The sequence below is a fragment of the Streptomyces sp. NPDC053079 genome (genome assembly GCF_044546695.1).
Classification (GTDB): domain Bacteria; phylum Actinomycetota; class Actinomycetes; order Streptomycetales; family Streptomycetaceae; genus Streptomyces.
In genome coordinates, this window is record NZ_JBITZJ010000001.1 from 1,469,673 (window position 1) to 1,577,690 (window position 108,018).

General features: G+C 69.7%; 124 protein-coding genes and 2 pseudogenes (2 of these 126 running past the window's edge). 34 read left to right on the forward strand and 92 right to left on the reverse strand.

What is annotated here, in order from left to right; genetic code table 11:
• From ACIGXW_RS06150 to ACIGXW_RS06165, 4 genes are all read right to left on the reverse strand, one after another.
• Positions 1-513, reverse strand: the 5' portion of a protein-coding gene (locus ACIGXW_RS06150) for a MauE/DoxX family redox-associated membrane protein (protein WP_399570330.1). Its footprint begins 48 nt before the window's first position; the window shows 513 of its 561 coding nt (coding positions 1-513); the start codon lies at positions 511-513; the stop codon falls past the left edge of the window.
• Positions 514-645: 132 nt separating this feature from the next.
• Entirely contained in the window at positions 646-846 is a 201-nt protein-coding gene (locus tag ACIGXW_RS06155) for a hypothetical protein (protein WP_071967275.1), read from the reverse strand.
• A 331-nt stretch (positions 847-1,177) separates the two neighbouring features.
• A complete protein-coding gene (locus ACIGXW_RS06160; RefSeq protein ID WP_399570332.1) occupies positions 1,178-2,584 on the reverse strand; it encodes a hypothetical protein in 1,407 nt (468 codons plus the stop codon).
• Positions 2,585-2,610: 26 nt separating this feature from the next.
• Complete coding sequence (locus ACIGXW_RS06165) at positions 2,611-3,828, reverse strand: phosphatidylserine decarboxylase (RefSeq protein ID WP_399570335.1); 1,218 nt, start codon at positions 3,826-3,828, stop codon at positions 2,611-2,613.
• Positions 3,829-4,422: 594 nt separating this feature from the next.
• On the opposite strand from ACIGXW_RS06165, the gene ACIGXW_RS06170 reads away from it, so the two are divergent.
• Together ACIGXW_RS06170 and ACIGXW_RS06175 are read left to right on the forward strand one after the other, a co-directional pair.
• A complete protein-coding gene (locus tag ACIGXW_RS06170) occupies positions 4,423-4,917 on the forward strand; it encodes a cupin domain-containing protein (protein ID WP_399570337.1) in 495 nt (164 codons plus the stop codon).
• Entirely contained in the window at positions 4,887-5,312 is a 426-nt protein-coding gene (locus tag ACIGXW_RS06175) for a VOC family protein (RefSeq protein WP_399570339.1), read from the forward strand. Before ACIGXW_RS06170 ends, ACIGXW_RS06175 begins: the two co-directional genes overlap by 31 nt.
• Positions 5,313-5,437: 125 nt before the next feature.
• Here the strand turns inward: ACIGXW_RS06175 and ACIGXW_RS06180 are convergent, their stop codons facing one another.
• Complete coding sequence (locus ACIGXW_RS06180; protein WP_399570342.1) at positions 5,438-6,442, reverse strand: YihY/virulence factor BrkB family protein; 1,005 nt, start codon at positions 6,440-6,442, stop codon at positions 5,438-5,440.
• A 275-nt stretch (positions 6,443-6,717) separates the two neighbouring features.
• Here ACIGXW_RS06180 and ACIGXW_RS06185 point away from each other — a divergent pair, with 275 nt between their 5' ends.
• The gene (locus ACIGXW_RS06185; RefSeq protein WP_399570344.1) at positions 6,718-6,930 is read left to right on the forward strand and encodes a hypothetical protein; all 213 of its coding nucleotides are present in this window, start codon (positions 6,718-6,720) and stop codon (positions 6,928-6,930) included.
• A 49-nt stretch (positions 6,931-6,979) separates the two neighbouring features.
• On the opposite strand, the gene ACIGXW_RS06190 is transcribed toward ACIGXW_RS06185, so the two are convergent.
• A complete protein-coding gene (locus ACIGXW_RS06190; protein ID WP_399570347.1) occupies positions 6,980-7,918 on the reverse strand; it encodes a GDSL-type esterase/lipase family protein in 939 nt (312 codons plus the stop codon).
• Positions 7,919-8,085: 167 nt separating this feature from the next.
• Here ACIGXW_RS06190 and ACIGXW_RS06195 point away from each other — a divergent pair, with 167 nt between their 5' ends.
• Both ACIGXW_RS06195 and ACIGXW_RS06200 read left to right on the forward strand, forming a co-directional pair.
• Complete coding sequence (locus ACIGXW_RS06195; protein WP_399570350.1) at positions 8,086-8,742, forward strand: maleylpyruvate isomerase N-terminal domain-containing protein; 657 nt, start codon at positions 8,086-8,088, stop codon at positions 8,740-8,742.
• A gap of 102 nt (positions 8,743-8,844) precedes the next feature.
• Positions 8,845-9,237, forward strand: a complete 393-nt coding sequence (locus tag ACIGXW_RS06200; protein WP_071967280.1) for a hypothetical protein — start codon at positions 8,845-8,847, stop codon at positions 9,235-9,237.
• Here ACIGXW_RS06200 and ACIGXW_RS06205 read toward each other — a convergent pair.
• The 6 genes from ACIGXW_RS06205 to ACIGXW_RS06230 all read right to left on the reverse strand — a co-directional run bounded on the left by ACIGXW_RS06205 (position 9,218) and on the right by ACIGXW_RS06230 (position 15,792).
• Entirely contained in the window at positions 9,218-10,414 is a 1,197-nt protein-coding gene (locus ACIGXW_RS06205) for an XdhC family protein (RefSeq protein WP_399570352.1), read from the reverse strand. The genes ACIGXW_RS06200 and ACIGXW_RS06205 overlap by 20 nt on opposite strands.
• Before the next feature lie 2 nt (positions 10,415-10,416).
• Complete coding sequence (locus ACIGXW_RS06210; protein WP_399570354.1) at positions 10,417-12,672, reverse strand: xanthine dehydrogenase family protein molybdopterin-binding subunit; 2,256 nt, start codon at positions 12,670-12,672, stop codon at positions 10,417-10,419.
• 3 nt (positions 12,673-12,675) lie between these two features.
• The gene (locus ACIGXW_RS06215) at positions 12,676-13,659 is read right to left on the reverse strand and encodes an FAD binding domain-containing protein (protein ID WP_399570356.1); all 984 of its coding nucleotides are present in this window, start codon (positions 13,657-13,659) and stop codon (positions 12,676-12,678) included.
• Positions 13,652-14,182 carry a (2Fe-2S)-binding protein gene (locus tag ACIGXW_RS06220; RefSeq protein WP_071967368.1) on the reverse strand — a complete coding sequence of 177 codons (531 nt, stop codon included), beginning with the start codon at positions 14,180-14,182 and terminating at the stop codon, positions 13,652-13,654. Before ACIGXW_RS06220 ends, ACIGXW_RS06215 begins: the two co-directional genes overlap by 8 nt.
• Positions 14,183-14,384: 202 nt before the next feature.
• Positions 14,385-14,603 (reverse strand): hypothetical protein, encoded by a 219-nt coding sequence (locus ACIGXW_RS06225; RefSeq protein ID WP_399570359.1) that lies wholly within the window; start codon positions 14,601-14,603, stop codon positions 14,385-14,387.
• A gap of 367 nt (positions 14,604-14,970) precedes the next feature.
• Positions 14,971-15,792 carry a class I SAM-dependent methyltransferase gene (locus ACIGXW_RS06230; RefSeq protein WP_399570361.1) on the reverse strand — a complete coding sequence of 274 codons (822 nt, stop codon included), beginning with the start codon at positions 15,790-15,792 and terminating at the stop codon, positions 14,971-14,973.
• Between the two features lie 68 nt (positions 15,793-15,860).
• Here ACIGXW_RS06230 and ACIGXW_RS06235 point away from each other — a divergent pair, with 68 nt between their 5' ends.
• Complete coding sequence (locus ACIGXW_RS06235; RefSeq protein ID WP_399570364.1) at positions 15,861-16,460, forward strand: TetR/AcrR family transcriptional regulator; 600 nt, start codon at positions 15,861-15,863, stop codon at positions 16,458-16,460.
• 167 nt (positions 16,461-16,627) lie between these two features.
• Here the strand turns inward: ACIGXW_RS06235 and ACIGXW_RS06240 are convergent, their stop codons facing one another.
• Positions 16,628-18,115 carry an MFS transporter gene (locus ACIGXW_RS06240; RefSeq protein ID WP_399570366.1) on the reverse strand — a complete coding sequence of 496 codons (1,488 nt, stop codon included), beginning with the start codon at positions 18,113-18,115 and terminating at the stop codon, positions 16,628-16,630.
• 116 nt (positions 18,116-18,231) lie between these two features.
• Between ACIGXW_RS06240 and ACIGXW_RS06245 the strand changes: the two genes are divergently transcribed.
• Positions 18,232-18,804: a helix-turn-helix transcriptional regulator gene (locus ACIGXW_RS06245; protein WP_071967287.1), complete on the forward strand. Its 573-nt coding sequence runs from the start codon at positions 18,232-18,234 to the stop codon at positions 18,802-18,804.
• Between the two features lie 557 nt (positions 18,805-19,361).
• Here ACIGXW_RS06245 and ACIGXW_RS06250 read toward each other — a convergent pair.
• From ACIGXW_RS06250 to ACIGXW_RS06275, 6 genes are all read right to left on the reverse strand, one after another.
• A complete protein-coding gene (locus ACIGXW_RS06250) occupies positions 19,362-20,063 on the reverse strand; it encodes an aspartate/glutamate racemase family protein (protein WP_399570368.1) in 702 nt (233 codons plus the stop codon).
• Positions 20,060-20,587 carry a hypothetical protein gene (locus tag ACIGXW_RS06255; RefSeq protein ID WP_399570370.1) on the reverse strand — a complete coding sequence of 176 codons (528 nt, stop codon included), beginning with the start codon at positions 20,585-20,587 and terminating at the stop codon, positions 20,060-20,062. Before ACIGXW_RS06255 ends, ACIGXW_RS06250 begins: the two co-directional genes overlap by 4 nt.
• Before the next feature lie 359 nt (positions 20,588-20,946).
• A complete protein-coding gene (locus tag ACIGXW_RS06260) occupies positions 20,947-21,426 on the reverse strand; it encodes a hypothetical protein (RefSeq protein WP_399570372.1) in 480 nt (159 codons plus the stop codon).
• Positions 21,423-22,172 (reverse strand): hypothetical protein, encoded by a 750-nt coding sequence (locus ACIGXW_RS06265; RefSeq protein ID WP_399570375.1) that lies wholly within the window; start codon positions 22,170-22,172, stop codon positions 21,423-21,425. Before ACIGXW_RS06265 ends, ACIGXW_RS06260 begins: the two co-directional genes overlap by 4 nt.
• A 40-nt stretch (positions 22,173-22,212) precedes the next feature.
• Positions 22,213-23,337 carry an amidinotransferase gene (locus tag ACIGXW_RS06270; RefSeq protein WP_399570377.1) on the reverse strand — a complete coding sequence of 375 codons (1,125 nt, stop codon included), beginning with the start codon at positions 23,335-23,337 and terminating at the stop codon, positions 22,213-22,215.
• Positions 23,338-23,521: 184 nt separating this feature from the next.
• Positions 23,522-24,145, reverse strand: coding sequence for a TetR/AcrR family transcriptional regulator (locus ACIGXW_RS06275; protein WP_399570380.1), 624 nt, complete (start codon positions 24,143-24,145; stop codon positions 23,522-23,524).
• Positions 24,146-24,193: 48 nt separating this feature from the next.
• On the opposite strand from ACIGXW_RS06275, the gene ACIGXW_RS06280 reads away from it, so the two are divergent.
• Complete coding sequence (locus tag ACIGXW_RS06280; RefSeq protein ID WP_399570383.1) at positions 24,194-24,742, forward strand: GNAT family N-acetyltransferase; 549 nt, start codon at positions 24,194-24,196, stop codon at positions 24,740-24,742.
• Between the two features lie 54 nt (positions 24,743-24,796).
• Here the strand turns inward: ACIGXW_RS06280 and ACIGXW_RS06285 are convergent, their stop codons facing one another.
• From ACIGXW_RS06285 to ACIGXW_RS06320, 8 genes are all read right to left on the reverse strand, one after another.
• Positions 24,797-26,800: a PE-PGRS family protein gene (locus ACIGXW_RS06285; protein WP_399570386.1), complete on the reverse strand. Its 2,004-nt coding sequence runs from the start codon at positions 26,798-26,800 to the stop codon at positions 24,797-24,799.
• A gap of 121 nt (positions 26,801-26,921) precedes the next feature.
• Positions 26,922-28,172 carry a phosphatase PAP2 family protein gene (locus ACIGXW_RS06290; protein ID WP_399570388.1) on the reverse strand — a complete coding sequence of 417 codons (1,251 nt, stop codon included), beginning with the start codon at positions 28,170-28,172 and terminating at the stop codon, positions 26,922-26,924.
• 552 nt (positions 28,173-28,724) lie between these two features.
• Entirely contained in the window at positions 28,725-30,344 is a 1,620-nt protein-coding gene (locus ACIGXW_RS06295) for an alpha/beta fold hydrolase (protein WP_399570391.1), read from the reverse strand.
• Positions 30,345-30,356: 12 nt separating this feature from the next.
• On the reverse strand, positions 30,357-31,916 hold the full coding sequence (locus ACIGXW_RS06300; protein WP_399570394.1) for an alpha/beta fold hydrolase: 1,560 nt from the start codon (positions 31,914-31,916) through the stop codon (positions 30,357-30,359).
• A gap of 426 nt (positions 31,917-32,342) precedes the next feature.
• Positions 32,343-32,747, reverse strand: coding sequence for a DUF4440 domain-containing protein (locus ACIGXW_RS06305; protein WP_071967300.1), 405 nt, complete (start codon positions 32,745-32,747; stop codon positions 32,343-32,345).
• A 26-nt stretch (positions 32,748-32,773) separates the two neighbouring features.
• Positions 32,774-33,355 carry a hypothetical protein gene (locus ACIGXW_RS06310; protein WP_399570397.1) on the reverse strand — a complete coding sequence of 194 codons (582 nt, stop codon included), beginning with the start codon at positions 33,353-33,355 and terminating at the stop codon, positions 32,774-32,776.
• A gap of 90 nt (positions 33,356-33,445) precedes the next feature.
• A complete protein-coding gene (locus ACIGXW_RS06315; protein ID WP_399570399.1) occupies positions 33,446-34,633 on the reverse strand; it encodes a NucA/NucB deoxyribonuclease domain-containing protein in 1,188 nt (395 codons plus the stop codon).
• Between the two features lie 177 nt (positions 34,634-34,810).
• Positions 34,811-35,356: a hypothetical protein gene (locus ACIGXW_RS06320; protein ID WP_399570402.1), complete on the reverse strand. Its 546-nt coding sequence runs from the start codon at positions 35,354-35,356 to the stop codon at positions 34,811-34,813.
• 323 nt (positions 35,357-35,679) lie between these two features.
• On the opposite strand from ACIGXW_RS06320, the gene ACIGXW_RS06325 reads away from it, so the two are divergent.
• The 3 genes from ACIGXW_RS06325 to ACIGXW_RS06335 all read left to right on the forward strand — a co-directional run bounded on the left by ACIGXW_RS06325 (position 35,680) and on the right by ACIGXW_RS06335 (position 38,423).
• Positions 35,680-36,702 carry a hypothetical protein gene (locus ACIGXW_RS06325; protein WP_399570404.1) on the forward strand — a complete coding sequence of 341 codons (1,023 nt, stop codon included), beginning with the start codon at positions 35,680-35,682 and terminating at the stop codon, positions 36,700-36,702.
• 254 nt (positions 36,703-36,956) lie between these two features.
• The gene (locus ACIGXW_RS06330; protein ID WP_399570407.1) at positions 36,957-37,289 is read left to right on the forward strand and encodes a hypothetical protein; all 333 of its coding nucleotides are present in this window, start codon (positions 36,957-36,959) and stop codon (positions 37,287-37,289) included.
• A gap of 36 nt (positions 37,290-37,325) precedes the next feature.
• A complete protein-coding gene (locus ACIGXW_RS06335; RefSeq protein ID WP_399570409.1) occupies positions 37,326-38,423 on the forward strand; it encodes a barstar family protein in 1,098 nt (365 codons plus the stop codon).
• 76 nt (positions 38,424-38,499) lie between these two features.
• Here ACIGXW_RS06335 and ACIGXW_RS06340 read toward each other — a convergent pair whose 3' ends face one another.
• Together ACIGXW_RS06340 and ACIGXW_RS06345 are read right to left on the reverse strand one after the other, a co-directional pair.
• Positions 38,500-38,907, reverse strand: a complete 408-nt coding sequence (locus ACIGXW_RS06340; RefSeq protein ID WP_399570413.1) for a nuclear transport factor 2 family protein — start codon at positions 38,905-38,907, stop codon at positions 38,500-38,502.
• 141 nt (positions 38,908-39,048) lie between these two features.
• Positions 39,049-40,575 carry an alpha/beta hydrolase gene (locus tag ACIGXW_RS06345; protein ID WP_399570843.1) on the reverse strand — a complete coding sequence of 509 codons (1,527 nt, stop codon included), beginning with the start codon at positions 40,573-40,575 and terminating at the stop codon, positions 39,049-39,051.
• A gap of 241 nt (positions 40,576-40,816) precedes the next feature.
• Between ACIGXW_RS06345 and ACIGXW_RS06350 the strand changes: the two genes are divergently transcribed.
• Positions 40,817-42,100, forward strand: a complete 1,284-nt coding sequence (locus ACIGXW_RS06350; protein ID WP_399570416.1) for a sensor histidine kinase — start codon at positions 40,817-40,819, stop codon at positions 42,098-42,100.
• Positions 42,097-42,864 carry a response regulator gene (locus tag ACIGXW_RS06355; protein ID WP_399570420.1) on the forward strand — a complete coding sequence of 256 codons (768 nt, stop codon included), beginning with the start codon at positions 42,097-42,099 and terminating at the stop codon, positions 42,862-42,864. The genes ACIGXW_RS06350 and ACIGXW_RS06355 overlap by 4 nt, the downstream gene beginning before the upstream one ends.
• A gap of 116 nt (positions 42,865-42,980) precedes the next feature.
• On the opposite strand, the pseudogene ACIGXW_RS06360 reads toward ACIGXW_RS06355, so the two are convergent.
• Positions 42,981-43,382, reverse strand: a pseudogene (locus tag ACIGXW_RS06360) (DJ-1/PfpI family protein); the annotation flags it as partial.
• A gap of 171 nt (positions 43,383-43,553) precedes the next feature.
• Complete coding sequence (locus ACIGXW_RS06365) at positions 43,554-43,982, reverse strand: MarR family transcriptional regulator (RefSeq protein ID WP_071967309.1); 429 nt, start codon at positions 43,980-43,982, stop codon at positions 43,554-43,556.
• A 131-nt stretch (positions 43,983-44,113) separates the two neighbouring features.
• On the opposite strand from ACIGXW_RS06365, the gene ACIGXW_RS06370 reads away from it, so the two are divergent.
• Positions 44,114-44,998 carry an MBL fold metallo-hydrolase gene (locus ACIGXW_RS06370; protein WP_399570422.1) on the forward strand — a complete coding sequence of 295 codons (885 nt, stop codon included), beginning with the start codon at positions 44,114-44,116 and terminating at the stop codon, positions 44,996-44,998.
• Between the two features lie 152 nt (positions 44,999-45,150).
• On the opposite strand, the gene ACIGXW_RS06375 is transcribed toward ACIGXW_RS06370, so the two are convergent.
• Entirely contained in the window at positions 45,151-45,912 is a 762-nt protein-coding gene (locus ACIGXW_RS06375; protein ID WP_399570425.1) for a hypothetical protein, read from the reverse strand.
• 220 nt (positions 45,913-46,132) lie between these two features.
• Between ACIGXW_RS06375 and ACIGXW_RS06380 the strand changes: the two genes are divergently transcribed.
• The 6 genes from ACIGXW_RS06380 to ACIGXW_RS06405 all read left to right on the forward strand — a co-directional run bounded on the left by ACIGXW_RS06380 (position 46,133) and on the right by ACIGXW_RS06405 (position 54,666).
• The gene (locus ACIGXW_RS06380) at positions 46,133-49,522 is read left to right on the forward strand and encodes a hypothetical protein (RefSeq protein WP_399570428.1); all 3,390 of its coding nucleotides are present in this window, start codon (positions 46,133-46,135) and stop codon (positions 49,520-49,522) included.
• 843 nt (positions 49,523-50,365) lie between these two features.
• Positions 50,366-50,563, forward strand: coding sequence for a hypothetical protein (locus ACIGXW_RS06385; RefSeq protein ID WP_071967317.1), 198 nt, complete (start codon positions 50,366-50,368; stop codon positions 50,561-50,563).
• 138 nt (positions 50,564-50,701) lie between these two features.
• Entirely contained in the window at positions 50,702-51,244 is a 543-nt protein-coding gene (locus ACIGXW_RS06390; protein WP_399570430.1) for a MauE/DoxX family redox-associated membrane protein, read from the forward strand.
• A gap of 19 nt (positions 51,245-51,263) precedes the next feature.
• Positions 51,264-51,827 carry a redoxin domain-containing protein gene (locus ACIGXW_RS06395; protein WP_071967319.1) on the forward strand — a complete coding sequence of 188 codons (564 nt, stop codon included), beginning with the start codon at positions 51,264-51,266 and terminating at the stop codon, positions 51,825-51,827.
• A gap of 497 nt (positions 51,828-52,324) precedes the next feature.
• On the forward strand, positions 52,325-54,181 hold the full coding sequence (locus ACIGXW_RS06400) for an ABC transporter ATP-binding protein (protein ID WP_399570433.1): 1,857 nt from the start codon (positions 52,325-52,327) through the stop codon (positions 54,179-54,181).
• The gene (locus ACIGXW_RS06405) at positions 54,178-54,666 is read left to right on the forward strand and encodes a S26 family signal peptidase (RefSeq protein ID WP_399570436.1); all 489 of its coding nucleotides are present in this window, start codon (positions 54,178-54,180) and stop codon (positions 54,664-54,666) included. Before ACIGXW_RS06400 ends, ACIGXW_RS06405 begins: the two co-directional genes overlap by 4 nt.
• Before the next feature lie 113 nt (positions 54,667-54,779).
• On the opposite strand, the pseudogene ACIGXW_RS06410 reads toward ACIGXW_RS06405, so the two are convergent.
• The 3 genes and pseudogenes from ACIGXW_RS06410 to ACIGXW_RS06420 form a co-directional block, all read right to left on the reverse strand.
• Positions 54,780-55,007 (reverse strand): annotated as a pseudogene (locus tag ACIGXW_RS06410) (AraC family transcriptional regulator); the annotation flags it as partial.
• A 129-nt stretch (positions 55,008-55,136) separates the two neighbouring features.
• The gene (locus ACIGXW_RS06415; protein WP_071967321.1) at positions 55,137-55,532 is read right to left on the reverse strand and encodes a VOC family protein; all 396 of its coding nucleotides are present in this window, start codon (positions 55,530-55,532) and stop codon (positions 55,137-55,139) included.
• A 72-nt stretch (positions 55,533-55,604) separates the two neighbouring features.
• The gene (locus ACIGXW_RS06420) at positions 55,605-56,234 is read right to left on the reverse strand and encodes a hypothetical protein (protein ID WP_399570437.1); all 630 of its coding nucleotides are present in this window, start codon (positions 56,232-56,234) and stop codon (positions 55,605-55,607) included.
• A 117-nt stretch (positions 56,235-56,351) separates the two neighbouring features.
• On the opposite strand from ACIGXW_RS06420, the gene ACIGXW_RS06425 reads away from it, so the two are divergent.
• The 4 genes from ACIGXW_RS06425 to ACIGXW_RS06440 all read left to right on the forward strand — a co-directional run bounded on the left by ACIGXW_RS06425 (position 56,352) and on the right by ACIGXW_RS06440 (position 62,516).
• Positions 56,352-57,260 carry a hypothetical protein gene (locus ACIGXW_RS06425; RefSeq protein ID WP_399570440.1) on the forward strand — a complete coding sequence of 303 codons (909 nt, stop codon included), beginning with the start codon at positions 56,352-56,354 and terminating at the stop codon, positions 57,258-57,260.
• Positions 57,261-57,569: 309 nt separating this feature from the next.
• Positions 57,570-58,505 carry a methyltransferase domain-containing protein gene (locus tag ACIGXW_RS06430; RefSeq protein WP_399570845.1) on the forward strand — a complete coding sequence of 312 codons (936 nt, stop codon included), beginning with the start codon at positions 57,570-57,572 and terminating at the stop codon, positions 58,503-58,505.
• Between the two features lie 338 nt (positions 58,506-58,843).
• On the forward strand, positions 58,844-60,409 hold the full coding sequence (locus tag ACIGXW_RS06435) for a long-chain-fatty-acid--CoA ligase (RefSeq protein WP_399570442.1): 1,566 nt from the start codon (positions 58,844-58,846) through the stop codon (positions 60,407-60,409).
• 208 nt (positions 60,410-60,617) lie between these two features.
• Entirely contained in the window at positions 60,618-62,516 is a 1,899-nt protein-coding gene (locus ACIGXW_RS06440) for an ABC transporter ATP-binding protein (protein WP_399570445.1), read from the forward strand.
• A 103-nt stretch (positions 62,517-62,619) separates the two neighbouring features.
• Here the strand turns inward: ACIGXW_RS06440 and ACIGXW_RS06445 are convergent, their stop codons facing one another.
• Positions 62,620-63,549 (reverse strand): AraC family transcriptional regulator, encoded by a 930-nt coding sequence (locus tag ACIGXW_RS06445; RefSeq protein WP_399570448.1) that lies wholly within the window; start codon positions 63,547-63,549, stop codon positions 62,620-62,622.
• A gap of 96 nt (positions 63,550-63,645) precedes the next feature.
• On the opposite strand from ACIGXW_RS06445, the gene ACIGXW_RS06450 reads away from it, so the two are divergent.
• Positions 63,646-64,689, forward strand: coding sequence for a zinc-dependent alcohol dehydrogenase family protein (locus tag ACIGXW_RS06450; protein ID WP_399570451.1), 1,044 nt, complete (start codon positions 63,646-63,648; stop codon positions 64,687-64,689).
• 27 nt (positions 64,690-64,716) lie between these two features.
• Here ACIGXW_RS06450 and ACIGXW_RS06455 read toward each other — a convergent pair whose 3' ends face one another.
• Positions 64,717-65,574: an alpha/beta fold hydrolase gene (locus ACIGXW_RS06455; RefSeq protein WP_399570453.1), complete on the reverse strand. Its 858-nt coding sequence runs from the start codon at positions 65,572-65,574 to the stop codon at positions 64,717-64,719.
• Positions 65,575-65,754: 180 nt separating this feature from the next.
• On the opposite strand from ACIGXW_RS06455, the gene ACIGXW_RS06460 reads away from it, so the two are divergent.
• Together ACIGXW_RS06460 and ACIGXW_RS06465 are read left to right on the forward strand one after the other, a co-directional pair.
• Entirely contained in the window at positions 65,755-66,729 is a 975-nt protein-coding gene (locus tag ACIGXW_RS06460) for a zinc-binding dehydrogenase (RefSeq protein ID WP_399570456.1), read from the forward strand.
• 411 nt (positions 66,730-67,140) lie between these two features.
• The gene (locus ACIGXW_RS06465) at positions 67,141-67,380 is read left to right on the forward strand and encodes a helix-turn-helix domain-containing protein (RefSeq protein WP_399570459.1); all 240 of its coding nucleotides are present in this window, start codon (positions 67,141-67,143) and stop codon (positions 67,378-67,380) included.
• A gap of 187 nt (positions 67,381-67,567) precedes the next feature.
• On the opposite strand, the gene ACIGXW_RS06470 is transcribed toward ACIGXW_RS06465, so the two are convergent.
• Together ACIGXW_RS06470 and ACIGXW_RS06475 are read right to left on the reverse strand one after the other, a co-directional pair.
• On the reverse strand, positions 67,568-67,897 hold the full coding sequence (locus ACIGXW_RS06470) for a hypothetical protein (RefSeq protein WP_399570461.1): 330 nt from the start codon (positions 67,895-67,897) through the stop codon (positions 67,568-67,570).
• Between the two features lie 522 nt (positions 67,898-68,419).
• Entirely contained in the window at positions 68,420-69,670 is a 1,251-nt protein-coding gene (locus ACIGXW_RS06475; protein ID WP_399570464.1) for a helix-turn-helix domain-containing protein, read from the reverse strand.
• Between the two features lie 279 nt (positions 69,671-69,949).
• Between ACIGXW_RS06475 and ACIGXW_RS06480 the strand changes: the two genes are divergently transcribed.
• Positions 69,950-70,168 carry a hypothetical protein gene (locus ACIGXW_RS06480; RefSeq protein ID WP_399570466.1) on the forward strand — a complete coding sequence of 73 codons (219 nt, stop codon included), beginning with the start codon at positions 69,950-69,952 and terminating at the stop codon, positions 70,166-70,168.
• A gap of 74 nt (positions 70,169-70,242) precedes the next feature.
• Positions 70,243-70,401 (forward strand): hypothetical protein, encoded by a 159-nt coding sequence (locus ACIGXW_RS06485; RefSeq protein WP_399570468.1) that lies wholly within the window; start codon positions 70,243-70,245, stop codon positions 70,399-70,401.
• Here the strand turns inward: ACIGXW_RS06485 and ACIGXW_RS06490 are convergent.
• The 16 genes from ACIGXW_RS06490 to ACIGXW_RS06565 all read right to left on the reverse strand — a co-directional run bounded on the left by ACIGXW_RS06490 (position 70,383) and on the right by ACIGXW_RS06565 (position 84,291).
• Positions 70,383-70,742 (reverse strand): hypothetical protein, encoded by a 360-nt coding sequence (locus ACIGXW_RS06490; protein WP_399570470.1) that lies wholly within the window; start codon positions 70,740-70,742, stop codon positions 70,383-70,385. The genes ACIGXW_RS06485 and ACIGXW_RS06490 overlap by 19 nt on opposite strands.
• Positions 70,739-71,179, reverse strand: coding sequence for a hypothetical protein (locus ACIGXW_RS06495; protein ID WP_399570472.1), 441 nt, complete (start codon positions 71,177-71,179; stop codon positions 70,739-70,741). The genes ACIGXW_RS06490 and ACIGXW_RS06495 overlap by 4 nt, the downstream gene beginning before the upstream one ends.
• A complete protein-coding gene (locus ACIGXW_RS06500; protein ID WP_399570475.1) occupies positions 71,179-71,547 on the reverse strand; it encodes a hypothetical protein in 369 nt (122 codons plus the stop codon). Before ACIGXW_RS06500 ends, ACIGXW_RS06495 begins: the two co-directional genes overlap by 1 nt.
• 33 nt (positions 71,548-71,580) lie before the next feature.
• Positions 71,581-72,561: an N-acetylmuramoyl-L-alanine amidase gene (locus ACIGXW_RS06505; RefSeq protein ID WP_399570477.1), complete on the reverse strand. Its 981-nt coding sequence runs from the start codon at positions 72,559-72,561 to the stop codon at positions 71,581-71,583.
• 8 nt (positions 72,562-72,569) lie between these two features.
• On the reverse strand, positions 72,570-73,088 hold the full coding sequence (locus ACIGXW_RS06510) for a hypothetical protein (RefSeq protein ID WP_399570479.1): 519 nt from the start codon (positions 73,086-73,088) through the stop codon (positions 72,570-72,572).
• Between the two features lie 10 nt (positions 73,089-73,098).
• Entirely contained in the window at positions 73,099-75,174 is a 2,076-nt protein-coding gene (locus ACIGXW_RS06515) for a hypothetical protein (protein WP_399570481.1), read from the reverse strand.
• A 152-nt stretch (positions 75,175-75,326) separates the two neighbouring features.
• Positions 75,327-75,833 carry a hypothetical protein gene (locus tag ACIGXW_RS06520; protein WP_399570483.1) on the reverse strand — a complete coding sequence of 169 codons (507 nt, stop codon included), beginning with the start codon at positions 75,831-75,833 and terminating at the stop codon, positions 75,327-75,329.
• Between the two features lie 9 nt (positions 75,834-75,842).
• A complete protein-coding gene (locus tag ACIGXW_RS06525; RefSeq protein WP_399570485.1) occupies positions 75,843-79,721 on the reverse strand; it encodes a phage tail protein in 3,879 nt (1,292 codons plus the stop codon).
• A gap of 132 nt (positions 79,722-79,853) precedes the next feature.
• A complete protein-coding gene (locus ACIGXW_RS06530) occupies positions 79,854-80,252 on the reverse strand; it encodes a hypothetical protein (RefSeq protein ID WP_399570488.1) in 399 nt (132 codons plus the stop codon).
• 10 nt (positions 80,253-80,262) lie between these two features.
• The gene (locus ACIGXW_RS06535; protein WP_399570490.1) at positions 80,263-80,670 is read right to left on the reverse strand and encodes a hypothetical protein; all 408 of its coding nucleotides are present in this window, start codon (positions 80,668-80,670) and stop codon (positions 80,263-80,265) included.
• A gap of 5 nt (positions 80,671-80,675) precedes the next feature.
• A complete protein-coding gene (locus ACIGXW_RS06540) occupies positions 80,676-81,122 on the reverse strand; it encodes an endonuclease VII domain-containing protein (RefSeq protein WP_399570493.1) in 447 nt (148 codons plus the stop codon).
• 78 nt (positions 81,123-81,200) lie between these two features.
• Entirely contained in the window at positions 81,201-81,629 is a 429-nt protein-coding gene (locus ACIGXW_RS06545) for a hypothetical protein (RefSeq protein ID WP_399570496.1), read from the reverse strand.
• 11 nt (positions 81,630-81,640) lie between these two features.
• The gene (locus tag ACIGXW_RS06550) at positions 81,641-82,387 is read right to left on the reverse strand and encodes a hypothetical protein (RefSeq protein WP_399570499.1); all 747 of its coding nucleotides are present in this window, start codon (positions 82,385-82,387) and stop codon (positions 81,641-81,643) included.
• A gap of 3 nt (positions 82,388-82,390) precedes the next feature.
• Entirely contained in the window at positions 82,391-82,846 is a 456-nt protein-coding gene (locus ACIGXW_RS06555) for a hypothetical protein (RefSeq protein ID WP_399570501.1), read from the reverse strand.
• A gap of 6 nt (positions 82,847-82,852) precedes the next feature.
• Entirely contained in the window at positions 82,853-83,236 is a 384-nt protein-coding gene (locus tag ACIGXW_RS06560; RefSeq protein WP_399570504.1) for a hypothetical protein, read from the reverse strand.
• A gap of 2 nt (positions 83,237-83,238) precedes the next feature.
• Positions 83,239-84,291 (reverse strand): hypothetical protein, encoded by a 1,053-nt coding sequence (locus ACIGXW_RS06565; RefSeq protein WP_399570506.1) that lies wholly within the window; start codon positions 84,289-84,291, stop codon positions 83,239-83,241.
• A 120-nt stretch (positions 84,292-84,411) separates the two neighbouring features.
• Between ACIGXW_RS06565 and ACIGXW_RS06570 the strand changes: the two genes are divergently transcribed.
• Positions 84,412-84,675, forward strand: a complete 264-nt coding sequence (locus ACIGXW_RS06570; protein ID WP_399570509.1) for a hypothetical protein — start codon at positions 84,412-84,414, stop codon at positions 84,673-84,675.
• Between the two features lie 79 nt (positions 84,676-84,754).
• On the opposite strand, the gene ACIGXW_RS06575 is transcribed toward ACIGXW_RS06570, so the two are convergent.
• From ACIGXW_RS06575 to ACIGXW_RS06655, 17 genes are all read right to left on the reverse strand, one after another.
• The gene (locus ACIGXW_RS06575) at positions 84,755-85,465 is read right to left on the reverse strand and encodes a hypothetical protein (RefSeq protein WP_399570512.1); all 711 of its coding nucleotides are present in this window, start codon (positions 85,463-85,465) and stop codon (positions 84,755-84,757) included.
• A 2-nt stretch (positions 85,466-85,467) separates the two neighbouring features.
• On the reverse strand, positions 85,468-85,926 hold the full coding sequence (locus tag ACIGXW_RS06580) for a hypothetical protein (RefSeq protein WP_399570514.1): 459 nt from the start codon (positions 85,924-85,926) through the stop codon (positions 85,468-85,470).
• A 14-nt stretch (positions 85,927-85,940) separates the two neighbouring features.
• Positions 85,941-86,453, reverse strand: coding sequence for a hypothetical protein (locus ACIGXW_RS06585; RefSeq protein ID WP_399570516.1), 513 nt, complete (start codon positions 86,451-86,453; stop codon positions 85,941-85,943).
• Between the two features lie 85 nt (positions 86,454-86,538).
• Positions 86,539-87,921 (reverse strand): phage major capsid protein, encoded by a 1,383-nt coding sequence (locus ACIGXW_RS06590; RefSeq protein ID WP_399570519.1) that lies wholly within the window; start codon positions 87,919-87,921, stop codon positions 86,539-86,541.
• Positions 87,918-89,075: a head maturation protease, ClpP-related gene (locus ACIGXW_RS06595; protein ID WP_399570521.1), complete on the reverse strand. Its 1,158-nt coding sequence runs from the start codon at positions 89,073-89,075 to the stop codon at positions 87,918-87,920. The genes ACIGXW_RS06590 and ACIGXW_RS06595 overlap by 4 nt, the downstream gene beginning before the upstream one ends.
• A 54-nt stretch (positions 89,076-89,129) precedes the next feature.
• Positions 89,130-91,424: a phage portal protein gene (locus tag ACIGXW_RS06600; protein ID WP_399570523.1), complete on the reverse strand. Its 2,295-nt coding sequence runs from the start codon at positions 91,422-91,424 to the stop codon at positions 89,130-89,132.
• Positions 91,421-91,594, reverse strand: coding sequence for a hypothetical protein (locus tag ACIGXW_RS06605; protein WP_399570525.1), 174 nt, complete (start codon positions 91,592-91,594; stop codon positions 91,421-91,423). The genes ACIGXW_RS06600 and ACIGXW_RS06605 overlap by 4 nt, the downstream gene beginning before the upstream one ends.
• Positions 91,594-92,979, reverse strand: a complete 1,386-nt coding sequence (locus tag ACIGXW_RS06610; protein WP_399570527.1) for a phage terminase large subunit — start codon at positions 92,977-92,979, stop codon at positions 91,594-91,596. The genes ACIGXW_RS06605 and ACIGXW_RS06610 overlap by 1 nt, the downstream gene beginning before the upstream one ends.
• A complete protein-coding gene (locus tag ACIGXW_RS06615; protein WP_399570529.1) occupies positions 92,976-93,464 on the reverse strand; it encodes a hypothetical protein in 489 nt (162 codons plus the stop codon). The genes ACIGXW_RS06610 and ACIGXW_RS06615 overlap by 4 nt, the downstream gene beginning before the upstream one ends.
• A 119-nt stretch (positions 93,465-93,583) precedes the next feature.
• A complete protein-coding gene (locus tag ACIGXW_RS06620; protein WP_399570531.1) occupies positions 93,584-93,841 on the reverse strand; it encodes a hypothetical protein in 258 nt (85 codons plus the stop codon).
• Positions 93,842-94,565: 724 nt separating this feature from the next.
• The gene (locus ACIGXW_RS06625; RefSeq protein ID WP_399570533.1) at positions 94,566-95,039 is read right to left on the reverse strand and encodes a hypothetical protein; all 474 of its coding nucleotides are present in this window, start codon (positions 95,037-95,039) and stop codon (positions 94,566-94,568) included.
• A gap of 29 nt (positions 95,040-95,068) precedes the next feature.
• Positions 95,069-95,551, reverse strand: a complete 483-nt coding sequence (locus ACIGXW_RS06630) for a hypothetical protein (RefSeq protein ID WP_399570536.1) — start codon at positions 95,549-95,551, stop codon at positions 95,069-95,071.
• A 62-nt stretch (positions 95,552-95,613) separates the two neighbouring features.
• The gene (locus tag ACIGXW_RS06635) at positions 95,614-95,775 is read right to left on the reverse strand and encodes a hypothetical protein (protein ID WP_399570537.1); all 162 of its coding nucleotides are present in this window, start codon (positions 95,773-95,775) and stop codon (positions 95,614-95,616) included.
• A 6-nt stretch (positions 95,776-95,781) separates the two neighbouring features.
• Entirely contained in the window at positions 95,782-95,940 is a 159-nt protein-coding gene (locus tag ACIGXW_RS06640; protein WP_399570539.1) for a hypothetical protein, read from the reverse strand.
• A complete protein-coding gene (locus tag ACIGXW_RS06645) occupies positions 95,937-96,977 on the reverse strand; it encodes a DUF2637 domain-containing protein (RefSeq protein WP_399570848.1) in 1,041 nt (346 codons plus the stop codon). Before ACIGXW_RS06645 ends, ACIGXW_RS06640 begins: the two co-directional genes overlap by 4 nt.
• Positions 96,978-97,047: 70 nt before the next feature.
• Positions 97,048-97,299 (reverse strand): hypothetical protein, encoded by a 252-nt coding sequence (locus ACIGXW_RS06650; protein WP_399570541.1) that lies wholly within the window; start codon positions 97,297-97,299, stop codon positions 97,048-97,050.
• Positions 97,296-97,475, reverse strand: a complete 180-nt coding sequence (locus ACIGXW_RS06655) for a hypothetical protein (RefSeq protein ID WP_399570543.1) — start codon at positions 97,473-97,475, stop codon at positions 97,296-97,298. The genes ACIGXW_RS06650 and ACIGXW_RS06655 overlap by 4 nt, the downstream gene beginning before the upstream one ends.
• A gap of 187 nt (positions 97,476-97,662) precedes the next feature.
• Between ACIGXW_RS06655 and ACIGXW_RS06660 the strand changes: the two genes are divergently transcribed.
• The 4 genes from ACIGXW_RS06660 (at position 97,663) to ACIGXW_RS06675 (ending at position 99,351) form a co-directional block, all read left to right on the forward strand.
• Positions 97,663-97,938 (forward strand): helix-turn-helix domain-containing protein, encoded by a 276-nt coding sequence (locus ACIGXW_RS06660; RefSeq protein WP_071964967.1) that lies wholly within the window; start codon positions 97,663-97,665, stop codon positions 97,936-97,938.
• 95 nt (positions 97,939-98,033) lie between these two features.
• A complete protein-coding gene (locus ACIGXW_RS06665) occupies positions 98,034-98,516 on the forward strand; it encodes a hypothetical protein (RefSeq protein ID WP_399570546.1) in 483 nt (160 codons plus the stop codon).
• A 350-nt stretch (positions 98,517-98,866) separates the two neighbouring features.
• Positions 98,867-99,028: a hypothetical protein gene (locus ACIGXW_RS06670; RefSeq protein ID WP_399570548.1), complete on the forward strand. Its 162-nt coding sequence runs from the start codon at positions 98,867-98,869 to the stop codon at positions 99,026-99,028.
• A gap of 143 nt (positions 99,029-99,171) precedes the next feature.
• On the forward strand, positions 99,172-99,351 hold the full coding sequence (locus ACIGXW_RS06675) for a hypothetical protein (protein WP_399570550.1): 180 nt from the start codon (positions 99,172-99,174) through the stop codon (positions 99,349-99,351).
• 12 nt (positions 99,352-99,363) lie between these two features.
• Here ACIGXW_RS06675 and ACIGXW_RS06680 read toward each other — a convergent pair whose 3' ends face one another.
• The 20 genes from ACIGXW_RS06680 to ACIGXW_RS06775 form a co-directional block, all read right to left on the reverse strand.
• On the reverse strand, positions 99,364-99,573 hold the full coding sequence (locus ACIGXW_RS06680; RefSeq protein WP_399570552.1) for a hypothetical protein: 210 nt from the start codon (positions 99,571-99,573) through the stop codon (positions 99,364-99,366).
• Positions 99,574-99,984: 411 nt separating this feature from the next.
• On the reverse strand, positions 99,985-100,569 hold the full coding sequence (locus tag ACIGXW_RS06685) for a MazG-like family protein (protein WP_399570554.1): 585 nt from the start codon (positions 100,567-100,569) through the stop codon (positions 99,985-99,987).
• Between the two features lie 39 nt (positions 100,570-100,608).
• Positions 100,609-100,836, reverse strand: coding sequence for a hypothetical protein (locus tag ACIGXW_RS06690; protein ID WP_399570556.1), 228 nt, complete (start codon positions 100,834-100,836; stop codon positions 100,609-100,611).
• A gap of 69 nt (positions 100,837-100,905) precedes the next feature.
• Complete coding sequence (locus ACIGXW_RS06695) at positions 100,906-101,499, reverse strand: hypothetical protein (protein WP_399570559.1); 594 nt, start codon at positions 101,497-101,499, stop codon at positions 100,906-100,908.
• Between the two features lie 232 nt (positions 101,500-101,731).
• The gene (locus tag ACIGXW_RS06700) at positions 101,732-102,118 is read right to left on the reverse strand and encodes a hypothetical protein (protein WP_399570561.1); all 387 of its coding nucleotides are present in this window, start codon (positions 102,116-102,118) and stop codon (positions 101,732-101,734) included.
• Positions 102,119-102,642: 524 nt separating this feature from the next.
• Complete coding sequence (locus tag ACIGXW_RS06705) at positions 102,643-102,858, reverse strand: hypothetical protein (protein ID WP_399570564.1); 216 nt, start codon at positions 102,856-102,858, stop codon at positions 102,643-102,645.
• Positions 102,852-103,475 carry a hypothetical protein gene (locus ACIGXW_RS06710; RefSeq protein ID WP_399570566.1) on the reverse strand — a complete coding sequence of 208 codons (624 nt, stop codon included), beginning with the start codon at positions 103,473-103,475 and terminating at the stop codon, positions 102,852-102,854. The genes ACIGXW_RS06705 and ACIGXW_RS06710 overlap by 7 nt, the downstream gene beginning before the upstream one ends.
• Positions 103,472-103,729 (reverse strand): LuxR C-terminal-related transcriptional regulator, encoded by a 258-nt coding sequence (locus ACIGXW_RS06715; RefSeq protein WP_399570568.1) that lies wholly within the window; start codon positions 103,727-103,729, stop codon positions 103,472-103,474. The genes ACIGXW_RS06710 and ACIGXW_RS06715 overlap by 4 nt, the downstream gene beginning before the upstream one ends.
• Before the next feature lies 1 nt (position 103,730).
• Positions 103,731-104,054, reverse strand: coding sequence for a hypothetical protein (locus ACIGXW_RS06720; protein ID WP_399570570.1), 324 nt, complete (start codon positions 104,052-104,054; stop codon positions 103,731-103,733).
• Positions 104,044-104,811 carry a hypothetical protein gene (locus ACIGXW_RS06725; RefSeq protein WP_399570572.1) on the reverse strand — a complete coding sequence of 256 codons (768 nt, stop codon included), beginning with the start codon at positions 104,809-104,811 and terminating at the stop codon, positions 104,044-104,046. The genes ACIGXW_RS06720 and ACIGXW_RS06725 overlap by 11 nt, the downstream gene beginning before the upstream one ends.
• A 504-nt stretch (positions 104,812-105,315) precedes the next feature.
• A complete protein-coding gene (locus ACIGXW_RS06730) occupies positions 105,316-105,498 on the reverse strand; it encodes a hypothetical protein (protein ID WP_399570575.1) in 183 nt (60 codons plus the stop codon).
• Complete coding sequence (locus ACIGXW_RS06735) at positions 105,491-105,709, reverse strand: hypothetical protein (protein WP_399570577.1); 219 nt, start codon at positions 105,707-105,709, stop codon at positions 105,491-105,493. The genes ACIGXW_RS06730 and ACIGXW_RS06735 overlap by 8 nt, the downstream gene beginning before the upstream one ends.
• Positions 105,702-106,052, reverse strand: a complete 351-nt coding sequence (locus ACIGXW_RS06740; protein ID WP_399570579.1) for a hypothetical protein — start codon at positions 106,050-106,052, stop codon at positions 105,702-105,704. The genes ACIGXW_RS06735 and ACIGXW_RS06740 overlap by 8 nt, the downstream gene beginning before the upstream one ends.
• 133 nt (positions 106,053-106,185) lie before the next feature.
• Positions 106,186-106,419 carry a hypothetical protein gene (locus ACIGXW_RS06745; RefSeq protein WP_399570582.1) on the reverse strand — a complete coding sequence of 78 codons (234 nt, stop codon included), beginning with the start codon at positions 106,417-106,419 and terminating at the stop codon, positions 106,186-106,188.
• Positions 106,420-106,457: 38 nt separating this feature from the next.
• Positions 106,458-106,721, reverse strand: a complete 264-nt coding sequence (locus tag ACIGXW_RS06750; protein WP_399570585.1) for a hypothetical protein — start codon at positions 106,719-106,721, stop codon at positions 106,458-106,460.
• A gap of 100 nt (positions 106,722-106,821) precedes the next feature.
• Positions 106,822-106,995, reverse strand: a complete 174-nt coding sequence (locus ACIGXW_RS06755; RefSeq protein WP_399570587.1) for a hypothetical protein — start codon at positions 106,993-106,995, stop codon at positions 106,822-106,824.
• Positions 106,996-107,049: 54 nt separating this feature from the next.
• Complete coding sequence (locus ACIGXW_RS06760; RefSeq protein WP_399570589.1) at positions 107,050-107,259, reverse strand: hypothetical protein; 210 nt, start codon at positions 107,257-107,259, stop codon at positions 107,050-107,052.
• 109 nt (positions 107,260-107,368) lie between these two features.
• Positions 107,369-107,629 (reverse strand): response regulator transcription factor, encoded by a 261-nt coding sequence (locus ACIGXW_RS06765; protein WP_399570592.1) that lies wholly within the window; start codon positions 107,627-107,629, stop codon positions 107,369-107,371.
• Positions 107,626-107,961 carry a hypothetical protein gene (locus ACIGXW_RS06770; RefSeq protein ID WP_399570594.1) on the reverse strand — a complete coding sequence of 112 codons (336 nt, stop codon included), beginning with the start codon at positions 107,959-107,961 and terminating at the stop codon, positions 107,626-107,628. Before ACIGXW_RS06770 ends, ACIGXW_RS06765 begins: the two co-directional genes overlap by 4 nt.
• 23 nt (positions 107,962-107,984) lie before the next feature.
• On the reverse strand, positions 107,985-108,018 hold the 3' end of the coding sequence (locus tag ACIGXW_RS06775; protein ID WP_399570597.1) for a hypothetical protein. It continues 536 nt past the right edge of the window; the window shows 34 of its 570 coding nt (coding positions 537-570); the start codon falls outside the window, past its right edge; its stop codon occupies positions 107,985-107,987.

The window sequence follows — 108,018 nt, forward strand, 5'->3', positions numbered from 1 at the left end:
GCGCAGCGACTCGGAGATGTCGTCGAGGACGGTCACCACTACGCCCAGTACGAGGCCGGTGGCCACGGCTACCGCGAGGCCGCCCGGTGCGTGCGGCAGGCCGTGGAACGTCCCTACGGCGCCGGCCACCGCCACGGCGAACAGGAAGCCGTTGCGGACGAGATGGAGCGGGCCCGTGTTGTTCGTGGAAGCCCCGAAACACCGGCACGGCACCCGCACACCGCGTCGGAGCGACGCCCCGATCGCGAGGGTGAACGCCCCGAGCAAGCACCCCACCAGCGCGAACCCTACGATCGCCACCGGCCCCGGAAGCAACAGCAGGACGACCCCGACCGCCTCCGCCCCGGCCACCAGGCGGGCCACAGCGCGTCCCCGACGCGGGGACAGCGCGGCGAACCCCTGCACGGAGCGTACGAACGCTCCGAAGGACTCCGTACTGCGGAGTTTGCCCACCACCGCGACCGTGAAGACGACCACGAGCAGGGTCCGGCAGGACATTGCGGCGAGTTCCATATCGGGGGACACCCTCCCCTCGTGCCAGTGGAGTTCGAAGACCGGGAACGCCGGTGGACCCAATTTCCGGGTGACCACCGGCGTCCGGTTACCGCTCCGGAGAAGACCGAAGACTTGAATGGACGGCCGTGCTCAACAGCCGCAGTGGCCGAACTTGTAGTAGTAGCTGCCGTCGTCACAGTTCATCCGGTACTGCGTGTACTTGTTCTTGTTCGCGCAACGGCCATTGATGCACTTCGAACCGACCTTCCGGCACCCGAACGCATGGGCCGTGGCCCCGGGTACCAGCCGCTCCACCAGACGATCGGCGATCGCTTGCATCACCTTGGTCATGTGTGACTCCTTCTGCTGTCTTCGCGCCTTTGTCGCGCCTTTGTCGCGCCTTCGTCGCGTCCGTGTCGCGTCGCTGACGACCGACGCGACGAGAACGGGAGAGCGCTGTGCACGGCCCGGGTGGGCCGTCAGCAGGAGCCTGTCGGCGGGGGTGGGGCGGAGGCAATACGCCGAGCCGTCCCGGACGGCCCGGCGACTGTCCGGCCTGGTCAGAGCCGGTGTCCGACCGTGTCCGGGACGCTGTCCGAGCGCCCGCCGGGGGCGTCGGAGAGGCCACGTGGACGGCACTGGCCGCCCGGGGCGGTAAGCCGGGCGGCCAGTGCGGGTGCGCTCAGTCCTTCGGCAGGCCGACTTCGTCGCCGTTGCGCTGCTTGAGCGGCTGCTGCGGGTCGTAGCCGGGGAAGGGACGATCGAAGAGCCAGTTGTAGAGCATCTCCCGGCAGATCTGCGGCTGGAACGCCGGCACCTGGTGCCCGGAGTCGGGCACGCTGACCTGCGTCAGATTCCCGTGACGGCGGACGAATCCCTTCGGGTTCCCCTGCGCCTGCGTCCAGATCAGCCGTGGAGCGTTGCGCCACTCCGCGTGCGCGTGCTCACCTTTCTGCTTCATGAGGCCGTCCAGGATTTCCTCGGTGCTCTGGTACCCGCAGGCGGTGTCGAAGTTCCCGGTGTAGAGCAGGGTCTTGTAGCCCTTGTCGAGGATTTCGGTGTACCACTCGGAGCGGTCCGCCATGTTGTCCGTCACCAATGCTCCGGCCACCAGACCGTCGTTGTCGGCGCACTGCCAGGTGACGTCCGTGTGGACGTGCAGGGACTTCTTCACGCTCTCACTGTCCAGGTAGGCGCGCAGTGCTCCCATGGGCAGATCGTCCCAGCGCCGCACGTCGTAGAGGTCGAAGTTCCCCCCGTACGCCTTGACCTTGGCCACCAGATCGTTGCCGTGCTTGGTGGCCGTCTTCATGTCTTTCGCGTCGAGGGCTTCCTTGAACACGCCGTAGGCGTGGTACAGGGAGTCCCTCTGGCTGATGCCGAGGAAACCGGTCGTGTAGGCGTAGTCGATCAGGATGCGGAGCGAGAGCTCGGGCTTGATCCAGCCGTTGCCGACCGCGATCCCCTTCAGATTGAGGTGCCGTTGGCCCGTATTCCGGCGGTTCTGGTCGTCGATCTCCCGGGCGATCGCCGGTACGTATTTACCGGCGTAGCTCTCACCGCAGACGTACAGCGGGCATTGCCTGTACTCCGGGTGCTCGCTGAAGAACTTTTGCAGGGCCTCCCAGAACATCCGGCTGAGGGCCTTCTCGTCCTTGACGTACTCGTCGGCATCGGAATAGCTGTATCCGGTGCCGATGGGCTGGTCCCAGAAGACGACGTGCGCCTCCTGGTTCCAGGTGTCGGGGCTCACGGATATCGTCCCGGCGGCATCGTCGGCGATGGACAGCGGCCCGTTCTCCAGGAACAGCCCCAGCAGCGAGGAGGCGCCGGGCCCGCCGTTGAGCCAGATCAGCAGCGGCGTCCGGCTGATCAGATCCTGTTGATCCCGCACCGCGACGTTGGGGTTGCAGGTCTGGCTCTCGAAGAACCAGTAGAACAGGTGGTTTTCGGTCCCCGGATTCTCCGTGCTGTCGACGTCTACGTGCCCGGCGTAGGAGCGCACCTTCCTGGTGTCTTTGGTGTAGAAATCGATGCGCTGGGTGTTGAGGACGTTCGCCGGGATCGAGGCGACTAGGTCATGGGACATGGTGCACCTTCCGTTCGGCAGCAGGCTCAGGGAGTCAGGGGACGGCGCTGCCGGGAAGGCCTGTGGTAGGAGCGGGTGAACAGCCCGGCCGTCCGCTCCGGATCCTCCAGGACTCCGATGCGCTGCCCCTGATGCAGTTGCAGTGCGGGGAACCGGCCGTGTTCGAACAGCAGGATGTTCAGCGACCCGCCGTAGGTGAAGTTTCCGATCTCGTCTCCCTTTTTCACCTTGACCGGCTCGTCGAGGTTCTTGAACTGGGGCAGGAAGTTCACGGAGGCGATCGAGTTGAGACCGACGGGCACCATTCCGACGTATCCTTCGCCGTCCCGATGTCCGAAGCGGTCCAGGTACTCGGTCCTGAAGATCACGTAGCCCCGCCGGAAGTGATCGAACATCTCGTAGTCGTAGCCGTAGCCGACGTCCCCCTTGTCGAGCAGTTCGGGGAAGTCCCGCATGCCGTAGTACACGCCGTGGATGTCCTCGCAGGCCTCCACCGCCTCACCGGTCACCGGGGCGTGGTACCGGTGGTAGCTGTCGGGCATCAGGATGCACGACACCGCCGTACCGCCGATGAACCTCTCGGCGTAGCTGGAGTTGCCGAGCAGTTGCGCGACGTTCATGGTCACCGTTTTGACCGGGATCGGCGTGGTCTCGGTCAGCTGATCGACGATCATGTTGATGACGCAGTCGGCCGGGGCGACCACCACGCTGTCGTCGTGCGGGGCGTCGACCGGCCGCTTGGGCTTCTTGACCTTCCGGATGAAGAACTCGTTGAAGGTCTTCCAGTCCTCGATCTCGTAGTCGTCCATACGCTTCGGCCCGAGCTCATCGATCCACTTGTTGATGAGTTCCTTCGCCTGCGGCCCTTGCTCGTCCATCTGCATGCCCTGCAGGTTCGTGAAGTCGGCGGTCATGTCGTACCCCGGGCCACAGGTTACGAAGACCATGCCGTAGTCGTTCTCGTAGTTGAGCCAGCTGAACTTCTCGATGTAGTCCAGCCCGTTGTTGACCCCTGGCTTCCAGTTGTACCAGTCAGTGAAGAACCGACACAGGAAATCGATGTCCTGGTCCTTCCAGTCGCAGCGGACCTCTGCCGGTGTGTCCTCCGGGTACGGCACCACGTTCTTGACCGCGGCGCAGTACATGGTTTTGAAGCCCCTGTAGTCGTCCTTGAACCACGTCCTGATCTTCTCGAGGAACTCTTCGAGGGTCTTTGAGTAAGGGGTTTGGTCGCTCTGCAGCACTTTCTTTCTCCTTTATACGAGGGAGAGTTGAATCAGGGAGGGGAGGAGGGCTGGTCGTGGTCACTGGGCCCGGCTCGCTGTCGCCGCCGGCGAACGCCTGCACGGAGACGGACGGCTGGTCCCGCCCGCTGTCCTCGGTCCCGACAAGTTCAGATGAGGGTTGGATGTGGCAATTTGGCCGGGCGTCTCGGTGGCCGTCCATGACGGCCGGGCGGGCGCGACTCGGGCGCGCCGTTCGGCGCCGTAGGCGAGCCACCGTTCCCGCTCAAGTCCGTCCCTTTCCCCAGCTGTTCGCACCCGACAGACGTCAGGGCGGCAGCCGGCCGACGGCGGGCCCGCCCCCTGTGCGCCGCCGCTCAATGTGCCGCGTTGCCGGGCCCGGGCGCGAGCGCGCGAAATGGCCACTGGAAGGCGCGGGCAACAGAAGCCCCGGCAGCCCCAGCTCTCTCACGGCGACGATGCATTCCGGCCGAGCGCCGGAGGCTGGAGCCGACGAATTGACCCTTGGTTTGGGTGCTTGATTGACCTCAGCATCAGGTCATCCCGGCCCGTAAAGTAATGATCAAGAACGACGACATGCGAAACGGAGCCACGATGACGACCGCCCCCTTCCGGCCGGTGCTGACCCGCTGTGCGGACGCCGAGACCTGTGCCGACCCCAGCAGCGTGATGACCCTGCTGGCCGATTCGGACAGCACGGACGGCGGCTTCACGAGCTACCGGTCAACCTTCGCCAAGGGAGCCGTGGGGGCGCCGGCCCACTTCCACACCAAGGCGACGGAGATCTTTTTCGTGATCAGCGGCTCCCTTCAGGTGCTGGTGGGAGAGGAGGTCACCGTCCTGAGCGCAGGCGACTTCCTGGCCGTACCGCCGCACACCCCGCACGCCTTCGCCGCGGCGCCCGGCGCCGAGGCCGACGTCCTGTTCGTGTTCACCCCGGGCATGGGCCGGTTCGACTACCTGCGCCTGCTCGGCAGGGTGATGCGCGGCGAAGCCGACCCGAAGGAGATCGCGGAGTCCGCGGAGCGCTTCGACAACCACTACGTGGACAGCCCGGCATGGCGCGCCGCCCTCGAGGCCTCGGCGTGATCGACTCCACGACGCACGTCCGAGTGGCCCGCCCCTCGCGGGACCTCGCCGCCGCGGAACGCTTCTACGTGGACGGCCTCGGGCTCGACGTACTGTGGCGGAGCACCGAGCGCGTCCCGGGCAAGCACGATCTCCTGATGGTCGGACCGACCGGCGCTTCCTGGCACTTCGAGCTGACCCACGACCCGGAACGTCCGCTGGAGCCGACCCCGACCGTGGACGACCTGTTCGTGGTCTATCTGGGCACTCCTGTGGACGAGGAACTGGTCAACCGCCTCGTCTCCACCGGCGGCACTCGCGTTCCCGCGCACAACCCCTACTGGGACGAGCACGGAGTGACGGTCGCCGATCCGGACGGATACCGCCTCGTCCTGTGCTCCCGCACGTGGGGCTGAAACCCCTCTACGAGGCCCTCGCGGCCATCAGGCCCCACGGGCAATGCCCCGTGGGGCCATGGCATTCGGGGCCGGAGAGCATTCCGGGCCCGAGCTGCGGAGACGGGCGGGTGCCGGCTACCGAGTCACCGACCGTTGCCGTCTCCCTTCCGGTCGTCATCGCTCCACTTGCGGGTGTCACGCGGCTCGACGTAAGGCTCTTCGGTCTTCGGATGGCCGCCGAGGATCGCGCGCTGGCGGGACATCTCCGCATCGAACTCCAGGCCCAGCAGGATCGCCAGATTCGTGATCCACAACCACACGAGGAAGACGATCACCCCGGCCAGAGTTCCGTACGTCTTGTTGTAGGAGGCGAAGTTCGCCACGTACAGCGCGAAGCCCGCCGACGCGATCATCCAGATCACCAGCGCCAGGAAGCTGCCCGGAGTGATCCACCTGAAGCCGCGGCCCCTGGCGTTCGGCGCCGCCCAGTACAAGAGCGCGATCATGAGGGTGACCAGCAGGATCAGGACGGGCCACTTGGCGATCGACCACACTGTCAAAGCGGCGTCCCCGATCCCCAGGGCGGTGCCGACCTGGCGGGCGAGGCCACCGGTGAACACCACGATCAGCGCACTGGCACACGCCAGAACCATCAGCACCAGCGTCAGGGCAACCCTCAGCTTGGTGAGCTCCCAGACCGGGCGGCCTTCCGGCATGTCGTAGACGGCGTTGGAACTCCGGATGAACGCCGCCACATACCCCGACGCCGACCACAACGCACCCAGCAGACCGACCACCGCCAGGACGGAACCGAAGCCTCCACCACCCCGCAGCTGCTCGACGGCAACCGTCACGATGTCGCGGGCAGGGCCGGGCGTGAGCTTCTTGAGGTTGTCCAGGACGCTCTTCGTCGCCGACTCGCCCGCCACGCCCAGCAGCGAGACCAGCACCAGCAGGGCGGGAAAGAGCGCCAGCACCCCGTAGTAGGTCAGCGCCGCGGCCCGGTCGGCCAGCTCGTCGTTCTTGAACTCCGCCACCGTCCGCCTCAGGACCGCCGACCAGGACTCCCGGCCCATGTCACTCGGCTCGTCCGGGGCCTTCCGGGACCGGGCGGTGTCCCCGTGCTTGTGCTGCCACATCGGTGCCATGCCAGGTCGGGTAACCCCTCCTTCTCCTCGCAATCCCTGCGGGCAGCGCCCCGCTGCGCATCGTCGTGACCCGTCACCCTGACGGCCCACACACGCGCGATCGCGGTGGGCCGGTCGGGTGAAGCCGCGATCACCGCCCCGGGTGAGTACCGCTGGAACGGACGGGGGGAGGGACGTACGGGCACTTCGGCCACATGAGGGCCGTTCGCAGTAGAGCGCCTCCGGCCCTGCCGGGCGTCGGGTGACGGGACGAGCGAACGAGCGTTGAACGTTGTATGACGAGGCTGACCACGACCGCGGTGCCGACTGCTCGTGCCGGTGACAGAGCCGGACAGCACGGCAAGGAGGCGCCGATCTTCGACGCGCTGGCAGCGAGCTGGGCGGCGGCCGGACGCCTGGTGCCCGGCCAGCAGGACCACGAGTGGACCCGGCTCACGTCAGCATCACCGTGGCCAGGGCGCTGGCAGCGGGTGCCGTGGCCCGGGTAGAGGCCTTGCCACCCGGTCGGCGGCGTCAACGTCGTGACGCCGCCAGGGCTCATCGGCTGAGAGCGTCGAGGTGCTTATAGAGCGTCTGGTGGCCTTCGGGCGTGGGGTGCACGCCGTCGACGAGCAGTTCGGGTTTGTCCCGCAGCGGTTCCCACATGTCGAGGTAGTCGACGTAGTTCTCGTCGCACCAAGCCTGCATGCACTCGCGCAGGGCCAGCGCTCGCGCCTCGGTGAATCGCAGGCCCTCGTAGTCACGGGTGCGCTCTTCATCCACCCACGTCGGCCCCGCGACGACGAGTCGCGCATTGTGCCTCATGGCGATGGCAGCCAACGAGCCGAGATTGTCCGCGATGTGCGCCAGCCCGTCGACATGAGCCTCCGTGGCGGCGAGCGGCACGGCGGAGTCGTTGATACCGGCGGCGACGAGGAGCGTGTCGGGCAGGCGAGGAGCCAGCAGCGGGGGTGTCTGCTCGCTGACACCGGTCAGGGTGCTGCCGGGGATGGCCAGGTTGAAGACCCGGTGCGCGGCCTCGTTCTCAGCGATGTGGGCAGCGGCCAGATGGGCTGCCCATCCTCCCTGCGGATCGCAGCGCCCGTAGGCGATGCTGTCGCCCACGATCACGATGCGCGCTGCCGGGCGCAGCGGCTTCGCGTCCAGGTATGCCCAGACGCTCTCCCCGGAGGAAAGGAGCACCCGCCGGCGGGCGTAGTCGTCGACTTCGTAGGCATCGGCTGCGGCAAGGTCCTGGTCGGTGAGGTGCAGGACGACGCCCTCGACCGCGGCGCCGATCCTGCGCTCCAGCGTCAGGTGTACGTCAAGGCCGCTTGCGGCGATCACGGCCGGGTCGGTGATCGGCTGGGGCCTGGTCGTGTAGCCGGCCAGCGATGCCGGAGAACTGGGTACGGGTCGGCCGAAGAGAGCGGTCTGGACCCGCTCGTCCATCAGCGTGCCGAAGGAGAACAGTGCGTGGGGACGTGACTCGGTCACTGTGAGCTGCGGGCCTTTCTGGAAGGATTGATCAGATCACCCTAACGGGCGACCTGGCCAGACCCGATCCACCGGACCGTCCCTCCCGAGCGGACCCGTCCCCTCCTCGCGTCCTCCCCCTCCGAATTCGGTCGCAGCGGGGGCCGGCGCGCTGCTAGCTTGCGCCCGTGGATGCCTTCTCACGCTCATGGGCAGCGTTGCGCGCAGCGGTCGCCGAGCTTCCGGACGAGGACTTCGCGCGGCCGTCCGGTTGCGCCGGCTGGCTCGTACGGGACCTGGTGTGCCATCTGATCATCGACGCTCAGGACGTCCTGATCACCCTCGTCACCCCCGCCGGGACGGAACCGACCCGGGACGCGGTGACCTACTGGGACATCGCCGAAAAGCCGCCGACCGGCGACGACCCGCTCGACGCGCTGATCGTCCGCCTGGCCGCCGCGTACGAAGAGCCGTGGCTGCTCAAGTTCCACTTGGATGACGTCGGTTCCGCCGCCGGCCGCGCCGCCGAACTCGCGGACCCCGCGCTGCGGGTCGCGACCCGCGACGTGGTGCTCACCGCAGACGACTATCTTCGCGCGTACGTCCTGGAGTGGACGCTGCACCACCTCGACCTGATCGCGCACCTCCCGGACGCGGCGGACCCGCCCGCCGAGGGGCTCTCCGGGGCGCGCGAGTTGCTGGAGAAGATCGCCGGTGCGGCGTTTCCCCCGTCGTTCTCCGACAAGGACGCGCTGCTGGTCGGCACCGGCCGGCGTGCCCCGAGCGAAGCGGAGAAGTCCGAACTGGGGGAGTTGGCCGCGAAGCTCCCGCTCGTCCTCGGCTGAACGGGACCTTCGGCGCGCGGGCCCGCCCACAGGGCTGGGAAGAGCGTTAAAGTCGGCCCGGCCCCAACCCCGGAGGCCGGGCCGCGAATAGAATCGGCTCTCATGTCGAACCCTGACGCACTGCTCGTCGACGTGGCCGCCACGGTGGAGTCCGAGCAAAGCAATCAGATGTCCCTGACCGTCGTCACCGGTGGCGCTGTCATCACCGGGCGGCTGGCACCCGAAGCCGTGTGGAGGGAGCGCGTGTCGGAGGTCCTGACGGATTCCGACCGCCTCGGTGCGTTCTCCGGCATCTTCACCGCCGGCCAGGAGCAGGGCGGCCAGGCGCAGAGCGGCCAGCCCGAGCGCGGCAAGGTGCCCACGCATCTGCACTTCCACGTCGCCCGGATCCTGCAAGGCAGCATCGGGATCCCCGAGACGGGTGGGATGTACCGCGTCGCGATCGAGGACGTCAGCGCGTGGACCATGGGCGACTTCAGCTATTCGGACAGCTGAACCACCGCCCCGGTCGGCCGGCTGTGACACGCGGCCGGCCGCCGTGGGCCGGGTCGCGGTGGAGGGGCTCGGTGGTGCCGGTGAGGGGAAGGCCGGTGCCCCCGTGGCGTTCGGCGATGATCTCGGCGGCGATGGACAGGGCCGTCTCCTGGGGCGTACAGGCGCCCAGGTCGAGGCCGACGGGGGAGTGCAGCCGGGCGAGTTCCGCCTCCGTCAGGCCCGCCGCGCGCAGCCGGCGGAGCCGCTCGTGGTGGGTGCGGCGCGAGCCCATCGCGCCTACGTAGGCGATGGGCAGGCGCAACGCCCGTTGCAGCAGCGGTACGTCGAACTTGGCGTCGTGGGTGAGCACGCACAGCACGGTCCGCGCGTCGAGACGCTGGGTCTTGAGGTAGCGGTGCGGCCAGGCGACGACGACCTCGTCGGCCCGCGGAAAGCGCGCGGGCGTGGTGAAGACGGCGCGGGCGTCGCACACGGTCACGTGGAAGCCGAGGAACGCGCCGACGTCGACGAGCGCGGCGGCGAAGTCGTTCGCACCGAAGACGAGCAGACGTGGTGGCGGGGCGGTGGTCTCGATCAGCACGGTGAGGGCCGACTCGCACGGCGAGCCGTCGGGGGCGACGCGGACCGTGCTCGTACGGCCGGCGGCGAGCATGGACCGGGCCTGCGCGGCCGCAGCCCGGTCCAGTTCCGCGCCGCCGCCCAGGGTGCCGTGCGACGAGCCGTCGGCGCGGACGAGCAGCAGGCGGCCGCGAGGCGCGTACGGGCTGTCGACGGCCGGGCCGTCGACGGCGCGGACGACGGCCACCGCTTCCCCGCCGGCCGCGGCCGTCAGCGCGGCGGAGAGCATCGCGGCATCGGGGGAGCCGCTGCGCACGGGCGTGACGAGGACGTCGATCGTGCCGCCGCAGGGCAGGTGTGCGGCGAAGGGGTCGCTCTCGTCGTAGGCGAAGTGTTCGAGCAGGGGTTCGCCGCTGTCCAGGGCCTGGCGGCACAGCTCGTAGACGGCGGCTTCCACGCATCCGCCGGAGATGGATCCCACCGCCGTGCCGTGGGCGTCGACGGCGAGGGCGGCGCCGGGCCGCCGGGGTACGCTGCCGTCCGCGCCGACCACCGTGGCGACGGCGAAGCCGGTCTCCTGGGCGCACCACCGGCTGAGCTCGCGGGCGATACCCAGCATGGTTACAGCAGGTCTTCGATGGTGATGGGCAGCTTGCGGACGCGTCTGCCGGTGGCGTGGTGGACGGCGTTGGCGATGGCGGCGGCCGTGGCGGAGATGCCGATCTCGCCGCAGCCCTTGGTGCCGTTGGGGTTGAGGGTGTCGGGGCCGCCGACGAAGTGCACCTCCAGGGGTGGGATGTCGGCGTTGACGGGGATGAGGTAGTCGCCGAACGTGGGGTTGGCGATGCGTCCGGTGCGGGGCTCGGTGACGGTGTCCTCCAGCAGGGCCATGCCGATGCCTCCGACGGTGCCGCCGATGAGCTGGCTGCGCGCGGTCTTCTCGTTGAGGACACGCCCACAGGCCACGGCGGTCAGCAGGCGGGCGACCCGGATGACGCCGAGGTCGGCGTCGACGTGGACTTCCGCGAACTTGGCGGCGTGCGGACCGGTGGGGACCACCGGCGCGTCCTTGTCGGGCGGCTCTGCGGTGCCTTCGGCGGTCAGCTCCTCCCGGCCGTGCCGGGTGAGGATGTCCGTATAGCTCTCGCCCCGTCCGGTGTCCTGGCGCACGATGCGGCCGTCCGCGACGCGTACGTCGTCGAGGCCGGCGCCGCGCAGTGGCGAGGCCGCGTCGTCGCCTACGAGGTCCAGGAAGGCGCGGACCAGTTCGCGGGAGGCGGCGTGGATCGCGGAGCCCAGGGCGCCGACATGGCCGGAGCCGCCGGCGGAGGGGGCTTGCGGCAGGGAACTGTCGCCGAGGACCGTACGTACCCGGTGGAAGGGGAGTCCGAGCAGCTCGGAGGCGAGCTGGGTCATCACGGTGTACGTGCCGGTGCCCAGGTCCATGCCCGCGCTCTTCACCACCGCGCCGCCGTCGCGGCTGACCGTGATCCGTGCCGTGCAGGGGCCCTGGGCGAAGAAGAACGACGTCCCGGCCATGCCGTAGCCCACCAGCAGGGATCCCCTGCGCATCGAGCGCGGCTCGGGATCGCGCCGGGACCAGCCGAACTTCTCGGCGCCGACGCGGTAGCACTCGCGCAGGCCGTTGCTCGACCAGCGCTGCCCGGTCACCGGGTGCGTCCCGGCGTAGTTGCGCAGCCGCAGTGCGACGGGGTCGATGTCCAGCTCGCGGGCGAGTTCGTCCATCGCGCTCTCCAGCGCGAACGTGCCCTGGGCCTCGCCGGGGGCGCGCATGGAGCCGGGGGCGGGGACGTTGACCTGGACCTGGACGTCGCGGGCGGAGAGGTGGGGGGCGGCGTAGTTCGACAGGGCGACCGTGGCGACGTTCTCCCAGGGGTTGGTGTCCGCGAGCGAGACGGTCTGCCAGGCCTCGTGGTCGATGGCGGTGAGCCGGCCGTCGTGTTCGGCGCCGATCCTGACGGCCTGCCGGGTGTCGGGGCGGTGCCCGATCGAGGTGAACATCTGCTTGCGGGTCAGGACGAGTTTGACGGGGCGGCCCACGTGGCGCGCGGCGACGGCGGCCAGGATGGTGTGCGGCCAGGTGCGCAGTCCCGCGCCGAAGCCGCCGCCGATGAAGGGGGCCAGGACGCGGACGCTCTCCGGGGGGATGCCGAAGGTCCTGGCGAGGTCGGTCTGCGTGCTGTTCGGGCCCTGGGTGGCGTCGTGGACGGTCAGCCGGTCGCCGTCCCAGGCGGCGACGGTGGCGAAGGGTCCCATGGGGTTGTTGGTGTTCACGGCGGTCCGGTAGGTCTGTTCGAGGCGCACCGGCGCAGTGGAGAGCGCCGTGGCGGTGTCGCCTCGTCCGCCGTCGGTTCCGAAGGGGTCCCGGACGTGCTCGGCCCGTGGATCGTCGAGATCGACCACCGGGTCGTCGGCCGTGTACTCGACCCGGACCAGCCGGGCGCCCTCGGTCGCCTGCTCGAACGTCTCGGCCACCACCACGGCGACGTTCTGGCCGTGGTGGTGGATCCGGTCGTCCTGCAACGGGGACGGCGGCGGGGGCCAGGGCAGGTCCTCGCCGCCCCTGGTCAGCCGGGGTGCGTTCGTGTGGGTGAGGACCGCCAGCACGCCCGGCGCGGCCTCGGCCGCCGTGGTGTCGACGGCGGTGACGCGCCCGGCCGCGACGGTGCTCTGCACGAGGACGGCGTGCGCGAGATCCAGGTGGTCGACGACGTCCGTGGGGTAGATGGCACGGCCGCTCACCTTGACCGGGCCGTCGACGCGGTCGACACCCGCGCCGACCACCGCCGCGGACCGGTCCTCGCCCGACTCGCCGAGGACCGGTGACGGGGTGCCGGCCGGCGCGGAACGGTCCATGGCTCACGACTCCTTCGCGAGGGTGCTCAGCATCCGTACGACGGCTCTCCTGCCGAGGTCGATCTTGAAACCGTTGTCCGGCCGTGCCACCGCACCCGCCAGGGCAGCGTCCGCGGCCGCCGCGAAGGCCTCCTCGCCCGGCGCCGCGTCCCACAGCAGCTCCTCGGCGCGGGGAACGCGCCAGGGAACGGTGCCGAGGCCGCCCACGGCCAGGTGCGCCCGGCGGATCGTCCCGTCCTCGATGACGAGGGCCGCCGCGACCGAGGCGAGGGCGAATTCGTAGCTGGCGCGGTCGCGAACCTTCAGATAGCCGGAACGGGCGCCTCGGGGCAGCAGCGGGATCTCCAGATGGGTGATCAGCTCGCCGTGTTCCAGGGCGGTCTCCACGTGCGGGGTGGAGCCGGGGAGGCGGTAGAACTCCGTCAGCGGCACCACCCGTTCCCCGTCCCGGCCCCGGACGCGCACCTCGGCGCCCAGGGCGAGCAGGGCGACGGCCGCGTCGGAGGGGTGGGTGGCGATGCAGTGCGCGCTGGTGCCCAGCACCGCGTGCGTCCGGTGGAAGCCGTCGAGCGCGCCGCAGCCGGCGCCGGGCTCCCGCTTGTTGCACGGCACGCTCGGGTCGCGGAAGTAGCGGCACCGCGTCCGCTGCAGGAGATTGCCGCCCATCGTCGCCATGTGCCGCAGCTGCGGCGTCGCCCCCATGAGCAGCGCCTCCCGCAGCAGCGGCAGTCGCTCGGCGACTACCGGGTGCCCGGCCAGCTCCTCCATCGAGACCAGTGCCCCCACGACGAGCGCGTCGCCGTCGCTCCAGACCTCGCGCAGAGGCAACCGGGTGATGTCCACCAGGCGGACGGGGCGGAGCACCTCGTCCTTCATCAGGTCCACCTGCGTGGTGCCGCCGGCGAGGTAGGCGGCGCCCGGTTCCACCGTCATCTCGGCGACCGCGCCGTCGATGGTGTCGGGCCGGGCGTAGGCGAAACTACGCATGACCTCCACCGCCCGCCACGGCCGCCTCGCGAATGGCCGCCACGATGTTGGGATAGGCGCCGCAGCGGCAGAGGTTGCCGCTCATGAACTCCCGGATGTCCTCCTCGGAGCCGGCCCGCCCTTCCTCGATCAGGCCGACGGCCGACATGATCTGTCCGGGGGTGCAGTAGCCGCACTGGAAACCGTCGTGTCTGATGAACGCCTCCTGCACCGGGTGCGGCGTACCCTCCCGCCCGAGCCCCTCGATCGTCCGCACCTCACGGCCGTCGGCGGACGCGGCGAGCGTGAGACAGGACAGCACCCGCCTCCCGTCGACGTGCACGGTGCAGGCCCCGCACTGGCCCTGGTCGCATCCCTTCTTCGTGCCCGTCAGCTTCAGCCCGTCGCGCAGGGCGTCCAGCAGGGTGGTGCGCGTGTCCACCTCGAGCCGCTGTTCGACGCCGTTCACCCGCAGGGACACCGGCACCCGGACCACCTCGTCACGCGAGCCCGCCGCCCGCGCCTCGGGGGCGGATTCGTCCATGACCACCACTCACTCTCCGTGCGCTTGCGAAGCCACTGGCCACATGCCGGCTGATGACCTATATCTGGTCTGACCTATATAGGCGCATAAGCCGGATTTCATCCGATGGGTCAGCGTGATCCTACGCACGGCCGCCTGCCGGTCGGCGGCGACACGTCGGGCCACGAGGGGGCCCAGGAAGAGGCCGGATGCGCGGCCGGCGTCAGTCCGGCGGCTCGCCGGGGGAGGGGCGGTCCGTCTTGCCGGCCGCGTCCTCGGCGCTCCGGTCCTCCTCCTTGTCGGCGGCCTTCCGCCCGACGCCCTCCGCCTTGTGCCGGTCGCCGGTGCTCCTACCGATCTCCTGGGCATGGCCCTGTCGGTCGTTGCTCGCCTGTTGGTCCTGCATGTCGCGGGGGATGCTGCCGCGGCGCCGGTCCGTCATGACGGCTGGTCCTTTCCGGGCCTGCGCTTCCCGGTTCGTTTGCCCTCCGTGTCCTGGCTCCGTCCCTCTACGCCTCCGAGGGCATCGCCGCGGGCGGTGCCGCCCTCGTTCTGGTAACCCTCGCGAGCACTGGCCGTTCCTGGGATGGTGCGCTCACGGGCGCGGCTCTCCTTGCCCGAGTGCGCCCCGGGTTCCTCTTCGCTCCGCGCTCGTTCGAAGCGATCGGAACCGGCTTTCTTGTGCTTGTCCCGGGCCATGCCGCCCACCTCCGGCTCGTACGGCTCTCCTGCCAGCCCGCCGAGGACGACGGCGGGGCCTGCCGAGTACCCCGCATGTCGCACACATATGCGCCCGTCCGTCTCGGTGGTCAGGTCGTGCCGGTTCGCGCTGCGGTGACCACGATCGTCGTGTAACGCATGGTGAAGCCGCCTCCGATCGCGTCGATGGCGGTGCCGATGCCGGTGAGAACTTCGTCCAGCTGGGCCCGTGGGAGCCGGGTATGGGCGCCGGTGGTGGGCAACTGGTCGAGCCATTCGTCCCGGGAATAGGTGCGCTCCCAGTCGAATCGCCACTGTTCCGGGCCGCCGAACGCGCCCGTCTCCCGTATCCCGTCGGCCGCTTTGCTGCACAACGCCGTGTACCCGTCGACTCCGCTCGCCCATCGGGCGGCAAGCGAGTCGGGCAGCACCCGGCGGTAGACCGCGGAGAAGGCCTCCGCCACGTCGGACGAGGGCTGGAACCCGTTCCAGAACACGGCCAGCCGGCCACCGGGTCGCAGCGCCAGGGCCGCTTTCGCCGCGCCCGCGACGGGGTCCACCCAGTGCCAGGTCTGCCCGGAGACGACCGCATCGAATGTGCGGCCGACAGGGTCCCAGGTCTCGAACGCCGCGACCTCGACCTCGGTCCCGTGCTGTCGCGCGTACTCGGCCATTCGTTCGTCGACCTCGACCCCGAGTACCCGGCAGCCGGCCGCTTGGAATTGGCGGCCCGCTATGCCGGTACCGATGCCGACGTCGAGGACGTCGGGCCCGGGGCTGGCGGCGACGATCGCCGCCACCATCGCATCCGGGTAGCGGGGCCGGGTCCGGTCGTATCGTTCGGGGTCCGAGCCGAACGACCTTGCCAGTTCCCGGGCTTGGTGAGGCTCGCGTTCGGAGGGAGGCGTCCGCTCCGGCGGTAAAGTGGGCATGCGCCCACTATGGTGGGCATCTGCCCACTCGTCAACGGATGGGCTCACGAGACAGGGAGGGTTGGCAGATGCCGACAGGGGTGGCTCTGCGCGACGCGCGCGAGCAGTTGTTCAACGCCGCCGAGCGCGTCCTGCTCCGGGACGGTCCCCACGCGCTGACCAGCCGGGCGGTCACCACCGAGGCAGGCTGCGCCAAAGGCGTCCTGCACCGGCACTTCACCGACTTCGACGCCTTCCTCGCCGATCTCGTACTCGACCGCATCGCCCGGCTCGACAGCCGAGCCGCCGCCCTGCGCGACGCCGCCGGGACCGGCACCGTCACCGGCAACCTCGCCCACGCGCTGACGGACCTGTTCGAGTCGGTGGCCGTGGCCGTCGTCGGCCTCATCACCTCCCGCGATGAACTACGCGCGCGGCTCCGCCGGTCCACACCGACCGGCATCCCGGTACTGACGGAAGCCGCAGCCATGATCGCCGCCTACCTCACCGCCGAGCGGGAATTGGGCCGCATCACAGCGGATGCCGATGTCGACACGCTCGCCCCTACGCTGATCGGAGCCGGGCATTTGATCTTCGCCGACCGGAAGGGCGTCCCGCCGGAGCCCGGCGCCGTCCAAAAGGTCGTGACCACGGTCATGGCCGGCGTCGTGCGAGAGCCGCGGCCGTAGCGAGCTGCGGAGGGAGCTTCTGCGCACGGCCACGAGACCCCGCTGCCCGGCTCGCCGCCCGCACACCGGCGGGTGACCATGGGGGAGTAGTACGGGACCGGTCCGGACCGGAGCCCGGCAGGAGGCTGCCGCTTCCCGCTCGCGGGCACCGCGGCGGCTCTGTCCGACTACTTCGCGGCCCTGTCCGTATCGGCGTGAGCACCGCGGTCGGCCACGCGTGGTGAACGTCCCTGCAGATCACCGCCCGGCAGGGACGCCAGGCCGGCGGTGTCCGACTTCGGCCGCGAAGCGTAGGCGACGTAGAAGAGGAATATTCCGCAGACGGCGACCAGGTACCAGCCTGGACGGGACGCGTGCGCGAGCTCCGTCGGACCGACTGTCCCGACCAGGCCGCCGGCGATGGCGATACCGATCGCAGAGCCGAACTGGCGCGCGGTGGACGTGATCGCTCCGGCCACCCCGGCACGGCTGCGAGGCAGTCCGCTCACCGCGGTGTTGGTGAGCGGCGCGTTGGCGAAGCCGAACCCGATGCCGATGAGCAAGTAGGCCAGCAGGAGCAGGAGTACGCTCGTGTGCTCGTCGAGTCCGGCCAGGCAGAGTCCACCGACCGTGATGAAGCCGCCCGCCAGGGCAAGCGGCAGCCGCGGTCCGAGGCGACCGACCAGACGGCCGGACCAGGGCGCGCAGAGGGTCGCGCCGACGGCCATGGGCAGGGTCGCCGAGCCGGCGGCCAGCGGCGTCCAACCCCGGGTGTGCTGCAGGTAGAGGGTGTTGAGCAGCAGTGTCACGTTCAGGACGACGAAGACCGCCACGGCGCCCAGGACCGCGCTGCTGAAGACCGGACTCCGGAAGAGCCGTGGATCCATCAGCGGCTCGTGGCGGCGGGACTCAACCCGCACGAATGCGACCGTCGCGACGGCGGCGAGCGCGTACATGGCCAGCGCCGCGGGCGAGGTCCAGCCCATGCGCGGCCCCTCGATGAGGACGCCGACGGAGATCCCGATGACCACGGTCAGCAGGGCCTGACCCGGAAGGTCGAGCCGCTGCGCCCGCTGTGCCCGCGACTCGGGCACGAACACCGCGACGAGCACGAGCGCGGCCACGATGACCGGCACGTTGATCCAGAACACCGACCGCCAGCCGAATTCCGCGATGAGCGCGCCGCCCGTGACAGGGCCGGCGGCCATGCTGAGCCCGAAGACCGACGCCCAGACACCGATCGCCTGCGCTCGCTCCCTCGGGTCGGGCATCGCGTTCACCACGATCGCCAGAGCCACGGGACTGAGCATCGAGGCACCGATTCCCTGGACCGCACGGGCCGCGATGAGCGCGCCCGCCGAAGGGGCGACCGCACAGAGCAGCGAGGCCGCACCGAACACCACCAACCCCACCCGGAACACCCGCCGGCGCCCGAACCGGTCCGCCAGCGCACCGGAGGACATCAGGAGAGCGGCCAGGACCAGGGTGTACGAGTCCACGGTCCATTCGAGGCCGCGCGTCCCGACACCCAGGCCCTCCCCGATCGCGGGCAGGCCCACGTTGACGATGGTGGTGTCCAGGCCCACCAGGAACATGCTCAGACAGCAGACGGCCAGCACCGTCCAGCGCCTGCGCGCACTCAGAACGGGCTGAACAGCCTGAATCGTCTCGGGCACGGGCTTCACGGGCTTCACGGGCTACCTCTCAACATCCGGAATCATCTGCCCGCCAAGGCTCCGGCCAGACGACGCCCGCAGCCCAGCAATTTTGCGAAAGCTGCAAAAATGGATCCATGGACAAGGACCTGGAGCAGATACTCGACGCCATCGGGCCCCGGCTGCGCGCGCTGCGCCGGGACCGCGGCCTCACGCTGGAGGCGCTCGCGGCCAAGACCGGGATCTCGGTGAGCACGCTGTCCCGTCTCGAATCGGGCAAACGGCGCCCGACCCTGGAGCTGCTCATTCCCCTCGCGCGCACGCACCGCATCGCGCTCGACCAACTGGTGGCCGCACCCGCCAGCGGCGACCCCCGGGTGCATCTCCAGCCCTTGCACAAAGAGAACGGCAACACCCTCGTGCCCTTGACGCAGTATCCGGGCCGGGTCCAGGTGTTCAAGCAGGTACTGGCTCCCCGCGAGCCGAAGCTGGTGACCCACGACGGCTACGAGTGGCTCTACGTCCTCGCCGGCGAGCTGCGCCTCATTCTCGGAGAGAACGAACTCACGCTCCGCCCCGGTGAAGTGGCCGAGTTCGACACCGGAGAACCCCACTGGTTCGGTCCCGCGAACACGAGCTCCGTGGAGATCCTGCACCTGTTCGGGCCACGGGGCGACCAGGCCGTCGTCCGCGCGAGGCCCTCTGCGTAGGAGGTGGGGTGTGGTTGGGGGCCGGTGTGGCCGATGTGGTGCGCCTGGTTCCCGGCCAACTCTGCCCTGGCACTACCGGGTGCTCGTATCGATGGGTAGCGTCGCCCCTCGCAGTGGTCGAACACGACATCGAAAAGGAGGACCCATGAGGTTCCGTTCCTCTGTCGCGGCCGTCGGCGTATCCCTCGCCCTTGCGGGCGGGGTCGCGGTGAGCGCGGCGACGCCTGCTTCCGCGTCCGGCAGCACCACCGCGTCTCCCGCCTCTTCCCCCTCTTCCTCCTCTGCCTTCTCTTGCGGCGTTTGGCGGTACGAGAGGGGCACCAAGGGGCATGGCGCCTCGATCACGTGCCACGGCAGCTCGTTCACCGGGTACGCCGTCTGCCATCAGCCCAATGGCGACTGGTACGTCCGCTTCGGGAACCGCGCTCGTTCCGGTGGCACGTCGATCATGTGGTGCGACCTGAACGCGGAGGTCGCCGACGCCGGCGCGTTCCCCAGCTGATCGCCCGCAGGATTCACGCCATGCCCGTGCAAGCGGACGAGCCTGACGGGTGCGCTCACACGGCGTATTCGGCGAGAGCCGCGTCGACCGCCGCCTCGGCGTGGAGGCGGGCGGTGGGGAAGACCGGTACGGGGCTGTCCTCGGGTCCGATGAGGAGCTCGATCTCGGTACACCCCAGGATGACCCCCTCGGCGCCCTCCGCGACGAGGTCCTCGACGACCCGGCGGTAGGCCGCACGCGACTCCTCGCGCACGACGCCCAGGCAGAGCTCCTCGTAGATCACCCGGTGTACGAGCGCACGCCCCTCGGAGTCCGGGACGCGGACGTCGAGACCGCCCGCCGTCAGGCGGCCCCGGTAGAAGTCCTGTTCCATGGTGAACGCGGTGCCCAGAAGCCCCACCCGGCGCAGCCCCGCCGCGCGGACGGCGGCGGCGGTGGCGTCCGCGAGGTGCAGCAGCGGGACCGAGACCGCCGCCTCGACGGAGTCCGCGACCTTGTGCATGGTGTTGGTGCAGATGAGCAGCAGGTCGGCGCCGGCCGCCTCCAACGACCGGGCGGCGCCGGCCAGTACCTCGCCCGCCTCTGCCCAGCGGCCCTGGACCTGCAACTGCTCGATCTCCGCGAAGTCCACGGAATGGAGCACGCAGCGGGCCGAGTGGAGACCGCCGAGCCGCTCGCGCGTCCGCTCGTTGAGGATGCGGTAGTACTCCGCGGTCGACTCCCAACTCATCCCGCCGATCAGCCCGATCGTCTTCATGCCCGTATCCACGCTCGTGTCTCTCCTGCTCCTCGGACGTCATTGCGTACGCGCCACCATAAGGCGAATAGCGGATATCCCGCACCCCTATAAGTATTCCTTTGATGCGGTCGTGGCGTGGCGGCGCGCAGCGAGACTCCCCGAAAATACGTGCCATGTTCGCCGGGATGATCCAGCCGCATCCCGGCGGGTACGGCCCCCAGGGCCCGCGTCACCTCCTGGTGCGGGTGACCGAAGAGGTCGATGCCCTGCCAGACGACGGGTGCAGTGGCCGAAGTGCGCGGTGCGTCGCCGATCCGGTCGAGAACGAAGCAGTCCATCCCCGCCTCGCGCCCTCCTCCGACCAGCAGGGAGACACCCCCGTACTCGGCGGTGAACGCCCAGTCCAGCCCGCACACCCATGTCTCCCGCACATCGCACAAAGTGGCGACGGCCCATTGCGCAGGGCGTTCGGCCATCCCGAAGGACAGCGTTCCGGCGCCGTGGGGCAGAACGATCCCCGTCCGGGGCAGCAGCTCGAACATCCCGCCGACGGTACCCGCACCAGGCGCCGCACGGGCCGACGGGACCGCCCAGTCGGCCGTCTTGGACGGCCATGCGTCGGCCGTATGCGGGGTGCCGAATAGTTGCTTGATCGAAACCCGTTCGACAGCATGGCGCCCATGCGACGCCATGAACACGCCGAACCTATGGCGCTACGCGCCATGCAGGATCTGGCCACCCGAACCTTCCCGGCGACCGGCTGCCGGCACATAGGTGACCTCAGCCCCGTGGCACCTGGACTCACCGGGCCCCCTTCGCCTGCCGGAAGGGCCGGACGAGTACCTGACGTCGGCAGGCTCAGGGTTCCGCCACCCGTGCTCCGAGATTCAGGAGCACGTCGTCAGATGCGGTGGACCGTGTGGAGGGAGTCCGCGTAGATGCCGGGGGAGTCCAGGGTGGAGGAGCCCGAGACGTCGGCCATCGTCGGGCCGTCGCAGCTCTTGCGGCTGGACAGGAAGCGCCGCTTGCCCGCCTTGTCCAGGCCGAGGTAGATGCCCACGTGGTCGACGGCGTACTCGTCCGGTTCCACCGGCCACTCCTCCTTGTCGTTGACGTCGAACAGGACCAGGTCGCCTGGCTGCAGCAGGGGCATGGCCGGCGCGGTGGTGCTGTCCTTCGCCCGTTGGCCGATGCGGAAGTCGGGGTCGGCGTCCTCGAACTCGGCGGTGAAGCCCGCCGGTTCCGGGCCGGCCGAGGGCCACGCCTTGATCTGTGCCGTCGCGCCCTTGCGGAGCACCCGGATCTTCCACTTGCTGTGCGCTTTCACGGCCGTGGCGAGCGGGCCGGCCGTGGCCAGCACCGTGGCTTTGCCGCCGGTCACCTTCTCGACGCGCAGGTCGACCTCGCCCTTCGTGGTGAAGGAGAGGCGGGCCGGTAGTGAGTGCTGGTGGCGGTGTCGCTGCGGTAGCCGAAGAGCAGGGCGTGCGAGCAGGCGTTGCCGGTGGGCACCTTGTCGAAGGCGGCCTCGCAGGTGACGTCGACGTCGGTTATCTGGTCGTCGGTCAAGGTGGCGTAACGGCCCGCTTCCGTGTCCTTGAGGACCATGGTCGCCGCCCCGCGCCGGACCGCGAAGTCGGTGTTGCCGGCCGTCCCCCCGAACACGCTCCAGGAGCCGCCGGCCGGCGAGGTGCCCCAGCCGGGCTTCAGCCGCTTGCCGGCTTCGAGCGCAGGGTCGGGGACCAGCCGGTCGAAGACGTCGGCGAACGGCTGCTTGTTCTCCGTGAAGGTCCGCTCCGGTCCGGACACGAGCACGGTACGGGCCCCCTTGGTCAGTACGGCGACCCGCTCCTGCCCGTGCCGGATCTCCGTACGGCTGGGCGTGCCCGGCAGTAACGCCGTGGTCAGTTCGCCGAGGGTGGCGCGGGTGAAGGCGGCCGTGTCGTACGGAGTTCCGGTGAAGGTCATCGAAGAGCGCGGGCCGGTCATCGCGGCCGTGGCGGAGGAAGCGTTCGTGCGCGATGCGGCCACCGTGGCCGCGCGGGCCGAGGACGCGGTCAGGCCGGTCAGCGGGACCGCGGCCGAGGCGGCGAGGGCTCCGAGAAGTCTGCGGCGGGAAGTATCGATCATGATCACATGATGCCCATGGGCGACCAGGCGGGTGCGTCGATCAGTCGCAATACGATTCGAGCGTTCCGCGACGCCGGATGTCGAGCGTCGCGCAGTGGAACGAGCCGCCGAACGGCGCGTAGTTCAGCAGGGCGCACGGGATCGGCTCGAAGCCCCATTTCTCGAGCGCGCGCAGCATGGTGGTGTGGTGCCGCTCCACCACCACCCGTTCGCCATCGATCACGAGTACGTTCATGCTGAGCCACTTGCCGCACAGCGAGGTGAGCTTGAGCAGGTGCCTGTCGAGCGGGTCGGGCTCGGGGGCGATCAGTATGTCCCATGAGCGCACGACGTCGGGCAGGCGGTCGACGTCGATGTATTCGGGATTGACCAGGACCTTGCCGGGCGAGAGCGGGAGGAACGTCGTGTCGATGTGCATGGGCCGACGGCAGCGACTCTCGATCTCGTGGATGCGGTAGCCAGGTCCGAGATGGCGGCGCAACCACTCGATGCCCATGAGGTTGGTGACGTTGCTCCGCGTCACGAACACGTCGCGTCCCGCGCGCACGAAATCCGCCGCGTCGAACACCGGCTCGAACTCGGTGAGGATGTAGCGCAAGGGCTCGCCGGCTTCGGGGACGCGGAAATCCTTCTCGAACAGTGCGTCGGTGAGCTCCGGCTTCGGTGCCGCCGTCCAGCGCGCACCGCGCCGGAAGTAGTCCTTGAGGATCGTGCGGTAGGGGTGGGTGTCGAAATACCGGCACGGCCATGCCATCGGGGTCTCGATGATCTCGTCGCCGATCACCAGCATGCTGTCGCGGGGACAGGCGCTGGTGAAACCGCGTGACGACCAGTCAGGGGTACTGAAGCGGTGCCTGTGGTCGACCACGTCCGGGCGCCTGACCGTGATGCCCAGGGACTGCAGGAGCGTGATGAACTGATCGAGCTCCTGCTGCGCCCGCTCGATCAGCATGCGCGGATACCTCAGCCCGGAGGCGAGCCCCTGCATCCGCGCCGCCCATGGTGGGAGGTTGCAGGCCACGACGGGGTGGTCGGAGGGGATCGTCGAGCCGTCCAGGCGTCCGACGATGGTCTCTTCCAGGGGGTCCCACTCGTTGTGCGAATTGACCGGCGAAACGAGGGGTTCTGTGGCGTCGGCGGTCGTGGCCGCCGGCACCGAGGTCACGCGTGATCCCCGACCCGCGCGTGGTCCCCGGCCCACGCGCGGGCGTTGTCGTCTGCCGCCGTCGGAATGCCGGGCCTCTGCATCTGCACTGCCGCCATGCTCAACCGCTTTCGGTCGCAGAAGTCAGTGACTCAGTGTATCCAGCGCATCGCTGTAAGTGAAAGTACGGGTGTCGGTCTGCTTGTCAGGACGGGGTCGCGCTCTCGCCGCGCGCCGGCGTCGGCGGTGAAGCCAGTGACGTCAGATAGTCGTCGAGGAGCTCGACCTGGTGATGGGGTGGGAACGCCGTGGGGTTGAACAGGGCCTGGACCACCAGCCCGAGTGCGAAGGACTGGGCGCCGGCCGCGATGCGCGCCGGGTCTCCGGCGGGCAGTTCACCGAGTTGCTGGGCCGCGGCGACCAGGTCGCGCAGCTTGTCGCGGCTCTGCGCGTACCTGCGGGCGTGGTCGCCGCTCAAGGCGGGGTCGGCGAGCGCGACGTCCCAGGAGGACACCCAGATCCGGTTGGCGTCGGTGGCCTCGGCGGTCAGCGGCAGGACGTCGAGCATGGCGCTTCGCACGGCGGACAGGCCCGCCCCGGCAGCGCGCCGGGGGCGGGAGGCGCTGCGCTGTTCGAGCAGGTCGAGGGCGTGCGCGACCAGGTCGCGCTTGGCGGGGAAGTAGTGGGTGAGCAGGCCGGTGGTGGCGCCGAGTTCGGCGGCGACGGCGCGCAGGGTCAGCCCGCCGAAGCCGTGCGCGGCCAGTACCCGCCAGACCGCCTCGGAGACGTCGCGGCGACGGGCTTCGTGGTCCCCCTTGGTGCGTGGCATGCTGCTACGGTACATAACCGTAACGCTTGTTATGCGAATGGGGTCACCATGTTTTCCCTCCCGCTGCGGGACGACGCCAGCCTCGAGCCGCTGGAGATATGGCACGCCGAGGAGTTCGCCGCCCACCTGGACCGGGCCCGCGACCACATCCGGCCGTGGGTCGGAGCGGCGTTCGTCACCGATGACCTCGACGGAGCACGGGCCACACTCCGCCGGTACGCGGAGCGACAGGCCGCGGACGGCGCTCGCCTGTACGGCATCCGGCTCGACGGCAAGCTGGTCGGCGGCGTGATGTTCACCGACTTCAGCACCGCCTCGGGCTCCTGCGAGATCGGATGCTGGCTCGAACCCGTCGCCGAGGGCCGAGGCCTGGTGACCCAGGCCTGCCGCGCCTTGCTGGACTGGGCGTTCACCTCCCGGGGGCTGCATCGCGCCGAGTGGCACTGCCGGGCCGACAACGAACGAAGCTCAGCGGTGGCCGAGCGACTCGGCATGACGCTCGAGGGCGTACGGCGCCAGTCCTGGCCCTACGGAGGCGCCCGCCACGACAAGCAGACCTGGGCGATCCTCGCCCCCGAATGGCAAGCCCATCGGTGACCACCCCGTCAGGCGACCTGCGGCGGCAACCGCCGCAGGTGCTTGAAGGGAGACCTACACGGCTTCCGGTTCGTGCCGATCCGGCTCCGTCATCCAGCGCATGACGGCGAGGGACAGCGCGGGGTTGCGGGCCGCATCGCCCGCGGTAGCGGGGTCCGCCAGTAGACGGACCAGCGCGCGTGCCGGCAGCTGAGGGTACCGGGCCGCCGCAGCACACACTTGCTCACTCGGGTCGTCGAGCAGCCGGACCGCCGCGGCGACGGACAGCCGGGGGTCGGTCGCGGCCCGCCGCCGCACACCCGCGTCGGCGTCCCGGCTGAAGCGCTCCACCAGCTCAGGGGTGGACTCCGGGTCGTCCAGGGCCAGTTGCCGCATGCGCGGGTCCGGGTCGTCGGCGTACCGCAAGAGGCCCTGGCGCGGGAAATGCGGGTGCGTACGCGGCCGCCCGGGGTGGGAGAGACTGCCGTCCCACCAGCTCCACACCTCCAGCAGCATGTCGGCCGGGGCGTCGTCACAGGATTCGGCGAGGAAGAGGCGTACGACACGGTCCTCGTCCCGGGCCAGGAGCTCGACCGCGTCCGGGGGAAGGCGCCTGGCGCGGGCGGCGCTGCTGCGCACCAGCAGGTGGGAGGAGGCGGCGCAGCGACGCATCGCCTCGGGGTCGTCGTGAAGCGCCCTGACCCAGGCGAGCTCCCGGCGCATCCCGCGTGGGTCGATGTCGACGCGGACGGCGGCGCGCTGCTCCTCGGTGAGGTCGGGCCGTATGGACACCTGGAACCGTACGTCGTCGTCCTCGTCGTCGGCGAGGGCGGCGACGAGGTCCGGGTCCAGGTGCGGGTTCGACGCGAGGGCGCGGCGCAGGCAGAGGTCGTCGTGCGTGGCGAGGTGTTCGGCCAGGTCGCGGGTGAGGCGGCACTCCTCGGCCGCGCGACGGGCCAGGTGGAGCAGTGTGTCGAAGGCGGCGCGGGTCATCGGCCGGTCCTGGTGATGGCGCAGGGTCGCCGCTTCGCGGACCTGGTGCTCGGGGTCTACGAGCAGCTTTGCCCGCGCCCGGGGGTCCAGGCGCTGCCAGGAGGAGCGGCAGATTCCCGCCCGTACGCGTGGGTCGGCGTCGGTGACGAGCGCTGCGGCGAGCCGGGTGGGCAGACCGGGCAGACAGGCGGCCTCCGCGCGGATCCGGGCGTCGGGGTCGGTGGCGAGCCTCGCGTACCCGGCGTCGGTCAGGCCGGCGCGTGCGTTCTCGGCGAGCATGGCGAGCTGGAGGAGGCGCTTGGGGTCCTGTTCGTCGAGCAGCAGCCGGTCCCACTGCTCGGCCGTCAGGTCCTGCCGGATGTCGGCGAGCGCCCCTCGTACCTGCCACGACGGGTGATCGACGGCGGCGTCGATCACTGCGGGCGGGAGGTCGCGCCAGAAGTGGTGCGACGTCAGGCCCGTCAGGCGCAGCAGCACCTCCTCCGTCGCCGCCTCGTGGAACGCCAGTCCGTTCGCCCACACCTGGCGCAACCGCTCCGTGGGCCGGAGCCCGTGGACCAGCGAGTCCCAGGCGGCCTCCCGCTCCTCGGGGGTCTCCCGCGCCTCGGCTCGCGCAGCCTCTTCCTGCCACTCCTCGATACGGTCCACGGCGACGAGCCGGACCTCGCACTCCTCGGAGGTCACTCCGAGCACAGCCTTCCCATCGGTCGAAGCCGTGACGAACTCCGGCCGTCCGGAGTGGTCATCCAGAACTCCCGCGAGGTTCCCATGCGCGGTGAGCCGTACGCGCGTCCACTGCCGGGGCCTGTCGCAGCCGCAGGTGCGGGTGGCGGCGACATCGATGAGAAACGCGCCGTCCTCACCGATTACCTTGCGCTCGACCGCCAGCCGGTGCCACCGCGCGTTCAGCTCGGCGACCAGGTCGGGACGGTCCCGCCGTACGGACACGATCGGCCCGGCCCCGTGAGCCATGACCGCCCGCCAGGCGGCGCGTGGCGGCAGTACGTCCCCGGCCCGCCCGTCGCCCACGGTCTCCAGCCCGGCGCGCTCCAGCAGTTCCGGCAGTCCATCTCTTCCGCACGTCATGGGGGTCCATCCTGCTCGGGCGGCACCCGGCGCTCGACGGCCGCCGCGGAGTGCCGCCCATACGAGCGCGTCGGCGTCCCCGGAACCGGGGACGCCGACGCGGGTGCCTCGCTTTCGCAATTCAAACGAGTTCGGGCTGCGGTTCCCGTTGCGGCGCTGGTGCGGCCTTCGGTTCCCGTTCCCACAGCTTGGTGGTCCGTATGTAGCCGTATATCACCGAGACCATCGCCAGAATGAGAAGCGGTCCGAACACCCACGGATTTTCGGCCATCTCCATCGACAGATAGCGATAGGACACCAGGTACGCGGTGAAGACCGTTGCGCCGTAAGCGACCAGCTGGATTCCCGACCGATCCCAGCCGCGATCGAATGAACGTAGAGCCGTCTCGATGGTGAGCGTGAACACCACGCCGGCAATAATATCCGTGCCGTAGTGGTAGCCGAATCCCAGAGTCGCACCGAGCGTAGCAATCAGCCAGAACGCTCCTGCGAATTGCAGAACTCGCGGGCCCCTGCGGGAATGAATGAAGATCGCGGTGGCCCACGCCGTGTGCAGGCTGGGCATGCAGTTGCGTGGCGTGATCTCGTCGAACGGCATGTGATGCGGGACGTCGACCGGGGGCGGGGTGTTGGGCCACAGGTCGGCCACAGCCCAGTGCCCGCCGTCGGCGCCGTAGGCGAAGATCGGTCCGACCACCGGGAAGATCATGTAGATGCCCGGCCCGAGGAGGCCGATCACCAGGAAGGTGCGCACCAGATGATGGCCCGGGAAGCGGCGCTCCGTCGCCACGTTGCGCAGCTGGTACAGCGCGACGGCGACCGCGGCCACCGCGAGCTGAATGTAGACCCAGTCGAGGACGTGGGTGCCGATCGGACCGGTGGCGTTGACAATCCGGCCTGCCAGCCACGACGGGTCGCCCAGCGCGTGATCGGCGGTTGCCACGTATTGGTCGAGCACCGTCGGTCGGGTCTTCGACGTGATGAGCAGCCAGGTATCGCCGGTCTTACGGCCGGCGACCAGCAGCAGGCCCAGCCCGACGCCCTTCAACAGCAGGACACGTTCCCGGCCGGTGCGGCGCGTGACAGCGATGACCGCGCAGCCCAAAAGCACCCACAATGCGCCGTTACCGAAGGGGTGGCCGTTACCTTCGGCCACCTTGGCGTCGATTGCCCACCGCACGAGGATGAATACGACGTCGATGCCGATCGCGATGCCGGCCGCGATGAACCGTTGCCGCCAGGTGAGCACCACCATCATCAACGCCATACTGGCGTACAGCAGCGGCCCCGATTTGGGGGCGAGTATCACCTCTTTCGCCTGGTTGGTCATGGGCCCTGGCAGGCCGTAGTGACGCGCGGCGATCTCCAGCATGATGAGAAATCCGAGGGTCACCACACCCGCTGCGGCCCACAGGATCACCCGTGGCTGACGCCAAGCGCCGGACTTGATTGTGCCGTTTATTCGCGAAAACACCCGTGATGCTATAGATATCAATTGTTTGGCCGATTTGTTAGGTATTGAGTAAATAGGTTAATCATCGCGCTGGATGGCAATGGTATTGCGGTGAGGGGTGGGCGGTGTGGGCATCGTGAGTTCGAACATGTTATCGGAGTAGTGTGGGTGGGTTTCGCGGCTGCCGAGGTTTGCGGCGGCCGTGCTGACGAGCAGCGTCTCGTCGGGCTGGAGCCTGTCGGCCGGCAGCCCGCAGTAAGGGATGGCGTGGACGCCGGGCGCGGAGGGCAGGGGAGAAGACGTTCCCCGTCGGGCCCGTATCAGTGAGGCGAACGACCGGTCACGCAGGTACCGGGGGAGTCGCGGGGTCGGGTGCCGGCGCCCCAGTCGCCGTAGATGCCCGAGGCGCTCGTGCGCCCCGGGCATCGCCACCGCCATGGTCATGCCCTGCGTCCGAGGGCCGGCGGCACGTCAGCTATTTGTATGTGCCGGACCGATCTCGAACTGGGGCGGCTTGAGGCCGCTGAGGCATCCGGTGTTCGGAGCGGTCGGATTCTCGAAGAAGGAGACGGTGATCTCTTGGGCGCACTGTGACGTGGCAAACACCACATGGGGCTCGTAGGGGACCGTCACGACGGTGGCGCGGCTCAGCGTACGGGCGACGTACGGGCCATTGTCCGCCCCGGTCTGGGCGTCGAAGCCGCCCGAGACGGCAAGGGTGGGGATGTCGCTCCGCGTCACGTCCCGGATCGAGGGCGGCGCCGCGGGAACGTTCCAGACGTCGCAGTCCGGACGAAGGAAGGTCAGCTGCGGAGCCTGGGCCAGTACCGAGAGGGGGAACGACGGGAACGCCTCCCGCCCGCCCCGGATCGCCTCGGCCTGGCTCTCGTACGGCACCCACTCACTGCAGAAGATGCCGTAGGCGAGCCCGTGGGCCACCCTGCCGAAGGCCTGGGGGCTGAGCTTGCCGCCCGCCCACTGCTCGGCGATCCGCTGCGGATTGCCGTGGGCCAGCTCGTCGAGGGAGCGGGGTACGCCCGGCGCCACGTGGGTGGCGGAGGTCATCCAGTTCACCAGGGCCCCGCCGTCCAGGACGACCTTCACCGGCTCCGGGTGGCCGGGGACCGTGACGGTCGTGGTGACCGGGTGGGCTTCGAGCTCACGGACGAGGCGTTCGAAGGTGGCGGACAGGTTCGGATAGCGGCTGTTGCACGCGGGATCCTCCGCGCAGGCCTTGAACAGGCCGTCGAAACCCTGCCGGGCGCTGCTCCAGGTCAGCGCCGACCCCGCCTTGGACGGCGGCAGGATGCCGTCGATCCCGACCGACCGGATTCCCTGCGGGTGCTGGCGCATGTATATGAGCGCCAGGTGGGTGCCGTAGGAGATGCCGAACACGTTCCACTGGTCGATGCCCAGCGCTACGCGCAGGTCCGCGTAGTCGGCTGCGCTCTCGGTGTCGTTGTAGGCGCTGAGGTCGACGCCCCGGCCCGCCAGCTGCTCGCGGCAGGTGCGCGTCGCCTCGACGTGCAGGCGCTCGGTGGACGGCGCGCCATAGACGAGGCCGACCGCGCGTGCGTTGAACTCGTCGATGTTGGGGCAGGTGAGCGCCGGGTCCGCCGAGTACGTTCCGCGCTGGGACATGAGGATCAGGTCCCGGTCGCGATTCAGACCGCCGTCGACCGCCATCTTCGCCTCCCCGACGGCGTCGTCGCCGGGCCCGCCGGCGAGCCACACGATCGGGTCGGGTTTCGGTTTGGCGGCCACCGCCGGCACGATCGCGACACCGAGGGTGATCTTTCGACCGTCGGGCTTCGCACGGTTCTCGGGCACGGTGAGAGTTCCGCAGCGGGCTTTTTCGAGCGCGGCGATCGGCTCCGGCGTCTTCGGACAGGGGCCCGGCTCGAAGCGGGCATCACCCACCGTCCGGGCGACCGTGCCGATCGCTGCTCCGGTGAAGGTGCTGTGTTCCGCGTGTGCGGGCGCCGCGAGCAGGCCGGTGACGAGGAATCCGGTCACCACCGCGGTCGGCGCGGCGTGGAGTCGGCGCACGGTACGGCGGCGGCGACGGCGGGGTGCGTGGTGGAGCGTCATCTGCCCTCCCGGTCACTTCGGGATGATCGTGAACGGTTTCGGGGTGAGACCGGCCACGCAAGCGGTGTCGGGTGCGGTCGGACGGGTGAGGAACGAGGCCAGTACCTGTTGCGCGCAGGGCGATTGCGGGACCACCCAGTGTCCGATTCCGGGGATCTGTACGGATGTCGAGCGGGACAGCGTACGGGCCGCGGACCGCGCCCAGCTCGCGCCGGTCTTCGTATCGAACGTCCCGGAGATGATGAGCGCCGGCACCGCGCTGACGGTGGCAACCCGCTGGGCGGCGGTGCGGTTCGGTACGTCCCAGATGCGGCACACCTGGTGCTGGAACGGAAGCTGCGGTGCCTGGGCCAGGACCGTGTCCGGCCACCCGGGGAAGGCCCGGCGCCCCGCCTTCAGCACGTCGGTCGGCGTAGAGCCCGGCACCCACTCGCCGCACGCCACCGACTCCGTCAGACCGTGCGCGGTCATGCCGACGACCTGGACCGAGTCGGCCGCGCGGGCTTGTGCGAAGCGCTCCGGACGTCCGTGGGCGAGCTCCTCGAGCGCCGCGGGGACGTCGGGGGGCTTGACGGCGTTGGCGACCAGCAGGTTCAGCAGTGCGCCTCCGTCGAGGACGACCTTCACCGGGTCTCCTCCGCGTGGCGGCCGGGCGTTCAGCGTCAAGGGGTGCGCTTCCAGCCTGCGTACCTGCTCGGTGAGGGTTCGGCGGAGGTTAGGGTAGCGGCTCTTGCAGGCGGGCTCGGCCGCGCATGCCTTGAGGATGTTCTCGATGCCCTCCCGGGTGCTGCTCCAGGTCCACGGCAGGGTGACGATCTGCGGAGGTGCGACCGAGTCGATGGCCACCGCGCGAATTCCCTGGGGGTGCTTGCGCAGGTAGGTGAGGGCCAGGTTGCTGCCGTAGGAGTAGCCGTAGACGTTCCATTGGGGGATGCCCAGTGCCGTGCGCAGGTCGGCGAAGTCGGCGGCGTTCTCAGTGGTGTTGTAGGCGCTCAGATCGATCCCGTCGGCTGCCAGGCGGTTCCGGCACGTCTTCACCGAGTCCAGCAGGAGCCGTTCGGCCTGTGGCGAGCCGTAGCCGAGCCCCACGTACTGCGCGTTGAACCGGTCCAGCTCCGGACAGGCGAGGTTCGGCTGATCGTAGAGATTTCCCCGCTGGGCCATGATGATCAGCGGGCGATCCCGGTTCAGGCCGGAGTCGACCAGGAAGGGAATGTCGTCGAACGTCTCGCCGCCGGGGCCGCCCGCCATGAACACCACCGGGTCCTCGGCGGGCTTCGCCGACGTGGCGGGAATGACCGCCGCGGCCAGCCGGATCGTCCGGCTGCCGGGGCGTGCGCGGTTCTCGGGGACTTCCAGGAAACCGCAGCGTGCGGTGCTCAGTGCGGCGATCGGCTCGGGCGCCTTCGGGCAGGGACCGGGAACGAACCGCGACGGGGCGCTCGGACCGGGCCCGGCGATGTGGCCGCGTGGTGACGCGGCACTGCTCGGTATGGAGCCGAACGCCGCCAAGGCCAGAGCGACCGTGGCCGCCACCGCAGGTATCGCCGCAGGTATGCCGTGCTTGGTCATGTGGTCCCGTTCCTCTGCCGACATCCACGGCTGCCCGGCCGGACAACGCCGTAGCCGGACAACGCCGTAGCGGTTTGGGGCGGATTGTGGCTTTACGGACGATACCGGGCAGGCCGAATGGGCGCATACGGACAGCCGCAGCCGGATGGATTCCAAGCGACCCGGTCGAGTGGGCCGGTGGCGGTCCCGACGAGTGAACGGCGCCTTGAGCGTTCCCCTCGCGCTGCGTGTGTTGGTTCGGCGGCCACGCACCCAAGGAGAGCTAGCCGCTGATCACCCGGACGGGTGATCCTGCAGTCCTTCGGGCCTGGCCACGTACCGGATCTGATTGCGGCGACGGCAGCGCAGGTAGCGCAGGCAGCGACGATGACGAGGCGTGGAGGTCGGCTGGGCCTGGCACGGCCGACGCCGGTGGAGCAGGGTGCGCTACGCGGGCTGGTCGTACCAGGAGAATGCCGCGATCCGCCAGCCGCCCTCCGGGGTCCGGACGAACTGGATGGTCTTGGTCCCGCTTCCCTCGAACGGCTCACCGTCCAGGATTCCGGACTTGCGGTACTCGCCGAACCGCGAGGCGATATCGCCCGCGATCTCGGTCCGTTCGGAGGTCTCCCACTCGGAGAAGTCGACCAGCCGACCGTCGCTCAGCAGCCGCCGGCGAGGCTCGATGAACTCCTCCACGGTGTAGGCCGTGAACTCCGGGCCGGTCTTGACGATCACGCCACCCGGAAGAACCAGCCGGCGGATCCGGTCCACGTCGGCGGCCTTGCCGCCCCGGTTGTCAAAGGCGCCGAAGAACTCGGCGGTCACCATGTCTATCTCGGCTTTGGACATGGCGCGACGGTAACACCGGCGGTTTGTCAGGACCGGAGGGACGCTCCGCACCGGTCGGATGCCTGGTACACCGTCTCCGCGGCGACGGGCGCGGCCCAGACGCGGATCAGATGTTCCTCCGCGGCGGTATCGCCGTTGCGGGAGGCGTCCCGGCCCCGTGCGTGGACCCGTACCCGGTACGGCCCCGGACCGGCGCAGGAGAAGCGCGGGAAGACGTCCCCGGCGGTCCTGGGCGGCTCCTGATCACCGTCCTCACACTCGTCCTCGTCGGGCTCCCAGGGGTTGGTCTCCTCCGGCAGGGAGAACACGCCTGCCTCCTGGCCGCCCAGGTCGAGCGACACCTCGACGATCTCGCTGTACGACTCGAGTTCGGCGGCGGAGGGCGGCAGCGGCGGAGCGTCCAGCACATCGACGGTCAGCTGCAGAGAACCGGACTGCATTCCGGTGCTCACCGCGCCCCACACGCCGCCGTCCGTGACGCAACCGTCCGGACCCACGGAGGCGACCAGGCCGTTGAACCCGGTGAAGGCGAAGTCCATCGCGCCGGCGTCGCCCTCCAGCAGGTAGTGACCGTGGTCGATCTCGATCTGTGCCGTCACCGCGACCATCTGCCGCCCTCTCACCTTTCTGTCAGCTCAGCTCGGCTCTGCTCGGCTCTGCTCAGCCCCGCTCTGCAACAGCTCAGCAGCGGCTCTGCGTCAGCCGGCGTCGACCCAGAAGCGGTCGCCGTTGAGGATCCGGTTGTTGTCGTAGAACGTACGGATCTGGTAGCCCTGCCGGTCGTTCTCGTTCTTCGGCACCCAGCGCCAGCCCCAGTCCGGCCACTGCGTCCGGGACGCCCCCTGAAGGGTAGAGGCGAACGGGTACTCGTCACAGGTCTGCCCCTGCGGGCGCGGCCGGCTGGCGGGGCAGGCGGCCTCGTTGTTCGCCTTCCGGATCGCGCTGTTCGAGGTGTAGACGAGCGGGTTGGGGTTCGGACCGGTCTTGCGGCCGTAGTGGTGGGGTCCGACACGCTGGACCTTCCGGATGCCCTGGGAAATGTAGGGGAACTGCTTCATCTCCGTCATCGTGGGCCAGTACTCGGGCAGGACGCACCCGGCCCCGATGCCACCGCGTCCCATGTTGCGGATGGAGTCGCACCGCACGCTCGCGGAGGTCAGATCGTGCTGCGAGACGTTGACCCACCCGGGGTTGAAGAAGATCGCGGTGGCCCGGTTCTGGCCCTTGCCCCGCTCCTTGCCCTGCCGGTTGACCGTGGACCGCATCTTCCACTGGCCCTCGTTCGTACGCCCCTCACCCATGCGCTGCATGGGGAAGTTCGTGAACAGCGTCGTGCACTTGTCGGCCGAGGCGCAGCGCCCCACTCCGTAGACGCTGGTGCCGCCGATGCGGCCCCAGCCGCCGGTCTTCCTCATCGACACCGTCTGGTCCCAGGTCAGGGAGTCGGCCTTGGCGACGATCATGCCGACCGACAGGTAGTAGAGCTGCCCGACGAGCTGACCGGTGCGCACGTTCCGCACGTTGATCACGCGGGACTCGGGGTTGCAGGCCCGGCCGCGGCTCGTGAACTTCCACCCCTTGTTGGGCGCGGACCCGCACGGATTGGCGGCCAGCAGCTCTTGGGCGGCCTGCGTCTTGAGCTGCTCCTCCGCCTCCTTGCCGGCGGCGGGCGCATCGCACGCCGCCAGGGCCCCGTCCTTCGCGGTCTTCGCGAGCCCGGGCAGCTGCTTGTCCAGCTCCGCGCAGTCCGCGACCGCGGCGGTCGCGGACGCGGGAGAGTCCCCGGGCTGTTGTGGCTTGTCGGCAGCGGTGGATACGGGGGTGAGGAGGGTGCCGAGGATGCCTACTGCCCCGAGGGTGGATACGGTTATGCGTTTTAACTGCATGGATGCCCTTCGCAGTTAGTGATGACGTGGACATGCCACGTATTGAGGCTGGCGATCCTAAGCGGCAGACCGTGATCAACACCAGCAACTTATCGGCGTGTCACCTGAGTTGAGGGATGGAGGCGCACCCTCCGTTGGTGTGACTCGAGGCGCACCGGTGGTCGGCCGCCGACGAGGTCAGCTGTTGCAGCGGACCACCAGGTCGTCAAGGCGTACGGCCCTGGGTATTCCGTCGGAGCCGAGGATCGCCTCGACGAAGGCGTTGTTCTCGTACTCCGCGCGCCAAGTGACCTGGACGGTCTGGTAATTGCCGTTGGCCACGAGCCAGGGCGCGTTGGTGGCAAGCTTGGTGCCCTGGGCGTTCCAGACTCTGAGTTCGAACTGGAGGTCCCGGATGGGCTTGACGTAGATCTCGGCCGTGCACACCATCGAGGGCCCCCAAATGTTCGTGCCGAACGATGCCCAGGTGCCCTCGCGAGCCCATCCCCGGGTGGTGGACAGCCAGCCGTTGACCCGGCCGGATCGGGCGGTTCCGGCGCCGTTCTCGAAACCGGCCAGGCCGTCACCGCCCCTCAGACGGTCCCATTTCTCGATGTCGTAACCTTCGAAGCCGTTGGTGATCACTTTCTCCTCGGCCTGAGCCGCCGGAGCCACTGTCAGGGCTGCCAGGGACACCAGGGCGAGGACGGTCCATCTGGCCGTACCGCGGGCGTATTTCCGCATGGTTGCCTCCAAAGATCGTCGCAGCGGGTGTTCGGTCCAGGCTTGCGTACGCTTTCCGGGGCTGACAATGCCCAACTCAGGGGATGGCTGTATCAGGTGGTCCGTGCTCTGCGGAGGCGGTGAAGTGCGCCGTCCTTCGCTGTCGGGCATGGGCGAGATGGCACGCATCGAAATTGCTGGGGCAGACGGCCTGGCCATGGGCGGGCGCGGCCCGTCGTCAGTGCCGTCCGCCATGATCGGACGCCTGAACGAGATCGACACGGCCGCACCCCGGACCCCTCGCACGTGGGACGGATTCGCCGCGTCCGCCGCCCTTCAGAGCCTTGCTGGAGCGCCGCGAGGTGCTGCTCGCCGACGTGATGCCCACGGATCCCGCCGACCTATGGGAGCCGGGCGGTCTCGCCCGCGTCGCGGAGCGCACCGCCGCAGCCTGGGCGGAGCAGCACGGCGCCCGTCCGCACGCGCCGTGGAGCACCTGGCAGTCCGCGGTCGCCCTGCAGACCCGGATGCCGGCGACCCACCTGTGCCACCTGTTCCTCGACCCGGCGAACGCCACCCTGCCGCCGCGCTTCTACCTGCGGGTCTGGCCCTGCCCGCCCGAGCACCGCCACCTGCGCACCGCATGGGACGTCATGGGCGACTACGACGCCGAAACCGTCGCGGACGCCTTCTTCGCCGGCCTGCCGTGGGCGTACGCGGACCTCCCCGCAGGCGACCCCGTGCGCACCGGGGCGCCGGAGGTCGTCCACCACTTGCGCAAGGTGCTGGCCGGCCGCGACTCACCGGCCCGGGTCCTCCACTCGGGCGTGACCCGCGGCAACCGCGGAAGCCGGCGCTTGGACTGGCTGACGGACGGCACCTGCGACCGCGTCATAGCCCGCATCACCGCCGACGACCTGCCTCCCGGCCGCTACGAATCCGACCCCCGCGCCTGCGCCCCCGCCCTGGTCACCGACGTCGCCGCCACCCTCGACCTGCCCGAGGACTCCGCCACCGTCTACCTCCAGCTCCTGCTGCTCCCGGTGCCCTCGGACCGCAACGTGCGGCGCTGGAACGCCTGGACACCGGCCCGCCACAAGGCTGCCGCGGCAGAACTCGTGGCGCGCGGCCTGGTGGTGGAGGACCGCCGGGCCCGCGCGGGACGCACGCTTTTCCTACCGGGTCCGTGGGCGCACGCCAAGAAGCCGCTGCCACCGATGGAGCCCTGGAAGGCGCCCTTGATCGGCGCACAGCTGAGCGCCGATGACAGCGAGGTGAAGGCCTCCGAGCTGCTCCCGGGCACGCTCCCCGAGCTGTTCACCGAGGCCTGGCGGCTGGTTCGCAAGGGGGAGGGGCCGACGGCCTGACCGGTGGCGGTCTGGGCGAGCGGCTCCAGGCGTTCCGGGAGCGCGGACCGAGCCGCTCTGGGCCGTCGAGACAAGCGTTCGGTTTATCGCCGATGCGGGCGGCCTCGGGTGTCGGTCTCCCTCGAGGCGGATATCTGGCTCAAGTCACGCCAGATCTATGGCGAGCGACCCGCCCGGGCGGGATCGAAAATAATCCGCCGGGCAGTCAGACGATCGAAGCGGGAGCGGGCATCATCCCGCCGGGGAGGACGTTCATGTACACGCTCACATGCTTGGGCCGGGTCGTGGTGACGGTCGGAGCCGCGCTCGTGCTGGCCACCGGTCTCTCCACCAGCGCGCAGGCCGCCACAGGGCATCTCGCCTACAGGTCGACGAACGGGGAGGAGCTCACGCTCGACAACCCACACAACGGCGAGTGCTTCCTTCTGGTCAGTGGAGCCCGACGGGCGGACAACAACTCGGACACCAGGGCCACGTTCTACGAGGAGCCGGGAGACTGCGAGTCGCCGGTCGTCGGGACGCTCCAGCCGCGCACGGCGAGGAGTTTCGAAGGGGGGACGATTCCCCGCAGCGTGAAGTTCGGCTGAGCGGGTGCAGTTTCACCGCCCGCGGCTGGTCAGGGCATGATTCTGACCGTGCAAGGGGACGAGGACCGCCGCCGACGGGCGCGCTACGCGTTGACCGAGACGGAGCACGGCCACGTCTGGGGTGTCTGTGCCGAGGTGGAGGGCCTGTTCGGGGAGGCCCGGCGTGGGACGTACGAATTGTTCCGCTGGGATCCGCAAGGAGCCGAGGTGCGCGGGTGGGCCGGCCGCAGGGTGTGGCTGGTGCCGGAGGACGAGGCATTCGGACCCTGGCTCCTCGAGGACGTGGAGAGCCTTGGTCGGCACCGCGGGGCTGACAGCCTCGTGCTCACCGGCCTGGACGACTACGAGGGCCCGCCGGAGGGCTACCGGGGAGCCGTCCGCGTGCACGACGAGCAGCGGTGGCTGGGCTCCTGCCGGGAATTCACCCGCGTTCTGCCACCCGATCGGGCAGCGAGCCCGCTCGTGCTGCGCGGGCTCGCACCAGGGGCGGAACTGCGGCGGGCACTGGCGACAGGGACCCGGCGGGCGCTGAATCTGGAGGAGGCCGCCCTGGAGATACGGGACGACCGGGGCGAGCCGCTCGCCGAGCGGCTGCTGTGGGCCACCATCCACGCTTGGCGGCCGTCCACCCTTGGAGCGGATCTGATTGACCTGGAGCTCGACGGCAGCCTCTTCACGCCCGTTCCGGAACACGCCCGGCCGATCTGGGACCGATGGCTCGCCGGATCGCCGAACACCCCCGGCGCCTGGGCCGACCTCGACAGCCGACAGCGCCTGGCGTGGCTGGACACCGTGCGGGAGCGGGCCTGCCGGCGCGAGCACCAGGACCGGCCGGCCAACCACGCGTACGAGCTCGACGGTCGGCACATCACCGATGTCCCGAGCCTCTACCTCGCGCTCGGCGAGGCGGTGAACGGGCCGGGCGGCTACTTCGGCGGCTGCCTTGACGCCCTCGACGACTGTCTGCGCGGTACCTTCGGCTACACCGCCCCCGCAACCCTGCTCTGGCCGAACGTCACAACCGCCCGCGAGCACCTGTCCCGCGCCCTCACGCCGGACGGCCGGCCCTACGACCTGTTCACCGAAGTCCTGAACACCCTGGCCCGGGGCGGTATGGACGTCACCCTGGCCTGATCCCGGACCGGACTGCACGCCGCCGGACCGGTGCTCAACCATGGTTGGCCATTCGGTCTTGAGAACGGTTGCGCCCTCAATTCATCAGCTCCGGCGCGAAGTAGTCACGCAGTCGGGCGATCTTCCCATCCCGGATGCGGAAGATCTGTACGAGCGAGACGACCGTGTCCTCTCCGTCCCCGTCGAAGACCGTGTCGATTTCGGCGATGAACACATCGGGGCTTGAGGTGGTGTGCAGTACGTACCCGGACTTCTCAAAGTTCGGCGAGCGGTCGTCCTTCGCCTGTTGCTCGTAGTACGCCGCCATTGCGTTACGGATCTCCTCACGACCCGCCAACCGCCTGGGGAAGGATCCGTCGGCAGGCATGAGCGGTGCCTCGAAGACGGCATCCTCGGTGAAGCACTCGGCAAGGGCATCAGCGTTCCGGGTCATCGAACCGGCGTAGACGTAGCTCTCGAAGATCTGTTTCGGCGTTTTGGACACGGCGGCCTCCCAGGACGTGGGCGTGGGCGTGGGACGTGGACGTGGAAGACCACATCATCACAGCGATGCTCGCGCGGGAACGTGGTTTCCGTGAACGAATACCTCGCGTGGCGGGACAGGGAGCCTGCGCGATTTCTCCGCTTACCCGGTCGGCGCTTGGCAGGTCAGGTCCTCGGCCGGGAGCCTGCCGGTGGTCAGGTAGACCGTGGCGCTCTTGTCCGCACAGGAGTTGGAGCCGTTGACGATGTGGCCCTCTCCCTCGGCGACGGTGACCATCCGGGAGCCGCGCAGGGCCCGGTGCATGGCCTGGCCGCCGGCCAGGGGCGTTGCGGGGTCCCACTCGTTTTGCAGGATCAGCGCACTGACCTTGTTGTCCACCGTTGTCGCGGGCTCGTCGGCCTGCTTCCAGAAGGCACACGGCTTGATGCCGGACGCGAAATCTCCGTACAGCGGATACCGGGCCTTGTCACGGATCGCGTCGCGGCGGTACTGCTCGGGGTCGCGCGGCCACGAAGTGCTGGTGTCGGCGCAGAGAACAGCCCAGACGCTCGCGTCTTCGTTGTCCGGGGGAACGTCACGGGCGAAGGCCGGCGGGACGGGGACCGCAGCCCGCTCGGGAGTGCTGGACGAGGCCGGCTTCCTGCCCTCGGCCGCCTTCTTCAGCTCGGCGACCCATGTGGCGGCGCCCTGAACGCGGAAGAACCTGGCACGCTGAGCGCGGATGTCGTCACCGGTGAGGGGTCCCTCGCCGGAGTCGATGGGCTTGAGGTCGGCTTGGGCTACAAGGTCCCAGAAGGTCTTGCGGACCTCGGCTGGGGTCTTGCCCAGTCGGTACGTCGTGTGTCGCTGAGCGGCCCATTCGCTCCATCTGGTGAAGGCGGGCCCGGTGTTCTCCGCCATCGCCTGGAACATGCCACGCCCGTACCGCGCGGGGGCGGCCGCACTGTCCAGCACGAACCTGTCGGTTCGCTGGGGGAACATCTGCATGTAGACGGCGCCGAGGTAGGTGCCGTAGGAGAACCCCAGGTAGGAGATCTTCTTCTCGCCCAGCACCGCACGGATGACGTCCATGTCGCGAGCGGTGTTGCGGGTGGTGAGGTGCCGCAGTGTGTCACCCACCTTGGCCTGGCACTTGTCGGCCACCGTACGTGCCCATTGCACATCCTTCGCGAATGTCTCGGCCTTGTACGGGCGGTCGAGGCTCATTTCGTCGCGAGTCAGACCGCAGCTGATGGGAGAGCTCTGTCCGACGCCCCTCGGGTCGAAGCCGATGAGGTCGTAGTGTCTGGTCACTTCTTCGGGGAGTTTCACGTTCGGGTCGACAGGCAGGTTCAGGCCCGGGCCACCAGGGCCGCCGGGGTTGAACAGCAGAACTCCGCGACGTTCCTTGGCGCTGCTTGCCTTCAGCCGGGATATCGCGATGTCGATCGCCTTGCCGCCGGGATCGCTGTAGTCCAGCGGCACCTTGACGGTCGCACACTGAAAGGTGGCGGGGCTCCCCGCGTCGCACCGCTGCCACTGGGGCTTGTTCTGCGTGTACTGCCGCAGAGGGTCCCCCTCGGCTGCAGAGGCCTCGGATGCGGCAAAGGCCGTTGCGGGTGTCAGTGTCGAAACGAACGTAGCCGCGGCGCTGATGGCCAGAAGGGAAGCTGTTCGTCGATTTCGCACAGTGATGCTTGTCCTTGTCGATGAAGTGGATAAGTCGATGAAGTCGATAAAGGTGATCAAGCTGTCGATGCCCCGTACCGCGGTGGCCACGGCCCCAGGCCGCTCAGCCGCCCTGTCGTCAACTGGGCAGGACACGATTCTGGATTCCGGGGTCTCGGGCGCGCATCGCGGGAAGGCGGGAGGAAATGCTCCCTCGATCGGGGGAGGCCCCTGCTGAGCCGCCCGGCCATACTGGCGGATTATGATCAGGAGTGTCCGGCCGCTGCTGCGCGGCTCCACGTATTCGGGTGCGTTGTTCGCCTATTGCGGCGCGTTGGCGAGCCTCCCACTGCTGCCTTTGGCAATGCTGCCGGCGCTGGCGTGGCGATCCGCTCCATATGGAGTGCAGATCGTTCTGACCCTCCTGGTCTGGGCAGTACTGCTCGGCATGGTCGGGCTGGCCCGCACCACGCGGCGCGTGCTGATCGTGGGCGCCCGTCGGCTGCTGAAGGTGCCGTTGCCGGATCCTGTGGCCGCACGTCAGCCCGCGAGCTCCCCCGGCACCGGGCCGACTCCTCCTCCTGCCGCGCCATCCGACGCTGACCGTTGGCGAACTCCTCTCTGGCTGCTGCTGCACGTGGCACTGGGGTGGACGGCGGCACTGGTGAGCGGTCTGCTGCTCCTCGGGGGCCTGACCCTCCCGCTCGGCGCCGAGGCGGGGCTGAGTCTCTCCGGCCGGACGGTGCGGGTGATGGGTGGCTGGCAGAGCTGGGCCGTGGCGCTCGGCTGTGTGCTGGTGGCAGCGACAGCGTGCGCGGTGGCGACGTACGCTCTGCGCTGGTTGGCGCCCAGGCTGCTGGGGCCGTCGTCGGCCGAGCGGCTCGCGCTGGCGGCCGAGCGGGAGCTGGCGCTTGCCGAACGTAACCGTCTGGCCCACGAGTTGCACGACTCGATCGGGCACACGCTGACGGCGACCACGATCCAGGCGGCGGTGGCGGGCGAGGTGCTCTCCGCCGACCCGGCGGCGGCGCGGGCCGCCTTGCGCAGCATCGAAGAGTCGTCCCGGGCCGCGCTCGAGGACCTGGACTACGTGCTGGGCGTGCTGCGCGAGCAGGAATCGGAGACGGCGCCCACCCGCACCTTGGCCGACCTGCCCGATCTGCTCGACCGGTTGCGGCATGCGGGCGCGGTGGTGGAGCCCGAGCTGTCGGGCGAGTTGACGCACGTACAGGGGACGCTCTCCCGGGCCGCGTACCGGATCCTGCAGGAGGGGCTGACGAACGCGTTGCGGCACGGGGCTGGCGGTCCGATCGCGGTCCGTGTGGCGGCCGTATCGGACTGTCTGGAGCTCAGTGTGGTCAACCGGACCGGGGCGGATACGAGCACGAGCACGGGCCCGAGCCCGAATGCCTTCCCGACGTCCGGGCATGGCCTGCCCGGGCTGGCCGAGCGCGTGCGGCTGCTGCACGGTGAGCTCGAGGCCGGCCCGGACGGGCCGCAGCACTGGCGGTTGGCGGTCCGGCTGCCGGTACGGTTGTCGGCATGATCGGCTTTGACGCGAGCGCAGCCGTCGCCACCAGCCCTGACGCGGTCGAAGCCGTCACGACCGGCACTGGCACCGGCACCGGCCTCGCCATCACCAGCCCTACCGGCACCCCCGTCACCCTCCTGATCGCGGACGACGACGAGGTGACCCGCAGTGGTCTGCGTACCTTGCTCGCGGCCCAGCCGGGGATCGCGGTGGTCGGGGAGGCCGCCGACGGCGTCGATGCGCTCGAGCAGGCGCGGCGGCTGCGGCCGGACGTGGTCCTGATGGATGTGCGGATGCCGCGTCGCAACGGGATCGAGGCCACCCGGCAACTGCTGGCCGAGTCGGCCGACCCGCCGAAGATCGTGGTGATCACCACCTTCGAGAACGACGACTACGTCACCGCGGCGCTCAGCGCGGGGGCCAGTGGGTTCCTGCTCAAGCGGCTTCCGGTCCGGCAGATCGCGGAGGCGGTGCGGGTGGTGGCGGCGGGGGAGGCGATCCTCTTCCCGGCGGCACTGCGCCGGATGGTCACCGCCCGCCCGCTGACCTCGGTCGAGGCGTTGCCGAAGGCCGCGCTGACGGGGCGGGAGGAGGAGGTGCTGCGTTCGATGGCCACCGGCCTGTCCAACCCGGAGATCGCGGAGTCGCTCACAGTGAGCCTGGAGACGGTGAAGACGCACGTCGGGAACGTGCTGACCAAGCTCGGCGCGCAGAACCGGACCCACGCGGTGGTGATCGCGTACGAGTCCGGTCTGGTAGTACCGGGGTTCGCCGGCTGACGCGGCTGACGTGGCTGAACGAGACGTCGAAGCCGCTGTCCGGATGCGCATGCGCATGGGGTGCAGGCGATCCGGTTCGTCTCAGGTCCAAGGACGGCAGCCTTGGCCGGCCCCTCGGGGGCGGGCTGGGTGGCGTACTGGAGTTGGCTGCCCTCCCTGTGCGGTGGCAGCACCATGTGCCGAGCGACCTGGGCGGCGTACGCCGCGCCGTGGTCGGAGCGTACGAGGTGCAGGCACAGGTCGATGCCCGCGCCGGTTCCTGCGCTGGTCGCCACGTCGCCGTGGTCCACGTACAACACGTCCAGGTCCACCTGCACCTCGGGGAAGGCGGCGGTGAGTCGGGCGGTGCGACGCCAATGGGTGGTGGCGCGGCGGCCGTCGAGCAGTCCGGCCTGGGCGAGGACGAACGCTCCCGTACAGATGGCGACGATCCTCGCCCCGCGCCGGTGGGCTGTCCGCAGCGCCTCCAGGACGGTCGGCGGCACCGGTGCGCCGGTCGGCTGCCAGCCAGGGACGATTCTGAAGACCACGCTCCAGGTCGATGAGGGCGCACCCGTCGAGATCGCCCCCGGGCTGACCCGCACCGGCTCCGCAGGTGTGTCGTGCAGCTGCCCCGCGCTCCCGGGTGCCGTGCCTCCGGTTGCTGCGCTGGCGCCGACTCGCTGAGAGCCGACTCACTCAGAGCCGGCCTACTCGGCGGTGATGGCCTGCTCCAGCAGGCCGTGAAGGACGCGCTGCTCCTGCGGGGTGAGGCCGGACAGCGGGGAGCCCACGGCGAGGAGTTCGAGGAGGCGTTCGCGTAGTGCGGTGCCCTCGGCGGTGAGGACGAGGTGCTTGGCGCGGCGGTCGGTGGGGTGCGGGTGGCGCTCGACCAGGCCCTGCTTCTCCAGCTTGTCGACGACGAAGGTGGTGTTGGAGGGCTCGCAGCTCATGCGCTCGGCGAGCTCCCGCATGGTCATCGGCCCGCTCATCTCCCGCAGCGCGGTCGCCTGGGGCGCGGTAAGGCCCAGGGCGGCCGCGCGCTCCCGTACGTGCTCGGCGATCCGCTGGGCCAGTCCGTTCACCAGACCGCACAGCTGTCGCTCGGCGATGGCCTGCGGCTCGGGGGACGTCGTCATGCCACCACCCTACCAAGTCCATCAAGACCAAATATTTACAGCTTGAATGATTCGAGCTTGATGCTTATGGTTGGCGTCGTCGCCGCGGGAAACACGGCGACGACCCGATGACGAATCGCAGGAGAGAACTCATGGCTGACTTGACGGTGGATCAGGACGGACGACTGCGCCGGCCGGCGGGAATCCGCTCGATACAGCTGGGCGACACGAAGGTGTCGTACGTGCCGGACGGCGATGTCCGGCTCCGACCGCTGCCACTGCTGCAGGACACCACCGACGAGGTGTGGGCCGCCCACCCGGAGTACCTGGACGCCACGGGCCACCTCGTGGGGAGCGTCGGCGGTCTGCTGGTCGAGCACGGCGACCGCGCTCTGCTGATCGACACGGGCTTCGGCCCACAGAGGCTCGAGGCTCCGGACGGCCCCCTCGGTGCGATCCACGGCGGCGCCCTCCCGCACAGCCTGGCCGAACTCGGTCGCACCCCCGAGGACATCGAAGCGGTGGCCTTCACCCATCTCCACTCCGACCACCTCGGCTGGGCCTGCCACCCCGCCCCCGGCGGTGACCGGCCCGTGTTCGCCCACGCCGACTACCTGATCTCCGAGCTGGAGTGGGAGGGACGCGACCTCCTGGAAGCCCAGGGCATGACCGAGGAGGTCGCCGCCCTCGCACCGCGCGTACGTACGATCACGGACGGGCAGGAGATCTTCCCCGGCGTACGCGTACGGATCACCCCCGGCCACACCGTCGGGCACGCCGAGTACGTCATTACCGGGGGCGGTCGGCGCCTGATCGCCTTCGGCGACGCCATGCACTCGCCGATCCAGGCCGACCACCCCGAGTGGTCCGCGGCCTTCGACCACGACCTGGCCCGGACCGCCGACCACCGCCGCCGCCTTGTCGCCGAGCTGGCAGAACCCGACACGATCGGCTTCGGCGTCCACTTCGCCGACGTCGTGTTCGGACGTGTCCAGCAGAACGGAGGCGGCCCGGCCTGGCATCCCATCGACGCCTGATCCGCCAGGGCGCCTGTGGCGTTTGTGAGTCCGTGAGTCCGTGAGTCCGTGAGTCCGTGAGTCCGTGAGTCCGTGAGTCCGGGGCGACGCCCCGGGACGGGTTACGGGATACCGGATACAACCCCTCGGCTCGGGGTGAAACCGGCAGGGTGTCAGGACTCACAGCCCGTCGGCGGCGTTCCGACGACGTCGCACGAGTCGGTGCCCTCGCCGCCGTCAACGGTGCCGGTGTTCTCCCTGACGTGGATCTCGTCGTCGCCGTTGCCGCCGGAGACAGTGCCGGCGTTGTCGGCGACAGTGAGGGTGTCGTTGTCGTCGTTGCCCTGGACTTGTCCGCCGGGCTCGACGCGGTCGACGGTGACGGTGTCCTTGCCCTCGCTGCCCTGGATCAGCCCGGCCACGAGTGCGTTCTGGTCGGCGATGATCGTGTCGTCCCCCAGGGCACCCCGGATGTCCCCGCCGCCGGCCGTCACGCCGGACCCGGAGAACAGATGGATCCGGTCGTTCCCCTGCCCCGCCCGGATCTTTCCCGCGAGCGGCCCGTGCAGGTCGAACGTATCCTCCTCTGTCTGCCCTTCCAGTGTCCCGCTCCCTCCGACGGACCCGCCGTCGTCCACCGTGATCGTGTCCGCGCCGGCACTGCCACGGACGGTGCCGTTCACTGCGCCCTTGAGGGTGAAACGGTCGTCGCCGCCGAGCCCGTCCACGACCGTACCGGCCTCGACGCCGGCCGCGCAGACGATCACGTCGGGGCCGGAAGTCCCGTTGATGAGGGGCCCGGAGGCCGGGGTGCCGTTGACGGTGCACGAGGTCACGGCACCCGCCGGGGTGGCACCCGTACCAAGCGCGGCCATGGCGAGCGCGGTGGCGCCCGCAGCGAGGCGAGCGGCACGGCGGAGGAGGTACTGCGGCATGGTGCCGTTCCCTTCGTGGAGAGGGGGCGGACCAGTTCGCTCCGCCTGTTCCGTGTCTGCCTTCTGCCCGTGCCGGGGCTCAGGGCAAACGGTGCCTGGCGCACCCAATGGGGTGAATCGACACGAAAATCTGTTTAACCTCGCCGCTCCAGCAAACAGGAACCACACCCGCTGCGAATAAGGATTAGGCCCGGGCAGGCATCTCCATGAGAATCCCCGCGTGACGCAAAAGAACGACAGCACCGCCTCCCCCTCCGCCCTCGCCGACGGCCTCCTGGCCGAGCTCGATCCGCTGCCGTACCCCCGGCGCGCGCAGCGCATCGCCCTGTGGGCGCAGGAGCGTGCCGCGGCCGGCGAACTGAGCGCGGTCCTGGCGGAGCTGTCGGGGCGTGGGGTGTACGAGCACGGTGTCGCGGCGCTGGCCGCCGGCGTGGGCCGCGACATCCGCTGGCTGCAGGACCGGCTGGCCGACCCCGATCCGCTGGTGCGGGCACAGGCCTTGGCGGCGGTGCGTCAGGGCGGCATTCCCGACGACGCTGTCGTCGCGGCGCTGGAAGACGCCTCCACCGTCGTCCGGCGCGCGCTGATCCGGGCCGTGGTCGCCGGGCGGCGCACGGCGCTCGCGGACGCCCTGATCCGGCCCCTGCGCGAGCACTGGGGCGACACCGAGGCGGCGCGGCTGCTGCCGGCCTGCAGTACGGGGACGGTCGCCGAACTCCTGCCCGGCCTTTTCTACACGATCGTCCAGTGGAGGAAGCTCGCCCGGCGCCACTCCTCCGCCCTCCTCGACGAGGCGGAGCGCAGGCTCACGGCCCGGTCCGAGGACAACCGGCAGCTCTGGTGGCGCCTGCACGGAGCGGTCGTCGAGGCGGCCGTCGAGGCGGCCCCCGACCGTGTCCTCGACCTGCTGGAGCGCCTGTGCCCCGGGCCGCTGCCCGAGCAGATCCACCGGCGGCTGGGCCAACTGGCGACCGCCGACCCGGAGGCCACGGTCCGGCTGCTGCTCGCCCCCGGACGCACGGACGCGGACCTGCTGCTGCTCCGGACACCCGTGCTGCGCACCCTCGTACGCCACAGGCCGCCCGGCTTCGACGACTTCGCCCAGGCGCTGGCCCGCGCCAACGACCGGGCGCTCGTCCGCCTGCTGAAGCTCATGCCGCCCTCCGAGCGTTCCGCGTGCTACGACACCGCGATGCGCGGACGGTCCACGCGTTTCGCGTCCCTCTCCGACGCCATGCTCACCGTGCTGCCCTGGGAGCGCCGGCACGCCGAGGCACGGCGGATGGCCGCGCAGGCCCGCGAGTTCGGGACGTTCGGGCAACTGGTGCTGTCGGCCGTGTCCTTCCTGCCGGTCGCGGAGGCGCGCGAGGAGCTGCTGGCGGCCACCAGCAGCTCCGAGGCCACGGACCGGGCGTTCGCCTACCCGCTGCTGGTGCGCAACGCCGCCCTGACGCGCGACCCGTCCGCCGTGACGGAGCTGCTCGCCGGCCTGCAGCGGCTGCGCAACGAGCAGGAACCGGTACGGGCCTTCGCCCTCAAGGCGATCGCCGCGATCCACCCCGCGCTGTTCGCCGCCGAGGCGGCGCCCCACCTGGAGCGCCTCGCGACGGACGCGCTGGAGGCCCCTGACCTCTCCTGGAACGACCACCGTGCCCTGCACGGGCTGGCCCACGCCCTGCTGCGCGAACACGCGGCCGGCACGGGCGAGGAGCTGATGGACTGGGCCTACCGCACGCTCGCCCGGCTCCCCGGCGCCTCCGGGAGCTTCCGCGTAGACAGCCTGCGAAAGGGCCAGGAACACGAGCTGTTCGAAGCCCTGCGCCCCTCCCTCGAAGCGGCCGCCGGCCACGCCGACTTCACCGAGGCCCTCCGCCTGGCCACGGCGCTCGGCGACCGCGCGCACGGCATTCCGGGGCTGCAGGCCCTGCTGCGGCGCTGCATCGAGCACGGCCGGACCGAGGACGGCCGCAAGGCCGCCGACCTCTGGCTCGACGACCCCCGCACCCGCGACGACCGGATCGTCGAACTGCTCGCCCTCGACCCGTCGACGGCCACCTTCCCCGCCGTCATCGGCGCCCTCGCAGTCCGCCGCACCGACCTGCTCGACGCCGTCCTCGGCGAGACCCCGCCCTACGGCCGCTTCCTCACCAAGGACCGGCACTGGCTGCCGCCCATAGGCCGGCACACGGCCTACTGGCTGCCACGTCAGCAGGCGGCCGCCGCACGACTGCTGACGCGCACGATGGAGGACACCAGCCTCAGCCTCGCCGAGCGCGTGTACGCGCTGCCCCTGGCCGCGCGGATCCCGGAGTACGGCACCGAACTGCTGGTGCGGTACGCCGGCGACGACGCCGTACCGATCGCCGAGGCCGCGCTGGCGGCCCTCGGGCGCACCGCGGACCCGGGCCGTCACCTGCCGCTGCTCCTCTCCCACGTGGGCGGGGACCGGGCGAGGGTCGCCGTCCCCGCCGCGTCCCGGGCGAGCCGGTACGCCGCACCGTCCGGCCTGTCCGGTGTGCTCCGCGACCTCCTCACCGCGACCGCCGGGGTGAAGGTGACCAGCCGGAAGGAAGCCGCGCGGCTCGCCGCCGCACGGCTGCCCGCGACACAGGCCGTTGCCCTCCTCGCGGAGGGGATGGCTGTGCCTGGCCAGCACCACGACGTGCAGGCAGCCTGCGTCACGGTCGCGACGGAGCTGCTGGCCCATGAAGCGGCCTGGGGGCTGCTGGAGTCCGCCGCGTCCGGGCGGCCGGAGCTGCGCAGGGCCGTGCTCGGTCCCGCGCCCGGCACTCTGCCCGAGCGGCACCGGGGGCGGTACGCGGGCCTGGTACGGACGGTGTGCGTCACCGACGACCCCGAAGTCGCACGGCAGGGCTTCCAGGCGCTCGGAATATGGTCGCAGTGGGTGCCCGAGGCCGTGGACCTGCTGGTCACCGCCATCACCGACCTGGACAACCGGGCGAGCTGGCAGCCCGCGGCCCGGGCCCTGTGCTCGTACGTCGCCCACGCCCCGTCGGGCTCGCCGGACATTGTCCCCCTCACCCGCGCCCTCACGGCGCTGCTCGAGGCGGACGCTCTCCCCGGCACGCCTGACGCCGAAGAGGACCGCGACCGGCCCGCCTTCCGGCGCATCCAGCTCCTGACCACCGTCCTCGCCGAGTTGGGCGGCCGGCAGCGACGCGCAGTCAGGACGGCGGCATCGGAGGTCGCCGATCTCCTCATCGCCACGGGCGACCACGCTCCCGAAGCCGCCGTCCTCCTGCTCCGCACGCTCGACCTGGGCGCCGAACCGGACGAGCTGGCGGCGCAGCTGACGCGTCTCGCCCGGGTCCACGAGGGCCGCCCCGCCCTCGCCGCCCGTACGGCCACCGCACTGACCGCGAGTATCGGCGGGCGCGACGGCAGCGACACGGCGCTGCTGCACGCCGCCGCGGTCCTGGCCGGCGACGGAGGCCACGCGGCCGGGCTGTTCGCCCTCGCGCTGACCGTGGCGGGCGGCCGCCGCGGCCACTGGAGCACGGCGTGGCGCGACCGGCTGCGGACACTGCGCCGGCACCCTCACGCCGACGTACGCGACGAGGCCCTGAGGACGGTCACTGCCGAGGAGTGACGCCGCGTCGGGGGGCGTACGGGTCAGAGGCGTACCTGCCCGGTTCCTCTCGCGACCGACCAGAAATGGCCACCGCACGCCCCGGTGGCCTCATCCCGCTCCCCGGTCCCGCAACACCACGTCCACCAGGCTGCGCCTGCCCAATGGACCTCCCACGGGCCCGCCGCGGACCGTCTGTACGCACCCGGCTCGCCGCCCCGTTCCGGGCCGGACGTCCCCCTACCGGTGCCTGCCGACGGCATCCGGGTCCGCCCGGACTACGAGGAACGATGGCGCAGCGTCGACACGGGCGCGGACACGTACCGCCCACACCCGCCGTCGGACGGAGACGATGTCCTGAACGAGCCCTGGGCGCCGCGCCTACCACACCTCGCACCGAAGCGGAACCACCCCGTCGGCCCGGTGTGCGAACGAGCGGAAGCGAAGGCCGGAACGTGTCGCACCGCCCTTGGAGCGGTCTAGCCCACATGGCGGATACCGGTGGCTGCACCGACCCTGGCCAGGGTGCCCGCCCACCGGTGCATCCGGAGGAGGAGCTTCACCACCACCGGAGGAAGAAGCCGGTCCGGAGGCCCGCCGAGCACCGACCGGCACCACCGCGCTCGGTGCCCCGGGCCGGCCCGGGGCACCGCCCGCGACGCACGAGGCATCTGGCAAGACCTGCTTCACGTCACGCCCCACGAGGCCGTACACGCCGCCCCGCAGGCCCGTCTCGACCGGAAACTGCACTATCCGTCGTTCTCAGGGCCGATGAGACTCACCGCCGTGGACGGGGCACAAGCCCGGCCGCACCGACCGATCCCGGATCCGATCCCGTTTACGGGTCGAGTGAGGAGTATGTCGATGTACGCGAAGCTCACGGAACTGGGCAGCCGTCTGCTCGGGAAGTTCGTGCCCGAGGTGGACGCGGCCGCCGCCGAAATCCTGGGTTGCGGCAACTACCCGGCCTGCTGGCAGTGCAGCGAGAAGTGCGGCTACAACGCCCCCTGCTGGGCGTGCTGCAACTCCCGTGGCTGCCCGACGATCGTCTGTCAGTGCTGACGACGCCGGCCACCCGGAGAAGACCCGCATGACTGCCTCACCTCTAGCCGGTTGAACCGCACCACGACGTGACGACCGGCGACAACCGCCCCCGACCGGAACGGGAACGACACGGCGACAGCCCGAGGAGGAGAACCGGTGGTATATCTGGCGCTCGGCATCCGCTGTCTGATCGGCGCGGTGTTCCTCGCCTCGTCCGTCGGCAAGACAGCGGGGCGAGGGGCGTTCGACCGGTTCGTGTCCTCGCTGGAAGGCATGCGCGTCGTGCCCTCGCGCTCGGCCCGGTCGGTGGCTCGGTGGGTGGTGGCCGCCGAGGCCACCGTGTGCGCGACTCTCGCCACGCCCCTGCCGGAAGCCGCCATCGCCGGGTTCGTGCTCGCGGCGGCCCTGCTCGCGGCGTTCACGGCCGGCATCGCGCTGACCCTGCGGCGGGGCATGAGAACACCCTGCCGATGTTTCGGAACCTCGGCCGGCCCCCTCGGGCCGAGACACCTCGTACGCAACCTCGCGCTGGCGGCCTTGGCGGTCACCGGCGCGTTCGCCGTGTCCGCGGGCGGCGCCACCGCCCCGGGCGGGGCCGTGCTGGCGGCGCTCACCGGCCTGCTCCTGGGCGGGCTCGTCGCCGTGCTCGACGACATCCTCGACCTGTTCCGCACATCTCGTATCCCTGCGAACCCATGACCCCGGAGGAGACGACCCCATGCCCGTCCTGATCGCGGCAGTGGTACTGGTGGGACTGCTCTGTACGCTGGACCTGGTCCTCACCCTGGGGGTGATCAAGAGGCTCCGGGACCACACGGCGATGCTGACCAAGGTCGCCGCCGAGGGCGGCGGCGCCCCCGGCAGACCTCCCGTCATCAAAGTGGGGGAGCAGGTCGGCGAGTTCAGCACCCTCTCCGCCGACGGCGAGGTGCTGACCCGCGCGTCGCTGTCCGGTGACACGCTCGTGGCGTTCTTCTCCCCGAATTGCGGACCGTGCCACGAAATGCTGCCCAAGTTCGTGGAGTACGCCCGGAACGTGCCCGGTGGTCGTGAGCAGGTACTGGCCGTGGTGGTGGGCACCGCCGACCGCGCGAAGGGACAGGTCGCCGAACTGGGCGCGGTCGCCCGCGTCGTGGTGCAGGAAGGCAGCGACACCGGCGTGACCGACGCGTTCCAGGTCTTCGGCTTCCCCACCCTGCTCCAGGTCACGGCGGACACCGCCGGGCGGCCCGTGATCGCGCGCAACCATGTCGACCTGGACGCGCCCGTCGTAGCGGCATGAACGGGCAGGACCGCGAAGGGCAGGACGGTGGACGACCGGACGGCGTAGGGCAGGACGGTGGACGACCGGACGGCGTAGGGCAGGGCGGTGGACGACCGGACGGCGTAGGGCAGGACGGTGGACGACCGGACGGCGTAGGGCAGGACGGTGGACAACCGGACCGCGAAGGGCAGGACGGTGGACGACCGGACGGCGTAGGGCAGGACGGTGGACAACCGGACCGCGAAGGGCAGGGCGGCGGACGACCGGACCGCGAAGGGCCGGACTGCATGGGGCGGGAGCGCGAAGGGCCGGACCGCGCCCCGAGCTGCGCCCCTGCCGGGCCAGGCCCCGCCCCGGGTCCCAGTCCGGGTCCCAGTCCGGGGCCCAGTCCGGGGCCCAGTCCGGGGCCCAGCCCGGGGCCAGGGCCAGGGCCGAGACCGGGCCCGGGGCCAGGCAGGCCCCGCGCCACTGACGCGGCCGAATTCACGCCCGGGCGGACGATCGGCCCCGCGGCCGTGGCGAGGCGGATAGCCGCTGCCGCCGCGCTGGTGGCGAGCGCGTCCCCCGGTGCTCTCGGCCTCTACCTCGTGCTCACCCTGGTCGCCGGCGGCCTCCCCGTGATCACCGCCTGGCTGACCAAGCTGCTCCTGGACGGCCTGGGGTCCCACGCCCCGCTCGCCGACCTCGTCGGCGTGGGCGCCGGGCTCGCCGCGACGGGCATCATCCTCGCCGTGACGCCCCAGTGGAGCCAGTACCTCCGGCGCGAACTCGACCGCAGGGTGGGGCTCCTGGCCGACGACCGGCTCTTCCGCGCGGTCGAAGGCTTCGGCGGACTGGGCCGCTTCGAGAACCCGCGGTTCCTGGACCGGCTGCGACTGGCCCAGGGCTCCGGCGGCGGCACCCCCAACCAGGCCGTGGACGGGGCCGTCGGCATCGCCCGCGGCGCCGTCACGATCGGCGGGTTCCTCGGCTCCCTGTCCGTGCTCAGCCCGTGGATGACCGCCCTGGTACTGGGCGCGGCCGTGCCCAGCTTGCTCTCCGAGGTCTCCATGGCACGCCGAAAGGCCCGCGTTCTGTGGGAGATCGGCCCGGTCGAGCGGCGGCAGATGTTCTACGGCGAACTGCTGTCCAGCGTGGAGGCGGCCAAGGAGATCCGCCTATTCGGCATCGGCGGATTCCTGCGCGAGCGGATGCTCACCGACCGGCGCACCGCCGACGCAGCCAAACGGACGGTGGACCGGCGAGAGGCCCTGATCATGGCGGGGCTCGGACTGCTGGCCGCGCTCGTCTCGGGCGGCGGGCTGCTGTGGGCGGTGTCCGCCGCACACTCCGGCACCCTGTCGGCCGGCGACGTGGTGATGTTCGTAGCGGCCGTGGCCGGCATCCAGGGCGCGCTCGCCATCCTCGCCAGCGAGGTGGCCCGCTCCCACCAGGCACTGCTGATGTTCGACCACTACCTGACGGTCACGAGGGCCGGCCCGGACCTCCCTGTGCCCGCCGCGCCCGTACCCCTCCCGCCCCTGTCCCGGGGCATCGAGCTGCGAGACGTCTGGTTCCGCTACTCGGAGGAGCACCCATGGGTGCTGCGCGGGGCGAACCTCCGCCTGGAACACGGCCGGGTGCTGGCCCTCGTCGGGCTCAACGGCGCCGGCAAGTCCACCCTCGTCAAACTCCTGTGCCGCTTCTACGACCCCGAGCGCGGCGCGGTCCTGTGGGACGGTGTGGACATCCGCACCGTCGACCCGGCCGACCTGCGGCGGCGCATCGGAGCGGTGTTCCAGGACTACATGCACTACGACATGACAGCCGCGGAGAACATCGCCCTGGGCGACCTCACTGCGCTCGGCGACCGCCCGCGCGTGGAGGCGGCCGCACGGCGAGCGGGCATCCACCCCCGGCTGGCAGCCCTGCCCTACGGGTACGACACTCTGCTCTCACGGAGGTTCTTCATGGAGTCGGACAAGGACGACCCGGAGACCGGAGTCGTCCTCTCCGGCGGCCAACTGCAACGACTCGCGCTCGCTCGCGCGTTCTTGCGGGACCGACGCGACCTGATGATCCTCGACGAGCCGTCGGCCGGCCTCGACGCCGAGGCCGAGCACGAGATCCACACCGCACTGCGACGCCACCGCGGCGAGCGCACGAGCCTGCTCATCTCCCACCGTCTCGGTGCCGTACGGGACGCCGACGTCATCGCCGTCCTTGAGAACGGCGTCGTCGTGGAACAGGGCCCGCACGCCGAACTCGTTGCCTCCGACGGCCGCTACGCCCGCCTGTTCGCCCTCCAGGCGGCCGGCTACCGCTCGGCCGACGGAGCCGGGGGCGTCGACGAGCCGGAGGTTGCTCGGGCAGTCACCAGGGAACCCCGGTGAGGATTTTTCTGGCGACGACGGCCGGCGCGGCCCTCGCCGCTGCCGCCACGCTGGCCCTCACACGCGGACTGGTCGTGGTGACGGTCCGCGGCGCGAGCATGTCCCCGGCGTTCGAGGACGGTGACCGGGTCCTGGTGCGGCGCGGCTCCCTACCGGCCGTGGGCCAGGTGGTCGTGGCCGAGCACCCGGCACCTGGTGGAACCTGGTCGGGCCCGCCCGTCCTGTCCGGTGCCGGCGCCACGGCCGTCCACGGCCGCGCATGGCTGATCAAACGCGTGGCCGCCGTCCCCGGCGACCCCGTACCCCGCCACCGCGTCCGCTCGCTGGCCACCACTCCGGAATCCCGCGTGCCGCCGGGTCGTCTGGTTCTCCTCGGCGACAACAGCGGCGTCAGCTACGACTCGCGGGAGGTGGGCTACTTCCCCCTGGAACGCATCCTGGGCACGGTCATGCGCAGATTGACGCGGGCGACCGGTTCCACCTGATGAACGAGAACGCCCAGGCGGCTGTGATGTAGCTGAGCGACGCCGCCGCAGCGTCAGGTGCGGTTGAGGTCGCGCCAGGCCCGTGGGGAGATGCCGTATGCCTGTTTGAAGACTTTGCTGGAGATGACTGCGCGGAGCAGCTCGATGCTGGGCTCAGCGACCGTCTCGGCGTGCCGGCCGCTGCGCAGTCCCGGGATGACGGCCAGCTGGGAGAAGTAGGTGGAGGCAATGGCCGCGATGGGGTTGCCGGGACCGAGCGCGACTGCGCTGATTTCCCGCAGTGACCGCTCGGGCAGGGCGAGCGCCGCGCGGGGAAAGCGCAGGAAGTGCTGGTCGAGACCCGACTTGGTGTCGAAGGCGTTGTTGGGCTCTGCGTGCCAGTTCTCTTCGGGCTGCTCTTCTGGCTGAATCGTGGTCGCTGAATTCCTCGAGACAGCCGTGTGACGGGTTGCGGCTGCCTCGCTCGCGGCCTAGTTCTGCGGTGCCAGGGTGCGTAGGACGCAGAACTCGTTGCCCTCGGGGTCTGCCATGACCACCCAGTTTCGGTCTGAACCCTGGCCCACATCCGTCTTGGTGGCGCCGAGGCCGAGCAATCTGGTCACCTCGTCCTCGGTGCTGCCGTCGATCGGGCTGACGTCGAGGTGAAGCCGGTTTTTCACGGTCTTGCCCTCGGGTACCTGGATGAACAGCAGGGTGGGCGACATCTGGCGGGCCCGAACATCCTCGACGGTCGGCACCCAGGAGCCGATCTCGACCTTGCCCTCGCTCCGGTCGATCACCTTGAAGTCCAGGACCTCGCACCAGAAGGCCGCGAGCCTCTCCGGATCGTGGCAGTCAACGGCCAACTCGGTGAACCTACTTGTCATGACTCTCCCAGATGGTCTCGACATCCCCACCCTGACCGACCTCGGCTGCCAGAACGCCGGGGCCGGCCTCCACTACTTCTTCTGTGCCTTCGCCGCCTCGTCCGCCGCGGTGGCCGTGGCGCGCTCGCCATCCTGGACCTGCTGAAGTCGCTTGAGCGTGGCGGCGATCATGTCACGGGCGCCGGTGGTGTCGCCTCCGGTGTGGTCGACTTTCACCTTGATGGCGACGTTGCCGGAACGGCTGAGCGCGTGGACGGTGCCTTGAGTGTCCGGGTTGACGAGGAACATCGACTCCTCGCCCACGGCGTCCTTGCTCTCCTGCTCCTGGAGGTCCTTGTCCTTCCAGGCCGCATAAGCGCTCTTCGCGTTCTCGGGGCTGTCAAACAGGCAGATCGTCACGTCCGCCATGTCGTCCGTGGACCCGTTGTGGATGTACCAGGCCTCGCCGGCGCGCACCCAGCCCTTGGGAACCGGGCTGTCCACCAGGGCGCAGTCATCGGCCTTCGACACGCGCTTGCCCTTATAAGGATCCCACTCCCTGATCACCTCACCGGAGCCCGGCAGCGCCTGCATGATCTGGCCCTGGTCGAGCTGCTTGGTGATGGGCTTGCCCGCGTCGCCGTCGGAGCCACCGGAAGAGCAAGAGGTGAGAGCGGCAATGCTCAGGAGGATGGTGAGGGCAGAGGTGCGTGTACGTGGCATGTACACAGTCTAATTGGGCTCGAACGGACCAATGCAACACGAACGCAGGCGGTGGCCCACCACATGGCAGGCCACCCGTTGACGTCAGTGTCAGTGGTGTCCGTTTCAATGCCTGCCATGGATGAACAGGAAGAGCTCCTCTCGGCCGTCCACTGCCTGGTCTGGCCGGACACGGGTGATTTGAAGTGTGATGTGTCAGGGCATCCGGCAGGGCACATATGTCTGGAGCTTTCGGATGAGATCGACCTTTGTGCGCTTCAAGAGGCGCTCAGCGGACGGTATGGGCAGCCGCGCAATCTCGCGATGGGCGGTTACGTCGACCCGACCGTAAAGCGGCGGACCGGGTTGCCGCTCCTGACCCCGTTCGGTGAGGGGATCGTCGAGATGCGAGCGTGGGCGCAGGGGGGCCGTTGGATCGGTTGCGGTAGCTACCGCTCCGAGGGCGGCATTCGGCTTGTGGTGCTGGTCGCGGAACGGGATGTCCCGGCTGTGGCCATGCCTGACGGGGCTTCCTGGGTGGACGGGGTCGTCGCCGTCACGGGATGGGACACAACCTGCGCGCGTACGGTCGACTGGGCGGGGGTCGAGGCCCGGCTCGGCACCGCGCTGCCCGGTGACTACAAGCGACTCGTCGAGTTGTTCGGGCACGGTGCCTTTGACGGCTACCTCCAGCTTCACGTGCCCGGCGCCGGTTTCGAGAGTGCGGACATCGTCTTGCACACCGAGTGGCTGGGGGAGTGGGCCAGCAGGAACCGTAGCGGTCTGTGGGAGCCGTACGAGGTGTACCCGGCCTCCGGTGGGCTATTGGAGTGGGCGACTTCCGAGCAGGCGGACCAGTTCTTCTGGCTCACGGAAGGCCCCGACCCTGACAAGTGGCCCATTCTTGTGACGGAGGACATCCCCGACTCATGGGTACGGTTCGATGGGACGACCGCCGAGTTCGTCTACCGCATGTTGACCGATCGGCGGCATCCTTTCTCGACGGCCCGATACTTCGACACCCACTGGTTCCAGAGTTACATGTAGGCGGTCCAGGGGGTGCCGGGCGAGGTGCGCGATGGCAGCCGAGCGTGCTGTGCGCCGCCGACGGCTTCGTCCGCGCGAATGCGTCTGGACCGCTCGCGTCATCGCCCTCGTGCTCCTACTGTGGGCAGCGGTTCAGCCATGTGGTGGAGGGAGGGCGTGGTGGGTGGCCAGGATCGACAGTCGGGTGACGGCGAGGTCGGCGGTCCTTACTCCAGTCCGGGTGATCCGGGCAATCCCATGCCCGAAGAGGAACCCCTGCCGGAGGATGACGATGACTAGCCGGCCTGGCAACGGAACCGGGTCGTCGTGATGGACGCAGAGATTCTGCGGGAGCGGTGCGCGCAGGAACTGGAATCCAGCCCGCGCGGCTACTTCGGCGGCCTGCAGTGGCTACGCAACGTCTTTGTCACCGTGCCGCGGGAGCACTTCGCACCGGACCGCCTCTGGTGGCCCCGCCCCGACGAGGACGGACTGTATGCCCTTATCGACCGCGGCAAGACCCCGAACCGGTGGCTCAAGGCGGTCTATCTGCTGCGAACCCCGTTGATCACCCAGATCGACGACGGCGCGATCGCCCCGGACGCCCCCGCGAACGGGGCCTTCACTTCCAGCATTTCCTGCATCACCGTCGTGATCGAAATGCTGCGCCACCTTGCCCCGGCCCCCGGCGACAAGGTGCTGGAGATCGGGACAGGGACCGGTTACAACACCGCCCTCCTGGCCCATCGCACAGGTCCGGACACCGTGACGTCTGTCGAGATCGACCCGCAGATCGCCGCCCGTGCCAGGGAGCGGCTCGGTGCCCTGGGTGTTCGTGCGCAGGTGGTCACCAGGGACGGGGAGCGGGGCTGGCTCGCGGGGGCTCCTTTCGACCGGATCGTCTCCACTGCCTCTGTCCGCCGCATCCCACCGGCCTGGTTGCGGCAACTGCGCCCTGGCGGTGTCCTTGTCGCCCCGCTGGACAGCCCTGCAGGTTACGACCTCACTGTCCGCATGACCGGCACTGGCTGTGGTGCCGCTGTCGGGCGTCCCGTTGCCACGGTGGAGTTCATGCGCCTGCGGGGCCAGCGCACTCCACAGTCCCACACCTGCCTCGGCTGGCCCGACGGAATCGACGTGCAGCAGTGGCGCGACCTCGAGGTTCGTGCCGACCAGAACGGACAGCGCGTCACCCTTCAGGCAACCGCGATGCAAGGCCCTGAATCAGCGCCTGCAGCTCCGGTCGGCCCGGCCTCGAGTTCCTGATCCGATCCTCGAAGACTGACCAGGAAGGCAACGGCGCCACCGTGTACCTCCGCCGCCACGACGGCCTCCTCGACCCCGTCGCTGCCAACGGCTTCAGTTGCCGCCCCACTTGAGCTGATCCCGGCACCCCTCAGTCGCGGAAAAAGCTGGGCGACAAGCCAGTCGCGGGCGGCGAGGGTGATGCGGCGGGGCGGCCGCTGCTGGTGCAGTACATGGCTGGCGCTTGGGCGCCGACTCCCGACGAGCGCGCGTTCGCCGGGGATCCGGGCTGCGGGTGCACATCGGTTGTCTGGCTCCGGGCCTGTTCATGCGTGGCCCGTCCGGCCGTCCGGCCGAAGGTGTCGGGTCGGTGCACTCTTGACGCCATCACGGGCCACCACGCCCGCCGCCGCCCCGATCACCCGGCCATCAGCTTCGAGGGCACCGAAGTCGGCTACCGCGAGCTGCACCGGGAGAGCAACCGCAGCGCCCACGCGCTCCTCGGCGCGGGCCTGGAGCGTGGCGCGCGGGTGGCCTACCTGGGCAAGGAGTCCGCCCGCTACTACGAGATCGCCTTCGCCTGCGCCAAGAGCGGCACTGTTCTCGTCCCCGTCAACTGGCGGCTGACGGCCCCCGAGATCGAGCACATCCTGCGCGACTCCGACACCGCACTGGTCTTCGCCGAGCGTGAGTTCCTCGACACCCTCGCCCACCTGCGGCCGGATTTGGGGGCGCTGCGGACGGTGGTGGCGCTGGACTCGGAGCAGGAGCGGGGAGCGGGCTTCACCGCGTGGAAGACCGGCCACCTCGATACGGACCTTCCCGTGGACGCGACCCCGGATGACGCGGTGGCGCAGGTGTACACCAGTGGGACGACCGGGGCGCCGAAGGGGGCGGTCATCGCGCACCGCAGTTTCTTCGCGCTGGGGGAGTCCATGCGGCAGGGGGGCCTGGACTGGGTGGACTTCCGGCCCGGGGACAGGAGCCTGATCAGCCTGTCGGGTCTGCATCTGGCGGGGCTGAACTGGTCGATGCAGGGTTTCGCCGCGGGGGTGACGAATGTGGTGATGCGCAGTTTCATCGGCCAGGAAGCGGTCCGGCTGATCCGGGAGGCGGGGGTGACGACGACGTTCGTCGCGCCGGCCATGCTGCAGATGATGCTGGACGAGCCGGCGGCCACGGCGCAGAGTTTCGCTTCTTTGCGCAAGGTGGTCTACGGGGCGTCGCCGATCTCGCAGGCGCTGCTCTCGCGCTGCCTGGAGGTGATCGGGGCGGATTTCGTGCAGGCGTACTCGGCGACGGAGGCCGGCAACGCGGTGGCGTTGCTGCCGCCGGGCGAGCACGTGCCGGGCGGGGCGCGGCTGAGGGCGGCGGGGCTCGCCTGCCCGGGGGTGGAGGTGCGGATCGTCACCGAGGACGGGCGTGAGGCTGCGGTGGGGGAGCCCGGGGAGGTGTGCGTGCGCACCCCGGCGCGGATGCTGGGCTACTGGAAGAACCAGGAGGCGAGTGCGGCGGTGGTGGTCGATGGCTGGCTGCGCATGGGTGATGCGGGTTGTCTCGACGCCGACGGCTTTCTGTTCCTGTGTGACCGGGTCAAGGACACCATCATCGTCGCCGGGGCCAATGTCTATCCCACCGAGGTGGAGGAGGCGCTCGGGCGTCATCCGGCGGTGGCGGAGGCGGCGGTGATCGGGGTGCCGGACGAGACCTGGGGCGAGGCGGTGCACGCGTGCGTGGTGCTGCGGGAGGGGCAGGAGGTCAGCCCGCGGCAGCTGATGCTCTCGCTGAAGGGCGCCATCGCCGACTACAAGATCCCGATGAGCTACGGCTTCGTCGACGCCCTGCCGCGCAACCCGACCGGCAAGATCCTGCGCCGTGAGCTGCGGACCCGGTTCTGGCAGGGCCGGCGCACCGGCATCCACTGACCCCCCCACGACCGCACCGCACCCCCAGCGGGATTCTGCCTGGGAATCACAACCGCCTCTGCGGGTCCACGTCTATGAATCGAAGGCAAAAGCGAGGTGATGCCCCGTCAGGGGCAGGCTGCCCGTAACCCACCGCCCGCCGCCACTTGATCTCAAGCATGGTTGAGGTTCTAGCGTTCGGGGTGAACCGACACCCCGGAGGAACCTCGTGGACATGGAAGTCACCGCGTGGACATCGCTGCACAGCGCGATGAACGCCCAGCAGGACCGGCGGTCCTTCTCGCGGGCGAGCCTGGCCCGTATCGCCGCGTTCGCGCGGCCGCACCGCCGGCAGCTGGGCTTTTTCCTGCTGGCCAGCGTGGTCACCGCGCTCCTGGCGGTGGCGACCCCCGTCCTGGCCGGCCGCGTCGTCGACGTCATCGTCAAGAGCGAGGACACCGGCGCGGTCACCCGCCTGGCCGTCCTCATCGCCGTGATCGCCGTGGCGGAGGCGGGCCTGGCCCTGCTCACCCGCCGGCTCTCCGCCACCCTGGGCGAGGGCCTCATCCTCGACCTGCGCACCGCGGTCTTCGACCACGTCCAGAAGATGCCCGTCGCCTTCTTCACCCGCACCCGCACCGGGGCCCTGGTCAGCCGCCTCAACAATGACGTCATCGGGGCGCAGCGCGCCTTCAGCAATACTCTCTCCGGCGTCGTCTCCAACCTCGTCACCCTGCTGCTGACCCTCGTCGTGATGCTCGGCATCTCCTGGCGGATCACCCTCCTCGCACTGCTCCTGCTGCCCGTCTTCGTCGTGCCCGCACGCCGTATGGGCTCGCGCATGGCCGCCCTCCAGCGCGAAGCGGCCCGCCACAACGCCGACATGAGCACCCAGATGACCGAGCGGTTCTCCGCCCCCGGCGCCACCCTCGTCAAACTCTTCGGCCGCCCCGCCGACGAGTCAGCCGAATTCGCCGCCCGGGCCCGGCGCGTGCGCGACATCGGCATCCGCACCGCCATGACCCAGTCGGTGTTCATCACCGCCCTCACCCTCGTCTCCGCCCTGGCCCTGGCCCTGGTCTACGGACTGGGCGGCTTCTACGCCCTGCGCGGCCACCTCCAGCCCGGAGCCGTCGTCGCGCTCGCCCTGCTCCTGACCCGCCTCTACGCCCCGCTGACCGCCCTCGCCGGCGCCCGCGTCGAGGTGATGAGCGCCCTGGTCAGCTTCGAGCGGGTCTTCGAGATCCTCGACCTCAAGCCGCTGATCACCGAAAAACCCCACGCCCGGGCCGTGCCCGAGGGGCCGGTCGCGGTGGAGTTCGACGGCGTCGACTTCGCCTACCCGGCCGCCGACAAGGTCTCCCTCGCCTCCCTCGAGGACGTCGCCACCCTCGATGCCCGCGGCAACACCCCCGTCCTGCACGGTGTCTCCTTCCGCGCCGAACCCGGCCAGATGGTCGCCCTCGTCGGCTCCTCCGGCGCCGGGAAATCCACGATCGCCCAGCTCCTGCCCCGCCTCTACGACACCGACGCCGGCACCGTGCGCGTGGGCGGCATCGACGTACGCGACCTGAGCGCCGCCTCCCTGCGCGAGACGGTGGGCATGGTCACCCAGGACGGCCACCTCTTCCACGACACCGTCCGCGCCAACCTGCTCCTGGCCCGCCCCGACGCGAGCGAGGACGAGATCTGGGACGCCCTGCGCCGCGCCCGCCTCGACGCCTTGGTGGCGGCCCTGCCCGACCAGCTGGAGACGGTCGTCGGCGAACGCGGCTACCGCTTCTCCGGCGGCGAACGCCAGCGTCTGACCATCGCCCGCCTGCTCCTGGCCCGCCAGCGCGTGGTCATCCTCGACGAGGCCACCGCCCACCTCGACTCCACCTCCGAGGCCGCCGTCCAGGAAGCCCTGGACGAGGCCCTCGAGGGCCGCACCGCCGTCGTGATCGCCCACCGCCTGTCCACCGTGCGCGCGGCCGACCTCATCCTGGTCCTCGAAGGCGGCCGCATCGTCGAACGCGGCACCCACACCGACCTCCTCGCCGCCGGCGGCCGCTACGAAGAACTCCACCGCACCCAGTTCGCCCAGCCCGCCCAGCCGGCTGCCCCCGAGCCCCAGCCCACCGCCTGACCCCTTTTCCGGTTCCGGCACCGCCCGACCACCCCGAAGGCCCGGCCCGCGCACGCGGGCCGGGCCTTCAGGGTCCGGGAGCGCCGCGGCTACCGGGCCAGGTTCATCCGGCGCTCGCCGCGCTCTGCTTGCGGTACTGGCCGGGCGCCACCCCGTACTCCCGCTTGAAGGCCTTGGCGAAGGCGAACTCCGAGGTGTAGCCGGCCTGTTCGGCCACCGTGCGCAGCGGGTCGCCGGCCTCGCGCAGCAGCCGGCCCGCCGTCGTCATGCGCCACCAGGTCAGGTACGCCAGCGGCGGCTGGCCGACCAGCGCGGTGAAACGGCGGGCGAACGCGGCGCGGGAGAGCCCCGCGCGGGCGCCGAGCTCCTCGACGGTCCAGGGCCTGGCCGGCTCGTCGTGGATGGCGTGCAGCGCGGCCGCCACGGCCCGGTCGTTCAGGGCCCCCGCCCAACCCGTGGGGCCCTCCGGCCGCTCGGCCAGCCACCAGGTGCGCAGCAGATACAGCAGCAGGGTGTCCAGGAGCGCGGGCACGACGGCGTCGGAGCCGGGCTGGGGGTCTGCCAGTTCGGCGCCGAGCAGGTCCACGGCGGCGCGCAGCCGGCCGGGAACGCCGACGCGGGCCGGCAGATGGATGAAGGGCGGCAGCTCGGTGAGCAGCGGATGGGCCCGCGCCTTGGTCAGCCGGTAGGCCCCGCACAGCATGAGCGTGTCCTCGCCGTGCACGGGCCCGTGGTGGCGCAGTGTCGGCCAGGAGCCGTCCGGCTCCAGGCGGGCTTCCTCCAGCGGGGTTCCGGGACGGTCGGCCAGGCCGTGACCGTATCCATGGGCCAGGAAGACGACATCGCCGCAACCCATCCGCACGGGGGCCGCGTCCCCGGGCGGCAGCAGCCAGGCCGACCCCTGGAGCACGACGTGGAAACCGGCGCCCTCGGAGGCCGGGAAACGCACGCCCCACGGCGCACGCTTGACCGCGCGCGAGGAGTGGGGGCGCCCGGTGCGCATGGCCGCGATCGCATCGCTCAGTACGTCCATGACCGCACCGTACCGCAGCAACACAAAGACGATGAGACATAAAGAAAAGGGTTCAAGACATGGATCGTCTCTTGAGTGCTGCATACGGTCGTCCACATGACAACTTCCCCCGCACACACGGCAGTCAACGGCAAGACATCCACCACCAAGACATCCACCACCAAGGCCGTCCTCTTCCACGAACTCGGCGGCCCCGAGGTCCTCACGACCGAGGACGTGCCGCTGGCCGACCCCGGCCCGGGCGAGGTCCTCTTCCGCGTCGAGGCCGTCGGCCTCAACCGCGCCGAGGCCCTCTTCCGCGCCGGCACCTACTACTACCAGCCGACCCTGCCCGCATCCCGGCTCGGATACGAAGCCGCCGGAGTGGTCGAGGCGGTCGGCGAAGGCGTCGACGCCTTCGCCCCCGGCGACGCGGTGATGGCCGCCGCCAACTTCGACTTCGGCATCCACGGCGTCTACGGCGAACGCGTCGTCCTGCCCCAGGAATCGGTGGTGCGCCGCCCCGAGGGCGTGGACGCGGTGACCTCGGCCGCGGTGTGGCTGACCTACGCGACGGCCTACGGCGGCCTGGTCGAGACCGGCCGCCTGGCCCCCGGCGACCACGTCCTGATCACGGGCGCCTCCAGCGGCGTCGGCACGGCCGCGCTCCAGAGCGCCCTGCGCATCGGCGCGATCCCCATCGCCACCACCCGCGGCGAGGCCAAGCGGCAGCGGCTGACGGAGCTCGGCGCGCCCCATGTGATCACCACGGACTCCCAGGACCTGGTCAAGGAGGTCAAGCGGATCACCGGCGGCCAGGGTGCCCGGCTGGCCTTCGACGCGGTCGGCGGCCCCGGCTTCGCGGCCCTCGGCGACGCGCTCACCCCCGGCGGCACCGCGGTCCTCTACGGCTGGCTCGACGCACGCCCCCTGGAGCTGTCGATGAACTGGCCGCTGACCGTCCACACCTACTCCCACGCAGCCCTCGCCCGCCAGGAGGCATTCCGTCGCCGCGCCGCCGCCTTCATCGGCTCGGGCCTTGCCGGCGGCACGCTCACGCCCGTCATCGCCGAGACCTTCGACGGCCTGGAGCGGATGGTGGACGCCCACCGCCTGATGGAGTCCAACACCCACACCGGGAAGATCGTGGTGACGGTGTGAAACCCGGCCCCCTCCGGCCGGCACACCCTACGGCGAGGGCGGGGGAGAGGCCGGCGCAGAGGTGAGGAAGCGGCCGATCTCGCGTGCCACGGCTTCGGGTTCGTCCAGCATCGACAGCACGTACGCGCCGGGCACCTCGGCGTACCGGCCGGCGGGCAGCAGGTCGGCCAGGCGGCGGCCGTGTGCGGGCGGCATCACGCGGTTGTCGGGTGACCACAGCACGAGCGCGTCGCCGGTGAAGCGGGCCAGCGCCTCGGTGTGGCGCACGAGTTCGGGTTTGTCGAAGGGGCTGCGGCAGTAGGCGAGCAGGTCGCGCCGGATGCGGGCGTCGCGCAGGAGCGGCTCGGTCCAGCGGCGCACGAGGTCGTCCGGCAGCGGCCGGCGGGCCATCTGCCCGAGCAGCACCGGCAGCCGGCGCAGCGGGCGCAGGCGCAGCTGGCGGGCGGCGAGCTGGAAGCCGCCGGGCAGGCGGGCGGCGAGGGAGACCATCGTGCCGGGCAGGCCGGGCGGGAAGTTCTCGAACGCCTCGCAGGGCAGGATCACCTGTCGGGCGACGCGCCGGTCCCAGCCGTGGGCGGTCAGGAACAGCGCCCCTCCCCAGTCGGCGTGCACCAAGGTGACGTCCTCGAGGCCGAGTTCGTCGAGGAAGTCGGCGACCAGGCGGGCCTGTCCGCGCAGCGTGAGGTCGGCGCCGGGGTTCATCGGCCGGCGATGGGCCCCGAGCGGCAGCACGGGACGCACGTACCGGAACTCCTGGGGCAGCAGGGGCAGTACGCGGTCCCACAGGGTGTGATCCATCAGCAGCCCGTGCAGCAGGACGACCACGGGCCCCGCTCCACGGTCGTCGTACTCGACGACACCGGCCGGCAGCGCGACGCTCCTCACGAGCACCTCCCCGTATGTGTGTTCCTCATCGCCGTCATACCCAGCACTGTAGGAGCGCCGTCAACGGACGCCGCCACGACGGCCGGCGGCCTCTTGACCTCAAGCATGGTTGATGCCGGAGAGTCGGGATCACCACTCGCCGGCCCCGTGTGCCGGCGAGGCGATCTTGGAGCGCACGACATGCACGCGATACGGCTGCACGCCTACGGCCCCGCCCGGAACCTGACCCACGAGACGGTGCCCGCCCCCCTCCCCGCCGAGGGACAGGTGCGCATCGACGTCCAGGCCAGCGGCGTCCACCTGATCGACGCCCGTCTGCGCAGCGGCACGGCCGTCGGCCCCCACCTCCCGCCGCCGCTGCCCGCCGTCCTCGGAGGCGAGGTCGCCGGCGTCGTCGCAGCCCTCGGCCCCGGGGTCGACGCCACCTGGCTGGGCCGCAGGGTCGTCGCCCAGCTGACGGCAGGCGGCGGCTACGCCGAACAGGCCCTCGCCTTCGCCCGCGACCTGTACCCGATCCCAGGCGGCCTGGACGCCGACGCCGCCGTCGCGATGGTCACCACCGGCGCCACCGCCCAGGGACTGCTGCGCGTCGCCCGCCTGACCGCACAGGATGTGGTGCTGGTGATGTCGGCGGCCGGTGGCCTGGGCAGCCTCCTGGTGCAGGCGGCACGCGCCGCCGGCGCGCTCGTCGTCGGCGTGGCCGGCGGGGCGGCGAAGACCGCACGGGTCCGCGCGCTGGGCGCCGACGTCGCGGTCGACTACCGCACCGACCACTGGCCCGCGCAGGTCCGCACCGCCCTGGACGGGCGCGAGGTGAGCGTGGTCTTCGACGGAGTCGGCGGCATCGCGGGCCGTCAGGCGCTGGAACTGCTCGGCCCCGCAGGACGCTTCCTGCTGCACGGCTGGGCCGCGGGGGAGCCCACCGAGATCTCCACCCGGGACCTTGTCGAACGTCAACTGACCGCCACCTGGGCCATCGGCCCGGACATGATTCCCCCCGGTGGCATGCGCGAACTGATCACCCGCTCGCTGAACGAGGCCGCCGAAGGCCGGCTGACCCCGCTGCTCACCCGCTTCCCCCTCGAGCGGGCCGCGGACGCGCACGCCGCCCTGGAGGCCCGCCAGGCCGAGGGCAAAGTGGTCCTGACGCTGTAACAGGCCCCCAGAGGGGGATGGGCAGGGGTGACAGGATTCGAACCTGCGACTAGCGGGTTTGGAGCCCGATCCTTGAACATACTGTGACCTGCGACGATGCCGGGAAGTAGGGCAATTCGGTGCAGTTCGATGCCACTCAATGCCACTCGATGCCGCTCAACGCGCGGCCGGGTTCCCGCGGGAACGCGCCTACCCCGGCGCAGGCCAGCCCTCCAAAGCGGTGAGAAGAAAAACCCCCAACAGCCTCTTGAACAGCACCGAGCCCCCGGCCGGGGCCGGGGGCTCGGATGACCACTCGCGGCGGCCGCCTGGGGGGCAGGACAGCCGCGAGGGTCGCCTGTGGAGATCAAGATCGTAAAATGTACGGTTTAAGATACAGACTTTCTGTCTTGATCACTTCAGCGTGGTCGAGTGCCAATCGATCCGCTGCCCGACCGGGTACTCACCCGCCGCCGGGCAGTAGGCCACCGCATCCGAGCAACCCGGCTGGACCGCAATCTCAGCCAGGAGAAACTGGCCGAGCTGGCCGGCCTCGACCGCCAGGCGGTCAACCGCATCGAGGGCGGCGTCTCAAGCCCCCGGCTCGACTCCTTGCTGCGCATCGCTGACGCGCTGCAGGTATCACTGGCTGCCCTGGTCGTGGACGTCTAACCGCGGCCGAGCTTCTTCCAGAGGCGGGCTCGGCTCGCAGCGTCTGGCTCAGACTGACGGAGCGGCGTGAGGCCGTGCGTGTCCCGGCATTCCGCGCAGGCGTAGATGTACCCGGCCACTTGATCGCCCTCGATGACGCCCACCGGCTTCGCCGTGGATACGGGCTCTTTGCAAGAGGAACACCACTTCATCGGCCCCGCCCTCCTCCGATCAGCATCAGTACGGCCTGCGGGGCAGCAAGCGCCGCCACGGTGTCTGGAGCCGGCAGGAGCCAGTAGGCGCCCGGCCATGCTCGTCGCTCGGGGTGGGGCACGGCGAGGTGTGTCTGCTGGTGGTCCGTCCCGACGCACTCGGCCCACGGAATGTCCCACCCACGAGTACTCCCAGGAGGGAGGAGCACGGAGTACTGCCGCCGGTTGCGAGTAACAATGACAGCATTTGCGATGCCGAAGTGCTTGAAGTGAGCTTCGATCGCAGGCTCGTCCTTGATGCCGCGGATGCTGCGCTGCACATCCATGGCGTTGAGGATGATGGCGTCGAATCTGGTCGCCGGGATCGACGCGACTCCACCTTGGGACCACACCTCGTAAGGGCATGGGTGGCGGCGAACTTCGCCGGCGAGCCAGCGAGCTGCGGAGCCTAGGTCTTGAGTCATCACGGGGTTGCCTCCGCTGATGGCCGATGACACGCACAGGTGCAGGGCAAGGGCTCAGTCTTCGGGGAGGAGGCCCCCACCCGGCGGATCGGAGTCGCCCCAGCGCAGACCGGGTGTTCCCCGATTCGGCACTTCTCGGAGATGTGGCGCAGGGCAGGACGTTTCACTGCCACGCCACAACTCCGGTCGCGAGCGCCGGGCGAACTTTGTGCTCGGACTTTGGGTCCGTGTCAGCGCCGTATCTCTGGACAGCGTCTTGCGTGGTCGTATCAATGGTGCGCACGAGTGCCCCCGGCGTGGTTGGCGATTGGCTGGGCGCCGACCATAGGTGCGCCGGGGGTGCGGAAGGGGCAGGATTCCTGCCCCTCGCTCACGTGTTCGCGCTTAGGCGGCCAAGGTCCCCAGCTTCACGGCCAGCTCGCTGGCGCGCTGCCGCCGCGCCGGGCTCTTCGACTCCGTCTCCTCCAGCACGATCCGCCTCGCGTACCCGTTGTACGCGATCGTCTCCGGCGCGCACTCGTGGGCCTTGGCCAGGGCGGTCAAAGCCGCCTCCGGTTGCCCGTCGAGCTGGAGGGCGCGGGCCTCCTCAATACGGTGCCTGGAGCGCCGGGGAAGCGACTGGATCGTGTCCGCGTCCGCCCGTGTCGCCTGCCGAACTGCCTCGCCGCCGGCATGCAGCTCGACAGCGACCGTTACAGCGTGGGCCGACATCACCGCATGCGAGAAGGACGTGATGGGGTGGTAGTAGCTCTTGGGCAACCCCTGAGCCGTCGCCTGCGCCTTCTCCCACCAGCCCCACGCGACACCCGACGTACCCCTTCGAGCTGCGGTGTACCCCGCCTCGAACTGCAGCGCGCCGGCGACAGCGCGGACCTTCTCGCTCGCGTTCGGCAAGGCCGGCTGTAGGAATTCGAGGGTGGCCCGGTTGACCGCGTCAGCGGCATCGAAGTGCGCTGGGCCGGCATCGCGGTGCGCCTGGACAGTGAGCCACGCGGCCACACCAATGGCGTGAAGGTCCTCGGACTCCTGCGCTGCGACCATGCCTCGCTCGGCCACCCGCCATAGCAGCGCGGAGTCCGGCTGATAGGCCACGAAGAACTGTGCCAGGGAGTAGACCTCGGACAGGATCGCTTGCGCCGCCCGCCGATCCGCCGCCGTCTCGGCCTGCCTCACAGTCAGTTGGGCGTCACGGATCAGGTCAGGCAACAAGCTGCCGAGAACCTCGCGGTGGTTGCTTGCCTCGTGGCGGGCCGTCCACGCTCGATCGAGGCGCAGCCGCAGGTGGGCCGCGGATGGTGCTTGACGGTCTGAGGTCAGGGGGTAGCTGTTGATGGCAGCCTGGACGGCCGGCAGGAGGTGGTGGCCAGGTCCGATGAACAGGTCAACGGGCATGGTCTGGTCGCCGGTCAGGTCGGCGAGGTCACGCACACGGAGCACTTCGGCAATGCGCAGGATCATGGGCAAGGATGGCGTGCGGATGGTGCCGCTCTCGACCTGTTTCACCCACGAGGGTGAGCGGCCGAGCAGGCCACCGAGGACCGGTCGGCTCATTCCTCGCCGCGTGCGGAGAACTTGCATGCGCTGGCCGAAGACGAGCGGGTTTGTGTACGGGTCCGGGGTAGCATCAACTGGCATGGCCTTGCCCCTCTCTGTGCAACTCGACACTGCCAGGGTATGGGGCAAGGCCAACGTCGTGTGAGCGAGTCCACATCGCAAACGGCGTGCGGGGACCTATGGAGAGCGCCCCGCCCCCTGCGTCGTGGGGCGGGGCGATGAGCAGCAGCCAAGCAGCTCCAATAGATACCTCCACGGTACCGGCGCGCACTGACAGCGGCGCCTGTCCGCCCGGCACACCGCCCCCGAGACGGAGTAACAGCGCACGCCCTTGGCGCCAGCCCGGGACACAGTGGGGGTATGCCCGACCAGCCGCGCATCGTCGTCTACCCGCCGGACCGGTCTGGCGGCCGGCGGGTACGCGCGGACGGCGAGATCCTCGGCATGGCCTACACACTCCGAGACCTCGAGGAATTCTTGCGCCGCGCGGGGCTCGACGAGGGGACGTACGACCTCGACGATCAGCGGCTGATCGAGTGGCGCGGCGGTGGGCCCGGCGAGTGGGGCTTGTCTCCGTGACCGTTTGATGAGCGTTTGGCGAACATGTTCGATATTCGCAGGCGCCTGTCAGTGGTCCCTCGTAGCCTGATCACATGTCCCCGACCCCACTCTGCGCCCCGCCGTGCCTCGAGGAGATCAACCGGGAAATCCGCGACCTCGCCGGGCGTGGGTGCCCACTGACCCGAGACGAGCGCCGCCAGTACGACGAGCTCCTCACCCAATGGCTGCAGGCTCAGCCCCCGGTGCGGTAGTAGTCGTCGACCAGCGGCGGAGGATCAGCAGGGGCAATCCCCCCGGAGCGCATCTGCATGGTGAGCTCGCCCACGTAGCCGGCGAACGCCCGGACCGTGGCCCGCAAGCGGGTCGTCTCCGACCGCAGCTCACCAACCTCGACCTTCAGGTCGTCGCGGATCGCCTTGAACGCCTCCAGGTCCACGCGCCGCTGCTCCGGCTCAGCGGCCGCCTGAGCAGCTGCGCGGGTCGCTTCAGCCGTCGCCCTTGCCGCTGCCTTCGTGGCACGCGCGGCAAAGAGCCCAGCCACCACCATGCCGAGCGTGCCGACCACCGCAACGATCCCGGCCCAGACGCTCATCCAGCTCTGCCTTTCCGGGAGCGGGGCGCTGGAGGTACCGAGTACTCGGGTACCGTGCTTGCCCACATGATCGCCCCCACGTGAGAAGTGAGGTACCAGAGCGCGACCCACAAGCCGCGGGAGAACTCGCCGCTCACAGCGGCAACCAGGTAGGCCGTCGCCCACAGCGCGGGCGGGATCAGGGCGGCGACGAACCCCAGCCCGTCCCGGCCGACGCGCACAAAGGCGCTGCCTCCGGTGACGAGGCCGGCGAGGACCCACAGCCACGCCCAGCAATGCAGGGGCGCAATGTCGGTGAGCAGGGAGACACCCTGCGGGTTGGGCTGGGGGGTAAGGATGAAGCCCGCTCCCCAGCACACCTTTCCCACACCGATGATGAGCAGGAAGGTGCCGCGGCGGCCGAGCCGTTTACGCAACCGCCAGGCCGCCGCGCGCATCAGTCCTCCACCGACCGCACCCGCGCAGGCGCGGAGCCCGGCGTGATCGGGGAGACCTGCCCGCGGGTGAGGAAGACGAGGGCCGCGAGGACGAAGGCGTTCACGGCGCCCACGGTGTCCGGGGCAACCTCATAGTGGAACGCGGCCAGCAGAGCCGCGCCCGCCGCTACCAGGCCCGTGAACGCCGACGGTGCCACGGGCCTGGTCAGGGCAGCGGTGAGAGCGGAGAACCCGGCCGAGATCACTGCAACGAGGGCGCCGGCTTGCCCGCTGCTGAGACCGACGTTGAACGTCACCACGAGGGAGAGGGCGGCGGAAAGGACGCCGAGGATGACGGCCGGTTCACGGCCGAATAGACGCAGGTTCATGTGTGGCTCCTGAAGGGTTGTGGGCGGTTCGGGTCACGCGACCTGGCGGCCGGTCACGTAGCCCACGAGAGGGACGGTGGAGCGGATTCGGACCTTGTCGACGCCCTCGCCGGCGGGAAGCGACATGACGTGCTTGCTACCAGCGACGGTCACGGAGACGGCCTTGGCCGGGGCGCCCCAGGAGCCGCCTTCCTGGTGGTAGGTCGTGACGACCTGCCCGTCGGCGCCCTGAGCGGCGAGGCACAGCCAGAGGGGGCCGTTGCGGGCGCCGCCCTGCGGGTCGGCCAGCGTGCCAGCGGGCTCGACGGGGATGTCGACGTCGGTGTTGGCAGGAATCGGGGGCAGGTAGGTGATCACAGCGTCCTCCGTGTAGCGCGGTGCAGGTTTGGGCGGCGTGGACTGTCCGGACAGTCGCCGGGCAACTCGCGCGCGCATGTCCGGCATGGTGAATCCACGCGGGTCGCTCTTGTCGTCAGACCACTCGAGGTGCCCGATCACACTCTTCGCCGACCAGCCGTGCGCCCGGCACAGGGCCGCGCTCACCCGCTCGATCGCGTCGAGCTGCGCGGCCGGCCAGGGGTCTTTGCCGTCGCCGAGGTTGATGCACTCGAAGCCGTAGAAGCGGGCGTTGCCGTCGACCCCGTCCGCGTTGCCCTTCGTCGGCGCCGGCGGCCGGTCGCTGTAGTCCTCGTCGATGACGTGCTGGAGGACGACAGGGTCGCCGCCTCCGGCGTGATTCGTGCGGCCGGAGCCGACGAGATGCACGATGCCGTCCTTGGCGATGACCCCGTGGCACAGGGGACCGGGCAGGCCCGCGTAGCCCTCGGCGCACAGCTCGACGGAGCTGCTGGTGCCGGAGCTCACGGTGTGGTGGATCACCACACCGTGGACCGGGCCCCACGGGCGGCCGCTGGAGGTGCGGGTGTGGGTGCGCCACGAGCCATACTCGGCGACGCGCACGCCTTCCGCGTGCAGCGCGACGAGGAAGCCGTCAGCAGTGAGGGGAGTTGCCATGGTGCCTCCTAGGCGATGCGCTGCATCATCAGCCACGAGTCCGTGTACAAGATCGTGGCGGTGGCGCTGGATGCCGTCTGGGCCCACTGAAGGGCGAAGGTGCCAGCTGTCGAGCCGACGCGGAGCGTGCCGTGCAGTACGGCGCCCAGGTCCCAGTCCGAGACGCCGTAGAAGTTGCGGCCTGAGACGATGTCATTGCTTTCCAAGCGGACCTGCTGGCCGGTGGTGTTGGTGGTGGTTGCGCCGCTGCCGGCAGCGATCTGGTGCCACTCGCCGAGGCTCCCGGTCGGAGCGGTGAAGTTGACCTGAAGGTCGGGTGTGGGATCGGCGAAGTACTTGATCCACCCATGCCAGACATAGACCGCATTGGCCTCAACGGAGAACGTCAGGTGCGGATCTGCGGCGAACGTCGTCGTCGACGCCCTCGAGGTATCCGCGGTCTTACGGGCCACCATCGGCTGCGCCGACGCCAGCAGCGCAGCAGTGATGCGCTGGCCGGCCAGGAAGGTGGGGTACGCCTCAGCCATCAGCAGCTCCTCACAGGGCGATGGTGGTCGGGTTGGTCAGACGGAGATCAGCGCCCGCGGAGTGGCTCTTGACGATGCCGTTGACCGACCGCGTCACGGTGAACGTCTGCGGCGATGCGCTCCCGGAGATGGCCGTGACACGCATGACCTCGCCGCCCACGCGGACGTCGAATGGCATGTCGGCGCTGTCCGTGGTCCACACCGGGCCCGAGGACGTGGAGACGCTCACGCTCGTCGACGATGAGTCGAGGGCTGCAGCCAGCTCGGAGCCGGCTGTGTCGAGCCGGCCGTGGTCGGCGCTGTCCAGCACCCCCACCTCGTACGGGGACGCGGGCGCGCAGTTCAGGGTGATCCGGTGCTGGAAGTGGTCGATCGTCTCGTTGAGCCCCAGCACAATCAGGCTGATGTCGTCCGGCGGCAGCCACGATGGCGGATCCGTGATCACCACCCTGTCGCCTTGGCGCAGCCCCAGCACCGCGGTCTTCAGCGCCGGGTCGGCCACGAACGTGTTGTGTGCCAGGTTCACGCTGACCTGTGGGTATCGCGCCTCGTCGACCGTGCCCATGTGCAGGCGCCAGTTGGCTTGGTCGGCGAGGGTGCTGTCCGCCTCGACGTTCAGAGTGACGGACTCGCCGTACACGCCGATGCCGGTCGGCGGGTCGGCGGTGCCCATGGCTCCGGTAGTCAGGGCCGCGTGGGCCATGCCGCCGTCCTGCCGCGTGATCGTCACATCGTTGCGGGTGAACTGGTCGTCGTCGACGGGCGTCAGGTTCTCGGCGAGTTGGTTCGCCGAGTACGACAGCGTCAGCTTGGGGTCCTGGTTGTACAGGTCCGTCCGGGGCCGGTAGCCCAGACCGAACACGGCGAGGTTCTCAAAGAGCACGCCCAGGTCAGCCTCGGCTGACTCAGAGATCAGGTCGACGGGCTTCTTCTTCGCCTGCGGCCCGAGCCGGACGGTGTCGCTCAGATCCCCGATGCCGTCGAACGCAATGCCCTCCTCGGCACAGATCCTCTGCACGCGAGCGCCGGCGGTCTCGCCGGACGGGTCCAGGCGCTCACCGAGGTCGGTCATGGAGGTGATGGCGTTCTGCAGGGTGACGTGGCCGATGGTGCTGAAGTCGAGGCCGCGGCTGACGGCGCCGCTCACGGGGGCCGGGCACATCTTGATGTCCGTGACGCGCGCCATGGTCTTGCCGTTCACGGAGCCCGTGGCGCTGGTGGCCGAGGTGGAGGTGACCTCGAGGTAGCGGACGGCGCAGTCGATGTTGGAGCCGTTCTGCTGCAGCTCGACGCTGACCCGCAGCCGCTTGCCGCGGACGTCACCGAAGGCCGAGACGCCGCCGGAGACGGTGGCGCCGGCGCTGTCGAGAACGCGGAGCGTCAGGGTGCCGCTGGTGCCGTAGACGAGTTCCCAGGTGGTGACGGCGCTGCTCTTCATCACCATGGCGCAGATGACCTTGCCGTCCGAGACGCCCTCGGGCGGGATGCTCAGCATGAACCGGCACTGGGCCGGCGAGGTGGTGAGGTAGCCCTGGACGCCGCCCGAGAAGGTGGCATCCGTCATGTCCGGCAGGGGATCGCTGCTACCGAAGTCGCTGTAGTACGCGAACGTCGGGTAGCCGCTGATCGTCATGGTGCTGCCGTTGGTGATCGCGGAGGCGATCGAGATGGAGCCGTCGATGTCCTCGCACGGCCAGTACGCCAGGAGCGACTCGAAGCCGGGACCGGTGATCGCTTCGTACAGCACGGAGTGCGTGGGCGCGGCGCCCTGCGCGAGGCGTCGCAGGATCCCGGACGCGTCGATCTCCACCCACACGTCGCTTCCGGAGGTATCCCACCGGGTTGGCCAGGTGGAGACCTCGCCCCAGAACCTGTACAACTTGCCGCCCGTGCTCGGGTCGGGCACGTGGATGCGCAGCGGAGTGTTGCGCCCGAGCTGGCCGTAGTACGGCGACATGGGGTTGCGGGGGCTGAAGTAGCCGTTGCGGTTGTTCAGCTGGAACCGGCACACGCTCCGCTCGGTCTGCCCAGCCTCGTCAGCCTGACCGCGGGTGATGGAGATCTTCTCCGATCCGCTGCGCGTCATAACGAGGCTGGTGATATCCACCCACGCGCCGGCCAGGAAAAGTTCGACGACCACCGGTTGGCCGCTCGAGGCCTCGCCCGAGCCGCCGAACGGGCCAGGAGTGCCGCCCATCCGCCGCTGCCACGCGGCAACCCGTGCCGCCAGTCCCGCCATCACTCGTCCCAGCAGACCCAGGTAACCATGTTCGACGCCGTGGTGGCGAAGGTGGCCCGGACCCTCAAGAACTTCGAGACCGCCACGATGGGTCGCTCGTCGGGCATCCACTGGTAGAAGTACGTCAGGTCCGTGGCGCCGGCCGCGAGTGGAATCTCCTTGACGTCGAACACGCGCGAAGCGGTCGTGGTGCCCTCGGCCGAGGCGGTGTAGCCGGTCGCGCTGGTACCGAGAGTCAGCAGCGACGCCGGCGCGTTGGGGTCGAGGGGCTGCACGCCGGCCGCCACGTGCGCGGTCACCGTGGCCGCCACGTCCGTCTGCAGCAGCTCCACCACCGAGGCCGCACCCGGCGCCACGTCCAGCGAGAACCCCCACGAGATCAGCTGGATTTGCCTGGTGCTCGGGGTGGCCAGCTGAAGCATCGTCTTGATCGCGGTGCCCGTCGTCACCTTGACCTGCGCTGCTGTGGTCGGCATCGCGCCGTTCCACGTCTTGTACCTGTGCATCCCCGCTCCTTACGATGCGCGGCCGAGTACGGCCTGGACATTCCCGCCACGGACACGGATCGCCCCGCGCAGCAGCTCCACCAGCAGGTCGTCCATCCGCGACCCACCCGACTTGATCTCCAACACCACCGGCTCGGCACCGCCCCCGCCCGCGGCCAGGCGCCGGGAGTCACCAGCGGTCCGTACCGCAGAGCCGTACGGCAGGCGCACCAACTCCGGGCCCTGCTCGCCCACCCACGTCATCCCCGAGCGCGCCCCGCCGCCGGCCGCCCCGACAGGCCCACCGCTGGCCTTCACGCCGAACGCCTTCTTGATCTGGCGCTCAAGCGTCTCGGCGATCCGGATCATCACCCGCTCGATCGCCGCCTGCTGCTTCTCCAGCCCCTTCACCAGGCCCTCAGCAGCCTTGATGCCGGCCCCGTACATCGCGTCCGCCGTGGTCGTACCCGCCGAGCCGGCCGCCGCTGAGATCTGGCTGCGCAGTTGGTTGATCCGCTTGATGTCGCTCGGCCTGGCGCTCATCAGGGCCTCGGCCGTGGACAGCCCGCCCTCGATCCCACCGTTCGCAATCTCCTGCAGCGACCCCGAGTTCAGCCCCCGGGCGCGGAGCGTCTTGAGCGCACCGGCCAGGCTGACGGCCTTGTCGCGATTGGACACCAGGTCGTTCATGACCGCGCCGAGCGTCAGCCGCTTCCCGCTCTGCGCGGCGCCGGTGATGCTCGACGACGACATGATCCCCGAGGAGACCTGGTCTTTGACCTGCGAGAACTTTTCCTTCAGACCGTTCAGCTTGTCCCGCGCAGACTCCAGCGCACTGTTGACCTTGGTGAGCGCTCGCTCCTGGTTGATCAGCTGCATGCCGGCTTTGTCGAGTGCGCCGAGCAAGCGCTTCTCCACGCCGCCCTCGGTGGCAGACTTGATGATCCCGCGCCACTTGTTCAGCGACTGCGCGAGATCCCCGAGGCTGTTCGGGTCGCCGAGCGCGCCGACGAATTCGTCCTGCCTGCGCCCGGCCTTCTTCCCCCAGTACGAGACGGTCAGGTCGCCGGCCGCCTCGTTCCGGGCGTCCTGCATGCCCTTGGTCACCCGGCCGCCACCAGCGAAGGCCCGCAGCGTTCCGGCGTTGAGGGCGTCCAGGAACCGGGACCCGTACTTCTTCACGGCGCTGGCCCGGACGACGTACTCGCCGTTCGACGCCATGATGGGCACGTCGTCCGACGTCCCCGTGCCAGGGCCGGTGATACGACCACCGCCGGCACGCATCAGCGGGACGCCGTCCACGCTCGGCGCGAACTGCGACGTCCGGATCGTCGAGACGTAGTCCCGGTGGTAGGTGTTGATGAACACCGTCTTGTCGTGCACCGAACCCAGGGCGGCCTTGGCACTGGCAACGGCCGCCTGGAGCTGCGCGATCTGCGCCCGGATCGCCGCCTTACGGCTGTCCGGCACCCGCGCGAGCTGTGCCTTCGCCGAGTCGAGCTTGGCCTGGAGGTCCTCGAGGTTTCCCTTCAGCTTGGCCGTCTTGTCCGGCGTCGCCAGGATCTGCGCCGCCAACGACTGCGCCTCCGACCTGGTCAAACCCATCGCCTGAGCGTTAGCGATCAGCTTCGACCGGCCCCGGTCATAGATCGCGTTGACCGACTCCCACGACCCTCCAGACTCCCGCGCGGCGGAGGCTGCCTCGTCGGTCTTCGAGGCAAGGTCTTGCAGAGCGGTGGCGGCGTTTCGTGCCTTCTCCGAGTTCAGGTCGAGCTGGCCGCCCGTCATGTTCAGCGAGCCCGCATTGTCCCTGGCCGCCTGCGCCGCCGTGTCGATAGCCGCCTCGAACGCGATCATCCCGCCCAGCCCCTGGCGGTGCACGTCATTCAGCGCCATGATCGCCTGACGCAGACCGTCGGCGCTGCCCTTCTGCGCGTTCAGCTTTTCGCTCGTCGCCAGGGCCTGCTGACCGAACAGCCCCATGCCCTGGGCGGCGAGCTGCTCGGCGAACGCCTGGTCCTCCAGCGCGCTCTTGTAGCTGTCGAGATGCGCCCGCAGCTCCTGGGCGCTGAGGCCCTTCTCCCGCATCGCCTCGGCCGCCCGCTGGAACGCCGCCTCGGCAAGGTCGACGTTCCCGCCCTTGACCATGTTCGCCAGGGCCTCGTCGACGGCGTTGAGATCTGCTTTGGCCTCCTTGACCGGCGTGCTGTCCATGCCGATCAGCGAGGTCGCGAACTGCTGGACCGCGTCGAGGTTCGATGGGCGCGCCAACGTCCGCAGCGAATCCGCGAGCCCGCCCAGGTCCTGGCCGAACGCCTTCGCCGCCTCGCCGCTCACCCTGCCGGTCTGGCCGAGCTTGCCCATCGCCACCGTCAGCCGGTCGACATCCGGCGGGGTCCGGCGGCCCATCTCCGACAACTGCGTCAGCGCGACCACGAGAACACCCACAGCCGTACCGACGAGGGCCACCTTCGCCCCGCGAGAGAGCGCGCCGAAGGCCGCTGTCAGGCTGGCCATACCACCGGACGCTCCGAGGGCCGCGGCACGCATGGCCGTGATCTGGGTACCGAAAGCAGCCGCGATCCCACCGACTGCCGCCATGCCGGCCGCCGCCAGTTTCACCGCCTTGAACGCAAGGACCAGCTGCAACAGGGAAGCGATGAGCTGAGTCGGCGCGGCATTGACCAGCTTGGCCATGGCGTTGACAACACCGAGGAGGCTGACACCCACATCGCTGGCTGCGACCAGCAGGTGTGTGATGGCCCGGCCAAGGTTCTGGAGAGTGTCCGCGACCAGGGGCCCGTTCGCCCGCGCGTACTCCATGAACTCCGACAGGCCACCCTTGCCGCCGCCACCCGATGACATGACGCGTGCGAGGTGCACGAGCCCGTTCGTGGCTGACCGCAAGGCCCCCGATGCGAAGTCCGAGAGGCGGGTGATCAGGCTGTCGAGTGCCGCGCTGTTGACGCCGCCGGCAAGCAACGTCATCATCCGGTCCAGCTCCACCGACGCCCCACGCACCAGCGGCGTAAGCTTCGGAAACAGCCCTGAAAACACCGTGAGCGCTTTGGTCGCCACGGGCATCGTGGCGCTCTCCAGCGACTCCGCCCACCCCTTGTAAACGTCCTTCATCACCAGCAGCGCAGCAGTGGCCTCACGGGTCGCCGGCGGGAGCTGCTTGGCCTGCTGCATGTACGCCGCCTCGGCCTTCGCCGCCTCGGCCGAGCCCTTGCCGTGCTCCTTCACGGCGTCGCTGTACTTCTTCTCAGCTTGCGACGCCTCCGCCATGACCTTCGCCTGCGGGATCAGCGCCGCTCCGAAAGCCACCATCGCAGCAGCGGCCGCGCCCATCGCCGCCACGATCGGCACAGCCGCAGCGGCAATCGGGATCAACGCCGGAGACAGGGCGATCGCCGCCGCCTGGAGCCCTTTCATCCCGTCGCGCGACTGTCCAGAGTTAACCGTCAGGGTCCCCAGCCCACCGCGCAGGGCGCCCATGCTGTTGCCCAGCCGGGCGAGGACGCCGTCCAGGTCGTCCATGTCGGAGCGCAAGGCACGCGTCCGGTCGGACAGTGTCCCAAGCCGGTTCGCGCCGTTGTCCGCCTGGCTGTTGAGGGTGCGCAGGGAGCCGTTCGCCCGGGTGGACCGGTCGCGTAGATCGTCCATCGAGCCGGCCGCCGCGGCTGCTCGTCCCCGAAGTGTACGAAGCGACCGGTTGGCGTCCTCGGCCGCATTGTGCAGGGCCCGCAGGGCAGCTGCCGTGGCCGTGGCTCGGGCGGTCAAGGCGTTGAGCGCCTGGCCGCTGTTGTTCGCGTTCTGCCGGAGCGCGCGGAGGGAGGTGTTGACGGAGGCCAGGCCGGCGGCGGAGTCGTTGCCGACCCGGACGGAGATGGTGATGTCATTGGCCATCCGTGGCCCCTCCCTCCGGGCTGCCGAGGCGGTCGATCTCTATGAGCTGGATGAGTTCCGCGTCCTCTGCGAGAAGGGCACTGGGCAGGCAGTGGAACCGCTCGCAGAGGCCGAGGACGAATTCCGCGCGGGCTAGCTGGCGAGGCTTTCGGACAGGGGTTCCATCGGAATCGACGCCACCGGGGACAGCCCGCCATCGGGCGAGCTCTGCTCCAAAGGGGCTGACACGCCAGAGATCGCTTCGATCCAGGCGGCGGCCAGCCGCAAGACGAAGTCCTGATCCTGCGCGAACACCGTCTCTTCAGTGATCGGCACCGGGGCGCCGTCCTCATCCTCGAGGTTCCAGGAGATCAACGACCGCGCGAAACGCTTGACCATGTCCGGGACCGAGGACGCCTCCACGTCCCCGAGCCCCATGACATCGAGGTACTCGGCCACGTTCAGGCCCCGGAGGATGACCTCCAGGCCGTCCAGCTCGGCGTCACCCTCGAAGCGCAGCACGATGCGCTTCGGCTTCTTCACGAACCCCATACCGGCCCCCTTACGCCCACGTCGGGACAGTGCCGTCAGACAGCACCCCGGGCACAGCCCACGTCAGGGCACCGTCGTCCGCCCGGCTGACCGGGTAATCGGTGAAAAGGCACTCATTCGCGAGCGTCTGACCGGACACCGTGAGAGTGACCGTGCGAGCCACGCTCGTGCTCGGAACTGTCTTGAACACGTCGTGCGACTGGTTGGCCGCATCGTTGAAGACGCCATTCAGGGTCACGCTGAAATCCGCAAGCAGGAGCAGGCGCTCGAACGCGGACTTGTCGATACCGGTCACGTCCTGCACCGCGCGCGGTGTCGCGAACTCCAGGTTCGTGACATCGTTCTTGATCGCTCGGGCAGTACCGCCGCTGTCGTCGACCGAGCAGGTCGTCCAGCCCAATCCGCTCTCTTTTGCCAACGGACTCACTCCCTTTCTAGATAGTCGATCGCCTTCCTCAAGAGATCGACGTTGTCATTCAGTAGGCCGACTGCCCGATTGCACTTCTGGCACAGCAATCCACGAACACGGCCGGTGTCGTGACAGTGGTCCACCGACAGGCTGAACTTTCTACCTGTCCGTCCATGGGTGTTGGGTTCGTCCTGCTCACAGATGGCGCAGACGCCACCCTGCGAGGAAAGCATCGCGTTGTACTTGTCGAGTGTGATGCCGTACGTGTTTTGAAGGTTCCACCGCTGGCGTCGAAGCGTGGCACGCTCACGATTTTCGGCCGCCCAGTTCCTAGCCGCCTCTGACACGCAAGGTTTGCAACGACTCTTGCGTAGTGTGACTCCGTCACGCTTGCCGCGCGGGGAGAAGTCCTCGACTGACTTGACCAGCAGACACTTAGTGCATTGACGCATGCCATCCATGCGTCAACTCTATTGCTTTCCTTATCCACTTCTCCCACCTCCTGCGATCTGACAGATGTGACGATCGGCGCTATTCGCTCATCCCTTCTCCTGCTGGTTGACGAGCCGAAGCTGATGCTCGCCGAAGTCCTCAACCCAGTCCGCAGGGCGCTGATGCTCACGGCTTCGTCCCGTCGGGTTACCTCGCCAATCGCCATCGCGCACCACGTACACCTCTGGGTTTGTTTGATGCTCGGCGAAGCAGCGCTGCCCGGATTCGAAGCGGAACACGGTCAAGCCATCCCCTCGCTTCATCTCTCGGAACGTACGTTTTGATTCCGTACGGATATGGAGAGCTTGCGCTTTCCCGAGTGGCGTTGATTCATCGATAATCGAATCCCAGCCGTACCGCCATGCGGCGCAGCCAACTCGCTCGCATGCAACGACCACCAACCGGTCTGGTTCCTGGCTGATGCTGTATGTCTGATAGGCGCCCGGAGCGAGGATCAGCCGGTCGGCGCGGTTCATGGGGCGGCTCATCAGAACACCGTCGCGGTGTCGTTGCGGATCACGGACACGGCGAACACTGCATTGGAGAACGTGCCGGTGGTCACCACGCGGAGATAGCGCTCCACGGTCTGACTCGCCGACGTCGCGATGCGCTCACTGGTGACCCCAGTGGCCGCCGTGAATGCGCCTCCAGTGACGTCAGCCCACGCGTCCCCCGAGCCATCATCTGATGACTCCTGGAGCTTTACCGTGACGGAGGTCCCGGTGAAGGCGAAGACATGCAAGAACGCTTGCAGGCCGAAGGCTGTAGAACCGGTCCCGAAGTCGACCGAGCTTCCGTTGGTCGCCGTCGTGTCGGTCCTCTTGCCGGCCGTCAGGCTCTTTCCCCACTGAATCCCATAGCCGTTGGCCTGCGCCTCAACGGCGAACGTGAACGCCCCGTCGTTGCCGCGCGTGCCGTCGTAGTTCAGCTGTTTCGCCACGATGTTCGCCGAAGCCCCTCCCAGGGCTGTACCCCGGAAATACGACGTGATGACGTCCGTCGTGGGCAGCGTGGACAGCCGCAGGTGCGCCCGGTCGGTGGCCTTGTTGAAGAACGCCGTGTACTCCAGCTTGCCGTCCCGCAAGCCACCGATCCGCTCGAACGCCGACTTGTCGATGGCCGTGACCTCCAGCGCGGCCGGCCCGCCAGAGATGCCGCCGAGGCTGCCGATGTCCCCGCTGAGGTCGTAGCCCGCGACGTACAGGTTGTCGCCGAGCCCGGACTGTTTCGCCATGGGCTATGCCACCTCATCCCAGAGATCGTTGACGATGACGGGCAGCGTGATCGTGATGACCCGCAGCAGCGCGCCGTCCTGCTGGATGTAGCCCGCCCGCGCTTCCAGCGCCGCGCCGTGCTGGCCGAGGACATCGACCTGCCGCACCGTGCCGCCGAGTTGGAAGTCGCCGATATACGCGCGCATCAGGGCGTCCGTAGCGGCGGTGAGGTTAGGGTCGATCGCGTCGGCCGGCTCCTGGACCATCGGCGTATACAGGCGCACGTTGAAGATCAGCCGCGCCGAGGCCGTACCGAGTCCGGACGTACGGACGGGCGTAATGCCGTCCACCCACACGGCCGCCGTCAGCCCGTTGCCCGGGGCGTTCTGTGGCTCGTGCCCGTTGACCCGCTCGAAGTACCCGGACGCCATGGCGTGCGAGATCACCGAGTCCACGATGCCGTTAATGTCCAGTGCCACCGCCGGTCACCTCATCCCTGGAAGGTGCCGCTGAAGGATCCGCTGGGCCATGGCCGGGGCCTGGCCCTGCACGACCTCCTTCATCCGCCGCCAGTGGGAGTAGCCCGCGAACCGGGTGACCGGCGCGTTCATGGAGCCGACGCCTTCCAGCCACGGCCCGTAGACGACACCGTTGTCGTGCACCCGGCTCGTGTCCGCCGACAACCGCTCCGTTTCCACCCGGGACTCGTAGTAGCCCGTGGGGTGGCGCAGCACATGCCCGAGCTCATTGAGCACGAGGGTCTCGGCGTACTCCGCGATCTCTTCGCGGGCGTCGTCGCAGTACGCGGCGATGGCCCGTGCAGCACGGCCATCGAAGAGAGGCCCGGTCGTCCTGATCTCAATGCCCACAGCTACACCGCCCTCGTGCGGGCCTTGCGGCCATGGCTGGTGTAGACGCTCTCCCGCAGGTCGTGCAGGCCCCGCCCAGCAGCTTCACGCTGCGCCTCGCCGGAGCCCACGACGCGGGCGTACCCGGACTGCCCCTGTAGCAGGGAGGTAAGGGCCTCGGCGATCGTGAGCTCTCGCACGGGGCCGGGAGGGTCCCACCGGTAGATGTCATCGCCCGCGCTCATGGCGGCCGCCGTCGTACCGAGGGCGCCACGGGTGACGGTCAGGGTGCGCGGGGCGTAGATGTCGGCGCCGCCCGAGTGAGCGGCCAGGGTGCTGCCGTCCCATGCCCGCTTCACGGTCAGGACGCTGCCGGCCACGTCCACCACCAGCATCCGCTCGGAGCCGATGAGGATCACCTCGTCGACAGCCGGCGCGGCGGTGAGGGTCGACATGGTGAGGGACACGTCCGCCGCAGAGGCGGTCAGGCTGTCGCCGGCGTCGATGTTCACGCCGGTGTCCTTCATGGCCTTGCCGGTGACCAGCAGCCGCTCGGAGCCGACGCGCAGCACCGAGCCCACGCCGATACCGGTGGAGGTGGTGACGTCCAGATCCGTCTCGGAAGCGCTCATGGCCTCGTCCACGTCAGCCACGAGGGTCTCGTCATTGCGGTAGCCCCACAGCCCAGTGACCGCGATGTCGCGCTGGTGAGTGCTCCCGCCCCCGAAGGCAGCACTCGTCGACAGCTTGAGCTCGATCCGGCTGTACGGCGGGCCGCTTCGGTTGGGCTCCAGGTTGTAGTTGCTGGTCGCGATGGCCGCACCGCCCGAGGACAGGGCCGTGACTGAGATGAGTTCACTCTCGTCCAGCCACAGGCGCCACGGCCGGGCCGTCTGCTCGCTCGGCCAGTCCCAGTACCGGGTAGCGGTGTGGGGGTAGAACCGGCGGTGCAGCAGCCCCTCGACGGAGCGAGACGCCGATTCCAGGGCGCGATCGATCCGCCCGTTCGCGCGCGCGGTCTCTTTGAAGTCGAGCGCCTCTTTCACGTCCTCGCGGGTGGCGTACCACACGCCCATCGCCGGTCACCTCCTCTCACCGTTCCGCTGCTGCTGAGTCAGTTCCTGGTGTCCGTCTCGGCCCCGTCAGACTCCGACGGCTGCTCCGTCGGTTCGCCATCCGTCGAAGGGGCAGAAGAGGTGTCCGTCGGGGCCGGCTCGGAGCGGCTCGCCGTCTTGCGGGCACGCTTCCGGGGCGCGGCCCTGCTCGGCTCGCTGCTCGTCGGCGGCGTCTCGGTAGATGCTGAGGAGCTGCTCCCAGGCCACGTGTCCTCACCTCCGTCAGCCGGCTCGGCGGCAGTGACCGGCGCCGCCTCCGCTGGGGGATCAGGGAGGTCGGAGGCGGCGTCGGCGTTGGTGGCCCCGCCGTGGCGGGTGATCTTCGGCATGGAGCCCTCCTCGTAGAAGTCGGTGCCGTGGCAGCGCGGGCACCGGAAGAGGCCCACGGCGTATTTCGTGGTGCAGTCGCTGCACACCCAGAGCGTCATGAGGCGGGCTCCACAATCAGCCACGCCACGGTGGACGTGTCGGTGTTCGAGCTGGACGTCACGGTGAAGGACGTGCCGGCCGACCGTGCCGAGACACGCAGCCACCCCGGGGTCCCGCCGTCGACCTGCGAGGTGAGGAAGACCCGGCTGTTCGCTGTGACCTTGGTGGTAGCCACTGTGGCGGCGCCGGCTACGAGGGTGGCCGTGCCCATGGTCGAATTGGAGCCTTCCTTGATCTTCAGGCCCTTGCCAGCGGTGCCGATGGACACGTCTCCCAGCGACGCGAAGTCGCCGTTGGTCTGGGCCCCCTGGAGCGTGGTGTAGCCGCCGACGGTGAGAGCGTCGTCCGTGGCCAGGGTGTCCGCGGCGGACCGGTAGAGGTTCGTGTCCGCCGCGGCGGAGCCGGAGCTCCACTCCAGCTTGCCGTCCGCGTTGACCACGAGCCGGGCTACCGCGTCCCCCGTCACCCGGACCGTCACTGTGTCCGTCGTCGAGGCCGCGCCCTCCAGCCGCCACCCGCCCGTCAGGCGCAGCAGGCCGGCGGAGTCGCGGTCCAGGACGGTGTCCGGAAGGGATCCGGATCCGTCCATGAACTCGATCCGGCCGTCCCGGATGACGATCCGCTTGCCCAGGAGCAAGGGCTCCTTCTCCTGGGTCTGGGCGAGGCCGTCGATCGTGCCGCCGCGGTGGCTGGTGGTCTTCGGCATGGCTACGCCGCCACCACGGTCGCACCGTCAGCCATGGGGATCCACGTCAGGCACCAGGTGATCACGCCGTCAGTGCCCGCCGAGACGTGCTCGATCTGGCCGGTGGTGAGGACCGTGTCCAGGCGTGCGGTGCCGTAGCCGACCGACATCAGCTTCGGTGGGGCGGTGGTGGTGGCCAGCCCGAACTGGAGGATGTCCCCGGCGAGGGTGTCCGTGGTGCCGATGTCGGTGGCGGCGCAAATGTCCTGCGTGTCGCCAGTGGTCGGGTTCAGCTGGAGCTTGTAGCTGTTCGCGACGGTGATGGACGTAGTGACCAGGCCGTACATCGATGTGATGAGCACCTCGCCGCCGGCGATGGTGAACAGGGGCACCGTCGTCGCGGCCAGGGTGCCCGTGGACTTGGTGACTCGTGTCCCCAGAGCGATGCTGCGCAACTGGGGGCCCTGAACGATGACACTCATGGTGTGGGCCCCTGTCAGGTGTTGAGGTTGGCGAGGTTGGTGGGCTTGCGCTGAACGTGCAGGTCGCAGGCGAGGTTGAGGATCGCCACGTACTTGGTGCCGTTCGTGCCCAGGTCGGGGACGTTGAGGGAGACCCACTCGAAGCCGTCGGAGAGCTGGGAGGCCCCGACCTCGACCACGACGAGCTGTTGCGTGCTCGCGCTGCCGACGTTGGTGATCTCCGAGGCGGCGGACTGGGATCCCTCGGTCCAGGTCTCGTCACCGTCGAGGGTGGCTTCGTCCTGGTAGTAGTACTTGGTGATGATGTCCAGGTCCTGGCTGGTGCCACCGGTCGCGGCGTTGTGCTCCTGGAGGTCCAGGTCGAGGATGTCCGTCGAGCCGGCGGAGGCGATGACGAGGAAGGCGACGGTGTCGCAGTCCTTCATGTGGATCCGGTTGCCGGTGATGGCACCGCCGACGGCGTCCGCGGGGACCGCGCCGGTCGAGACGTTGAACAGCCGGCCGAGGGCCCGTGCTCCTGTGGTCATGGTCTTGCCTCTCCGAGCGGGGGGTTAGTGCCGCTCTGGGGTTGGCCCGGGGCGGGGGTTGATTGCCGTCCCCGGGCTGGCGGGGTTAGGCGCGGGCGGCGAGCTGGACGAACGGGCTGAGCGTGGGGCCGTTGTTCTGCGGGGTGATCGCGGACTGGAGCCACGGCCGGCCGTCGACACGCTGGATGATGCGGTAGGCGGTCTGGTCGTTCTGGAACTTGAAGTGCGGCGAGCTCATCGCGCTCATGACCTGCCGGTCGCCGATCAGGTAGAAGCCGAAGTCGACGAAGCTGATGTCGCCCTGGTCGCCGAGCAGCCCCGGCGCCTTCTCGGTGAAGATCACCGGCCTGCCCAGGATCGTCATCGGCGGGCCCTCGACGCCGTTGTTCAGCCACACCGCCGAGCCGCCGGTACCGACGCTGAGCGCCATCGTGGCCAGCTCGGGGAAGACGTCGTTGGACGCGATCCAGACGGCCCGGTTCAGGGACGACGGGAGCATCCGGGCGTACATCTTGACGATGTTCTCCCAGACGATCGTGTCCGCCGCCTGGCCGGATTCCTTGGCCACCGCGATGATCGCGCTGTTGTTGGAGTCCAGGACGCCGAGGGGTTCGCCGACGCCGGAGCCCTTGATGAAGGCGATGTCCTCGTAGAAGCCGAGGGCCTCGGGGAAGATCTCGTCCAGGAACGCCTGGAAGCTGATGGCGCTGTCGGAGATCAGCTCGTTGGGGACCTCGCTGTACGCGGTGAGCTTCTTCGCGTCCAGGACGATCCGGGAGAACGCGGCCTGCGACTGCGTGAGCGCGGCGCCTTCCTCGGTCCAGTAGCCGACCACGCCGCCGTACACCGAGCTGACGTTGCTGGTGGAGTCGATCGCCGGGAACGGGACCCGCAGGGTCTCCATCGGGATGACGCGGGCCCGGGGCCGGACGATGGAGGTCTCCAGCGAGACGCGGAGCATCTCCGAACGGAGCGTCTCCGGGATCAGGAACCCGCCCTCAGACGGAACGGTGGAGCTGAAGGCGTTGCGTACACGGTGAAGCTTCGCTTGCATGTCCGCGGTGCGGTTCGCGTTGTGCCAGATGGTGCGGAAATACTCCGCACTGTTCTCGAACTCCCTATCCAGCACCGCGCCCATAGCCCGGGGGTTATGCAGGTTGTTGCGGGCGTTGCCGTTGGCAACGATCTGCTCGGGGGTCAGATTGATGCGGCGGATCCCCTCGGGCTGCTCCTCGCGCAGCCAGTCCGCCACGACTCGCTTGGTCTGCTCCTCGACCTGCGCAGCAATGGCCAGGTCCTTGTTGTAGACCGAGCGGGCGTAGTTCCTGATGAACTCGCCGAACGCACCGTTCTTGTCAGCGAAGATCTTATTCATGACCTGGGTGTCGCCCAGCATGGCCTCCAGCTCGGCGCTGGAGGTCGGGATGGTCATGCGCTCCGGGTCCGCCCCGGTGATGGTGGTGCTCACAGTCGTGCCTCCCATAGGGCGCGCTCGAAGAGGGTTCGGTCGATGCTGGCTATCGGCTCGGCGGGGGCCGGGTCGGGTGTGGGCGACTCCGGCGGTGCCGCCGTGTCGTTGGCCGCGACGGTCATGAGGGCGCGGAAGTATTCGACGGCAACTTCGTTGGCCGGCACGGGCGGCTCGGCGGTGGCGGCTGCGGCCGGGGCCGTTTCCACGAGTGTCGGCTGGGCCGGGGCCGGCGGCGCCGGGGCATCGGAGGCGATTCCTGCCATCAGCGACCGCAGGTGCCCGGGGTCGTAGTCGGGCATCGGGTCCGCCGCAGCGTCCAGGGCGGCGCGGAAGACGTTCGGGTCGAAGGTGAAGGACACGTGCGGGGAGTCGTCCCCGGCCTGCGCCTCCACCAGGGGCTCCACGTCCGCCGCCGTACGATCGTGGCCCTCAATGTCCGGCGCGCTGTTGGCGACGACCGGCGCGGCGGGGGCGGGGGCCTCGGTGCGGCCGGCGTAACGGAACACGCTGAGGTCCCACGACGCTGCCATCGGCATGCCCTCGGCCTCGTCCGGCTCAGGCCGCCGCTGCGGCTTGGCCACCTCGTCGGCCAGTCCTGCCTCAACGGCTTCCTGCGCCGTATACCAGGTCTCGGCCAGCATCTTGGTCCGCCACTGCTTGACGGTCCCGCCGGCACGCTCGGCGTAGACGCCTGCGATGTTGTCGGACTGCTTGTCGAGCAGGTCGGCCATCTCGCGCATGTCGGCGGCGTTGCCGATGCACAGCCCTGATCCGTCGTGGATCATCATCTGGCTGTGGGGCTGCATGATGATCCGGTCGCCGGCCATGGCGATGACGGAGGCGATCGAGGCGGCGATGCCGTCGACGTGCGTGGTGACGCGGGCGGGGTGGGAGCGCAGGGCGTTCATGATGGCGATGCCGTCAAAGACTTCCCCGCCGGGGGAGTTGAGGCGCAGCGTGATCTCGGTGCTGTCGATGCTCTTGAGTTCGGCGATGAAGTCGGAGGCTGTGACGCCCCAGTAGCCGATCTCGTCGTAGATGGCGACCTCGGTTGCGCCGTCGGCGAGGTTCTTGATCCGGTACCAGTCGTTGCGTCCCTGGCGCAGCGTCGCGCGCGGCCGTGCCGTCTTCACGTGATCACGAATGGGCATCCGCCACCCTCCCGTCTCTGCTGGCCGAGGGTATGACAACGTTGTCATCGTAAGTCATTCCGGATTCTCCCAGCGAGCAACGACCGTGCCACGGCAGCGAATACCGCCCTCACACTCCCGGAACGGGCCCGCGCCGTACGCCGCTCGCGCCTCGGCCAGGTCCTCGAACTGCGTCCCGTCGATAGCCCGACACGGCGAGCAGGTGTTGCCGTCGAGCTTCTCCGAGGCGAAGTACCTTGCGACGGGCGCGGCTTCCAGCGTGGCCAGCCGGCCGAGGTTCACCGCGCGGTGGAGCGCCCCGCCGAGCTGGTCCCGGCGCAGCCTTCCGGTGAGCCCGCGCAGGAACGTGGTGACCGACTCGGCGATCTGACGGCCGGCCGCACCGGGGGTGAAGAGGCGCAGGGCCTCGCGGCCGGCGGAGGCGGTGAGGTCCGCACCGAGGAGCCCGACGGTGGCCGCTGCGATCTCGATGAGCTCGCTGCCGAAGATGGCCCACATGCGTGGCACCAGGGTGTTCTGGAGGTCGGGGTCGACCTGCGGCGGTGTCACCTTCACGCCTTGCTCCGCGGCCTCGGTGGCCATCTGGGCGGCTGCCACGGTGGCCATGCTGGCCAGGGCGCCGCGCAGGAGCGTTGCGGCTCGGTCGGTGTCCACGGTCATGGTGGCGAGCGCTGCCAGGTCCTCGTCGTCGACGGCCGCCTCGATCTGCTCGGCCAGCTGCTCGTACTGCTCTTCAGCGATCGCGTCCCAGTCCTCAAGGAGCTGAGTCAGGGCTTCGTCGAGCTGTTCTCTGACCGGCTCCAGGTCGTGGTCGTCGTCCTCGTCCTGGCCGCGGAGCGTAGAGCGTGGGTGCCGGGGCCGGGCGCGGGCGAGGTCGAACAGGGACAGGCTGGCCGTCGGCGCTGGTGCGGCGCCCGCGCTCCGGGGCGGGGCGGGCCTCGGAGCGGTGGGGTTGATCTCGGCACCTGCGCGCTGCAGGATCTTTCGCGCCTCTTCCCACGTCACGACTGTGTCTACCCCGAGGTAGATCGACTGGACCAGGTCCGCCAGCTCCTTGGGAGCCGAAGCCTGCTGCGCTGCGGAGAGGTCGAACCCAAGCAGCGGCAGGATCACCGGTGCCAACGTCGGTGCGTTGGTGACCAGCTTGATCAACAGCTCGCGGTCGGGGTCGGCATCCGGCTGACCGAACGCCATCTCGGGCAGACCAACCGCGGCAAGAACCTCCGGCCCGTACGCGCCGGCATCGATCAGCTCCTTGGCGGCCGTCGACTTGGCGACGAGCGCCGCGTTCTCGGCCTCGGGGTCAGCCGGTACGGGGCTGCAGTAGTCGAACTCCAGCTCCTGCGCGCCGGGCCCGTACAGCGGTAGCAGGTCGTTGTTGAGGGCGCCCTTGATCCGCTCCAGCCGGGGCACGGTCAGATACTCGGCGAACCACGTCTTGCTCGCCTCGGCGGTGGCCCGATTGACGTCGGAGACCTCGCCGAGCGCGAAGGCGGGGATGCCGAACGCCTCACGGATCACGTCACGCGAGACGCTGCGCAGCTCGGCGAATTGCATGTCGCGCTGGGTCAGCTTCCGGTCGACCCACTGGCCCTGCTCGATGACCGCGACCCTGTGTGCGTTGGCAACGCCCTTGTGCTGCTCGTTCCACCGCATGGTCATCTCGTCGAACTCATCGTCTGACAGGCGCTTGTCGACCTGGATGATGCCGCCAGGCTCGGCGCCGTTCAGGAAGAACTGTCGATTCCATTCGGCGCTGTACCGCGCGCTGTCGAGGTCAGTGAGGATCGCCTGTACCGGTCCCATGCCCCGGTACGGGTCCAGGGGGTTGGGCATGCGGAGTTGGATGACGTCCTCGGTCCGGAGTGCGATCTGCTCTCCGCCGGGACCGGTGTACATATACCCGGACAGGAAGTCGGTCGGGTGCGGGATGGGCTGCATGCGGTCGGGACGGACCGGCCACAGCTCGAGCGGCAGCGGCGAGCGGGGGTTTCGGGCGATCACCCACCAGCCTTCGCCGGTCAGATCCACGTGCTGCTGGATGATCTCGACGTTCTCTTGCCGCGTGTAGAACTTGTTGGGGGCGTTCCACAGGTCGAGGGCGGCGTGCCGGGTGACCTCGACGCGGTCTTCGGGCAGGCCGGAGGGGCTCTTCCGCCAGAGCTTCCATTCGACCTGCGCGGTCGCGTTGCTGGTGCGGTTGACGATGGCGAAGAGCGTGCCGACGCTGCCCATGGCGCGCATCTGGGCTTCTGCGCCGGTGGGCTGGCGCCACGGTAGCGAGAGGTTACGCGCGGCCACGTAGGGCACGGGGGTCTTGTTGAAGAGGGTGCGCAGCGGTGACTTCATCGGGCGCTCTCCCCGGTCAGGTACTCCAGCACCAGCAGAGCCACGCCGGAGGCCGCGAGCCCGGCCGGCGTACCGAAAGCCGTCCAGGCCGAGGCCGTCAGAGCGCCGAAGCCGGAGAGGGTGAGCACCCCGGTCCGGGCTGCCTTGAGCTTGCCGACGAGTCCTGTCATCAGAGCCTCCGAATGCGTGGTCGGGCGGACAGATCGCGCTCGGCGACGATGTACCTCGTCGCGTCACACCCGTGGTCGTTCTCCTTCAGCGGCTCTTCCTTCAGCCCGCCGGCTGCCCCCGGCTTGACCGCCCACACGTAGCCGACCAGCTCTTCCTCGGTGCATGTCGGGCGCTTCGCGTCCTCCAGCTCCTGGTCCCGCTCGACGACCGCACCACGGACGACGTACAGACGGGGGCGTCCGTCGCCGGCCTTGCGCAGGCGGCCTTGAACGGCCTGGATGCCGTCGGTGACGCTCTTGCGCGCGGGAATGGTCCCGATGCCCAGCTCCCGCTCAAGGACGGCTCGGCCTTCGGCGTCGTGGTCGCAGATGATCCCCCTCGGCCGAGGCTCGGTCCACCGGCGCCCGTGGTGCGCGAACCGCTCGGCGCCGGCCGGGTGCTCGTAGCCGGGGACGGGCTCGGTGCAGGTGGCCAGGGCGTCGCGGGCGTGTTGGTCGACGGTGCGGCGGGTGCGGTAGATCTCGCGGTAGAGGTACAGCCGGCCGTCGGGGTCCTCGGCCCACATCTGGATGACCTGCGGATTGGTGAAGCCGAAGTCGACCGACCACCAGCGGGTCCAGCTGTCGGGGATGGGGAAGGGGTCGACGAGGTGAAGGGAAGGATCCCACTCCTCGTAGATGAGCCCTTCAGCGGCTACCCACTTGCCGAGGCGTAGCCGCGCGTGCCGTACTCCGGTGAGGGCGTCGAGCTTGCCGATGTAGTCCCGGCCGCGTTCGGTGATCGCCTTGGTGGTCGGGTCGAAGAGGATCGGGTTGTCTTCGTGCTTGCAGTGGAGCATGACTGTGCGGCCGGAGTCGCAGCGTCGCTTGAGCCAGTGGTGGGGGACGTCGGGGTTACAGTCGGCCATGAGCTGCTGGAAGCTGATGCGCCCGTTGCGGAGGCGGGTGGTGATCGCTTCCCAGTCCGTTTCGGTCAGTTCGGTGGCTTCCTGGACGTACGCGACGTCGTACTCCGAGGACATGATCCGGCTGGCCTTGTCCATGCCGCCGACCGTGATGACGCTGCCGTTGGCGTAGCGGTACTGGGGGGACTCCTGCGGGCTGCCGCCGTACCAGCGGACCAGGCCGGCGTCGAGGGCTTCGCGCGCGACCCACTCGCGCCACGTCACGAGGGCCGTGCTGCCGAGGGATGCGAGGGTCTTGCGGATGATGATCCCTCGCATGCCCGGGTTGAGGAGCGCGAGAAGGTGGAGCTTCTCCAGACACGCGCGGCTCTTGCCGGTACCGGCCGGGCCAGACATCAGGACTTCGGGCGCGCGGCAGTGCATGACCTCTTGGGCGCTGCCGTGGGGCTGGAAGGCGTGCTCCAGCTGCGCGGTGGTCACTTGAGCTGGTCCATGTCGACGCCGACGATCTCGTAGCGCACGCCGCCGGAGACCTGGGTCTTGGTGGCGGCGTCAAGGCCGAGGAGTCGCGCGCGGCGCTCCTGGATGCGCAGGAGTCGGTCGATGGCCTGGAGAACCGGCGCATCATCGATGAGGGGCTCGCCCCCCTCGTAGATGATCTTTCCTTGTGACACGGTGGCGTGCTGCCGGGCCATGACCTCCTCGGCGGCACGCGCGAGCCGGTCGAGGCGCTCGAGTTCCATCTGCCGTACGTCGTCGGCGGCTTCCTGGACGGTCGCTTTGAGCGCGGCTTGGATGCCGCGGTAGGCGCCGGCTTTGTCGGGGTAGCCGAGGCGGTCGGCGATCTGCTGGTAGGTGAAGTGCTGGCTTCGGAGGCGTGCGGCCTCTGCGTCGCGCTCGGCGGCCTCGAGGGTGTAGATGTAGCGGCCTTTGCCGTCGCGGGCTTGTCCGGTGGGCTCGTTCATGTGCGCACCTCCCCGACGGCCGCAGCCTATGACAACGTTGTCAGTCTATCTCCGGGCGTGAGAAGGCCCCGCAGACTCGGGGTGCTGCGGGGCCTCAACGCCAGTGTCGCAGACGGCCGTCAGCCGAGCGGGGTGCTCCTGGCGCACATCTTCGCGTGGGCTTCCGCGCTTCGCCGGGCCGACGCCTCGGCCTCACTCTCGGGACTCCGGATCGCCACCTCGCCGCTCTGCCGGCAGCCGGTGCAGCGCCACCCATGGATGACGCGGCTCCCCTCAGCGGTCTCGTGGTGAGCGAGGCCGCGCCGGTCCTCGCGACGCCAGAGCTCGACGACAGCGTCGGCCGAGTTGGCTAGCTGGCCGATGACCGTGGTCGACATGTTGCCCCTCAGCGGATGGAGACGGTGCGGTGCGTGCCATCACGGGTGATCTGTACCGCGCCGCCTGCATGCAGCTCCACCACGGGCGTAGCTGTAGTTGTAGCTGACTCCGTAGTTGGCTCCTGACCTGCGGCAACTACAACTTCACTTGAGCTCTGAGGAGGGGTCGGGGAGAGGGCCGGAAGGTCGCTGACGCGGACCCCGGTGGATACCCCCCGACTGGGCTGCCGTACGGAACCCGACACAGGTACACCCCACTCCCGGCACAGGGCCCGCACCGGGGCGGTGTCCTTGGGGTCGCCCGTGATGTGCGCTGCAAGGGCCGATAGGTGGGCGCCAGCGCCCCCTTGGGCGAGCTTGCGGACGAGGGTTGAGAAGTCCTCGAAGGAGACCGCTGGGCCCGGTGCACGCGAGGCTGAGGCCTCGGGCTCAGCGGGCTTCTCAGAGGTTGTCTCCGGTGCGGGCGCAGGGGCTACCTTCCATGCGCCAATCCCCCAGCCGAACACAACGACCCACAGAGTGTCGGGCGCTGCCGCGACCACGTGGGTAGCACCCCATGCTCCGGCCGCGAGGAGCGCGATCCGCATGATGGGGCCAAGGGCGTCGGCGAAACCCTCGAGGTCCTCGCGGCGGCCCTTGGCGCACCATTCGCACACGCCGTTGCCGAGGCGTCGGCCGAGAACCTCGGAGCCCGACGACAGGCGGTCAACGATGTACGGCGCCTTCACAGCAGGCCTGCCCCGTTGTTCAGCATGGACAGTCCCTGGTCCCCGATCCAGTTGGCGCCGAGGACGAGGTAGGCGAGCGCTGCGGCCACGCCGGGCAGGATTCCCAGTGCGGCCCAGGAGAGGAAGCCTCCGATGATGCGCCACCGGTCCTTCTTGCTGGAGGACCGGAAGAGCGCGACGACGCCAACGAACAGCAGGAAAACCACCACGCCTCCCTCCGGCGTGAGGACCCCCGCACTGCCGTGGGCCACCGGCGCGCTGCCCGTGCCGGTCACGCTGCGGACCGCCTTGTCCCCACCTCCCGAGAGGAGTGAGACGGCGCCGGCGGCTCCCCAGCCGAGCAGGCCGGCGAGGCACACGGTGGCGAACGAGCCGAGGAGGCTACCGCTGGCGTAGGGCAGGATCGCCTTGAAGTCGCGGTTGGACTTCCACCAGGGGCGCAGGTTCAGGTACAGGATGGCGAGGGCCATAGCGACCCCACCGAGGCTGAGCGCAACGTTCACGGCTGTACTCCGGTGACGAGAGTGATGAGGTCGTACCAGCCGAGAGCGCCAGTGCCGCCGATGCTGGTGACGATGAGCAGGGGGCGCGACCACCAGGTCGGCCACTTGGCGTCGATGACCACGGCAAGGGCCAGTGCTCCACCAGCGAGGCAGTAGGCGGCCGGCAGGGCGAAGCCGCGGGCTTCGTGGAGTGTGGCTGCCCATGCGGTGGTGATGCTGTGGCCGTATGCCGGGGAGGGGATCAGGACGACGGCGGCCCAGGCCAGGCTTTGCCAGGGGCGCAGCCAGCGCCAGAACCAGGAGAAGTCCCGCCGTAGCTTCTCCTCCTGGACGGGCACGAGGTCGACGACCAGGCGCACCTCGAGGACGCCCGGAGCGGGCGGTGGGGGCGGTGGCGGCGGAGCCAGCGGCAGGACGGGCGGGGGCGCGGCGGTACGCCAGGGCGGCAGGTTCGTGGCGCCGGGCGGGGCCGACGGCATCGGTGGCGGGGTAGGCAGGGGCTGGCCAGCCGGGATGATCCGGGTGGGGGTGAACGGGTCGCTCATGACCGCCCCCATGTGCTGAAGAAGACGGCGAGCAGGATGGCGACAGCGACGCCCACCACTACGACCTCGGGCCAACGCCAATCCCAGTCACGCGCGATGGCAGGAATAAAGACGAGGCCAGCGGCGAAGCCGAGCACACCGAAGAAGAGCTCAGTCATGGAGTCCTACCTGTAGAGGTGCGCCCCGAGGGCGGCGATGGTGACGGCGAGCACGGCCGTGAGGGCGGGGAGAGTGGCGCGGCTGGAGGCGCGCAGTGCGCAGGCCAGGAGGCCGAGGCCGGCGAAGAACATGTGGACGGGCCAGAGGCAGTCGAGGAGGCTCACGGGTAGAAGCCCTCACCTACGTCGGTGATCTCCAGTTGGCGCGCCTGCCTCTGCTCCGCCTTCCGCGCCCGTGACAGGACGGTGCGGACGTATGGCGCGTCGACCGGGACTCGGGCGATGAGCTGCGCCTGGTGGGCGATGTCGACGGCTTTCGCATCAGGCCCGAGACGTGATGCGGCATCGAGGATCGCTTTGGTCTTCGAAACGGGCGGGAGGGCTCCGACCTGCGGCGCATCGTGCTGCGCCACGGGCGTATCGCGAGTCGTATCAGCACGATGGATCGTGGTGGCGTGCCCGGTCCCCCCGCGCAGGACGAGCGCGACCTGGACGGCGGAGACGTTCAGCCCGTACAGCCCCAGCTCAGCCGCGAGGTCTGCGGGCGGGATGTGCGGCTTCGCCGAATGCGCCACGCGAATGGCTTCGATGGGGTCCATGCCGGCGAAGTGCTCGCGGAGGGCGTCGGATGCCTTCCGCGGCTTTCCCGGCGCCTGCCCGGCGGGCGTCCGCGCCGTGTCTGTGCGGGTCACGTGGGCCTCGACTTCATCCTTCGTGCGCTTCCAGGCTTCCTCGGTCGCCAGGAGCCAGCCCCAAAAGCCGAGCTTGGGCAACGTCGCCGGGACATCGCCGTCCTGTGCTCGCATCCGGGCACGGTGGGCGGACCAGGAGAGGCCGGCGAGGACGAGGAGCGCCACGGTGGGCATAGCGAAGAGAAGGAAGGCGCCGCGTCCGCCGTTGATCAGGTCAGCGTGGAGGCGGTTGAGGTAGATGGAGATGGCGGCAAAGCCCAGGGTGGCCAGGTGCGGGCCGAGGGCGGACCGGCGCTCGCGGACGGCTTGGCCGGCCAGGTAGAGGCAGGCCATGGCCGCGCCGTCGAATACGGCTGCTGTACCGATGGCGAGGGGCTTGGGCACGCCGTAGCGGTCATGGGCGACGACGTAGAGGGACCATGCGGTGATGCTGGCCGCTGCGCCGCCGATGAGGGTGAGGCTGGCCCACCAAACCAGATGACTCTTGATCTTGTCGAGGTCCACATTCATCACGTGCTGCTCCTGGCGGAGGAGGGCCGGGCCCGCGGCGGGGAAGGAGGCGGGCCCGGCTGTCGGTGGGTCAGCGATGCGCGGCGCAGGACGCGCCGCCGGGCCAGTCGCACCGGACGCACAGGACCTGCGCGGCGCAGGTCCGGCAGGTGGAGTACGGCTCCCTGTGCCGGGTGCAGAGCCGGTCGACGAAGGCGCCAGGCACGTGGCTGTACTCGTTGCGGAGCGCCTCGTGTGCGAGGAACTCGGTGTCGAGGGCGCCGAGGTCATTGACGTACTCGGCGAGGATCTTCCGGTCGCGGTCGAAGACGGCGTGGATCATCGCGAGCCTCCGTAGCAGTGGCCCGTGGTCCAGATCCTGGGGCGGGCCTCCGCGTCGGCCTTGTCGTTGTAGTCGGCTTGGCAGTGCTCGACGTCGGCGGGCTCGTCGATGATGCGGTTCCCGCTCACCGGCGGGGGGCTGGGCTCGCTGCGGTGGTCGCCGTTAGAGTTCGGCATGGTCGTTCCTCCTGGTTACGCAGGCGGGATGACTGGCCCCGGTCCATATGGCGTGTGCAGCGCCGGGCCGGGGCCGACTTGTTGGCAGTGCGTGGACTGCCTTCCCTCACTGTAGGGGAACCCCCTACAGTGAGGGAAGCGGCCCGCCCGAAGAGAGGGGCCGGATTTGAGCGAGGAGGCGCGACGAGTGTTCGAGGCACTCGATGAGCTCGAAAGAATCGCCGACCCGAAGGTGCGTGCGCTCGCTCTGGGCGAAGTACTGAAGCAGATGCCGAGCAAGAACAAGAAGCTCAAGGAGCTGCGGCAGCAGGCTGTCCAGGAACTGCTCGACCGTGAGGGTGCGTCCCTGCGGACTGTCGGCGCCGACCTGGGCGTGAGCTTCTCGACGGTGCAAGACATCGCGAAGGGTTATTCAGGCTCAGGGAGCAAGCGTCCGAAGAAGAGCGAGCCGGCGGCCGAGTGACTTCCTTCGGAAGGGGGCGAAAGGGCCAGCGTTCCCCTCGGGAGGTCACTCCCGTCCCTAGACTGGGCGGCTGCGACGGAAGGGAATGATCACAAATGCGACCCGCACGCTTCCAGGAATTCGCCGTCAAGGCACTGGCGCAGGCCCCGGACATCCGGACGGTTGAGCCGTGGAATGAGGGCACCGCCAGACCTTGCGGGGTGAAGATCACGTTCACGACGGGGGCGCAGATCTGGCACGCGATCACGTACACGATGGCGCCGGGCGAGAAGATGGACGGTCCAGAAGCTCCCGTCGAGGGTGAGGTGCCGGCCGAGGTGCCGTGGCCTGAGCTGACCCAGGGCGGGAAGATCAACGTTCGGGCGTCCGAGCGGTACTTGGTGGCGGCGATCCTGAACGCCGGAAGCGCCGAGGTCGCGAGTGCGTCTGGCTACTCAGAAGGGCCGACGCCTGCGATGCATCCCGGATATGGCGTGCAGTTCCATAACGGGTCCAAGATCTTCTGCGTGTATGCGTACGCCCTCCGGTCTGGCCAGGAGCGTGGCGGAAAGGGGTTCGGCCTGCCTGAGGCGGTCTAGCGGTTGATCTCGTGTGGGCCGCATCATCGGGGCGCAGCTTGGGCGTCCGATGGGTGGGAGGTCTGTATGCGAGGTCGGCGGTTCGATCCGGGGGAGTGCGGCGGTTCGTGCCCGGAGTGTGGGTCTTGGGTGGGTGCCGAGCCGGGTGAGCCGGTGGCTCACCATCAGAAGCCCGATGGCAGCAGGGAAATATGCCCTGGGACCGATAGCCCGGCTAACGCCTAGCAGGAAAGCACAGCCCCACGCCCGTGAGGGCGTGGGGCTGTGTGCTGCCCGGTGGCCCGCGGTAGTGACCTCCTGAGGCCGACTGCAGTTGACCTGCCATGGAGTTGAGGGCGCGCCTGTGGGCGTTGATCGATGACCAGGGCGAGCGGCTGCCGCTGTCGACGCTCGGTGAGATGCGGGCCGTTGTGGCCCTGCTGCAAGACGCGGGAGCGGGCGACGGGGTGCAGGCGGACGTGGCTGCGGAGTTGGCTGCCCGGTTCGCCCGCCGGCTTCCCGCTGAGGAGTAGCTTGGGCCGATCCGGATAACCCGGCCGGGCGGGGGCGGTCGCGGTGCTCGATGACAGTAGCCCTGCCGGCTGAGGAGTAATCACGGTAGGTGTCCGGACGGTAGAGGGCACTGTCCGGACGCGAGGTTCCGAGGAGCGACGCCGTGGCCGCCTTTATCCGCGTGACGCGCGAGGAGCTGGAGGAGCAGCGCCGGCGCCTGCTTGCCGAGTCCAGGCTGAGCTACGAGGAGCTGCGGGACCGGGCCGCTGTGTGGACTCTCAGTCCGGAGGAGCTGGACGTCTGGCGCACCGTCCGGGGGATCGAGTACCTCCTCGACGGGTGATTGTACGTGGGGTCAGGGCTGCTGGGAGTCCGGCTCGGGCCTTGGGCCGGGAACGGCGTGGAGGTGTCGCAGCGGTCTCAGCTGGTCCGGGGCGTACCGGGCAATGAATTCCGACTCGGACAGTTCGCCGATGCCGGAGTCAACCTTGAACGCGACGGTGATCCGTATGCCATCGGGCAGTATGGCGGTGCGGGCGTTGTAGTGGGTGACATCGTCTGTCATTGCTGCTCCCCACGGTTCGTGGTGGTGCGGGGGCGATCACGATCCGCCAGTTGACCGGCTTTGGTCAAGGGGTGTGCTGACAATCCACTTTGTTGATGGCGTCCAGATGTGTCCGGACAGATCCGGGCGCAGGCTGGGTGTGTGTCCGGACGTGCGCGGATAGCGGTGTACCCGCCGTCGCCGGCAGGCGGCCGGCGGGTGACGGCGACGTGGTGGTGCTGGGCGTGGCGTACGGCGCAGGGCTGACGCGGTACGGTCGAAGTCGCCCTTGGAGGGCTGCCGGGATCAAGGCCGGAGTCGGGTGACCGGATCCCTCCACCCCTTGAGGTGGTTGTGGCCCTCGTGACTCCCTCCAAGGGCTCTTGGATGCGGTCCGGATTCGTGTCCGGACCGCATCCGGAGTCAGCCTCTTCAGCCGATGCGTCGGCTGATCCGCCGGGCGTGGTCGTCGAGGGTGGCGGCCGGGTCAGCGGTGAAGGCGTGGAGCGCAGTAGCCGCCGTGATGATGACGTCGCACAGCTCCGCTGCCACATCGGAGCGCCGGTGGGTCACGCCCTTGCGCGGGTTCTGTCCCGTCATGCCGATGTACGCGGCCATAACTTCGCCGGCTTCCTCGCCGAGTTTCATCAGGCGCATGGCTGTCTCGTGATCGCCGGTGCCGTTGGCCTGGTCGAGCCAGGCTGCGGAGGCGGCGGCGGTCTCCCAAAGGCGCGGGCGGCCTGGGTCGTCCGTCTGGGCCGGAACCCAATAGTCGGACTGTCGGCCGCTGGCGGCGAGGCGGGTGTCGATGCTGCGGATCATGCGGGCGACATGGTCGGTTCGGTCGTATTCGGGGAGCGCGGGGAGCGGGGCGCGGCGGAGTTCGTCGGCGATCTCGCCGCGGATCTGCTGCTCGAAGCTGTCGAGAAGCGCGTCGGCCTTGCCGGGGTCTCCGAGGGCGCGAAGTTGGTCGCGGGGGGTCTGGGCGGTGCCATAGGTGTCGCCGTCGTCGTACATCGTGCGGGCTCCTTACGGGGTTGACTCGCGGGCGGGGGCCTAGAAAGGGGGCTCGGTGGAGTAGCCCTCGGCTCCGGGGGCTGGCTCGCTGGCGGCCGCGAGCACATCGTCGTAGTAGTCGTCCGGGGGCTCCGGGTCGAGTCGGTTGCCGTGCTCGTCGATCAGGCCCTGGGCGCGGTCATCCTTGAACTCCTGCCAGTAGTCGCGCTCGTCCGGGTCCTGGTCCTCGGAGCGGTGGTTGTCGCTGAAGTCGTCGATGTCGGTCACAGTGATCTCCTGATTGGTGATCGGGCCCGGCGGCCGGGTGGCCGCCGGGTGGCCGCCGGGGGGCGCGGGCTAGAGGTCAGGGGTGGCGGTTTCGGCCCGCTCGATCACGCGGATGCTGTCGGTGTAGACCGCGTCAACCCCGCGTCCATCGCTAAGTACGGTTCGGTTCTTGCCGATCTGCCGGGGCTCGCGGTCGACGCGGATACGGGTTTGCCGAGGCAGGGTTCCCGCGATCGTGGCCTCCACGAGGTCTCCAGGGCGCACGACGGCTACGCGCTGCTCGGCATCCGGCGCCGCGCGGCGCGTGTCGTGACTGCTCGGCGGGCGCCGAAGCCACGTCCACGGGTCGACCAGCGTGCCGGGGACCATCTTGGTGGGGGCTGCCATGCATTCGCCCTCCACCGGCGGCTCGTTGAGGGAGCACTTCGCCTCGTCTTCGAGGGCCTGGATGTTGGCGACGGCTTCGCGCTTCGTGTCGTAGATGCCATCAGCGGTGACCTCGCCGGGGTAGGTGAGGTACCAGCGAGCGGTCACGCCATATCCCACGTCCTCCAGGGGCTTGATCTTCTCCAGGCCGTACATGCCGCTGGGGGTGTGGATCTCGTAGGAGCCAGCGGCGATACGGCGGACCTTGATGCGAACGGAGGGGGTGCTCGATGCCATGGGCGTTCCCTGTCTCGGTGGGCGAGCGGTGGCGAAAGGGCCCGGCGGGTGGGGCCGCCGGGCGGGGCGGCTGTCAGGCGGTGCGGTCGTAGCAGTCGTTCCAGTAATCGCGGTCCTCTCGGGCGATCCGGCGGCACTCCTCCGGGTCCGGGCGGTTGACCGTGACCGTGAAGCGGCGGGCGGGGCGCTCGGTCGTCCGGTCGAGCTGCTGCGGGGCGGCGGTGTAGTTGGTCTATGCGCACCTCGCGAAGTCGGCGGCGACCAGGTGGCGGGTGGCCTTGTACGTGTGGAGGGCGGTGTACAGGGCGGGGTCGGCTGGCGCGTAGACGTGGACGTGGATCCAGCGGCCGGTGGTCCGGTGCTGCGTCCAGACGCGGATGGCGTCGGCTCCGAGGTGGGCGGCGCGGTACGCCTTGGCGACGTGCCGGCCATACCAGCTCTTCTGGCCGTCCTTGAGGTCGCTGGCGCCGAGGCGGTCGAGGATGTCGCCGGTGCGGACGAGGTGGCCGGTGTCGACGAGGTGGGCGACGAGGCCGGAGAGGGTGCGGTAGCCGAGGGCCTTGGCGGTGGTGCGGGCGGTGGCGATGGTGCGGCGGATGGCGGTGATCTTGCGGTTCATTAGGTTCCCCCCTGGCGGTTGGTGTACGTACACCGTAGCGCTGGGTGTACGTACACCGCAAGAGGTTCTCTGGATTTCCTGTACGTACACCCCGTACTGTGTGGCCATGCCAAACGCCCCGCGCACTCAGCACCGATCAGTCCGCATCTCAGACGAGGACTGGGCCGACCTCGCCGCACGCGCTCCCAGCGGCGACCGCGCCGGCGTCATCAAGGACCTCATCGCGTGGTACCTCCGCCGACCTGGGGCGAAGCTGCCTGCACGCCCCGCCGCCGATTCCGCTCAGTCAACCGCCGAGTAGCGGCCGGCCTGAGGTGCACGCGGCTCCTCGGAACCTTCAGCGCCGCGGATGGTCGTTGCAGTCGCACCACGTGCTGCGCGGCCCGGGGGGCGGTCGTACGGGCCAGACAGTGGCGTAGCGCTCGGCGCAGTGCCACCGGCCGCCCGGGGTGTGGTCGGCGGGCCAGGAGCAGCGGACGGGCCGCCAGCGGTACCAGCGCCATGACGGGCACCGCCGGCCGGGCCTACTCACTGCTGCCCCGGTGGCAGACGCAGATGCAGGAGGCCTTGCAGAACTTGCACACGGCCGGCCGCTTGGCGCCGCTGAGTCCGGTGTGGTGCTGGCAGTAGTCGTGGTCGTCGTGCAGGCAGCTGGTGGACAGGTAGACGTGGCGGCCGGCGACCCGGTGCGCGAGGCGGAGCAGTGCCACCGCGAGGGCGTCACGGAGGCGGTTCACCATGCCCCTCCGGTCGCCGTGGTGAGGGCGCGGATTCGCTCGTACTTCTCTTCGGTGGTGTGGCCGTCCCACCCGCGGCAGATCCGGTTCGTCGGCATGACGTGCTCGAAGAGGTCCAGGTCCCGCTCGGCGATGTGCCAGCTGAGTTGGCCGCCCGGGGCCTCGACGATGACGACCTTCCAGTCCGGGGCGTGGGGGTCGGTGTGACCGATGTGCGAGGGGTAAAGGGCGGCGAGGTGGGCGATGAGGTGGGCGCGCTCGCGGTATACGGCGTCGCGCTCGGCCTCGACGACGGCAAGCTGCTGGCGGAGCTGCTCCTCGTACTGGTCAGCGTCGTGCTTTTGGAGCTGGCGTGTGCGCTCGGCTCCGGCGGCCAGATCAGCCCACTTCTGGGAGTCGGCCCGCAGCTGCTCCATCTCGTGGTCGCGGATGGCGAGGATGGCGTCAGCGACCTCGGCGGCTTCGCTGCTGGATAGCACGACTGCGCCGCCGTTCTGGGCTGTGTGACATGCCTGGGGGGTGATGAGGATCTCGACGGTGCGGGCTGCCTCGGCGTAGCGCTGGCGGAGGCTGTCCGGATCCGTCCGGGCACTGTCCGGATCCGTGTCCTTGCTGGTCATGCGGCACTCCCGTCCGCGTAGGTGTCCAGGAGTCCGCGACGGAATCCGATGGCCACGGCGTGTGTCTTGCCGCGCGCGCCGAGCTTCCTGTTGATGCGCAGAAGGTGCGACTTGACGGTGTTCTGGGACAGGAAGAGCTCGACGGCGATGGCGGCGATGGCGGCGATGGTGCGGCCGTGGCTGACGGCCTCAAGGATCTCGACCTCGCGCTCAGTCAGCGGTGTACCGACGCGCGCGCGGGCTGGGGTGGCCATGTCAGTCTCCTGGTAGGTCGAGTGCGGCGTTGATCCGGTCGGCGAGCTGGGTGGCGCCGCACTGCCAGAGGCAGCCGGCGCCGAGCTCGGTCAGCTGCGCGGTGAGGGCGCGTATCTGCTCGAGGGTGCCTGCGGCCTGGCAGTGGGCGGCGTAGCAGCCGTTGCCGGTGGCCTCGGGTCTGTCGTCGGGGGTGTAGAGGTGGCGCCAGCGCCCCTCGTCGTCGACGGGGCAGGAGCGGCACTGGACGCCGCCGAGCGCGGTCACGCTGTTGTGCTTGTCCTGGCGGTGGCCGCAGAGGCACAGCGGGGCGGGGTCACCGGGCATGGCGCTGCCGGCGCGGGAGGGGCGGGCGCTGCTCGTCGGCTTGGTCGGTGCCGTCGAGGATGTGCAGGATCCAGGAGGCGGAGGCGATGTTGTCGCCCTTGGCGGTTGCGCGGCTTTCGGCGTAGCGCCGTACGCGGCGGGCCTGGCGGGCGAGGAGGTGGGTGGCGGCCTCCAGCTTGGCTGTCTTCAGCTTCTCCAGGGCCAGGCTGGTGCGGAGGGCGTCTTGAGCTCGGTCGTGCACGGCTATGACGGAGTCGGTGATGGCGTCGATGCCGGTGCCGGGTGCGGCCCAGGAGTGGGCGCGGATGGCTGCGGCGTACTCGTGGCGGAGGGTGGCCGGGTCTGTCAGATCGGTGTCAGACGGTGTCCGGCCGATGTCCGCTGACAGTGTGTCCTTGCAGGTGGATGCGGTGTCCGGGAGTGTCCGGACACTGTCCGGACTGCGTTCGTGGGTGGTGTTGTCGGCCCAGATGATGCGGGTGGCTCCGTCGTGGCCGTGGATGGCGATGAGGTCGTCGACGCTGCTCCACGCGGTGGTGCTGGGGCGGTCGCCGCGCCATCGGATGGAGGCGGTGCCGTCGGGCCACAGGCAGCCGTCGGCGACGATGCCGACGCCGGAGACGCCACTGACGTCCCGGTCTCGCTGGAGGGCGAACGGCCGGCCGAACTGCAGGGGCTCGCTGGGTGCGCCGTGGTGGTGGCGGATGTGGTCGGCGTAGCCGGCGAGTGAGGCGGCGGCGGTGGCGTACCCGGCCACGCGTGTGCCGTCGCATTGCTGTCCGCCTGGGCAGTGCCATCCGTGCCAGTCGGTTCCGGCACTGAAGAACACCGTCCGCCCTGAGGGGCTCTCAGAGGCGCTGTTGCGGGTCGGAGCCCCCTGCACCCCACCCGTTACCTCCAAGAGCCTCTGAAGGGCGCTCAGGCTCCTTACGGGGTGGGGTGTGGGGTTAGCCTCCGGGTACCGGCGGATGCGGCGCGGTAGTTCGGTCATCGGTTCCTCCGTCGGTTGTCGCGGGCGATGGCTCGGCGTGTGGCTCGGTTCGGCGGGGGTGGGTCGGGCGCATCGTCGTCCACGACCTGCTCGGTACGGACGACGATGGTCTGCCAGGTACGCCCCGGGGCGGGCAGGTGCTCGCCCCGGGGGCTACTCGATATGCCGCTCACGGCGCGCCCCTGGTACCGCGGCGGCCGAGGATGGCGGTCAGAACGATGGCGAGCTGGCCCGCCGCAGCCGCGACGGTGGCGACGAGATCCCGGGCGGTCACTGCGGGCTCCGGCTGAAGTCGAGGGCGGATTGCTCGATGATTCGGCGCAGCTCCTTCGCCGGTTCGAACAGGGGATCGTCCCACGAGTCGCCGACGAGGTCGGCGAGTTCCTCTTCCGTGATCTCGATGTGGATCCGACGCTGGCCAGCGATCCGGTTCATGTAGATGCGCTCAGGCATCGTCGGCCTCCTTGACCACGGTGCTGGTGGTGATCTCCTTCACGAGGCGGTGCTGTACCTCGGGTTCGTGGTTGCAGTGCCACGCCAAGGCCCTATCGGCCCCCTCGGAGGAGAAGCTGAAGCTCACGGTGCCCCAGCCGGTCGGGTACCAGGCCTGGATCCGCCATGCGGTCCGGGGTGGGTAGGCCTCGGTGGCGGGGATGTCAGACATGGTCGACGCCCTCTCCGAGCAGGCGGCGGGCGACGGCCAGGGCCCAGGGGTTGATGACGCCTTCGTCGTCGCCGTCCGCCAGGTTGTCGAGGAGGTCGGCCAGCGCAAGACCGAAGGCCGGGTCCATGGCGGCGACGTAGTCGTTCACGGCCTCGAGGTGCGTGGCCCAGGTTTCGATGAGGACGCCGGGATGCTCCGGGTGGTCCAGGACGACCGGGCTGAGGCTGCCCCTTGTGTGGCCGGTCGTCCAAGTGGTGCGCTCCTCGTAGGTCGCGGCGGTGGCGAGGGCGCGGAGCCGGTCTGTGGCGGCGCGTAGTACGGCGGCCGGTGGCGTGGCACTCACTGGGGCTCCTCGCGGCCGAGGTCTCGGGGGTTGCAGGCGACGTAGATCTGTTCGGCCTGGATACAGGTGCTGGTCATCGGGTGGTCCTTCGGTTGGGCCCGGCCGCACGCTCGGCGGCCGGGCGAAGGGGTGGTCAGTCGACGGGGTCGATGATCGGCTTGCCGTTGTCCGTCACGGGCTCCCAGCCGTCGCCCAGGTCGAGGTTCTGTCGCTGTCGCAGGCCGCCCGAGCACTGGTGGCAGAGGGTGGGGAACTCCCCCTGCTCGTACGCGGCCTCGATGATTTCGGCGGGGTCGGTCACGTCGTCGGGTACCTCGACGTCGATGGCGGTCGAGGCGACGGTCTGGAGGTGGACGCGGTATCGCACGGGGCTCCTTCAGCGGGTGGTGGTGTGCGGCGGGCGGGTCATCGGCGGGGCTCCTTGGTGCGGTCGGTCGTCTCGTCGTCGGTGCTGAGGACGGCGCACAGGTGCTCCATGACCGCGGTCATGTCCTCGATGTCCTTTCGGCGAGCGATGCGCTTCTCCGCCCAGAACGCCCAGCCGTGCAGCAGAACGAAGACGGCGGCCAGGACGAGATAGGCCGGCAAGGCGTTGATGAGGACTGCGGCGATAGCGCAGCAGTTGGCGGCGATCCTGGCGATGAGCACGTGGACGGGGCTGGCGGTCACGAGCGGGGCTCCTTGGGTCGGCCGGTCAGGCGCCGGCGCTCGGACGGGGTGACGAGGACGCTCGTCGTCAGGCAGACCAGCGCGGCGATGCGGATCTCGGTCATCGGCTGGTCTCCTCGCTGGAGGGGAGCTGTCCGGCGCCCTTGCAGATAGGGGCGCGGTACCAGTCCCTGGGGGCGGCGAGGTTGCTGTGGTGCCGGAGTCGTCCGGCGGTGGTCACCTGGAACTCGCGGCCGCACTCGGGGCAGGTGCCGCGCGGCGGAGTGTTCGTCATCGATGGTTCTCCTTCGGTCGGCCCGGCCGCGGTCGGCGGCCGGGTTGCTTGGGGCTAGCGGTTCGCGGTCGTGTCGGGTGCCGCGCATGCTGGGCAGAGGTCGCCGTCCTCGTCGCATTGCCAGCCCTCGTTCACGGCGAGAAGAGTGCGGACCACCACGTGCCGTTCGCGGAGGGGCACCCTGTCGCTGAAGCCGTCGTCGGTACTCCGCTTGTGACCGCAGCGGCCGCAGGTGACGGTGATCTGGGTCGGCTGGTTGATCACTGGCGGTTCTCCTTGGGTTGGCCGGTCAGGCGCCGGCGGTCGGGCGGGGTGACGAGGACGCTCGTCCAGATCGAGATGAGGGCGACGAAGGCCAGCACGAGCAGGAGGATCACTCGTCGCCCGCCTCGGTACGGACCGCCCTCTGCTCCGGGATGCGCACGTCGTCCGGGCTGATGAGCCGGCAGCGGAACGCCTGCGCGACGAGATGCCACCTGTTCCGGGCGCCGAGCTGGCGACGCAACTTGGCCATACGGGACTTGACCGTGTTCTCGGCGCGGCCCATGGCCTCGGCGATCTCCGGGTTCGATCGGCCGTTGGCGAGGAGGCGCAGCAGGTACCGGTCGTCCGGGCTGGGCAGGCGGCTGGTCATGGCGTACGGCTCCTGCTCTGCCGCAGCGTCGTGCAGTCGTCCTCGTGGACGCGGCCGGCGCTCAGCCACCACTGTTCGCAGCACCACTCGAGGGTCAGCGGCGCGGCGTCGGCGCGGCGCTGGAGGCGGGTCGCGCGGGCCTTTCGGTCGGCTTGGACGAGCGCGGTGCGCAGCCTGGTGGTCTGGTGCTCGTGGTGGGCCTGGACGGCCAGCAGGAGGGCTACGACGGTGAGGGTGGTGGCGAGGCGCCAGTCGTCGGTGCGGCCGGCCTGGACGGCGGCGGCGAGCAGGGTGACGGTGGCGAGGGTGGCTATGGCGGTGCGGCGGTTCATGAGGGTGCCTCCGGTTGCGGCGGTCAGTGGTTGGGCGGGGTGTCGGAGGTGAGCTCG

Bases quoted from the DNA above. Each gene is read 5' to 3' on its own strand.
- ACIGXW_RS06155 (WP_071967275.1), bottom strand. From the start codon at position 846: ATGACCAAGGTGATGCAAGCGATCGCCGATCGTCTGGTGGAGCGGCTG.
- ACIGXW_RS06160 (WP_399570332.1), bottom strand. From the start codon at position 2,584: ATGTCCCATGACCTAGTCGCCTCGATCCCGGCGAACGTCCTCAACACC.
- ACIGXW_RS06170 (WP_399570337.1), top strand. From the start codon at position 4,423: ATGACGACCGCCCCCTTCCGGCCGGTGCTGACCCGCTGTGCGGACGCC.
- ACIGXW_RS06175 (WP_399570339.1), top strand. From the start codon at position 4,887: ATGGCGCGCCGCCCTCGAGGCCTCGGCGTGATCGACTCCACGACGCAC.
- ACIGXW_RS06180 (WP_399570342.1), bottom strand. From the start codon at position 6,442: ATGGCACCGATGTGGCAGCACAAGCACGGGGACACCGCCCGGTCCCGG.
- ACIGXW_RS06185 (WP_399570344.1), top strand. From the start codon at position 6,718: ATGACGAGGCTGACCACGACCGCGGTGCCGACTGCTCGTGCCGGTGAC.
- ACIGXW_RS06200 (WP_071967280.1), top strand. From the start codon at position 8,845: ATGTCGAACCCTGACGCACTGCTCGTCGACGTGGCCGCCACGGTGGAG.
- ACIGXW_RS06205 (WP_399570352.1), bottom strand. From the start codon at position 10,414: ATGCTGGGTATCGCCCGCGAGCTCAGCCGGTGGTGCGCCCAGGAGACC.
- ACIGXW_RS06210 (WP_399570354.1), bottom strand. From the start codon at position 12,672: ATGGACCGTTCCGCGCCGGCCGGCACCCCGTCACCGGTCCTCGGCGAG.
- ACIGXW_RS06215 (WP_399570356.1), bottom strand. From the start codon at position 13,659: ATGCGTAGTTTCGCCTACGCCCGGCCCGACACCATCGACGGCGCGGTC.
- ACIGXW_RS06220 (WP_071967368.1), bottom strand. From the start codon at position 14,182: ATGGACGAATCCGCCCCCGAGGCGCGGGCGGCGGGCTCGCGTGACGAG.
- ACIGXW_RS06225 (WP_399570359.1), bottom strand. From the start codon at position 14,603: ATGACGGACCGGCGCCGCGGCAGCATCCCCCGCGACATGCAGGACCAA.
- ACIGXW_RS06230 (WP_399570361.1), bottom strand. From the start codon at position 15,792: ATGCCCACTTTACCGCCGGAGCGGACGCCTCCCTCCGAACGCGAGCCT.
- ACIGXW_RS06235 (WP_399570364.1), top strand. From the start codon at position 15,861: ATGCCGACAGGGGTGGCTCTGCGCGACGCGCGCGAGCAGTTGTTCAAC.
- ACIGXW_RS06245 (WP_071967287.1), top strand. From the start codon at position 18,232: ATGGACAAGGACCTGGAGCAGATACTCGACGCCATCGGGCCCCGGCTG.
- ACIGXW_RS06250 (WP_399570368.1), bottom strand. From the start codon at position 20,063: ATGAAGACGATCGGGCTGATCGGCGGGATGAGTTGGGAGTCGACCGCG.
- ACIGXW_RS06255 (WP_399570370.1), bottom strand. From the start codon at position 20,587: ATGTTCGAGCTGCTGCCCCGGACGGGGATCGTTCTGCCCCACGGCGCC.
- ACIGXW_RS06265 (WP_399570375.1), bottom strand. From the start codon at position 22,172: ATGATCGATACTTCCCGCCGCAGACTTCTCGGAGCCCTCGCCGCCTCG.
- ACIGXW_RS06275 (WP_399570380.1), bottom strand. From the start codon at position 24,145: ATGCCACGCACCAAGGGGGACCACGAAGCCCGTCGCCGCGACGTCTCC.
- ACIGXW_RS06280 (WP_399570383.1), top strand. From the start codon at position 24,194: ATGTTTTCCCTCCCGCTGCGGGACGACGCCAGCCTCGAGCCGCTGGAG.
- ACIGXW_RS06285 (WP_399570386.1), bottom strand. From the start codon at position 26,800: ATGACGTGCGGAAGAGATGGACTGCCGGAACTGCTGGAGCGCGCCGGG.
- ACIGXW_RS06290 (WP_399570388.1), bottom strand. From the start codon at position 28,172: ATGCTGGAGATCGCCGCGCGTCACTACGGCCTGCCAGGGCCCATGACC.
- ACIGXW_RS06295 (WP_399570391.1), bottom strand. From the start codon at position 30,344: ATGACGCTCCACCACGCACCCCGCCGTCGCCGCCGCCGTACCGTGCGC.
- ACIGXW_RS06300 (WP_399570394.1), bottom strand. From the start codon at position 31,916: ATGACCAAGCACGGCATACCTGCGGCGATACCTGCGGTGGCGGCCACG.
- ACIGXW_RS06305 (WP_071967300.1), bottom strand. From the start codon at position 32,747: ATGTCCAAAGCCGAGATAGACATGGTGACCGCCGAGTTCTTCGGCGCC.
- ACIGXW_RS06310 (WP_399570397.1), bottom strand. From the start codon at position 33,355: ATGGTCGCGGTGACGGCACAGATCGAGATCGACCACGGTCACTACCTG.
- ACIGXW_RS06315 (WP_399570399.1), bottom strand. From the start codon at position 34,633: ATGCAGTTAAAACGCATAACCGTATCCACCCTCGGGGCAGTAGGCATC.
- ACIGXW_RS06320 (WP_399570402.1), bottom strand. From the start codon at position 35,356: ATGCGGAAATACGCCCGCGGTACGGCCAGATGGACCGTCCTCGCCCTG.
- ACIGXW_RS06330 (WP_399570407.1), top strand. From the start codon at position 36,957: ATGTACACGCTCACATGCTTGGGCCGGGTCGTGGTGACGGTCGGAGCC.
- ACIGXW_RS06335 (WP_399570409.1), top strand. From the start codon at position 37,326: ATGATTCTGACCGTGCAAGGGGACGAGGACCGCCGCCGACGGGCGCGC.
- ACIGXW_RS06350 (WP_399570416.1), top strand. From the start codon at position 40,817: ATGATCAGGAGTGTCCGGCCGCTGCTGCGCGGCTCCACGTATTCGGGT.
- ACIGXW_RS06355 (WP_399570420.1), top strand. From the start codon at position 42,097: ATGATCGGCTTTGACGCGAGCGCAGCCGTCGCCACCAGCCCTGACGCG.
- ACIGXW_RS06365 (WP_071967309.1), bottom strand. From the start codon at position 43,982: ATGACGACGTCCCCCGAGCCGCAGGCCATCGCCGAGCGACAGCTGTGC.
- ACIGXW_RS06370 (WP_399570422.1), top strand. From the start codon at position 44,114: ATGGCTGACTTGACGGTGGATCAGGACGGACGACTGCGCCGGCCGGCG.
- ACIGXW_RS06375 (WP_399570425.1), bottom strand. From the start codon at position 45,912: ATGCCGCAGTACCTCCTCCGCCGTGCCGCTCGCCTCGCTGCGGGCGCC.
- ACIGXW_RS06385 (WP_071967317.1), top strand. From the start codon at position 50,366: ATGTACGCGAAGCTCACGGAACTGGGCAGCCGTCTGCTCGGGAAGTTC.
- ACIGXW_RS06395 (WP_071967319.1), top strand. From the start codon at position 51,264: ATGCCCGTCCTGATCGCGGCAGTGGTACTGGTGGGACTGCTCTGTACG.
- ACIGXW_RS06415 (WP_071967321.1), bottom strand. From the start codon at position 55,532: ATGACAAGTAGGTTCACCGAGTTGGCCGTTGACTGCCACGATCCGGAG.
- ACIGXW_RS06420 (WP_399570437.1), bottom strand. From the start codon at position 56,234: ATGCCACGTACACGCACCTCTGCCCTCACCATCCTCCTGAGCATTGCC.
- ACIGXW_RS06425 (WP_399570440.1), top strand. From the start codon at position 56,352: ATGGATGAACAGGAAGAGCTCCTCTCGGCCGTCCACTGCCTGGTCTGG.
- ACIGXW_RS06430 (WP_399570845.1), top strand. From the start codon at position 57,570: ATGGACGCAGAGATTCTGCGGGAGCGGTGCGCGCAGGAACTGGAATCC.
- ACIGXW_RS06445 (WP_399570448.1), bottom strand. From the start codon at position 63,549: ATGGACGTACTGAGCGATGCGATCGCGGCCATGCGCACCGGGCGCCCC.
- ACIGXW_RS06450 (WP_399570451.1), top strand. From the start codon at position 63,646: ATGACAACTTCCCCCGCACACACGGCAGTCAACGGCAAGACATCCACC.
- ACIGXW_RS06460 (WP_399570456.1), top strand. From the start codon at position 65,755: ATGCACGCGATACGGCTGCACGCCTACGGCCCCGCCCGGAACCTGACC.
- ACIGXW_RS06470 (WP_399570461.1), bottom strand. From the start codon at position 67,897: ATGGATGTGCAGCGCAGCATCCGCGGCATCAAGGACGAGCCTGCGATC.
- ACIGXW_RS06475 (WP_399570464.1), bottom strand. From the start codon at position 69,670: ATGCCAGTTGATGCTACCCCGGACCCGTACACAAACCCGCTCGTCTTC.
- ACIGXW_RS06480 (WP_399570466.1), top strand. From the start codon at position 69,950: ATGCCCGACCAGCCGCGCATCGTCGTCTACCCGCCGGACCGGTCTGGC.
- ACIGXW_RS06485 (WP_399570468.1), top strand. From the start codon at position 70,243: ATGTCCCCGACCCCACTCTGCGCCCCGCCGTGCCTCGAGGAGATCAAC.
- ACIGXW_RS06490 (WP_399570470.1), bottom strand. From the start codon at position 70,742: ATGAGCGTCTGGGCCGGGATCGTTGCGGTGGTCGGCACGCTCGGCATG.
- ACIGXW_RS06495 (WP_399570472.1), bottom strand. From the start codon at position 71,179: ATGCGCGCGGCGGCCTGGCGGTTGCGTAAACGGCTCGGCCGCCGCGGC.
- ACIGXW_RS06500 (WP_399570475.1), bottom strand. From the start codon at position 71,547: ATGAACCTGCGTCTATTCGGCCGTGAACCGGCCGTCATCCTCGGCGTC.
- ACIGXW_RS06505 (WP_399570477.1), bottom strand. From the start codon at position 72,561: ATGGCAACTCCCCTCACTGCTGACGGCTTCCTCGTCGCGCTGCACGCG.
- ACIGXW_RS06510 (WP_399570479.1), bottom strand. From the start codon at position 73,088: ATGGCTGAGGCGTACCCCACCTTCCTGGCCGGCCAGCGCATCACTGCT.
- ACIGXW_RS06515 (WP_399570481.1), bottom strand. From the start codon at position 75,174: ATGACGCGCAGCGGATCGGAGAAGATCTCCATCACCCGCGGTCAGGCT.
- ACIGXW_RS06520 (WP_399570483.1), bottom strand. From the start codon at position 75,833: ATGCACAGGTACAAGACGTGGAACGGCGCGATGCCGACCACAGCAGCG.
- ACIGXW_RS06525 (WP_399570485.1), bottom strand. From the start codon at position 79,721: ATGGCCAATGACATCACCATCTCCGTCCGGGTCGGCAACGACTCCGCC.
- ACIGXW_RS06530 (WP_399570488.1), bottom strand. From the start codon at position 80,252: ATGGGGTTCGTGAAGAAGCCGAAGCGCATCGTGCTGCGCTTCGAGGGT.
- ACIGXW_RS06540 (WP_399570493.1), bottom strand. From the start codon at position 81,122: ATGGATGGCATGCGTCAATGCACTAAGTGTCTGCTGGTCAAGTCAGTC.
- ACIGXW_RS06545 (WP_399570496.1), bottom strand. From the start codon at position 81,629: ATGAACCGCGCCGACCGGCTGATCCTCGCTCCGGGCGCCTATCAGACA.
- ACIGXW_RS06550 (WP_399570499.1), bottom strand. From the start codon at position 82,387: ATGGCGAAACAGTCCGGGCTCGGCGACAACCTGTACGTCGCGGGCTAC.
- ACIGXW_RS06565 (WP_399570506.1), bottom strand. From the start codon at position 84,291: ATGGGCGTGTGGTACGCCACCCGCGAGGACGTGAAAGAGGCGCTCGAC.
- ACIGXW_RS06575 (WP_399570512.1), bottom strand. From the start codon at position 85,465: ATGCCGAAGACCACCAGCCACCGCGGCGGCACGATCGACGGCCTCGCC.
- ACIGXW_RS06580 (WP_399570514.1), bottom strand. From the start codon at position 85,926: ATGAGTGTCATCGTTCAGGGCCCCCAGTTGCGCAGCATCGCTCTGGGG.
- ACIGXW_RS06585 (WP_399570516.1), bottom strand. From the start codon at position 86,453: ATGACCACAGGAGCACGGGCCCTCGGCCGGCTGTTCAACGTCTCGACC.
- ACIGXW_RS06595 (WP_399570521.1), bottom strand. From the start codon at position 89,075: ATGCCCATTCGTGATCACGTGAAGACGGCACGGCCGCGCGCGACGCTG.
- ACIGXW_RS06600 (WP_399570523.1), bottom strand. From the start codon at position 91,424: ATGAAGTCACCGCTGCGCACCCTCTTCAACAAGACCCCCGTGCCCTAC.
- ACIGXW_RS06605 (WP_399570525.1), bottom strand. From the start codon at position 91,594: ATGACAGGACTCGTCGGCAAGCTCAAGGCAGCCCGGACCGGGGTGCTC.
- ACIGXW_RS06615 (WP_399570529.1), bottom strand. From the start codon at position 93,464: ATGAACGAGCCCACCGGACAAGCCCGCGACGGCAAAGGCCGCTACATC.
- ACIGXW_RS06620 (WP_399570531.1), bottom strand. From the start codon at position 93,841: ATGTCGACCACGGTCATCGGCCAGCTAGCCAACTCGGCCGACGCTGTC.
- ACIGXW_RS06625 (WP_399570533.1), bottom strand. From the start codon at position 95,039: ATGGCCCTCGCCATCCTGTACCTGAACCTGCGCCCCTGGTGGAAGTCC.
- ACIGXW_RS06630 (WP_399570536.1), bottom strand. From the start codon at position 95,551: ATGCCGTCGGCCCCGCCCGGCGCCACGAACCTGCCGCCCTGGCGTACC.
- ACIGXW_RS06635 (WP_399570537.1), bottom strand. From the start codon at position 95,775: ATGACTGAGCTCTTCTTCGGTGTGCTCGGCTTCGCCGCTGGCCTCGTC.
- ACIGXW_RS06645 (WP_399570848.1), bottom strand. From the start codon at position 96,977: ATGAATGTGGACCTCGACAAGATCAAGAGTCATCTGGTTTGGTGGGCC.
- ACIGXW_RS06650 (WP_399570541.1), bottom strand. From the start codon at position 97,299: ATGATCCACGCCGTCTTCGACCGCGACCGGAAGATCCTCGCCGAGTAC.
- ACIGXW_RS06655 (WP_399570543.1), bottom strand. From the start codon at position 97,475: ATGCCGAACTCTAACGGCGACCACCGCAGCGAGCCCAGCCCCCCGCCG.
- ACIGXW_RS06665 (WP_399570546.1), top strand. From the start codon at position 98,034: ATGCGACCCGCACGCTTCCAGGAATTCGCCGTCAAGGCACTGGCGCAG.
- ACIGXW_RS06680 (WP_399570552.1), bottom strand. From the start codon at position 99,573: ATGACAGACGATGTCACCCACTACAACGCCCGCACCGCCATACTGCCC.
- ACIGXW_RS06685 (WP_399570554.1), bottom strand. From the start codon at position 100,569: ATGTACGACGACGGCGACACCTATGGCACCGCCCAGACCCCCCGCGAC.
- ACIGXW_RS06695 (WP_399570559.1), bottom strand. From the start codon at position 101,499: ATGGCATCGAGCACCCCCTCCGTTCGCATCAAGGTCCGCCGTATCGCC.
- ACIGXW_RS06700 (WP_399570561.1), bottom strand. From the start codon at position 102,118: ATGAACCGCAAGATCACCGCCATCCGCCGCACCATCGCCACCGCCCGC.
- ACIGXW_RS06705 (WP_399570564.1), bottom strand. From the start codon at position 102,858: ATGGTGAACCGCCTCCGTGACGCCCTCGCGGTGGCACTGCTCCGCCTC.
- ACIGXW_RS06710 (WP_399570566.1), bottom strand. From the start codon at position 103,475: ATGACCAGCAAGGACACGGATCCGGACAGTGCCCGGACGGATCCGGAC.
- ACIGXW_RS06715 (WP_399570568.1), bottom strand. From the start codon at position 103,729: ATGGCCACCCCAGCCCGCGCGCGCGTCGGTACACCGCTGACTGAGCGC.
- ACIGXW_RS06720 (WP_399570570.1), bottom strand. From the start codon at position 104,054: ATGCCCGGTGACCCCGCCCCGCTGTGCCTCTGCGGCCACCGCCAGGAC.
- ACIGXW_RS06730 (WP_399570575.1), bottom strand. From the start codon at position 105,498: ATGCCTGAGCGCATCTACATGAACCGGATCGCTGGCCAGCGTCGGATC.
- ACIGXW_RS06735 (WP_399570577.1), bottom strand. From the start codon at position 105,709: ATGTCTGACATCCCCGCCACCGAGGCCTACCCACCCCGGACCGCATGG.
- ACIGXW_RS06755 (WP_399570587.1), bottom strand. From the start codon at position 106,995: ATGACGAACACTCCGCCGCGCGGCACCTGCCCCGAGTGCGGCCGCGAG.
- ACIGXW_RS06765 (WP_399570592.1), bottom strand. From the start codon at position 107,629: ATGACCAGCCGCCTGCCCAGCCCGGACGACCGGTACCTGCTGCGCCTC.
- ACIGXW_RS06770 (WP_399570594.1), bottom strand. From the start codon at position 107,961: ATGAACCGCCGCACCGCCATAGCCACCCTCGCCACCGTCACCCTGCTC.